The sequence below is a fragment of the Maribacter thermophilus genome (assembly GCF_001020565.1).
In the GTDB taxonomy this organism is placed as follows: domain Bacteria; phylum Bacteroidota; class Bacteroidia; order Flavobacteriales; family Flavobacteriaceae; genus Maribacter; species Maribacter thermophilus.
Genome location: NZ_LDAS01000001.1, coordinates 3,904,673 through 4,020,015, shown reverse-complemented (window position 1 = coordinate 4,020,015; position 115,343 = coordinate 3,904,673). Strand labels below are relative to the sequence as shown.

Annotated in this window: 99 protein-coding genes, 1 tRNA gene and 2 riboswitches (2 of these 102 running past the window's edge); of the genes, 33 read left to right on the top strand and 67 right to left on the bottom strand. The window is 39.5% G+C overall.

Features of this window, described 5'->3' with window-relative positions; translation table 11 throughout:
• Positions 1 to 686, top strand: partial view of a pyridoxal phosphate-dependent aminotransferase gene (locus tag AB657_RS17410; protein WP_047247662.1) — the 3' portion only. The gene continues 505 nt to the left of window position 1, outside the view; 686 of the gene's 1,191 nt are visible here — the last part of the coding sequence; its start codon lies beyond the left edge, outside the window; it ends in the stop codon at positions 684 to 686.
• A gap of 97 nt (positions 687 to 783) precedes the next feature.
• Here the strand turns inward: AB657_RS17410 and AB657_RS17405 are convergent, their stop codons facing one another.
• Complete coding sequence (locus AB657_RS17405) at positions 784 to 2,277, bottom strand: TrkH family potassium uptake protein (RefSeq protein ID WP_047247661.1); 1,494 nt, start codon at positions 2,275 to 2,277, stop codon at positions 784 to 786.
• Positions 2,278 to 3,627 (bottom strand): Trk system potassium transporter TrkA, encoded by a 1,350-nt coding sequence (trkA, locus tag AB657_RS17400; RefSeq protein WP_047247660.1) that lies wholly within the window; start codon positions 3,625 to 3,627, stop codon positions 2,278 to 2,280.
• Between the two features lie 230 nt (positions 3,628 to 3,857).
• Between trkA and ubiE the strand changes: the two genes are divergently transcribed.
• Both ubiE and porT read left to right on the top strand, forming a co-directional pair.
• The gene (gene ubiE, locus AB657_RS17395; protein WP_047247659.1) at positions 3,858 to 4,592 is read left to right on the top strand and encodes a bifunctional demethylmenaquinone methyltransferase/2-methoxy-6-polyprenyl-1,4-benzoquinol methylase UbiE; all 735 of its coding nucleotides are present in this window, start codon (positions 3,858 to 3,860) and stop codon (positions 4,590 to 4,592) included.
• Between the two features lie 61 nt (positions 4,593 to 4,653).
• On the top strand, positions 4,654 to 5,349 hold the full coding sequence (gene porT / locus AB657_RS17390) for a type IX secretion/gliding motility protein PorT/SprT (protein ID WP_047247658.1): 696 nt from the start codon (positions 4,654 to 4,656) through the stop codon (positions 5,347 to 5,349).
• A 15-nt stretch (positions 5,350 to 5,364) separates the two neighbouring features.
• On the opposite strand, the gene AB657_RS17385 is transcribed toward porT, so the two are convergent.
• The gene (locus tag AB657_RS17385; protein ID WP_047247657.1) at positions 5,365 to 6,087 is read right to left on the bottom strand and encodes a TrmH family RNA methyltransferase; all 723 of its coding nucleotides are present in this window, start codon (positions 6,085 to 6,087) and stop codon (positions 5,365 to 5,367) included.
• A 75-nt stretch (positions 6,088 to 6,162) separates the two neighbouring features.
• Between AB657_RS17385 and tamL the strand changes: the two genes are divergently transcribed.
• The 15 genes from tamL (at position 6,163) to AB657_RS18115 (ending at position 25,475) form a co-directional block, all read left to right on the top strand.
• The gene (tamL, locus tag AB657_RS17380) at positions 6,163 to 8,721 is read left to right on the top strand and encodes a translocation and assembly module lipoprotein TamL (RefSeq protein WP_316933227.1); all 2,559 of its coding nucleotides are present in this window, start codon (positions 6,163 to 6,165) and stop codon (positions 8,719 to 8,721) included.
• A 60-nt stretch (positions 8,722 to 8,781) separates the two neighbouring features.
• Positions 8,782 to 9,849: a class II fructose-bisphosphate aldolase gene (gene fbaA, locus AB657_RS17375; RefSeq protein ID WP_047247655.1), complete on the top strand. Its 1,068-nt coding sequence runs from the start codon at positions 8,782 to 8,784 to the stop codon at positions 9,847 to 9,849.
• A 29-nt stretch (positions 9,850 to 9,878) separates the two neighbouring features.
• Positions 9,879 to 10,754, top strand: a complete 876-nt coding sequence (gene accD, locus AB657_RS17370; RefSeq protein ID WP_047248072.1) for an acetyl-CoA carboxylase, carboxyltransferase subunit beta — start codon at positions 9,879 to 9,881, stop codon at positions 10,752 to 10,754.
• A 96-nt stretch (positions 10,755 to 10,850) separates the two neighbouring features.
• Complete coding sequence (gene rpsO / locus AB657_RS17365) at positions 10,851 to 11,120, top strand: 30S ribosomal protein S15 (protein ID WP_047247654.1); 270 nt, start codon at positions 10,851 to 10,853, stop codon at positions 11,118 to 11,120.
• Positions 11,121 to 11,321: 201 nt separating this feature from the next.
• Positions 11,322 to 13,538, top strand: a complete 2,217-nt coding sequence (locus tag AB657_RS17360; protein WP_047247653.1) for a polyribonucleotide nucleotidyltransferase — start codon at positions 11,322 to 11,324, stop codon at positions 13,536 to 13,538.
• A 159-nt stretch (positions 13,539 to 13,697) separates the two neighbouring features.
• Positions 13,698 to 14,561, top strand: coding sequence for a sigma-70 family RNA polymerase sigma factor (locus tag AB657_RS17355; protein ID WP_047247652.1), 864 nt, complete (start codon positions 13,698 to 13,700; stop codon positions 14,559 to 14,561).
• A 539-nt stretch (positions 14,562 to 15,100) separates the two neighbouring features.
• Positions 15,101 to 15,487 (top strand): helix-turn-helix transcriptional regulator, encoded by a 387-nt coding sequence (locus AB657_RS17350; RefSeq protein WP_047247651.1) that lies wholly within the window; start codon positions 15,101 to 15,103, stop codon positions 15,485 to 15,487.
• Between the two features lie 164 nt (positions 15,488 to 15,651).
• Positions 15,652 to 15,894: a VF530 family protein gene (locus AB657_RS17345; RefSeq protein ID WP_047247650.1), complete on the top strand. Its 243-nt coding sequence runs from the start codon at positions 15,652 to 15,654 to the stop codon at positions 15,892 to 15,894.
• Positions 15,894 to 16,346 (top strand): tRNA (cytidine(34)-2'-O)-methyltransferase, encoded by a 453-nt coding sequence (locus tag AB657_RS17340; RefSeq protein ID WP_047247649.1) that lies wholly within the window; start codon positions 15,894 to 15,896, stop codon positions 16,344 to 16,346. The genes AB657_RS17345 and AB657_RS17340 overlap by 1 nt, the downstream gene beginning before the upstream one ends.
• 47 nt (positions 16,347 to 16,393) lie before the next feature.
• On the top strand, positions 16,394 to 19,030 hold the full coding sequence (locus AB657_RS17335) for a c-type cytochrome (RefSeq protein WP_047247648.1): 2,637 nt from the start codon (positions 16,394 to 16,396) through the stop codon (positions 19,028 to 19,030).
• A 276-nt stretch (positions 19,031 to 19,306) separates the two neighbouring features.
• The gene (locus AB657_RS17330) at positions 19,307 to 22,426 is read left to right on the top strand and encodes a VPS10 domain-containing protein (RefSeq protein WP_084696453.1); all 3,120 of its coding nucleotides are present in this window, start codon (positions 19,307 to 19,309) and stop codon (positions 22,424 to 22,426) included.
• A 71-nt stretch (positions 22,427 to 22,497) separates the two neighbouring features.
• A complete protein-coding gene (gene rpe, locus AB657_RS17325) occupies positions 22,498 to 23,148 on the top strand; it encodes a ribulose-phosphate 3-epimerase (RefSeq protein WP_047247647.1) in 651 nt (216 codons plus the stop codon).
• Entirely contained in the window at positions 23,148 to 24,122 is a 975-nt protein-coding gene (locus AB657_RS17320) for a YpdA family putative bacillithiol disulfide reductase (protein WP_047248070.1), read from the top strand. The genes rpe and AB657_RS17320 overlap by 1 nt, the downstream gene beginning before the upstream one ends.
• Before the next feature lie 322 nt (positions 24,123 to 24,444).
• Positions 24,445 to 24,831, top strand: a complete 387-nt coding sequence (locus AB657_RS17315; protein WP_157491803.1) for a hypothetical protein — start codon at positions 24,445 to 24,447, stop codon at positions 24,829 to 24,831.
• Between the two features lie 242 nt (positions 24,832 to 25,073).
• Positions 25,074 to 25,475 (top strand): hypothetical protein, encoded by a 402-nt coding sequence (locus AB657_RS18115; protein ID WP_047247645.1) that lies wholly within the window; start codon positions 25,074 to 25,076, stop codon positions 25,473 to 25,475.
• A gap of 72 nt (positions 25,476 to 25,547) precedes the next feature.
• On the opposite strand, the gene AB657_RS17305 is transcribed toward AB657_RS18115, so the two are convergent.
• From AB657_RS17305 to AB657_RS17235, 15 genes are all read right to left on the bottom strand, one after another.
• Positions 25,548 to 25,621, bottom strand: a tRNA-Arg gene (locus AB657_RS17305).
• 8 nt (positions 25,622 to 25,629) lie between these two features.
• Entirely contained in the window at positions 25,630 to 26,079 is a 450-nt protein-coding gene (locus tag AB657_RS17300; RefSeq protein WP_047248069.1) for a GatB/YqeY domain-containing protein, read from the bottom strand.
• 87 nt (positions 26,080 to 26,166) lie between these two features.
• Positions 26,167 to 28,074 (bottom strand): cell division protein FtsZ, encoded by a 1,908-nt coding sequence (gene ftsZ, locus AB657_RS17295; protein ID WP_047247644.1) that lies wholly within the window; start codon positions 28,072 to 28,074, stop codon positions 26,167 to 26,169.
• A gap of 42 nt (positions 28,075 to 28,116) precedes the next feature.
• A complete protein-coding gene (gene ftsA, locus AB657_RS17290; protein ID WP_047247643.1) occupies positions 28,117 to 29,454 on the bottom strand; it encodes a cell division protein FtsA in 1,338 nt (445 codons plus the stop codon).
• A gap of 5 nt (positions 29,455 to 29,459) precedes the next feature.
• Positions 29,460 to 30,152, bottom strand: coding sequence for a cell division protein FtsQ/DivIB (locus tag AB657_RS17285; protein ID WP_316933226.1), 693 nt, complete (start codon positions 30,150 to 30,152; stop codon positions 29,460 to 29,462).
• 16 nt (positions 30,153 to 30,168) lie between these two features.
• Positions 30,169 to 31,521 (bottom strand): UDP-N-acetylmuramate--L-alanine ligase, encoded by a 1,353-nt coding sequence (gene murC, locus AB657_RS17280; protein ID WP_047247641.1) that lies wholly within the window; start codon positions 31,519 to 31,521, stop codon positions 30,169 to 30,171.
• Positions 31,522 to 31,526: 5 nt separating this feature from the next.
• Positions 31,527 to 32,615, bottom strand: coding sequence for an undecaprenyldiphospho-muramoylpentapeptide beta-N-acetylglucosaminyltransferase (gene murG, locus AB657_RS17275; protein WP_047247640.1), 1,089 nt, complete (start codon positions 32,613 to 32,615; stop codon positions 31,527 to 31,529).
• Positions 32,602 to 33,804: an FtsW/RodA/SpoVE family cell cycle protein gene (locus AB657_RS17270; RefSeq protein ID WP_047247639.1), complete on the bottom strand. Its 1,203-nt coding sequence runs from the start codon at positions 33,802 to 33,804 to the stop codon at positions 32,602 to 32,604. Before AB657_RS17270 ends, murG begins: the two co-directional genes overlap by 14 nt.
• Positions 33,805 to 35,139 (bottom strand): UDP-N-acetylmuramoyl-L-alanine--D-glutamate ligase, encoded by a 1,335-nt coding sequence (gene murD, locus AB657_RS17265; protein WP_047247638.1) that lies wholly within the window; start codon positions 35,137 to 35,139, stop codon positions 33,805 to 33,807.
• Complete coding sequence (gene mraY, locus AB657_RS17260; RefSeq protein ID WP_047247637.1) at positions 35,140 to 36,360, bottom strand: phospho-N-acetylmuramoyl-pentapeptide-transferase; 1,221 nt, start codon at positions 36,358 to 36,360, stop codon at positions 35,140 to 35,142.
• 33 nt (positions 36,361 to 36,393) lie between these two features.
• Positions 36,394 to 37,857, bottom strand: a complete 1,464-nt coding sequence (locus AB657_RS17255; RefSeq protein WP_047247636.1) for a UDP-N-acetylmuramoyl-L-alanyl-D-glutamate--2,6-diaminopimelate ligase — start codon at positions 37,855 to 37,857, stop codon at positions 36,394 to 36,396.
• Positions 37,854 to 39,860 (bottom strand): penicillin-binding protein, encoded by a 2,007-nt coding sequence (locus tag AB657_RS17250; RefSeq protein ID WP_047247635.1) that lies wholly within the window; start codon positions 39,858 to 39,860, stop codon positions 37,854 to 37,856. The genes AB657_RS17255 and AB657_RS17250 overlap by 4 nt, the downstream gene beginning before the upstream one ends.
• A gap of 3 nt (positions 39,861 to 39,863) precedes the next feature.
• Positions 39,864 to 40,199, bottom strand: a complete 336-nt coding sequence (locus tag AB657_RS17245; RefSeq protein WP_232304902.1) for an FtsL-like putative cell division protein — start codon at positions 40,197 to 40,199, stop codon at positions 39,864 to 39,866.
• Positions 40,200 to 40,205: 6 nt separating this feature from the next.
• On the bottom strand, positions 40,206 to 41,099 hold the full coding sequence (gene rsmH / locus AB657_RS17240; RefSeq protein WP_047248068.1) for a 16S rRNA (cytosine(1402)-N(4))-methyltransferase RsmH: 894 nt from the start codon (positions 41,097 to 41,099) through the stop codon (positions 40,206 to 40,208).
• On the bottom strand, positions 41,089 to 41,562 hold the full coding sequence (locus tag AB657_RS17235) for a division/cell wall cluster transcriptional repressor MraZ (protein ID WP_052958746.1): 474 nt from the start codon (positions 41,560 to 41,562) through the stop codon (positions 41,089 to 41,091). Before AB657_RS17235 ends, rsmH begins: the two co-directional genes overlap by 11 nt.
• A 260-nt stretch (positions 41,563 to 41,822) precedes the next feature.
• Between AB657_RS17235 and AB657_RS17230 the strand changes: the two genes are divergently transcribed.
• A complete protein-coding gene (locus AB657_RS17230; RefSeq protein WP_047247633.1) occupies positions 41,823 to 42,587 on the top strand; it encodes an alpha/beta fold hydrolase in 765 nt (254 codons plus the stop codon).
• A 10-nt stretch (positions 42,588 to 42,597) separates the two neighbouring features.
• Positions 42,598 to 43,224, top strand: coding sequence for a ribosome biogenesis GTP-binding protein YihA/YsxC (yihA, locus tag AB657_RS17225; protein WP_047247632.1), 627 nt, complete (start codon positions 42,598 to 42,600; stop codon positions 43,222 to 43,224).
• A gap of 13 nt (positions 43,225 to 43,237) precedes the next feature.
• Here the strand turns inward: yihA and gldC are convergent, their stop codons facing one another.
• Together gldC and gldB are read right to left on the bottom strand one after the other, a co-directional pair.
• A complete protein-coding gene (gene gldC / locus AB657_RS17220; protein WP_047247631.1) occupies positions 43,238 to 43,573 on the bottom strand; it encodes a gliding motility protein GldC in 336 nt (111 codons plus the stop codon).
• Complete coding sequence (gene gldB / locus AB657_RS17215) at positions 43,574 to 44,530, bottom strand: gliding motility lipoprotein GldB (RefSeq protein WP_047248066.1); 957 nt, start codon at positions 44,528 to 44,530, stop codon at positions 43,574 to 43,576. It abuts the gene before it with no gap.
• Positions 44,531 to 44,623: 93 nt separating this feature from the next.
• On the opposite strand from gldB, the gene nadE reads away from it, so the two are divergent.
• Together nadE and AB657_RS17205 are read left to right on the top strand one after the other, a co-directional pair.
• A complete protein-coding gene (gene nadE, locus AB657_RS17210) occupies positions 44,624 to 45,424 on the top strand; it encodes an NAD(+) synthase (RefSeq protein WP_047247630.1) in 801 nt (266 codons plus the stop codon).
• Positions 45,425 to 45,580: 156 nt separating this feature from the next.
• Positions 45,581 to 46,210 carry a response regulator gene (locus tag AB657_RS17205; protein WP_047247629.1) on the top strand — a complete coding sequence of 210 codons (630 nt, stop codon included), beginning with the start codon at positions 45,581 to 45,583 and terminating at the stop codon, positions 46,208 to 46,210.
• Positions 46,211 to 46,274: 64 nt separating this feature from the next.
• On the opposite strand, the gene dnaG is transcribed toward AB657_RS17205, so the two are convergent.
• Positions 46,275 to 48,254 carry a DNA primase gene (dnaG, locus tag AB657_RS17200; protein WP_047247628.1) on the bottom strand — a complete coding sequence of 660 codons (1,980 nt, stop codon included), beginning with the start codon at positions 48,252 to 48,254 and terminating at the stop codon, positions 46,275 to 46,277.
• Between the two features lie 77 nt (positions 48,255 to 48,331).
• Here dnaG and AB657_RS17905 point away from each other — a divergent pair, with 77 nt between their 5' ends.
• Positions 48,332 to 48,574: a zinc-ribbon domain-containing protein gene (locus tag AB657_RS17905; RefSeq protein ID WP_084696452.1), complete on the top strand. Its 243-nt coding sequence runs from the start codon at positions 48,332 to 48,334 to the stop codon at positions 48,572 to 48,574.
• A gap of 52 nt (positions 48,575 to 48,626) precedes the next feature.
• Here the strand turns inward: AB657_RS17905 and AB657_RS17195 are convergent, their stop codons facing one another.
• The 30 genes from AB657_RS17195 to AB657_RS17055 all read right to left on the bottom strand — a co-directional run bounded on the left by AB657_RS17195 (position 48,627) and on the right by AB657_RS17055 (position 79,694).
• Positions 48,627 to 49,709, bottom strand: coding sequence for a porin family protein (locus AB657_RS17195; RefSeq protein WP_047247627.1), 1,083 nt, complete (start codon positions 49,707 to 49,709; stop codon positions 48,627 to 48,629).
• 95 nt (positions 49,710 to 49,804) lie between these two features.
• Complete coding sequence (locus AB657_RS17760) at positions 49,805 to 50,575, bottom strand: hypothetical protein (RefSeq protein WP_052958745.1); 771 nt, start codon at positions 50,573 to 50,575, stop codon at positions 49,805 to 49,807.
• A complete protein-coding gene (locus AB657_RS17185; protein WP_047247626.1) occupies positions 50,562 to 51,125 on the bottom strand; it encodes an RNA polymerase sigma factor in 564 nt (187 codons plus the stop codon). Before AB657_RS17185 ends, AB657_RS17760 begins: the two co-directional genes overlap by 14 nt.
• Before the next feature lie 143 nt (positions 51,126 to 51,268).
• Positions 51,269 to 52,246, bottom strand: a complete 978-nt coding sequence (locus tag AB657_RS17180; protein ID WP_047247625.1) for a polyprenyl synthetase family protein — start codon at positions 52,244 to 52,246, stop codon at positions 51,269 to 51,271.
• Between the two features lie 123 nt (positions 52,247 to 52,369).
• The gene (gene rlmN, locus AB657_RS17175) at positions 52,370 to 53,410 is read right to left on the bottom strand and encodes a 23S rRNA (adenine(2503)-C(2))-methyltransferase RlmN (RefSeq protein WP_047247624.1); all 1,041 of its coding nucleotides are present in this window, start codon (positions 53,408 to 53,410) and stop codon (positions 52,370 to 52,372) included.
• A 96-nt stretch (positions 53,411 to 53,506) separates the two neighbouring features.
• Positions 53,507 to 54,559, bottom strand: coding sequence for a tRNA preQ1(34) S-adenosylmethionine ribosyltransferase-isomerase QueA (gene queA, locus AB657_RS17170; RefSeq protein WP_047247623.1), 1,053 nt, complete (start codon positions 54,557 to 54,559; stop codon positions 53,507 to 53,509).
• Between the two features lie 79 nt (positions 54,560 to 54,638).
• On the bottom strand, positions 54,639 to 55,868 hold the full coding sequence (locus AB657_RS17165; RefSeq protein WP_047247622.1) for a 3-phosphoshikimate 1-carboxyvinyltransferase: 1,230 nt from the start codon (positions 55,866 to 55,868) through the stop codon (positions 54,639 to 54,641).
• A 37-nt stretch (positions 55,869 to 55,905) separates the two neighbouring features.
• The gene (locus AB657_RS17160) at positions 55,906 to 56,232 is read right to left on the bottom strand and encodes a nucleotide pyrophosphohydrolase (RefSeq protein ID WP_047247621.1); all 327 of its coding nucleotides are present in this window, start codon (positions 56,230 to 56,232) and stop codon (positions 55,906 to 55,908) included.
• Complete coding sequence (dtd, locus tag AB657_RS17155; RefSeq protein WP_047247620.1) at positions 56,232 to 56,684, bottom strand: D-aminoacyl-tRNA deacylase; 453 nt, start codon at positions 56,682 to 56,684, stop codon at positions 56,232 to 56,234. Before dtd ends, AB657_RS17160 begins: the two co-directional genes overlap by 1 nt.
• Complete coding sequence (gene rsgA, locus AB657_RS17150; protein ID WP_047247619.1) at positions 56,681 to 57,634, bottom strand: ribosome small subunit-dependent GTPase A; 954 nt, start codon at positions 57,632 to 57,634, stop codon at positions 56,681 to 56,683. The genes dtd and rsgA overlap by 4 nt, the downstream gene beginning before the upstream one ends.
• Positions 57,635 to 57,648: 14 nt before the next feature.
• The gene (locus AB657_RS18025; RefSeq protein ID WP_157491801.1) at positions 57,649 to 57,801 is read right to left on the bottom strand and encodes a hypothetical protein; all 153 of its coding nucleotides are present in this window, start codon (positions 57,799 to 57,801) and stop codon (positions 57,649 to 57,651) included.
• A gap of 22 nt (positions 57,802 to 57,823) precedes the next feature.
• On the bottom strand, positions 57,824 to 59,920 hold the full coding sequence (locus AB657_RS17145; RefSeq protein WP_047247618.1) for a DUF5723 family protein: 2,097 nt from the start codon (positions 59,918 to 59,920) through the stop codon (positions 57,824 to 57,826).
• A 144-nt stretch (positions 59,921 to 60,064) separates the two neighbouring features.
• Positions 60,065 to 61,147, bottom strand: coding sequence for a bifunctional 3-deoxy-7-phosphoheptulonate synthase/chorismate mutase type II (locus tag AB657_RS17140; RefSeq protein ID WP_047247617.1), 1,083 nt, complete (start codon positions 61,145 to 61,147; stop codon positions 60,065 to 60,067).
• Positions 61,147 to 62,007 carry a prephenate dehydrogenase gene (locus AB657_RS17135; protein WP_047247616.1) on the bottom strand — a complete coding sequence of 287 codons (861 nt, stop codon included), beginning with the start codon at positions 62,005 to 62,007 and terminating at the stop codon, positions 61,147 to 61,149. The genes AB657_RS17140 and AB657_RS17135 overlap by 1 nt, the downstream gene beginning before the upstream one ends.
• 1 nt (position 62,008) lies before the next feature.
• Positions 62,009 to 63,154, bottom strand: coding sequence for a pyridoxal phosphate-dependent aminotransferase (locus AB657_RS17130; protein WP_047247615.1), 1,146 nt, complete (start codon positions 63,152 to 63,154; stop codon positions 62,009 to 62,011).
• Positions 63,151 to 63,978, bottom strand: coding sequence for a prephenate dehydratase (locus tag AB657_RS17125; RefSeq protein WP_047247614.1), 828 nt, complete (start codon positions 63,976 to 63,978; stop codon positions 63,151 to 63,153). The genes AB657_RS17130 and AB657_RS17125 overlap by 4 nt, the downstream gene beginning before the upstream one ends.
• A 253-nt stretch (positions 63,979 to 64,231) precedes the next feature.
• A complete protein-coding gene (locus AB657_RS17120) occupies positions 64,232 to 64,690 on the bottom strand; it encodes a hypothetical protein (protein WP_047247613.1) in 459 nt (152 codons plus the stop codon).
• A 97-nt stretch (positions 64,691 to 64,787) separates the two neighbouring features.
• Positions 64,788 to 65,579, bottom strand: a complete 792-nt coding sequence (locus tag AB657_RS17115; protein WP_047247612.1) for a head GIN domain-containing protein — start codon at positions 65,577 to 65,579, stop codon at positions 64,788 to 64,790.
• A gap of 7 nt (positions 65,580 to 65,586) precedes the next feature.
• Positions 65,587 to 66,687, bottom strand: a complete 1,101-nt coding sequence (locus tag AB657_RS17110) for an acyloxyacyl hydrolase (RefSeq protein WP_047247611.1) — start codon at positions 66,685 to 66,687, stop codon at positions 65,587 to 65,589.
• A 67-nt stretch (positions 66,688 to 66,754) separates the two neighbouring features.
• On the bottom strand, positions 66,755 to 67,708 hold the full coding sequence (gene metF / locus AB657_RS17105) for a methylenetetrahydrofolate reductase [NAD(P)H] (RefSeq protein ID WP_047247610.1): 954 nt from the start codon (positions 67,706 to 67,708) through the stop codon (positions 66,755 to 66,757).
• 122 nt (positions 67,709 to 67,830) lie between these two features.
• Positions 67,831 to 70,539 (bottom strand): methionine synthase, encoded by a 2,709-nt coding sequence (metH, locus tag AB657_RS17100; protein WP_047247609.1) that lies wholly within the window; start codon positions 70,537 to 70,539, stop codon positions 67,831 to 67,833.
• The gene (locus AB657_RS17095) at positions 70,540 to 71,544 is read right to left on the bottom strand and encodes a homocysteine S-methyltransferase family protein (RefSeq protein ID WP_047247608.1); all 1,005 of its coding nucleotides are present in this window, start codon (positions 71,542 to 71,544) and stop codon (positions 70,540 to 70,542) included.
• Positions 71,545 to 71,647: 103 nt separating this feature from the next.
• Positions 71,648 to 71,753, bottom strand: a riboswitch (SAM riboswitch).
• Between the two features lie 145 nt (positions 71,754 to 71,898).
• A complete protein-coding gene (locus AB657_RS17090) occupies positions 71,899 to 72,960 on the bottom strand; it encodes an NAD(P)/FAD-dependent oxidoreductase (RefSeq protein WP_047247607.1) in 1,062 nt (353 codons plus the stop codon).
• Positions 72,957 to 73,748 carry a uroporphyrinogen-III C-methyltransferase gene (cobA, locus tag AB657_RS17085; protein ID WP_047247606.1) on the bottom strand — a complete coding sequence of 264 codons (792 nt, stop codon included), beginning with the start codon at positions 73,746 to 73,748 and terminating at the stop codon, positions 72,957 to 72,959. The genes AB657_RS17090 and cobA overlap by 4 nt, the downstream gene beginning before the upstream one ends.
• A gap of 3 nt (positions 73,749 to 73,751) precedes the next feature.
• The gene (locus AB657_RS17080; protein WP_047247605.1) at positions 73,752 to 75,842 is read right to left on the bottom strand and encodes a HEPN domain-containing protein; all 2,091 of its coding nucleotides are present in this window, start codon (positions 75,840 to 75,842) and stop codon (positions 73,752 to 73,754) included.
• A gap of 111 nt (positions 75,843 to 75,953) precedes the next feature.
• On the bottom strand, positions 75,954 to 77,201 hold the full coding sequence (locus tag AB657_RS17075) for a sulfate adenylyltransferase subunit 1 (RefSeq protein ID WP_047247604.1): 1,248 nt from the start codon (positions 77,199 to 77,201) through the stop codon (positions 75,954 to 75,956).
• Between the two features lie 25 nt (positions 77,202 to 77,226).
• Positions 77,227 to 78,165, bottom strand: coding sequence for a sulfate adenylyltransferase subunit CysD (gene cysD / locus AB657_RS17070; protein WP_047248064.1), 939 nt, complete (start codon positions 78,163 to 78,165; stop codon positions 77,227 to 77,229).
• A gap of 12 nt (positions 78,166 to 78,177) precedes the next feature.
• Positions 78,178 to 78,801 (bottom strand): phosphoadenosine phosphosulfate reductase domain-containing protein, encoded by a 624-nt coding sequence (locus AB657_RS17065; RefSeq protein ID WP_047247603.1) that lies wholly within the window; start codon positions 78,799 to 78,801, stop codon positions 78,178 to 78,180.
• 17 nt (positions 78,802 to 78,818) lie between these two features.
• Entirely contained in the window at positions 78,819 to 79,082 is a 264-nt protein-coding gene (locus AB657_RS17060) for a DUF2061 domain-containing protein (protein ID WP_047247602.1), read from the bottom strand.
• Between the two features lie 195 nt (positions 79,083 to 79,277).
• Positions 79,278 to 79,694: an RrF2 family transcriptional regulator gene (locus tag AB657_RS17055; protein WP_047247601.1), complete on the bottom strand. Its 417-nt coding sequence runs from the start codon at positions 79,692 to 79,694 to the stop codon at positions 79,278 to 79,280.
• Between the two features lie 326 nt (positions 79,695 to 80,020).
• Between AB657_RS17055 and AB657_RS17050 the strand changes: the two genes are divergently transcribed.
• Complete coding sequence (locus AB657_RS17050) at positions 80,021 to 80,488, top strand: (2Fe-2S)-binding protein (RefSeq protein WP_047247600.1); 468 nt, start codon at positions 80,021 to 80,023, stop codon at positions 80,486 to 80,488.
• A gap of 18 nt (positions 80,489 to 80,506) precedes the next feature.
• A complete protein-coding gene (locus tag AB657_RS17045; RefSeq protein ID WP_047247599.1) occupies positions 80,507 to 82,711 on the top strand; it encodes a xanthine dehydrogenase family protein molybdopterin-binding subunit in 2,205 nt (734 codons plus the stop codon).
• 191 nt (positions 82,712 to 82,902) lie between these two features.
• Here AB657_RS17045 and AB657_RS17040 read toward each other — a convergent pair whose 3' ends face one another.
• The 7 genes from AB657_RS17040 to AB657_RS17010 all read right to left on the bottom strand — a co-directional run bounded on the left by AB657_RS17040 (position 82,903) and on the right by AB657_RS17010 (position 96,439).
• Positions 82,903 to 84,063, bottom strand: a complete 1,161-nt coding sequence (locus AB657_RS17040; RefSeq protein WP_047247598.1) for a trans-sulfuration enzyme family protein — start codon at positions 84,061 to 84,063, stop codon at positions 82,903 to 82,905.
• A gap of 1 nt (position 84,064) precedes the next feature.
• Positions 84,065 to 87,451 carry a bifunctional aspartate kinase/homoserine dehydrogenase I gene (gene thrA, locus AB657_RS17035; RefSeq protein WP_047247597.1) on the bottom strand — a complete coding sequence of 1,129 codons (3,387 nt, stop codon included), beginning with the start codon at positions 87,449 to 87,451 and terminating at the stop codon, positions 84,065 to 84,067.
• A 72-nt stretch (positions 87,452 to 87,523) separates the two neighbouring features.
• Positions 87,524 to 88,816 carry an O-acetylhomoserine aminocarboxypropyltransferase/cysteine synthase family protein gene (locus tag AB657_RS17030; RefSeq protein WP_047247596.1) on the bottom strand — a complete coding sequence of 431 codons (1,293 nt, stop codon included), beginning with the start codon at positions 88,814 to 88,816 and terminating at the stop codon, positions 87,524 to 87,526.
• A gap of 145 nt (positions 88,817 to 88,961) precedes the next feature.
• A riboswitch (SAM riboswitch) is annotated at positions 88,962 to 89,066 on the bottom strand.
• A 140-nt stretch (positions 89,067 to 89,206) separates the two neighbouring features.
• Positions 89,207 to 91,147 (bottom strand): CocE/NonD family hydrolase, encoded by a 1,941-nt coding sequence (locus AB657_RS17025; protein ID WP_047247595.1) that lies wholly within the window; start codon positions 91,145 to 91,147, stop codon positions 89,207 to 89,209.
• A 183-nt stretch (positions 91,148 to 91,330) separates the two neighbouring features.
• The gene (gene metK / locus AB657_RS17020) at positions 91,331 to 92,587 is read right to left on the bottom strand and encodes a methionine adenosyltransferase (protein WP_047247594.1); all 1,257 of its coding nucleotides are present in this window, start codon (positions 92,585 to 92,587) and stop codon (positions 91,331 to 91,333) included.
• Positions 92,588 to 92,840: 253 nt separating this feature from the next.
• Complete coding sequence (locus AB657_RS17015) at positions 92,841 to 95,519, bottom strand: TonB-dependent receptor (RefSeq protein WP_052958744.1); 2,679 nt, start codon at positions 95,517 to 95,519, stop codon at positions 92,841 to 92,843.
• Between the two features lie 53 nt (positions 95,520 to 95,572).
• Positions 95,573 to 96,439: a GLPGLI family protein gene (locus tag AB657_RS17010; protein WP_047247593.1), complete on the bottom strand. Its 867-nt coding sequence runs from the start codon at positions 96,437 to 96,439 to the stop codon at positions 95,573 to 95,575.
• 245 nt (positions 96,440 to 96,684) lie between these two features.
• Between AB657_RS17010 and AB657_RS17005 the strand changes: the two genes are divergently transcribed.
• Complete coding sequence (locus AB657_RS17005; protein WP_047247592.1) at positions 96,685 to 97,299, top strand: deoxynucleoside kinase; 615 nt, start codon at positions 96,685 to 96,687, stop codon at positions 97,297 to 97,299.
• Between the two features lie 7 nt (positions 97,300 to 97,306).
• Here the strand turns inward: AB657_RS17005 and AB657_RS17000 are convergent, their stop codons facing one another.
• Positions 97,307 to 98,311, bottom strand: a complete 1,005-nt coding sequence (locus AB657_RS17000; protein ID WP_047247591.1) for an App1 family protein — start codon at positions 98,309 to 98,311, stop codon at positions 97,307 to 97,309.
• 196 nt (positions 98,312 to 98,507) lie between these two features.
• On the opposite strand from AB657_RS17000, the gene AB657_RS16995 reads away from it, so the two are divergent.
• A complete protein-coding gene (locus AB657_RS16995) occupies positions 98,508 to 99,209 on the top strand; it encodes an energy transducer TonB (RefSeq protein WP_047247590.1) in 702 nt (233 codons plus the stop codon).
• Positions 99,210 to 99,264: 55 nt separating this feature from the next.
• Here AB657_RS16995 and AB657_RS16990 read toward each other — a convergent pair whose 3' ends face one another.
• The 4 genes from AB657_RS16990 to AB657_RS16975 form a co-directional block, all read right to left on the bottom strand.
• Positions 99,265 to 101,691, bottom strand: coding sequence for a sodium-translocating pyrophosphatase (locus tag AB657_RS16990; RefSeq protein WP_047247589.1), 2,427 nt, complete (start codon positions 101,689 to 101,691; stop codon positions 99,265 to 99,267).
• A gap of 114 nt (positions 101,692 to 101,805) precedes the next feature.
• On the bottom strand, positions 101,806 to 102,333 hold the full coding sequence (locus tag AB657_RS16985) for an inorganic diphosphatase (RefSeq protein WP_047247588.1): 528 nt from the start codon (positions 102,331 to 102,333) through the stop codon (positions 101,806 to 101,808).
• A gap of 205 nt (positions 102,334 to 102,538) precedes the next feature.
• On the bottom strand, positions 102,539 to 105,040 hold the full coding sequence (locus AB657_RS16980; protein ID WP_047247587.1) for a DUF5686 and carboxypeptidase-like regulatory domain-containing protein: 2,502 nt from the start codon (positions 105,038 to 105,040) through the stop codon (positions 102,539 to 102,541).
• Positions 105,041 to 105,146: 106 nt separating this feature from the next.
• Positions 105,147 to 106,136, bottom strand: coding sequence for a pyruvate dehydrogenase complex E1 component subunit beta (locus tag AB657_RS16975; RefSeq protein WP_262493357.1), 990 nt, complete (start codon positions 106,134 to 106,136; stop codon positions 105,147 to 105,149).
• Positions 106,137 to 106,300: 164 nt separating this feature from the next.
• Between AB657_RS16975 and AB657_RS16970 the strand changes: the two genes are divergently transcribed.
• The 5 genes from AB657_RS16970 (at position 106,301) to AB657_RS16950 (ending at position 111,142) form a co-directional block, all read left to right on the top strand.
• Positions 106,301 to 107,041, top strand: a complete 741-nt coding sequence (locus AB657_RS16970) for an electron transfer flavoprotein subunit beta/FixA family protein (RefSeq protein ID WP_047247585.1) — start codon at positions 106,301 to 106,303, stop codon at positions 107,039 to 107,041.
• Between the two features lie 28 nt (positions 107,042 to 107,069).
• Positions 107,070 to 108,038, top strand: a complete 969-nt coding sequence (locus AB657_RS16965) for an electron transfer flavoprotein subunit alpha/FixB family protein (RefSeq protein WP_047247584.1) — start codon at positions 107,070 to 107,072, stop codon at positions 108,036 to 108,038.
• Between the two features lie 86 nt (positions 108,039 to 108,124).
• Positions 108,125 to 108,757, top strand: a complete 633-nt coding sequence (locus AB657_RS16960) for a bifunctional nuclease family protein (RefSeq protein ID WP_047247583.1) — start codon at positions 108,125 to 108,127, stop codon at positions 108,755 to 108,757.
• Positions 108,758 to 108,774: 17 nt separating this feature from the next.
• Positions 108,775 to 110,232 carry a NupC/NupG family nucleoside CNT transporter gene (locus AB657_RS16955; protein ID WP_047247582.1) on the top strand — a complete coding sequence of 486 codons (1,458 nt, stop codon included), beginning with the start codon at positions 108,775 to 108,777 and terminating at the stop codon, positions 110,230 to 110,232.
• A gap of 85 nt (positions 110,233 to 110,317) precedes the next feature.
• The gene (locus tag AB657_RS16950; protein WP_047247581.1) at positions 110,318 to 111,142 is read left to right on the top strand and encodes a thymidylate synthase; all 825 of its coding nucleotides are present in this window, start codon (positions 110,318 to 110,320) and stop codon (positions 111,140 to 111,142) included.
• 79 nt (positions 111,143 to 111,221) lie between these two features.
• Here AB657_RS16950 and AB657_RS16945 read toward each other — a convergent pair whose 3' ends face one another.
• Complete coding sequence (locus tag AB657_RS16945) at positions 111,222 to 111,518, bottom strand: isoamylase early set domain-containing protein (RefSeq protein ID WP_047247580.1); 297 nt, start codon at positions 111,516 to 111,518, stop codon at positions 111,222 to 111,224.
• A gap of 150 nt (positions 111,519 to 111,668) precedes the next feature.
• Positions 111,669 to 112,754, bottom strand: coding sequence for an aminotransferase class V-fold PLP-dependent enzyme (locus tag AB657_RS16940; RefSeq protein ID WP_047247579.1), 1,086 nt, complete (start codon positions 112,752 to 112,754; stop codon positions 111,669 to 111,671).
• A 144-nt stretch (positions 112,755 to 112,898) separates the two neighbouring features.
• Here AB657_RS16940 and AB657_RS16935 point away from each other — a divergent pair, with 144 nt between their 5' ends.
• Positions 112,899 to 113,378 carry a dihydrofolate reductase gene (locus tag AB657_RS16935; RefSeq protein WP_047247578.1) on the top strand — a complete coding sequence of 160 codons (480 nt, stop codon included), beginning with the start codon at positions 112,899 to 112,901 and terminating at the stop codon, positions 113,376 to 113,378.
• Positions 113,379 to 113,395: 17 nt separating this feature from the next.
• On the opposite strand, the gene murI is transcribed toward AB657_RS16935, so the two are convergent.
• Entirely contained in the window at positions 113,396 to 114,184 is a 789-nt protein-coding gene (gene murI / locus AB657_RS16930) for a glutamate racemase (protein WP_047247577.1), read from the bottom strand.
• Positions 114,185 to 114,191: 7 nt separating this feature from the next.
• A protein-coding gene (gene pafA / locus AB657_RS16925; RefSeq protein ID WP_047247576.1) for an alkaline phosphatase PafA crosses the window boundary here: on the bottom strand, positions 114,192 to 115,343 show its 3' portion. Its footprint extends 525 nt past the window's final position; 1,152 of the gene's 1,677 nt are visible here — the last part of the coding sequence; its start codon lies beyond the right edge, outside the window — the gene reads right to left on this strand; the stop codon is at positions 114,192 to 114,194.

Below are 115,343 nucleotides of genomic sequence, written 5' to 3'. Positions count from 1 at the left end.
TATGGTATAGTTCCCCTTGTAACCCCAGTGGATCTATCTATAGCAAAAAAGAGCTTAGGGCACTAGCCGATGTACTACAAAAGTATCCGGACATCGTCGTGGTAAGCGACGAAATTTATGAGCACATAAATTATGGAGTTACAGAACACGCCTCTATGGCCGAGTTTGAGGATATGTATGACCGCACGGTTACCGTAAACGGTGTAGCCAAAGCTTTTGCCATGACCGGTTGGAGAATAGGATATATCGGAGCCCCCACATATATAGCCAGAGCATGTAACAAATTGCAAGGCCAAGTAACCAGTGGTGCCAACTGTATTGCCCAAAGAGCAGTAATTACCGCCTTAGAGGAATCTCCCGAAAGGATAAAATACATGGTAGACGAGTTTAAAGAGCGTAGAAAGTTAATTCTAGGCCTATTAAACAATATAGACGGTTTTAAATGTAACGAACCAGAAGGTGCGTTTTATGTCTACCCCGATGTAACCGCTTACTTTGGAAAAACCCTGAACGGTGTTAAAATCAACAATGCCTCTGATTTTGCCATGTATTTATTGGAACACGCCAATGTTGCTACAGTTACCGGTGACGCTTTTGGCAATGGTAACTGCATTCGTATTTCTTATGCAGCATCGGTCAAGGAAATAGAGGAAGCCGTTAAAAGAATTAAAGCCTCACTTTCTTAAGGGAAAGTAAATGGGATTTATAAACAAAAAGCCTTTGGATGTATCCAAGGGCTTTTTGTTTAAAGAAATATACCATATTCTTATCGGGTATCGTCTTTTATGTTCTTTTCCAGAAATAGGGTGTTAATAAAATAAGTACGGTAAAAAGCTCCAATCTTCCGGCAAGCATCAGAAAAGCGCACCACCATTTTGCCAAAACGGGCAAGCCATTGTAATTACTGACCGGATCTAAAATACCAAGGGCAGGACCAACATTACCAAGAGAGGATGCAGCACCCCCAACGGCAGACTCAAAATCCAGCCCTAAAAAGCCCAATACCAAGGCACCTATTACAAATAACAACATATATAGTACGAAGAAACCTATAATATTATAGACTATCTTTTCTTTCACTGTTCTATTGTTATACCTCACCGGAATAATTGCATTGCTATGCAAAGTCCTTTTAAATTCAAGAATACCATTTTTTAGTATCAGAAGGTGCCGCATAACTTTAATACCTCCGGCAGTGGAGCCCGCAGACCCGCCCATAAAAAACAAACAAAAGAAGAAAACTTTCAAAAATGGGGTCCACTGCGTAAAATCGGCACTAACGAAACCTGTCGTAGTAATCACCGATATTACCTGAAACAATCCATGCCTAAAAGCACTTTCAGCTTTTCCTAAAACCATAGGGTAACCAGGCGTAAGTTCCGTAATATTTGCTTGGTAATACACGACCAAAGAAACTATAGCAGTAAAAAGAATTACCAATACTGTGTAATATCTTAACTCCTCGTCCTGCAAAATTCTCTGCACTTTTCCCTTAAAGGCAAAGTAGCTCATCACAAAATTACTACCAGCCAAGAACATAAAAAATATTACAATATACTGTATAAGCGGTTGATCGTTCCAATACGCCAGACTCGCATTCTTTGTAGAAAACCCACCTGTGGACAATGTAGCCAGAGCATGGTTTACCGCATCAAAGAAAGACATGCCCGCAAGTTTAAGAAGTATGGTTTCGGCAACCGTATAGCCAAGATATATGAACCACAGTCTTTTGGCCGTATCGGTAATTCGCGGATGTAGTTTATCTGAACTTGGACCAGGGGCCTCGGCAGAAAACAACTGCATACCCCCAATACCCAAGAGAGGAAGAATGGCTATAGCCAAAACAATAATACCCATACCCCCGATCCAATGGGTGAGGCTCCTCCAAAAAAGAATGCCTTCCGGTAAAGATTCAATATCATCCAATATAGATGACCCGGTGGTGGTATAACCGGAAACAGTTTCGAAAAATGCGTTCGTAATATCTGGAATAGAATCTGAAAATATATAAGGCAACATCCCAGAAACAGACATTACGATCCATCCGAAAGTAACTATGATATACCCTTCCCTTTGTTTTACTTCCTTTCTATGCCCCCTCGTATAGTACATGGCAAACACGCCTGCAAACATAGTTGCCACGGATGACAACATTATACTCAAGGTAGCCCCATCTTTATATATACCACTCACCAGTGCCGCCAAAAGCATAAATGCCCCATTGAAGAGCAGCAACAGCCCCATCAAATGAAATATGATCTTTGAATTTAAGCGCATCTACAGAAACATTCGTTCTATTTTGGGAATTTGTTCCGGGTGGCAACAGACCACCACGCGATCCCCCTCTTTAATTTCAAAACCACCAAGAGCAATAATTCCTTCTCCATCCCTCACTACCCCACCTATATTGGCATTTTCAGGAAAATCAAGATCTTTAATGGTTGAGCCCGCAACTTTAGAATTTTTCTTGACAACAAACTCTAAAATCTCGGCATTAAGGTTGTTTAAACGCATTAGGGCCACTACCTCACCCTTTCTTATATGTCTAAAAATATTATTGGCCGCTAAAAGTTTTTTATTGATCAACGTATCTATACCTATAGATTGCGACAATTGAAAATAATCCATATTCTCTACCAAGGCTATCGTCTTTTTAATAAACTTGGATTTTGCCACTAGGCAAGACATGATATTGGTCTCAGAATTTCCGGTAACCGCAATAAAGGCGTCCATGGACTCTAAACTCTCTTCTTCTAAAAGTTCCACATTTCTACCATCGCCGTTAATTACAAGTGCATTTGGCAACTCATCTGCCAAATCAAAGGCCTTTTCCTTATTCTTTTCTATGAGTTTTACATTGAATTTACTTTTACATAAATCCCTGGCCGTTTTATAACCAACCTTGCTACCGCCCAAGATCATAACGTTCTTTATCGCCGCCTTTTTCTTTCCAGTAAGCTTATACAATTCATCGACTCCTTTTTTTACCGTAATAAAATACACCTGATCACCTTCTTTGAACAAAGTATCACCTTTGGGTATAACGGTATATTGTGTACCACTCCGTTGCAATGCAATAGCTATGAAATGTAATTTCGGGAATATTTTAGCCGCCTCTTTGACCGTTTTACCCACAAAAGGGGCAGACTTCATTAAAGACACCCCAACCATGATCAATTCTCCCTGCTCAAATTCATATGTATCGTTAAAAGCCGATTTGTTCAACAACAATTGAATCTCAGTGGCGGCCAACGCCTCGGGTGATATTAGCTCGTCTATACCTAAATCGGAAAACTTAAGCAGCTCTTTATTCTTAATAAACTCTGTATTCGAAATTCTGGCAATAGTACGCTTACACCCCAACTGTTTGGCTAGCATACACAAGGTAATATTGGTAGTTTCGGAAGAAGTTACACCAATTACCAAATCAGAATCTTGCACAGATGCATCCTTTAATAGGGAAATGGACGTAGCATCCCCTTTTAAAACCCTTATATCCAGATGGTTGTCAGCATAAGCCAAACTCTCTTTATCAGTATCTATCAACGTAATGTCCTGAGATTCGTACGAGAGTAATTTAGCTAAATGAAATCCGACCTCACCAGCCCCGGCAATTATTATTTTCATTTAATATCTTAGGTTGCCTTGAATGAAAGTTAGAAACAAAAACTATAGCTTATCAAATCAAGTGACAAACAACTAATTTCATAAGCGGGCAATTATTTTGCGACAAAATTACATAATTTTATTAGGTTTCAATTTATTTTCAGTGTTTTAAACCCCCACCCCCTCATAACATAACCGCAAAATTTTACGAAAGCCCTACCTATATCGTATCTTTGCTGAAAATTTCACCGATGCCCAAAAAAGTTATCCCATATAAAGATTCCCATCTCGGAAAAAAAGAACAAGTAACCCAAATGTTCGATACCATTTCCACTGACTATGATGGGCTCAACCGTGTTATTTCGTTTGGCATAGACGTAAAATGGCGCAAAAGGGTTGTCTCCATTTTAAAAAAAGAACAACCCAACACTATTTTGGACATCGCTACCGGGACAGGAGATTTGGCCATTGCCATGGTCAAAACGGGGGCCAAAAATATAATAGGGCTCGACATATCACCTGGAATGCTAAATGTTGGAAAAGAAAAAATTCAACAGAAAGAGCTTAGCGAAACTATTGAAATGATAGTAGGCGACAGCGAAAACCTATCATTCGAAAACAACTCTTTCGATGCCGTGACCGTATCTTTTGGTGTTCGAAATTTCGAAAATCTTGAAAAAGGGCTCTCAGAAATACTCAGGGTACTTAAACCCAAAGGCACATTGGTAGTTTTAGAAACCTCTGTACCTACCAAAACACCTTATAAACAAGGTTATCATTTTTATACCAAATACATTCTACCGACCATCGGAAAGATTTTTTCTAAAGACAATTCCGCTTATGGTTACCTAAGCGAATCGGCGGCAGCATTTCCATATGGAGAAAACTTCAACAATATTTTGCGCAAAATTGGGTTTATAGATGTAACCAACAAACCCCAAACATTTGGGGTAGCATCAATTTACGTTGCTAAAAAAGCTGATTAACGGTTAAATTATGCTTGGTTCTATACCTTAAGATCTATGGTAACAATTGATAGATAGCTAAATGAAGAAATGGTTTTTAATATGTTTTGGGGTTTTGTTATTAACACCATCATTAAACGCACAGTTCAATGAAGACCCTATTTTGAATCTTGAGAACGAAGACAAAAAATTTCTTAACTGGGGTTATTTTTTGGGTTTTAACCAATACGATTTTAAGTTCGAATACAAAGAAAACTATCAAGATATACTGGTAAGCAAAAGTATAGGCTTCAATGTGGGCCTTATAGGTGAAATGCGATTGAACGATTTTATGGACCTTCGTTTTGAACCAGGATTACATTATACATCCAGGACCATGGGTTTCCCCGGATTTACAGAGGAAAACGATGCCATTAGAGAAGTAAGATCTACTTATATCAACTTTCCTTTGCTCTTAAAAGTAAGCGCTAAAAGATTAGGGAACTGGAAACCTTTCTTGATAGGAGGAGTATCTACAACTATGAATTTGGGAAGCAACGAAGACAGCTTGGACGATAACAGCGCCGGAACATTTAGAATGAAAAAGAGCGTCCACAATTATGAACTGGGATTTGGCATCGACTTTTATTTGGAGTATTTCAAATTTAGCCCATCCATACGGGGAGTTTTTGCACTAACGGACGAACTGGTAAGGGACAATGACCCCAACAGCCCATGGACTGGCAATATTGACGCCTTAAAGACTCGGGGTATATTCATAAATTTCACTTTTGAATAATAAAAAGAAAGAAAACTACCCTCTTCTGATCTCACTCAATAAAATTGCCGTGGCCGTGGCCACGTTTAAACTTTCTGCCGTATTCTTATTAAACTGGGGGATAGACAAAGTTCCAGTACAAAAATTTTGAACGCGTTCAGATATACCGTTACCCTCGTTCCCCATGACCAACACTCCTTTTTCCGGCAACCTATTTTTATAAACATTGTTACCATCCATAAAAGTACCGTACACGGGCAACTCGTTAGATACAAGGTAAGTCTCTAGATCGGTATAAATAACAGCCACTCTTGCTATAGAACCCATCGTCGCCTGCAACACCTTGGGATTATAACAATCTACCGTGTTCAGAGAACAAACCAACGTTTTTATCCCGAACCAATCGCAGAGTCTAATAATGGTACCCATGTTACCGGGATCCTGCACCCCGTCCAACATTACGACCCAATCGTCGGATACCATCCCCGGACTATCCCTTTTATAGAATACCCCCAACACACCGTTCGGATTTTTAAGGCTACTCATTTGCCTTAACTCTTTTTCCGATATTATCGCTACATTTTCTACATTTACAAAATCAATGTTTTTCTTTGTTAAAAATAATTTATACAACCTAAAATCGGACTCTAACAATTCTTCCACTGTCTTTTTTCCCTCTACTACAAATAGCCCGTGCTCATTTCGGTATTTTTTTTGCTGTAGGTTTTTTATAAGTTTCAATTCACTTTTAACAACCATTCAAATAATGTATTTTTGATTTCTATGAAAACGGTAGCATGCTATAAAAACTACATAGCTAAAATAAGCTTAATCTTGCTACTGGCAATAATCACTTATTCTTGCAACTCTCTAAAAAAGGTTGAGGACAACGAGTACTTGATCGTTAAGAACACCATACTTGTAGATTCCGCCAAGATAAAGAACGAAGATGTCAGAAGTCTTATATATCAAAAATCGAACACACGTCTGTTAGGGTATCCCCTAAGACTAAACCTGTACAACCTTGCCAAAGAAAATCCAGATTCTTTATACCAAGCATGGTTGTACAAAAAACCTAACCGAAAAAAAAGGCTCACGAACCTACTATCTGAAAAACAGGTAGACCGCCTGGGCGAGTCCTTTCTTGTAAAAGGACTAAGTCTTTGGCTAAAGGACATTGGGGAAGCCCCCGTTATTTTAGACACTACCAAGACCAGAAAAACGCTGGAACGGTTAAGCGCCTATTACAATAGTAAAGGGTACTTCAACAATAGTACTACATACACCATAGACTCTACAGATCAAAACAAAAAGGTAAAAGTCGATTATAAAATTACTTTAGGAAAACCCTATGTAATAGATTCCATTTCAAATGACATTTCGTCAAAAGCCATAGATTCTCTGTATTTTCTTAACGCCCAAGAAACCTTTATAAAAAAGGGAGAGCGATTTGACCTGGACAATTTCAACAACGAGCGTGAAAGGTTAACAAGCGTATTCAGAAATAGCGGTATTCGCAACTTTCAGGAAAGCTCTATCACTTTTGATATAGAAAGAGACACTGTCAGAAGTGCCGACGACCAAAAAATGAATATAAACCTTAACATTGGAAACCTTAAAAAGAGGGGCGAAAACGAGGTAACCACTTCTGAATACAAAGTTGAAAAAATAAACAGGATAAATGTTTACACCAACTACCTATCCAAAGAAGATAACACCATAACCGACACGATCTTTTACAAAGACCTAGATATTTACTATACGGGAAAATTCAAGATCAAAGCAAAAACATTGGACGATGCCATTTTCTTTAAAAGCGACAGTATTTATAGGGATATAGATAAAATTAGAACTACCAAGCAATTGAACAGTCTAAATATTTTTAAATACCCCAACGTAATCTTTGAAGAGGACAGCACCGAAAATTATGTGAACACCAATATTTATTTGGCTCCTAAACCCAAGTATTCTTTAGGCACCAACTTTGAAGTTAGTAGATCCAACCTACGAAAAATTGGGGTTGGAATGGGCGCTTCACTACTGATTAGAAACATTTTTAAAGGCGCCGAAAACCTAAGCTTATCTGCCGATGGAACATTTGGTCTTTTAAGTAGCGAAACGTATCAGGAAGATTATTTTTCCGAAATCGGAGGTGAGATAACCTTGGATTTTCCAAGAATATGGTTTCCTTTTATTAGAACTACGAAAATCATTCCGAACTATACCTTACCTAAAACCAGAATCGCAATTGGCACCAGTTTTCAGAAAAACATAGGACTGGACAAACAAACACTCAGTAGTGTTCTTGGATACAATTGGTCTCCCAACAATTTTAAGAAGCATGCCATTGAACTTCTGAACATACAGTATGTAAGAAATGTAAACCCAGAACGTTTTTTTGACGTTTACACCACTACCTACAATCAATTAAACGAAATTGCCACCGACGAGGATATATCCGTAAACCCTTCCTATTTTAACGAAGACAATGACCTAACCACACCTACAGAGATAGAAGACGGTGTCACCGCAGGAACGACCGGATTTATAAACGATGTACTAAACGGAGTCATACCCGTTTCCTCCACAGGGTTAACAGAAGATGATTATGACGACGTAAAAAGTATCAACGAAAGAGAGGAAAGATTAACGGAAAACAACCTGATCTTTACCACCAACTATACTTTCAACAAAAACAATAGAGACGGTATACTTGACAATAATTTTTATCAGTTCCGTTTTAAAGTGGAGGGTGCCGGAAACCTATTATCGGCCCTGTCGGGCATAATACCTTTCAACGAAAATGACGACGAACAACTTTTGGTTTTCGGCGTACCTTTTTCCCAGTATGTTAAAACGGAATTTGATTATGTAAAGTATTGGGATCTTTCGAGATCTAACGTATTGGCCGTAAGAACCTTTTTTGGCATTGCCATACCCTACGGCAACTCAACCAATATTCCTTTCATAAAAAGTTATTTTGCAGGGGGATCCAATGACAATAGGGCCTGGTACCCTTATTCATTGGGCCCAGGACGAACTTCCGCCTTAAACGATTATAATGAAGCCAACCTAAAACTTGCCTTTAACCTAGAATATAGATTTCCTTTGTTCGGAGATTTAAACGGTGCCGTATTTGCCGATGCGGGCAATATATGGAACGTATTCGATGACGTAGATAATGAAGACGCCACCTTTAATGGGCTCGAATCTTTAAAAGACATAGCGCTTGGTACAGGTTTTGGTATCCGTTACGATTTTACCTATTTTCTTTTTAGGCTAGATTTAGGGTTCAAAACATATAATCCGGCCGAAATACAATCAAAAAGGTGGTTTAGAGATTATAATTTTGCCAATTCGGTTTTACAAATTGGTATTAACTATCCCTTTTAAGTACAATTGTTTTATTACTTTTGTTTCTCAATTTATAGAAACTAAATAGACCAAAAGATTATGGCTCATAATATTAAACCTGGTGTTGCTACCGGAGACCAAGTTCAAGATATTTTCAAATATGCAAAAGAAAAAGGCTTTGCGCTACCTGCGGTTAACGTTATAGGATCTAACACAATAAATGGAGTTTTAGAAACAGCCGCTAGTTTAAACGCTCCCGTAATCATACAATTCTCTAATGGCGGGGCTCAGTTCAATGCCGGAAAAGGACTCTCTAACGAAGGGCAAAATGCCGCCATTCAAGGTGCCATTGCAGGAGCAAAACATGTACACCAATTAGCAGAGGCTTATGGAGCTACCGTTATCTTACATACCGACCACTGTGCAAAAAAACTATTACCATGGATAGACGGTTTGTTAGATGCCAGTGAAAAACACTATGCAGAAACAGGTAAGTCATTGTTCAGCTCGCACATGATCGACCTATCTGAAGAGCCAATCGAGGAAAACATTGAAATTTGCAAAGGATACCTTGAACGAATGAGCAAAATGGAAATGACCCTGGAAATAGAGTTGGGTATTACCGGAGGAGAGGAAGATGGCGTTGACAATTCAGATGTGGACGACTCTAAATTATACACACAACCAGAAGAAGTAGCCTATGCTTATGAAGAACTATCTAAAGTTAGCCATAGATTTACAATAGCCGCCGCTTTCGGAAACGTTCACGGGGTGTACAAACCCGGAAACGTAAAACTTACCCCGAAAATCCTTAAAAACTCACAAGAATATATTTCTAAAAAATATGGCGTAGGCCATAACCATATTGACTTTGTTTTCCATGGCGGATCAGGATCTTCTGTCGAGGAAATAAGGGAAGGTATCAGCTACGGTGTAATTAAAATGAACATTGATACAGATTTACAGTACGCCTTTTTAGCCGGGGTAAGAGATTACATTCAGGATAACAAAGACTATCTACAATCTCAAATCGGAAACCCCAAGGGAGCAGACGAGCCCAACAAAAAGTTCTATGACCCTAGAGTATGGTTAAGAAAAGGTGAAAATGCATTCGTAGAGCGTTTGAAAAAGGCTTTTGAAGATTTAAACAATATAGACACGCTTTAATTCGGAAACAAAAACCTTTAATGGAAGACATGACTGCTTGGTTTAAAAGAAAGGAAAAAGGGATTCAGACTTCTACGGAAGAAAAAAAGGACACGCCAAAGGGATTATGGTATAAGTCCCCCACAGGAAAGATCGTAGAATCCGAGGAATTGGCCAAAAACTTTTATGTAAGCCCAGAGGACGATTATCACGTAAGAATTGGAAGTAAAGAGTATTTCGAAATACTTTTTGATGATAACAAGTTCACTGAACTAGACGCAAAACTATCATCAAAAGACCCCTTAAAATTTGAGGATACCAAAAAGTACAGCGAAAGGCTTAAAGCAGCCCAGAAGAAAACAGGGTTAAAAGATGCCGTAAGAACCGGCTACGGAAAATCTCTTGGCAAACATATCGTTATCTGCTGTATGGATTTCGCCTTTATCGGAGGCTCTATGGGTAGTGTGGTAGGCGAAAAGATCGCCAGAGGTATCGACTATGCCATTAAAAAGAAAGTGCCGTTTGTCATGATATCCAAATCTGGAGGTGCCAGAATGATGGAAGCGGCCCTATCGCTTATGCAATTGGCAAAAACATCTGTAAAACTAGCACAACTGGCCGATGCCGGATTGCCTTACATTTCTTTGTGTACCGACCCCACCACAGGGGGCACCACCGCTTCATATGCAATGTTGGGCGATATTAATATTGCCGAACCAGGTGCATTGATCGGTTTTGCAGGTCCACGTATTGTAAAGGACACCACCGGGAAAGAATTGCCCGAAGGTTTCCAATCTTCAGAATTTTTGCTGGAACATGGATTTTTAGATTTTATATCTCATAGAAAAAATCTAAAAAAGAACATTAACCTTTACATTGACCTTATTCAAAATAATCCGGTACGTAAAATAGAAGAAACTGCTTAATCACAAAAAATTAGTTCAAATTCTAAAAAAGACCTATCTTTGCGCCCTGATTGAAAATCAATCGGATACATAAAAATCATTTAAAACAATATTGGAATGTATTTAACGAAAGAAGTTAAGGCCGAAATTTTTAAAAAATACGGCGGAAAAGCGGAGAACACAGGTTCTACCGAAGGTCAGATTGCATTGTTTACACACCGTATCAATCATTTGACAAATCACTTAAAGAAGAATCACAAAGATTACAACACAGAGCGTTCGTTGGTAAAACTTGTGGGTAAAAGAAGAAGTCTTCTTGATTATATGATCAAAAAAGATATTGTAAAATACAGAGAGCTTATAAAAGAGCTTGGTATTAGAAAATAAGAATTCTAAAGGGGATAGTTAACTATCCCCTTTTTTTAAAGAAAATTCATGTCCAAGAATTAAAAAAGGACAATCACAAAAAGCTACACTTAGTTTTTCATTGGTCCGTACAACAACACAACAACAACTCCGACCACAAAAAAGTGTCGGAAAGACCATTGTTTAACAAGCCTGTAAACATACAGGTTTTAATCAAAATTTATGATTCCAAAAGTATTTAGAGAGGTCATTGACCTTGGTGACGGTAGAGAAATTTCTATCGAAACCGGAAAATTGGCAAAACAGGCCCATGGTTCTGTTGTTGTACAATCGGGAAAATGTATGTTATTATGTACAGTTGTTTCCAACTACAAACAATCTGATGTGGATTTTCTTCCACTAACAGTTGATTACCGTGAAAAATTTGCGGCAGCTGGCCGTTACCCCGGAGGTTTTTTCAAAAGAGAGGCCAGACCAAGTGATGGTGAAGTATTGACCATGCGTTTAGTGGATCGTGTTCTACGTCCATTATTCCCAAAAGATTACCATTCAGAAACCCAGGTTATGATCCAGTTAATGTCTCATGACCCAGAGGTGATGCCAGATGCCATGGCAGGTTTAGCTGCTTCGGCGGCCATTCAATTATCAGACTTTCCTTTTGAGTGTCCTATCTCAGAAGTAAGGGTTGGACGTATTAATGGTGAATTCATCATCAACCCGTCTTTTGCCCAGTTGGAAGAAAGTGATATAGATATGGTTATTGGCGCATCTGCAGATTCTGTAATGATGGTGGAAGGCGAAATGAAAGAGATTTCAGAAGAAGAAATGACCGAAGCTATCAAATTTGCACATGAAGCCATTAAAGTACAATGCGAGGCACAAGTACGATTGGCCGAAGCTTTCGGTAAAAAAGAAGTTCGTGAGTACGAACCCGAAAGAGAAGACGAAGAACTAGAGAAAAAAGTGCATGACCTAACTTACGATAAGGTATATGCCATTGCAAAAGCAGGTTCTGCCAAACACGAAAGAACAGCGGCGTTCGAAGCCATCAAAGAAGAGGTAATCGCTTCTTTTTCTGAAGAAGAACAAGAAGAATACGGTTCTTTGATCTCTAAATATTTTTACAAGGCCGAAAAAGCTGCGGTAAGAGACCTAACCCTAAACGAAGGTTTACGTTTAGACGGTCGTAAAACAAATGAAATTAGACCTATCTGGTGCGAGGTGGACTACTTGCCATCAACACATGGATCTTCTATATTCACCAGAGGTGAGACCCAAGCTTTAGCTACTGTAACCTTAGGAACCTCAAGAGATTCCAACCAAATAGATATGCCATCACACGAAGGTGAAGAGCGTTTCTATTTACATTACAACTTCCCTCCTTTCTCAACCGGAGAAGCTAGACCTATTCGTGGTACCTCTCGTAGAGAAGTAGGACACGGAAACTTGGCACAACGTGCGTTAAAAGGTATGGTTCCAGACGATTGCCCATATACTGTACGTGTTGTTTCGGAAGTATTGGAATCTAACGGTTCTTCTTCCATGGCTACCGTATGTGCCGGTACAATGGCATTGATGGACGCCGGGGTTCAGTTGAAAAAACCCGTTTCCGGTATTGCCATGGGATTGATTACCGATACCGAAAGTGGCAAGTACGCGGTACTTTCAGACATCTTGGGCGATGAAGACCACCTAGGAGACATGGACTTTAAAGTTACAGGTACGGCAGACGGTATTACTGCTTGCCAAATGGACATTAAAGTAAAGGGGCTTTCTTATGAAATATTGGTAAATGCCTTGAAACAGGCAAGAGACGGTCGTTTGCATATACTTGGTAAACTGACCGACACTATTGCTGCACCGAATCCAGAAGTGAAACCTCACTCTCCAAAAATGGTTACCCGTGTAATTCCGAATGAATTCATAGGTGCTTTAATTGGCCCTGGAGGTAAAGTAATACAAGAACTTCAGAAAGAAACGGACACTACTATTGTTATCAATGAAGATCCTGTTACCGAAGAGGGTATTGTTGAAATTCTTGGTACCGATAAAAATGGTATCGATGCCGTATTGGCAAAAATCGATTCTTTGATGTTCAAACCAGAAGTTGGAAGTGTATACGAAGTTAAGGTAATCAAAATGTTAGATTTTGGTGCTGTTGTAGAATACACAGAGGCTCCAGGCAACGAAGTACTGTTACATGTATCTGAGTTGGCATGGGAACGTACCGAGAATGTATCCGATGTGGTAAACATGGGCGATGTTTTTGATGTAAAATACTTTGGTATAGATCCTAGAACCAGAAAAGAAAAAGTGTCACGCAAGGCTCTTTTACCAAAACCAGAAGGTTTTAAGGAAAGACCCCCTCGCGATGACAAACGTAGAGACGATCGTAGAAATAACGACCGTAACCGCGATAGAAAACCAAGAAGAGATTAATATATCTTTTGGCAAAAATAAAAGCCCCAACAATTAAGTTGGGGCTTTTTTTATGTATTTCAACGGAAAAAACATTTTTTTTCACCGCGTTTGTAACATTTCAAAGATTTCAACGTATAAGTATATGCAGTCTATGCAGATTGAACTTAATTTAGATTAATGAGACAGCTTAAGATTACTAAACAGGTCACCAACAGGGAGACCGCATCTTTGGACAAGTACTTACAAGAAATTGGAAAAGTAGATTTGATTACCGCTGATGAAGAAGTAGAGTTGGCACAACGCATCAAGGCAGGCGACCAGATCGCTCTTGAAAAACTTACAAAAGCCAACCTCCGATTCGTGGTATCGGTAGCTAAACAGTACCAAAACCAAGGACTTACTTTACCGGATTTGATAAACGAGGGAAACCTTGGTCTTATCAAAGCTGCACAGCGTTTTGACGAAACGCGGGGATTTAAGTTTATCTCCTACGCCGTATGGTGGATCCGTCAATCTATTTTACAGGCATTGGCAGAGCAATCCCGTATTGTTCGTTTGCCTTTGAACAAAATTGGATCTATAAACAAGATCAACAAAACATTTGCCTTCTTGGAGCAAGCCCATGAGCGTATACCTTCTGCGGAAGAGATCGCCAAGGAATTGGACATGACGGTAGAAGACGTAAAACAATCATTGAAGAACTCGGGTCGACATGTATCTATGGATGCCCCATTGATCGACGGTGAAGATTCTAACCTTTATGATGTATTGCGTAGTGGCGAGTCTCCAAATCCAGATAGGGAATTGTTGCACGAGTCGTTACGTACAGAAATAGAACGTGCCCTTGAAACTTTAACTCCTAGAGAAGCGGACGTTATAAGATTGTATTTCGGACTTGCAGGTCAACATTCCATGACATTGGAAGAAATAGGAGAAACTTTTGACCTTACAAGGGAAAGAGTTCGCCAAATTAAAGAAAAAGCAATCAGAAGGCTAAAACACACATCTAGAAGCAAGATATTGAAAACATATCTTGGGTAACTAGTAAAAATTACACGTTAAATATTCCCTAAATTGGAATTTTGGCATATTAGTTGTAATTTTATCGGTAACAACAGTTTATCATGACTGTTCGTTTTTTGATTGATGAATAAACTCCGGCTGATTACCGGAGTTTTTTCATTTATACCACCAATAAACACAAGGCTTTACATCTAAACGAACACTTTAACGAACACTTTTCAATGCGAAAAAAAACACAGCAATGGCATCGTTACTGGCTTTGAAGGTTCTTGGTTTAAACGATCTGAATAAAAGCTTTCAAAGATTATTAAAAAAGGTTGGTATGTATACTGTACAAGCCTAGTTACACCCACTATTATTTACCGGTTTTTAAACCTGTCATCATCAGCTTAAATTAATATAGCTATTACCAGATAACCCCATCTTTTTAAGAACATTAGCACCTACAACCTGTACTTGAACACTCTTTTCTTATTTGAACATAATGCGTAAATTACCGTTCCTTTTTTTGTTACCATAAAAACAGAACACATCAAAAACGTAACACAAAAAATAAAATGACCGGAGAAGAATTAAGACAGCTAAGGCTAAAAAATGGTTACACACAAAAACAACTTGCCGAAATTATAGGTGTTACACGTAAGACCATAAACGCACATGAGAACTCGAACAACATTCCAAAATCTAAAGCCAAACTATATAGGTTGAAACTTGGGAACCTAGATAAGATCAATGAAGAATCAAGAATAAAACTACCTACCAAGCCCTTCAACAAAAACAAAATTGATGAAATGGACGTTCGGGATTTAGCGGGTTATATTGCGGATAACAAAGAGGAGTTAATGAAAGATGTTATTTTTAAAACGGTTATCGAATCCCTATATTCAAAAGACGAAATACTTAAAATCTTAAAAGAAATAAACCAAAATCTTAAACCTCAATAGACTTTTACGGCCATTACCGCAAGGCACTGAGAAACTAAACTATATTCCCAATATTAATTTATCTTTGAAAGCACAAAACCTATAGCTTTCTAGTCACCTTATGACAAGTACGGCAAATGCCTATAATAAAAAACACATTATAGGTATTTAGAAAAAGCCTTCTTATGGAACCTGAAAAAAAATCGCCCAAGACACAACCTAACAATCCGTTACATGGTGTAAAATTAGTGGACATATTAGAACAATTAACGGAAAAATACACTTGGGAAGAGCTGGCAAGCAAAATAAACATCAATTGTTTTAAAAGTAATCCTTCTATAAAATCCAGTTTAAAATTTTTAAGAAGAACCCCTTGGGCCCGTTCAAAGGTAGAAGCGCTCTATTTAAAATCATTACCTAAAAATTAATGGGCTTTAACATTGTTCTCATAGAACCCGAGATTCCGAACAATACGGGTAACATAGGCAGATTGGCCTTGGCCACCGGATCCACCCTACACCTGGTAAAGCCTTATGGTTTCGAAATTACCGATAAGCGTTTAAAACGTGCCGGCCTAGATTATTGGCAGCACTTAAATGTATTGGAATACGAAAACCAAGAGACTTTTTTTAAAGAGCACCAGAACAAAAAAATGGTTTTCTTTTCCTCCTCGGCCAAAAAGACCCATTGGGATATTGAATTTAAAGACGACATGTATCTTGTTTTCGGAAAAGAATCGGTAGGTCTGCCCAAGTTTCTATTAGAACAAAATAGTAATCAAACAGCCAAGATTCCGTTATACAGCCCTCACATAAGAAGCCTAAACCTCTCTAATGCCGTGAGCACCGTACTTTATGAAGGACTTCGTCAATTAAGCTGAAAATCAATCGGGTAAGTTTGTATCTTTAAGAGATAAAGACCAACCCAATGTACCAAAATATTTTACATACTACCTCTGCCGTAGTCCTAATTTTGTTCTTCTTATCATGTCAAGATAATAAAGAAAAACCCAACAAAGAACCCAATAACGAAATCTCGTTTTCAATTCCCGAAGGTTTTGTTCTGGAAGAAATCTATCATCCAAGCCAAAACGACCAAGGTTCTTGGGTCGCCATGGCACAAGGCGATAATAATCAAATGTACGCCTGTGACCAATACGGAAACATTTATCAATTTAACACCCCAAAAAAAGGTGAAACCATCGAATCTAAAGACGTTCAACCTTTGAATTTGGAGATTGGCGAAGCACATGGGCTTCTTTGGGCCTTTAATAGCCTATATGTAGCGGTAAACAAAAATTGGGACGACAACATTCCCGATAACAAAGAAAAAGGGAGCGGTATCTACAGAATAACAGATTCTGACCAAGATGGAACATTGGATAAGGTTACAATGTTGTTGAAGCTTCAAGGGAGCGGAGAGCACGGACCACATAGCCTCACCCTATCTCCAGATGGCAAATACATTTACTTTATTGCAGGTAACCATACCTTGATTCCCGACACCGTAAAAGAAAACAGCCTAATCCCGACAAACTGGAACGAGGACAACCTTTTTACACCATATTTAGACGCAAGAGGCCATGCAAACAACATAAAAGCACCTGGAGGATGGATCGCCAAATTCGATGAAACAGGTACTTCATGGCAACTAATCAGTGCCGGTTATAGAAATCCGTTTGACATAGCATTTAACAACGATGGCGAATTGTTTACCTATGATGCCGATATGGAATGGGACATTGGTATGCCCTGGTACAGGCCTACCCGTATTTGCCATGTAACCAGTGGCAGTGAATATGGATGGCGTACAGGATCGGGAAAATGGCCCGCCTATTACCCCGATAACCTGCCAGCGGTACATAATCTGGAACAAGGCTCCCCTACGGCCGTACTGGCCGCCTCTCACCTTAATTTTCCATCAAAATATCAAAACGGGTTACTGGTTATGGACTGGAGTTTTGGCACCGTTTATTTTATAGACCTTAAGACTAACGGAAGCTCATACATAGCCGACAGGGAAGAATTTTTGTCGGGCACCCCCCTACCCTTGACAGATATGGTCGCTGGAAACGATGGCAATCTATATTTTGCCACTGGCGGTCGTCGTTTAGACTCTCGCCTATATCGTCTTAGCTATAATGGTTCAGAAAATATAGCAGAAACAACTTCTACCAAAATATCCAATAAAGCCCTTACACTGCGTAAACAGTTAGAGCAATTTCACGAAACAGTGTCACCAGAAGGTATTTCTCTCGCCTGGGAACATTTAAACAACAAGGATCGTTTTATTAGATATGCTTCCCGCATCGTACTGGAACATCAACCAGTAGAAACTTGGTTGGATCGTTATTCAAAAGAAACAGATGCCACAAAAACCATAGAAGCCAGCATTGCACTGAGCCATCAAGGAAACAAAGAATTACAATCCCTAGTACTCGGCCAACTACAACAACTAAACATCGACACTTTACCTGTCGAAAAACAAATAGACCTTTTACGGGCCTACGCCTTAAACTTTATAAGAATGGGACACCCCGTAAAACCTGAAAGTACCGCCATCATACAAAAATTAAACCCCATGTTCCCTCATAAGAACAATGCCATTTCCAAAGAACTGGGGCAACTTTTATTGTATTTGAACGCCGATGGTATCATTGAAAAATTAGTAGATCAATTGGAGTACCATACAGAACAAAAAACTATTACCGATGGGGTAGAGATGTTATCGGAAGAAGCCACCTTACGAAGTGAGCAATATGGTCCATTGATCAGGGACGTTATTTCTAAAATGCCCCCAAGTGAAGCTATCTATTACGGTATTCTCTTAAGTAATGCCGATAAAGGTTGGACGGACGAACTGAGAAAACGATACTTTTCTTGGTATTTTGACGTATTGGGTAGCAAAGGAGGCATGAGCTTTAAAGCATATATGGAAAATGTAAGACAGAGGGCCCTGACCCATGTACCTGCCAAAGACCGGGACTATTATTCTGAAATATCTGGCTCTTACTCCCCCACCTCTGCCATTTCCGACCTGCCACAACCCAAAGGTCCAGGCAAAAATTACTCTGGTGATGACATGGGCAATATTGTCTGGGGCGGATTGGATTCTTACAACGGAACAATAGCTGACGGAAAAAGGGCCTTTGCCTCGGCGACCTGCGTTCTCTGCCATAGAATGAGGGGCGAAGGAGGTGCTGCCGGACCAGACCTTACACAGGCCCATACCAAATTTAGCACCTATGACCTTATGTTCGCCATTTACAGTCCCAACGATGAAATATCGGATCAATATGCGAATACACTCTTTCATTTAAAAAACGATGAAAAAATTGCCGGGCGAATTAAGTCGGATGCAGGTGATTCTATCGTGATAATGCCAAATCCCTTTAATGAAAGCTACACGGTAACCTTGGCCAAAAACAACATTGTAAAAAAAGAAGTGTCACCAATTTCACCCATGCCCCCAGGATTACTAAATAGACTGAATGAAAAAGAGGTTTTAGACCTATTTGCCTATATCATTGCCGGGGGAGATGAAAACCATGAAATATACAGGTAAACACCAAAACATATTTTCTCAATATTCAAATTACCAATTGCGAACAGCACTGTGATCAACAGAAAAAAATTCTTATTCGGTACAACTTTTAACATTTACAAAATTGATAAAATACACACCACTTTTTAAGATTATCACTAAAAGACGACGCTATAAATACAACTACTTTATTAACCTAAATTACAGTGCGTTAAAATTACGCCCCCCTTTACAAATGATCTATTAAATTATTATTTTCAGACAGATATCTTTAACCGACCACCAAACAACTATTACATGAAAACTAAATTTTTATCTTTCTTTATTTTCGGCATTCTATCCATGTATGGTATCTACGGGCAGGACACATCCAACAATTCTGCAACTGTTACCCCTATTGATGAAGCCTTTTACAAAAACCTTAAATGGAGAAATATTGGCCCCATAAGGGGTGGGCGATCCCTTGCCTCCGCAGGCAGCCCCAGTCGGCCAAATGAATATTACTTTGGCGCTACCGGAGGAGGTCTATGGAAAACCACCGACGGCGGCAACGAATGGTTTCCCGTTACTGACGGACAAATTACCAGTTCATCCGTAGGTGCAGTGGCCGTTGCTGAAACAAACCCCGATATCGTTTACATTGGTATGGGAGAAGTTCAACTTAGAGGCAGCATTACACAAGGTGATGGTGTTTACAAAAGTTCCGACGGAGGAAAAACATGGAAACATATAGGATTGAAAGAAACACAAGCCGTATCTAGAATTCGAATTCACCCTACCGACCCTGATATCGTATACGTGGCCGCGCTTGGCCATCCCTACGGAGACAATGAAGAACGTGGGGTATTCAAAAGTACCGATGGCGGTAATACATGGAAAAAAGTTCTGTACGTTAGCGATAAGGCCGGTGCCGTAGATTTGATTATAGACCGAAACAACCCTAAAGTGTTATACGCCAGCACATGGCAAGTTCAAAGAAAAGCCTGGAAAATGTGGGGCGGCGGGCCCGATTGTAAACTATGGAAATCTACCGATGGCGGCGAAACATGGAACGATCTCACAAAAAACCCAGGTATGCCAGAGGGGCCACTGGGCAAAATCGGCGTTACGGTATCGCCCGCAGATTCTAATCGCGTATGGGCCATTATAGAAGCCAATGAAGGTGGTGTTTTTCGGTCGGACGATGGAGGTAAAACATGGCAATTGACCAATAATGAGCGTAAGCTAAGACAACGTGCCTTCTATTATTCTAGAATATACGCCGATCCCCTAGATAAAGAAACTGTATATGGGCTCAACGTTAATTTTTGGAAATCTACCGATGGCGGTAAAACTTTCGATACAGAAATAAAAGTACCGCATGGTGACAACCACGACCTATGGATCGACCCCAATAATCCCGAACGTATGATTTCTTCCAATGATGGTGGTGGTGTCGTAAGTATCAATGGAGGAAAATCATGGACAGAGGAAGATTACATAACCACCCAACTGTACCATGTAATGGCTACAAGCGATGTTCCTTATCATGTAGCCGGAGCTCAACAAGACAATAGTACCATTGCTGTACCCAGTGATGGGTGGGAGCACATGCAGGCAAGAGGACAAGGCGATGGATGGGCCTATGCCGTAGGTGGCGGCGAAAGTGGTTGGATCACCCAACACCCGACAAATCCCGATATTTTTTACGCAGGTAGCCAAGGCGCCCTACTAACACGTTATGACAGAAGCAACGGTCAAATTAGGGATATACAGGTATATCCCAGGTTTTTTTCTGGAGAACCTGCCAGTGCCTTACCCGAACGTTGGCAGTGGACGTTCCCTATTATGTTTGCCCCCAAAGACCCCAATGTAATGTACACCTGTTCACAACACGTTTGGAAAACTACTGACGACGGTCAATCTTGGCAAAAGATAAGTCCAGACCTTACTTATGCAGACCCCTCCACTTTAGGCAAAACAGGGGGAGTGATTACCATGGACATGAACGGGCCCGAAATATACGCTACCGTTTTTGCACTGGCTCCATCCTATCACGACATTAATACTATTTGGGCAGGATCTGATGATGGCAAAATACATATCACTCGAGATGGTGGAGAAAACTGGAAAGATATCACCCCTAAATATTTACCCAAATTCTCTCGCGTAAGTATCATCGACGAATCGCGCCACAACCCGGGTACTCTGTACGTTGCCGCCAACCGATACCAGGTAGACGACAGACAGCCCTATGTATTTAAGACACACGATTATGGTAAAACATGGACCAAAATCATAAACGGAATAGCAGACGGTCATTTTGCCAGGGCGGTCAGGGAAGATCCGGTCAGGGAAGGCCTTTTATTTTTGGCCACTGAACACGGTGTTTATTTCTCTATAAACGATGGTGAATTGTGGCAAAGTTTACAATTAAAACTTCCGGACACTCCTGTTCGAGATTTGGTCATAAAAGATAACGATGTAGTCTTAGGCACACACGGAAGAGGCTTTTGGATATTGGACGATATTCAGCCCCTGCGCCAATATACCACAGAAATGAACTCTCAAGAAGCTGTGCTTTTTAAACCTGCCAATGCAATTAGGGGCATAAACAATGCCGTTGTCCAATATTATCTTAAAGACCAAAAAGACACGATTACTTTCGAAATTTACGATGCCAACGATAAATTGATCAATACCTTTACGGGAAGCAAACCAGAATACCCTGTTGATCCCAATATACCAAGATGGCGCCGCGGAGGATCATCGAAACCCACCACGGCAAAAGGTATAAATACTTTTACCTGGGACTTAAGATATCCCGGTGCGACCACTTTTGAAGGAATGATTATCTGGAGCGCAAGACCCGGCAGGGGCCCTAAAGCGCCCATTGGAACCTATAAAGTAAAAATGAAGACGGGCGAGTATGAAAAAACATACTCCTTTGACATTGAAATGGACCCCAACTTAAAAGGTATAACCAAAGCAGATTTGGACGAACAATTTGAATTGGCCAACAAAATAATGGCCAAGACAAGTGCGGCCAATGAAGCGGTTATTAAAATAAGGAAGATAAAATCTTTTTTTAAGGATCATAGATCAAAGTTCACGGATAAGGAATACGAGAAAACCATCACTTCTTTTGTAAACCAATTATCAGAAATAGAAGAAGAACTGTATCAAGTAAAAAACCAATCGAACCAAGACCCCTTGAATTTCCCGATAAAGCTGAACAACAGGTTGGCATCGCTTCGCAGAAGTATAGAATCTGGAGAAGCCAGACCAACAGATGGTGCATATAAGGTATTCGATGAGCTCTCTGCCGAACTTAATACCCACCTGAACAAACTGGAAAGCACCATTGAAAGTAATTCAAAAAAAATAAATTCTATGCTCAAAACAAACGGATTACAGACAATTGACCAAATTAAGTAAAAGGATTACCAATACCTTTTCGATAAGGAATTCAAATACTTATTTTTGTACTGGAATTTAATTCAAATAAAATGAAACACCCCCTTATAGCTCCTTCACTATTGGCCGCCGATTTTGGCAATTTGCAACGAGATGTTGAAATGGTGAATGCAAGTGAGGCAGACTGGCACCATATAGATGTAATGGACGGTGTTTTTGTTCCCAATATTTCGTACGGCATGCCGGTTGTAAAAGCTATTCAAAAATATGCGACCAAACCGTTGGACGTACATTTAATGATCGTAGACCCCGACCGATATATTGAAACCTTTGCAAAACTTGGGGCAGCAACACTAACGGTGCATTACGAGGCCTGCACTCATTTACACAGAACCATACAGGCCATAAAGGCACATGGAATGAAAGCAGGGGTGGCCCTAAACCCGCACACCAATGTCAATTTATTGGAAGATACCATACAAGATATAGACATGGTACTAATCATGAGTGTCAACCCTGGTTTTGGAGGTCAGACCTTTATTGAGAACACTTTCAATAAAATAAAGGCCCTTAAAGAATTGATTCTTAGAAATAAAGCCAAAACATTGATAGAAATCGATGGTGGTGTTACAAATAAAAATGCAAAAGATTTAGTAGAAGCTGGTGCCGATGTTCTTGTTGCCGGTAGTTTTGTTTTTAAAAGCCAAGATCCGGTACGTACTATTTCAGAATTGAAAGGATGATGGAGAAATTTGATGTAGTCATTATTGGAGGTGGCCCAATAGGTATTGCCTGTGGCCTTGAAGCTCAAAAAAAAGGGCTTTCTTATATAATTTTAGAAAAGGGACCTATTGTGAATTCCCTTTTTAATTACCCAGCGAATATGCAGTTCTTTTCTTCTTCAGAACGACTGGAGATAGACGAAATTCCATTTATTAGCAAGGAGGCAAAACCCAAACGCGATGAAGCCTTGGAATACTACAGAAGAATAGTTACTTCGAACAAACTGAACATTCATTTGTTCGAAAAGGTAACCAATGTAGAAAAACAACCTGATTCTTTTGTCGTAATTACCAATAAAAAAGAATACGTGGGCACCAACGTTATTGTGGCCACCGGTTTCTATGACATTCCGAACACCTTGAATGTTCCAGGAGAAGACTTAGAGAAAGTTTCCCACTATTATAACAACCCTCATTATTACGCCGGACAAAAAGTAGTGGTGGTCGGCGCAAGTAACAGCGCCATAGATGCGGCATTGGAATGTTGGCGAAAAGGGGCAGAGGTCACTTTAGTGGTTCGTGGCCCGGAAATAGGACAACGTGTTAAATATTGGGTAAGGCCAGATATCATCAATAGAATTGAAGAAGGAAGTATTAAAGCGTACTTCAACAGTACCGTAAAGGCAATTTACCCGGAATCTATCGAAATAAACACAGAAGGAAATACAATTAGTATTCCCAATGATTTTGTATTGGCGCTAACGGGATACAAACCAAATTTCAATTTTTTGGAAAAATTGGGCATCAATATTTCCGATGACTCTAAAAGATTACCCGAGTATGATCAGGAAACCATGGAAACGAACATCAAAAATTTGTATCTCGCCGGTGTTATCTGCGGAGGAATGGAAACCCATAAATGGTTTATAGAGAACTCTAGGATACACGCAAAAATGATTGTTGCAAACATTCTTAAAAAAAAGGCTAAAAACTAACTATCGCAAGCGCTTAAACTAATAGCGCAATTAAAAGGACGGTTAAACACATTTGCCCAAATTTTAATTTTCTTACCTATTACTTCGTAATAATACCTTTGTACCTACCTTACCCATAGTCTGCTATTGCTAGCAAGTGGACCACTCCGTTAACACCCTTTACACACAACATAAAGGGGAGAATAGTGTCTTTTGCACCACCTCCTTTACACCTTAAAAACATCGTACCCCTGAAAACAGGGAGACTAAAATCACAATTCATGGGGTACACCACCTTCTGTTATTGCAAGACCTTTGTATGGAACAAAAACAACTAATTACCATGAAACTAAGAATCATCATTGCAGCCATCATTACAACTTGTATCTCATGCAACAACAGTACATTGCCTTCGAAAACACATTTACAGGTATCTACATTAAAGACCAATATTTTATTGGAGAATGCCACAAAGAAACCATTTTCAAGACCTCAAAAAAATGACAATGTCTCACTTATAATTACCGGAAAATCAATTTTAAGGGGAACTGCCATTTTTAAGGTTACCGATCCAGAAGGAAACGAAATTCATTGTGAAAGTTTTCCTGCGAAAAATTTGATTGAGCCAGAATACAAAATTGCCAATTCCACTTTGCAAGAAGCTCACATAAGGGATGTTGTAAAAAACTATTTTGCGGACAACACCACATTTATTGCAAGTAGAAAATAAAAGGACTCTAAAAAAGTATCACCCTCAATAGTATAACCATGATTATTTTTGGCACGGGATCAGCAAATTTAGAAACCATACAAGTCAGCAACGAAGTTTGTAATCATTGTAATAAAGAAGACACGATCTTCTTTTCATATTATCGCAGACATGTTCACATTTTTTGGATACCGATATTTCCATTGCGAAAAACCGGCCGTTCTTATTGTAGCCATTGCCAGCAAACCTTATCTCCCAAACAAATGCCTATTGGCCTTAAAACCAAATTTAAGAACACCAAGGATCAGGTCAAGGGCTCTTTCTGGCAATTTTCAGGTACCATCATCTTTATTCTACTAATAGGTCTTACTGGATATACAAGCAGTATATCTAAAAAAAATACTACAAGCTATCTAAAAACACCCGCTGTTGGGGATATTTACGAATACCGATTGGACTCTGGGTATTATTCTACCATGGTGTTAAAGCGAATAACCCGTGACAGCTTGTATATGGCCCTTAATTACTACGAAATGCCCAAGCAATCGCGGTTATACAATATCGACAAAGAAAAAAACTACCGGCAAGAGATTTATGGATTTAGTAAAGAGGAAATAAAAAGCATGAAAAATTCAGGAACAATCTTAAATATAAAAAGGCCTTAACTATAGGGCCTTGTTATACTAAACACGAATAAACAATAAAACCACGCTAAAAGCGTGGTTTTATTTACTTAGTGACCCCGGAGGGATTCAAACCCCCAACCCTCAGAGCCGAAATCTGATGCGCTATTCAGTTGCGCCACGGAGCCAAAATTTATTACGAATTCAATTTTTGTTTTACTATTGAGGATATCATCTTTCCATCTGCCTGTCCGGCCAATTCTTTTGAAACTATCCCCATTACCTTGCCCATATCTTTCATACCGGAAGCACCTATACTATCAATTGTCTGCACCACTACCTTCTCCACTTCCTCTTCTGTTAACTGCTCTGGCAAAAACTGTTCTATCACCGCTACCTGTGCCAACTCGGGATCGGCCAAATCTTGTCTGCCCTGTTCTATGAATATTGCCGCACTATCCTTTCGTTGTTTCACCAATTTCTGTACCAGCTTAATTTCTTCCTCTTCACTTATTTCTGAACCAGCTCCACTAGTACTCGCCAATAAAAGTGCCGATTTAATAGCACGTAAAGATTCCAAAGCTACGGTATCTTTAGCCTTCATAGCAACTTTCATTTGCTCCATTACCTTTGTCTGTAAACTCATGGCCATTTAAATTTGGACTGCGAAGATAAAAAATAAACCCGAAAACATAATTTGTTTTCGGGTTTAAAACTATCTTAAAAGTTTGTTTTAATCTACATTGTCGTGCAGAAAAGAATTGTTTGAGCGTAGTTGAATCTCGTCGTTACTATCATCGCTCAAGCTGGTTCTTGAGATTTTTGATTCTCTCTGATAATCATTTAAATCCACACCCTGTCTTCTATAGGCAGGTTCCTTTTCAATCTCATCTATATTACTTAAGCTATTTTTAAACTTATAGTTGAAGTCTTTCAATTTTCTTCTACGTTCGTCGGCCCTTTCCCTTAAAAGTTCTTCTATCGGAGTTTCCATCGGGTCAACTGGGGTGTTCTCTTTTTGAACGGGCTTGTCTTCTGGCAGGGTCTTTTTCTCAAAAACCAATTCGTCTTCCACTATTTTTGGATCAAACTCCTCTGCTTTTGACTTGGCTCCCGTCAATTTGTTCTCCAACTCCATATAATCGTCCAAGCTGTAGCGTGTTTCCCCCTTCTTGTTGTACTCTAGCACCGGAATAATCTCTACACTGTCCTTAACCTCCAATTCTTTAACCTCCTCATCTAAATTAAAGGTTATTACATTTTCTTTTTCCTCCTCTTCCAAAGGCAGTTCAAAGCTCATGGCAAACTGATCTTCTTCTTGCTTTACCCTAACTTCCTCTGGCTCTACCACATTCATGTTCTTGATTTTGGCCGAAGATTCCAAAATCACAAATTCATCTTCAGAAACGTTCTTCGCTACCACTTCATCGTAAAAAACATTAAAGTTTCTTATGTAGTTTGTGGTAGGTATCAAATCAAAATCATCCTCTTCTAAAAACTGATATTTGGCAACGGGCTCGTCTTTTTCCTCTTCTTCTTCTACTTCTAAATTATGTACTGTTCTTTTATTGGACAACAACTCTTTTTCTGCCTTTTGACCATCTTCAAGAGTATGAATAATTTTTTTTGTCTCGGTATTTACGATGTCATCTTGTTGCTCAACGTTAAAACCCGTTGCAATTACCGTTACGGCGATGGCTTCTCCTAAAGATTCGTCTTCACCAACACCCATAATAATATTGGCCCCATAACCAGCCTCTATCTGAATATGGTCGTTGATCTCCCCTATTTCATCTATGGTAATCTCTTGAGCTCCTGAAACGATCAACAACAATACGTTTTTGGCTCCTTTTATCTTATTATCGTTCAACAATGGAGAATCCAATGCTTTCATAATGGCCTCATTGGCCCTGGCGGAACCAGATGCTACGGCAGACCCCATGATCGCCGTTCCACTGTTAGATAGTACGGTTTTGGCATCTCGCAAGTCAATGTTTTGAGTATAGTGATGTGTTATTACCTCTGCTATACCTCTTGCCGCTGTTGCCAATACTTCATCTGCCTTTGAAAAACCAGCTTTAAAACCTAGGTTTCCGTAGACCTCCCTAAGTTTATTGTTATTGATCACGATCAAAGAATCAACATTTTTACGTAGCTTTTCAATTCCTTTTTGCGCTTGATCACAACGCATTTTTCCTTCAAATTGAAAAGGCATAGTAACAATACCGACGGTAAGAACATCCATCTCTTTTGCAAACTTGGCAATCACGGGAGCAGCACCAGTACCTGTTCCCCCACCCATTCCGGCGGTAATAAATATCATCTTTGTAGTACTGTCCAACATGCTTTTGATGTCTTCCATACTCTCCATCGCAGCCTGTTCACCTACTTCAGGGTTGGCACCAGCCCCCAATCCTTCAGTTAAAGAAACCCCTAATTGAATTTTGTTAGGTACGGGACTATTGTCCAATGCCTGGGCATCTGTGTTACAGATAACAAAATCCACTCCGTTAATACCCGCCTGGAACATGTGGTTAATGGCATTGCTACCACCACCTCCAACTCCGATGACCTTTATAACGTTGCTTTGATTTTTTGGAAGATCAAAAGAGATACTATCAAATTCGTTGTTCTTACTCATATTATTTTAATTACTGGTTATTATATGCTTGTTCTTTGTGATTTACTCTGCGTTTTCTAAAAAAACCCTTAATTTCTCTGACCACTTGTCAAATATTGTTGGTCTTGGCTTTTTCACTTCTACCTCTGGTGTGTTTTTGTCTTCATGACCTGCCAACACCGGTTCCTCTTCAGTAGTGGCCTTCTCCTCTTCTACAATATTTTTATTACTTTTCTTTTCTTGATTGTTAACGGCGTTCATTAAAAGTCCTACGGCCGTCGCGTACAACGGACTTGCCACTTCTTCTTCAGAATCACCTGCCAAATGCTCATTAGGGTACCCAATACGGGTGTCCATACCCGTAATATATTCCACCAATTGCTTAAGGTGCTTTAGCTGGCTTCCCCCACCTGTTAATACAATACCTGCGATAAGTTTCTTTTTCTGCTCATCGTGGCCATAGTTCTTAATCTCCACATACACCTGCTCTATAATTTCCACTACCCTTGCATGTATGATTTTTGAAAGGTTTTTTAGTGTAATTTCTTTAGGCTCCCTTCCTCTTAAACCCGGAATGGAAACAATTTCATTGTCTTTGTTCTCTCCAGGCCAAGCCGAACCAAATCTTATTTTAAGTGTTTCTGCCTGCTTTTCTATTATAGAGCAGCCTTCTTTTATGTCTTCGGTTATGACCCCGCCCCCAAAAGGAATTACAGCGGTATGTCTAATTATACCGTCTTTAAAAATGGCAAGGTCGGTAGTACCACCACCTATATCTATAAGGGCTACACCCGCCTCTTTTTCTTCACTGCTCAATACGGCATCGGATGAAGCCAATGGCTCTAAAGTTATATTACCTAGATCCAAGCCGGCACTTTTTATACACCTGCCAACATTCTTAATAGATGTAACCTGCCCCACCACTACATGAAAATTCGCCTCTAGGCGACCTCCGTACATACCTATAGGCTGTTTTATCTCGGCTTGGCCGTCCACTTTGTACTCTTGTGGCAATACGTGTATGATCTCTTCCCCTGGCAGCATGATCAATTTATACACTTGGTTGCACAACAGATCAAGGTCGTCTTCATTGATAACCTCTTCAGAATCTTTTCTGGTGATATAATCACTATGCTGCAAACTTCTTATATGCTGGCCTGCTATACCAACAACTACAGAACCTATTTTTAGCCCAGAATTAACCTCTGCTTGCTCTACGGCCTGTTGAATGGATTTTATGGTTTGCGTTATGTTGTTGACAACGCCTCTATGTACCCCCAGACTCTTAGATTTACCAATACCCAAGATTTCAATCTTTCCATATTCGTTTTTCTTACCGATTATGGCAACGATTTTGGTTGTTCCTATGTCTAGACCGACTGAATAATTAGCTTGTTCCATTCTTATTATATTTTAGTGCACACTACCTGGTTATTGAATTCTAAACTTACTATTGCAAAATCTTCCAAGGTTTTATCCTTGTTAGCTTTAGCATAAAATGCCTTAAAGTTGCTGAACTTTGCTTCAAGATTATCAATATCCCCTAATTTTACTACAAATTGGTTCAGCCTAAATTTTAATTGGTAATCGCTCTCCGTCGTCACATGGATACCAATTATGTTTTTTCGTAAAAAATCGTCCTTATTTATAAATTCCAATATCCGATACACATCCTCTAGGCTCTCACCGGTTATATTTCCCGTGATAATAGGAACCCTAGCTGAATAATTAGATGAAAACGGCATGCGTTTTCCTTCGTCATCCAGATAGAATTTCGAATCCCCTTCAATGCGCCCGATCGGTTTACGCTGAACAATTTTTGACGTAAGCTCACCATCTACAGTAAGATAGACTTGTGCACTCTTCACCATTTCATTGGCTTCAATAGCCTTTTCTATAGTATTCAAAACTAATTTTTCTTTGGGCACATTTTCTAGGCGTCCGTAATTTTGTATTAACAATTTATTAACCGCTCCCTCAGTGATATACAAATTTTGATCACCGACGAATTCTACCTTTGTTTTGGTTACATTTTTTTTGCCGTTTCTATGGTTAGAAAAAGCATAGAGCCCCAGTATAACCAATACTAGCGCAAACATTTTTAAAGCGTTAAAACTAATGCGCATAATCCAACAGATTTTTAATTTTCGTTACTTCCAATCCTATATCCCCGGCCCCCATGGCTACCAGCACCTCTGGGTCCTGTGATTTTATTTCTGAGATCAGTTCTTCTTTTTTTAGTATTTTTTTATTGACATTGGTCATTTTCTCCAACAACCATTCAGAGTTTATTCCATCTATCGGTTCTTCCCTTGCAGGATAAATATCCAACAACACCACGTTTTTGAACCTAGATAGACTCTTGGCAAAATCATCACCAAAGTCTCTTGTTCTGGTAAAAAGATGTGGTTGAAAAATTGCCAGCACCTTTTTATTTGGATGCATCTCCTCTATCGCCTCAAATACCGCATCTATCTCTGTAGGGTGATGGGCATAGTCATCTATAAAAACAAACTGCTCATTTTTTATCCGATACGAAAACCTTCGTTGCACCCCTTTAAAAGAAGACAAAGCTTCAACTAGGCGATACGGTGGGGAACCTGCTTGTATCGCCATAGCAAAAGCAACCAAACCGTTTAACAGATTATGTCTACCGGGTTTGTTGAACTTAACTCCGTAAAAATCTTGGTCAGGAGTTCCCAAATCGAATATGTAGGTACCATGTTCTACTTTTATATTTCGGATGCAATAATCCGAACCATCTTCTATACCGTAGGTAATACCTTCCAAAGGCAAACCATTTCTAACAAACAACTTACCGCCCGGTTTTAATCGGTTGGTAAAGTCTATAAAGGATTTTCTAAGCTCTTCTGCATCACCATAAATATCTAAATGATCAGCATCCATCGAAGTAACACATGCCACGTTCGGCGACAGTCTTAAAAACGACCTATCGAACTCATCTGCCTCAACTACAGAGAAATCGGTTCCTTCCAACAAGAAATTACTATTGAAATCTTCCGAAATTCCACCTAAAAAGGCGGTCAGAGGAGTTCCGGTCTCTTTTAGCAAATGGGCCAAAATACTAGATGTAGTTGTTTTACCATGTGTACCTGCAACAGCAAAACAAAAAGAGTCTTTGGTAATAAGCCCCAAAACCTCTGATCGCTTTTTTATATCGAAACCTTGCTGCGCAAAATATTGATATTCGCTATGCGATGTTGGCACGGCCGGCGTATATACTACCAAGGTATGATCCTTGTTTAAAAACCCTGTTGGCACCAATGACAGATCATCTACATAATGAACCGAAATTCCTGCATCTGAAAGTTCATTGGTCAATGGTGTTTTTGTCTTGTCGTAACCCGCTACCTCTTTTCCTATAAACTTAAAATAACGGGCCAAAGCGGACATACCGATACCTCCGATACCAATGAAGTAAACCTTATGTATATCCTTTATTTCCATTTCTTTTAAGCCAATAATTTTTCTATTTCATCACATATATCCAGAGTCGCATTTGGCAACGCCAATGCCTTTATATTCCGAGACATTTTGTTTTGTTCTTCCTTTGACCCCAACAAGTGCACAAACTGTGTTTCGAAGCTTTGTTCCAAATCCTGTTCTTTGATCATAATAGCCGCCTCTTCTTTTACCAAGGCCATGGCATTCATTGTCTGATGGTCTTCCGCTACCCACGGCGAAGGAATAAATATGGTAGGTTTGCCTACCAAGCATAATTCTGAAACCGCACTGGCACCAGACCTTGAAATAATAATATCCGCTGCCGTATATGCCTTTGCCATATCGTTAAGAAAAGCATGTACTTTAACAAATTCTGAATTACACATTTCGTACATCTCTATGTAACCCTTACCACACTGCCAGATTATCTGTAAATTCAAATTGCCAAAAAATTCTAGTTCTTTAGCTATAAGTTCATTAATTCTCTTAGAGCCCAGACTACCGCCCAATACCAAAAGAGTAGTCTTTTCTGAACTTAGACCAAAGAAACCCAACGCCTCTTCCTTATCTTCTTTTAGACTTACCAAATCTGCCCGAACAGGATTCCCCGTTTTTACAATCTTATCTTCTGGAAAAAACCTTTCCATACCATCGTAGGCGACACAAATTTTAGCAACCTTATCTTTTAGCAATTTATTCGTAATTCCAGCAAAAGAGTTCTGCTCCTGTAATACGCAAGGTATACCCCTGCCAGAAGCGACCTTCAGCAAAGGCCCACTGGCAAAACCACCTGTACCGACTACGACATCGGGCTTAAACCTTGATACTATTTTGCCTGCTTTTACCAAACTACTTATCAATTTTATCGGAAACATTAAATTTTTAAGGGTCAGTTTCCTTTGTATCCCCGTAATCCATAATCCTTCAATCTCATACCCTGCCTGCGGCACTTTCTCCATTTCCATCCGATCCTTCGCCCCCACAAATAAAAACTCGGCCTCGGGAAACCTTCTCTTTAGTTCGTTTGCGATGGCTATTGCCGGGTATATATGACCACCCGTACCGCCCCCAGAAATGATAAATTTATAATTGCCCACTTAACACTTCTAAAGGGTTACTTTCATCTATATCGTACTTTCCTCCATTATCTTGGACCAGACTTTTATTGCTTGCACTCAGTATGATACCAATGGCCAAACATGTCATCCAGCTAGAGGTACCCCCACTACTGATCAACGGTAGGTTTTGCCCCGTAACAGGAAAAAGTTCTACGGCCACCGCCATATTTATCAATGCCTGAAAAACAATCGGCAAACCAACGCCCAGAACCAACAACTTGCTGAATATAGTGGTCGCCCCATTTGCCACTACCAATATCCTGAACAACAAGAACAAATAGAAAAACATAAGCGCAACTCCCCCTATCAACCCATATTCTTCTACAATAATGGCATATATAAAATCGGATGAGCTCTGTGGTAAAAAATTCTTTTGAACACTTTTACCTGCTCCTTTTCCCATTATTCCACCGGTAGCAATCGCAATTTTAGCTCTTTCTATCTGATAATTTGCCTCTGTATCTTCAGGATTCGTAAAGCTGTCTATACGGCTCATCCATGTATCTACCCTATTGGGAAACAAACCTGGGGCCGCTTTCGCGGTAAGTATGAACAAGGTTAGGCACAATAACCCAGTACCTACGATTCCCAATAAATATTTAACTGGATATCCGCCTAAAAAACAAAGTACCAATACCATTGAAAATAGAATACCTGCCGTTGAGAAGTTGGCCGGCAAAATCAACAATACCACCAAAAAAACAGGCAACCACAAAGGCAATACACTTTCTTTAAAAGTAACCTTGACATCCCTGATTTTTGACAGATACCTGGCTACATAGATCATTAATACTACAGCGGCTAAATTAGACGGCTGAAAACCAAAACCAACGAACGGAATACGAATCCACCTACTTGCATTTGTTCCGCCGCTAGAGGAACCTTGCGCCAAAACAAAGATCAACAAGACCACAACTATTGGCAGCGCAATCAAGGAAAGCCCCTTAAAAAAATGGGTCGGTATTTTGTGTACTGCATAAATAATTCCAAAACCTAAAAACAACAGCAAGGCATGTTTTACCAAATGCCCAACGGTAGTTCCGTTACCAACTACATAGACCAGGTTGCTACTGGCGCTATACACTGGTAAAAACGAAAACAAAGCCAACAGTGCCGCTATGGCCCAAATGGCTTTATCCCCTTTAATATTTTGAAAAAATTTTACCACTTATAAATTCTTTACATAGTTTTTGAACTGATTGCCGCGATCCTCATAATTCTCAAAAAGGTCAAAGCTGGCACAAGCAGGCGATAACAATACGGTATCACCCCTCTCTGCAACTTTGTATGATACTTTTACGGCCTCTTCCATCGCATAGGTTTCTACCAGCAGATCTACTACATTGCCGAAGGTCTCCTTAATCTTTTCATTATTGGTTCCGAGACAAATAATAGCCTTTACCTTTTCCCTCACCAAAGGCATCAACTCCTTATACTCATTCCCCTTGTCCACTCCGCCAACAATCCACACAACAGGTGTCTTTACACTATCGAGCGCATAATAAGTTGCATTAACATTAGTTGCCTTAGAATCGTTGATGTACTGAACATGGTGAATTTTCAATACCTTTTCCAAACGATGCGGAGCGCCCTGAAAATTTGAAATACACTCTCTTATGGTCTGCTTTCTTATACTAACCAACTTAGCTACCGTTGCAGATGCCATAGTATTTTTCAAATTGTGTTGCCCCTCAAGTGCTAATGTGTCTGTCGTCATTTTCATTATATCTTCTTGTATTCTAATATTAATTTCCTTGTTTTCTATAAAAGCGCCTTCTCCCAAATTTTTGTTCAGTGAAAAAGGCAATAGTTTAGATTTGATCGGGTGCTTCTTTAGCCAGTCCACCAACACTTCATCATCGGCATCATATATAAAATAATCCTCTGGAGTCTGATTCTTTGCTATCAAGAATTTGGAAGCGATATAATTTTCGAACTTATAATCATATCTATCCAAATGATCCGGTGTTATATTGGTTACAATGGCAATATGCGGTTTAAAATCCCTTATACCATCTAGCTGAAAACTGCTTATCTCCAGCACGTAATAATCATACTCCTCATCGGCCACCATCCTGGCGTAGCTATCGCCAATATTACCTGCCATACCAACATTTAACCCAGCACTTTTTAAAATGTGGTAGGTTAACATGGTGGTAGTGGTTTTACCATTACTTCCGGTAATTCCAATAATTTTCGCATCGGTATATTTAGAGGCAAACTCTATTTCAGATATCACCGGAACCCCATTGGCCACCAATTGTTTTACCAACGGAACGGAGTCTGGTATTCCAGGGCTTTTCATAACCACATCGGCCTTCAGGATCTTTTCCTCCGAATGGTTAGACTCTTCCCAATCAATTCCAAAATGTTCAAGAACGTCTTTATATTTCTTCTTTATTTTCCCCTTATCGGATACAAAAACCTCGTACCCCTTCTTTAATCCTAAAATGGCCGTACCCACACCACTTTCACCACCGCCTAGCACCACTAAAAAAGCCATCTATCTTACTTTTAATGTCACTATCGTAACAATCGCCAACATAATACCTACAATCCAAAAACGAGTTACGATCTTACTTTCATGATACCCTTTCTTTTGATAATGATGATGTAAGGGCGACATCAAAAAAATACGTTTTCCCTCTCCAAACTTTTTCTTGGTATACTTAAAATACCCCACCTGTAGCATTACGGACAATGACTCTGCGAAAAAAATACCACACAACAAGGGAATCAATAATTCTTTTCTAACGATAATAGCAATGACGGCTATTACCCCTCCAATTGTTAAGCTCCCCGTATCGCCCATAAAAACCTGGGCAGGAAATGTGTTATACCACAAAAAGCCTACGAGCGCACCCACAAAGGCCGTTATAAATATCAATAGCTCTCCTACCCTTGGTATGTACATAATATCGAGATAATCGGAAAAAATAACATTACCCGATACCAAGGCAAAAACCCCCAGTGTAAATACTATGATCGCAGAGGTCCCAGACGCCAAACCATCAATACCATCGGTAAGATTGGCTCCGTTGGATACAGCGGTAACTATTAAAATGATTATCGGTATAAACACCAACCATGCATACTCTTTGGCACCTTCCCCTGCCCATCCGATCAAACTACCATAATCGAACTCATTATTTTTAAAGAAGGGCACTGTAGTCATAGTTGATTTAATTTCCATTCCCCGTACCTCTTGCACTGTAAACTGCTCGGTGATTATGGACTTATCGTGGTCGCGCATAGTCACCTCTGGATGAAAATATAATACCGCGCCTACCAATAGCCCCAATACCACCTGGCCTATCACCTTAAACCTACCTTTAAGGCCTTCCTTATTTTTTTTAAAAACCTTTATATAATCATCCACAAAGCCGATAACACCCATCCACAACATGGTGAAGATCAACAAAATGATATATATATTCTCTAAACGGGCAAACAACAATACAGGGATCAGTGTGGCCATTATAATGATAATACCCCCCATGGTAGGAGTACCCGCTTTTTGCTTTTGGCCATCGAGCCCCAAGTCGCGGATGGTCTCGCCCACCTGCTTTTTCTGAAGATAGAGTATGATCCTTTTTCCATAGGTCGTTGCTATAATCAACGACAACAAAATGGCCATACCTGCACGGAAAGTACTAAACTGGAACAAACTTGCCCCAGGTACTTGGTATTCTTTTTCTAAATATTCGAACAGGTAGGTCAACATATAGTCTTTCTTATCTCAATTATTAAATGGTCCTTATTTTTCAAGCGTTACCAACAATTCTTTTACAATTTCAAAATCATCGAAATGAATACGCTCGCCATTGGTCTCTTGATAGGTTTCGTGCCCTTTGCCGGCAATGAGTATAATATCATTCACATCCGCCAATTGACATGCCGTTTTTATGGCCTGCTCCCTATTCTCGATAGACAGTACTTTCTTTACATTTTGTGGCTCTACGCCTTTTTCCATTTCGGCGATAATCGCATCGGGCTTTTCTGTCCTAGGATTATCGGAAGTAAAAATGGCCTTATTGCTCATTTCAGAAGCGATATTACCCATTACCGGACGCTTAGTTCTGTCTCTGTCGCCACCACACCCCACAACGGTGATGACGTTTTCATTTCCAGTTCTCAACATGTTGATTGTCTCAAGCACATTTTTTAAAGCATCCGGCGTATGGGCATAATCAACTATAGCCGTAATTCTATTCTTTGACACGTAATACTGAAATCTTCCATCTACATTCTCCAGTTCACTGAGCAAACGAAGAATCTCAAATTTTTCGAGTCCCAACAAATCTGCCGCAGCATATATAGATAACATATTATAGGCATTGAAATGCCCTATCAATTTGCTCCACAGTTCATTGTCATCTATTTTCAACAATTGCCCATCGAACTGATTTTCCAATATCTGAGCCCTGTAATCAGCATAGTTCTTAAGGGCGTAAGTATATTTTTTTGCCTTGGTATTCTGCAACATCACCAAACCGTTCTTATCATCGATATTGGTCAATGCAAAGGCATGTTTCGAAAGATTATCAAAAAGAATTTTTTTAGTGTCCCTATACTCGGCAAAACTCTTATGATAATCTAAATGATCATGCGAGAGATTGGTAAAAATGGCGCCGGCAAAAACAAGACCCTCTGTTCTTTTTTGATGTATACCATGAGAACTCACCTCCATAAAACAAAACTCTACGCCCGCTTTGTTCATTAAACTCAAATATTTGTTTATCACCAAAGCATCGGGGGTAGTATGCCTTGTTCCGAACTCTTCGTCGTCTACCATTATTTTTATGGTGGACAATAACCCAACCTTATAACCGGCTTTTTTAAATAGCTGATATAACAAACTGGAAACAGTAGTCTTGCCATTGGTACCGGTAACCCCGACCAATTTTAAATTTTTAGAAGGTGTATCGTAATAGTTGGAGGCCATAAGAGCCAAGGCTTGATGGCTGTTTTCTACCTCTACGTAGGTAACATCCTCCGCCAAAATTTTTGGAAGCTGTTCACAAATTACAGCTCTCGCCCCTGCCTCAACTACAGTATCTATATATTGATGGCCATCTGTCAAAGTTCCCTTTATGGCAACAAAGGCATCTCCGGGTTTTACCTTGCGAGAATCGAAACATACCGAAGCTATATCACATGCGGTAGCTCCACTAACTGCCGTAATACGCACCCCATACAATATGTCCTTCAGTTGTTTCATATTAGCTCCAAGACAATTTTTTTTACTTTTTTAATATCAGTTCCTTTAGAAATAGACTGGCGTTTTACCCTTCCGTTTCCCTTTACCTCTACCTCTATTCCTAGATTTTCTAGAATGGCAACGGCATCCATACCGCTCATACCCTTTACATTAGGAACCTCATTATATTTTTTCTGTACCTTGTTATAGTAATCTTGATACGAATCTTCAGCACTTGCGATTAAAATATCCTTTACATCTACCTCGTCGGTCAACGGCGAAGTAGCATATATTTTCTGGGCTACGGTCTTAAACACAGGACCTGCCACATCCGCACCATAAATACCGACACTCTTATCTGGCCTATGGATTACCACTATACATGAATATTTAGGGTTATCCGCTGGAAAATACCCTGCAAACGAAGAAATATATTCATATTTACTACGGTCTTTAGAAGTGTAATTTGTTTGCGTAGTACCCGTTTTACCAGCCATCGAAAAGTTTTTTGAATACATACCATGCCCTGTAGCATGTTCTTTTTCGATTACATTCTTTAAAATCTGTTGAACCTTTTTAACGGTTTCCTGAGAGCAGATTGCAGGATTGATAACTTCTTTTTCAAACTTTTTAACGGTCTTATCCCATTCCTTCACTTCTTTTATAAGCCTTGGCTTCACCATTTCACCATTATTTGCGATGGCATTATAAAAGGTCAACGTTTGCAAAGGCGTCATGGAAACCTCATAACCATATGCCATTTGAGCTAAGGAAAGACCCGACCACCCCTTATCTCCAGGATATCTTAAAACGGGCTCTCCCTCACCTTTTATAGGAAGGCCCAGTTTCTTATGCACGTTCATGCTCATTAGGCGGTTGACATATTTCTCAGGATTTTCTTTGTAGCCGTTATGAATAATTTTTGCAAAAGCGGTATTGGAAGAAACCTCAAAAGCCTTGGCTACCGATATTTTGCCATATCCGCCATATTTAGAATCGCGCACATAATGGTTATAGATTTTCCATCTACCTTTTTCGGTATCCACAACGGTACTGGTATCTACCACCTTATCTTCTAGGGCTGCGACCAAATTCACCAATTTAAAAGTAGAACCAGGCTCGTGCGATTCCCCAATGGCATAGTTTAAGCGCTCATAATATTTACCCTCCGAGGTGCGCCCTAAATTAGAAATAGCCTTTACCTCACCCGATTTGGTCTCCATTACGATAACCGTACCATGATCTGCCTTATATTGTTCCAACTGTTTCAACAAAGCATGGTGCGCAATATCTTGAATGTTAATATCTATGGTAGAATACACGTCGTAACCATCTTTTGGCTCTACAATGTTATCGTAACCGATAGGTTTCCATTGGTTCTTAGCTATTTTTTGTTTTAGACGTTTTCCCTCTACCCCACTTAAATACTCACTAAATGCACCTTCCATTCCTACCCTGGTGCGGTAACCGTTTTCATCTACACGCTCATAACCAACACTACGCTCGGCTATTTTACCTAACGGATGTTCTCTTTTTGTTTTTTGCTCTACAACAATACCTCCTTTAAAAGGACCTTTATTAAAAAGAGGAAATTCTTTAACCGCCATGTAATCGGAATAATCAAGGTTTCTGGCAATAAGCGCATACCTGTTTTTATGTTCCCGAGCCTTTCTAAGCTTTTGCTGATAGTACGATGATTCTTTACCAAAAAGTTTCCCCAAAGCGTCCGACAACGGCTTTACATTCTCTTTAAAATCCTTTTCACTCACCGTGACGGCATCAAAGTGTATATTGTATTTTGATACTGATGTTGCCAATAAACTACCATCATCAGAATACAGGTTTCCACGATTGGGCGCTATGGTAAACATCTTGGTAGTCCTGGTTTCTGCCAGCGCGATATACTTGTCGCCCTCCACTATCTGGATAGACACTAACTTAAACAGCACAGCCCCCGCAAAGAGCACTAGCCCCCCTGCCACAATGTACAATCTTGACAATATGCTTTTTTCTGTTGCTGGCATATATTACTTAGAAGCTGTTTGAGATTTTACTTTTATTTTTTTTGGCGGTGTCTCGGAAGGATAAAGCCCTTTCTCCTCGACCGTTGCCGTTATGGTCGACTCCAACTTTAGTTGCTGCAGATCTGAACGGACATCTACAAACTCACTCTTCAATTCCTTCACCTCCTCGTTCAATGCCGCAATCTTATGAACCTTTTTATCGGCACTATGCGAACTACTGATCATGATGGCGGCCAAAAGCGATGTAAAAATGATAAATCGCCAATTTTTTAATGAATCGCCATCCACTAAAAATTTGCCCTTTAGAATATCCAGTATTCCCTTTTTAACCTTCATCATAATTACTTATAACCTTTGCGCAATTCTTAACTTAGCACTTCGTGCCCTATTGTTGCCCGCAATTTCTTCTTTGGACGGAACGATCAACGCCCCCACTTTTTTTAAGGGAACATTTACATTACCGTAAAAATCCTTCTCTGGTTCGCCTTCAAACCTGCCCGCCCTTATAAACCTTTTGACCAACCTATCCTCTAGCGAGTGATAACTTATTACACTAAGCCTACCACCCTTTTCCAACAGACCCGGAACCTGCTCCAGAAACTCCTTTATGACCTCTATCTCTTGATTCACCTCGATTCGGATCGCCTGATAGACCTGAGCCAATATTTTATGTTTTTTATGTTCGGGCAAAAACTTTTTCAAAACCGATTTTAATTCTTCGGTCGTTTTAATCCCCCCTTCTTCCCTGGCCGACACAATAGCATTCGCCATAGCGTTCGCATTCCTCAAATCCCCATAGTTAAAAAGCACCCTTCTCAAATCATCATAGGCATACGTATTCACCACATCATAGGCCGACAATTGATTTCTTTTACTCATTCGCATATCCAACCCAGCATCAAAACGAGTGGAAAAACCCCTTTCAGCCTCATCGAACTGATGCGACGAAACTCCAAAATCGGCCAAAATACCATCTACCTTTCGAATGCCATAGAACTTTAAAAATTGGGTGATATACCTAAAATTCTCCCCAATCAAAACAAACCTTTCGTCATCGATACGATTCACCTGTGCATCTTCATCTTGATCAAAGGCGAACAATTTTCCCCGAGACCCTAAATTTTTCAATATCTCCCGAGAATGCCCTCCTCCCCCAAAAGTCACATCCACATATACACCGTCCTCTTTAATCGCCAGCCCCGCGACCGACTCTTGCAACAAAACTGGATTATGATACATCTTCATCCGGTTTTTCCGCATATTTCACCTCATATGCCAACTGCTCTCTTTCCTCCGGAGACGATTCCACATCACCTTCATAAGTTGCCTTGTCCCAAATCTCCAAATGTCTATCCATAGGCGAAAGAGTAACCTCTTTTTTTATCCCCACCAATCCGATGATATCCTTCGGAATCAACAACCTTCCCGTAGCATCTATCTCCACATGTCTTAGCCCAGATGTAAACTTCCTTTTAAAAGCCCTGTCCTTTCTACTATCCCCCAATCGTTCATTGAGCTTTTTCACCTCTGCTTCCCACTCATGCTTTGGATACAGCTCCAAACATTCGTCGTAATAAGACTTTTTTATAAAAAAGCCATTATTGAGCATAGGCGCCATCTGATTGCGAAGGGATACGGGTAACATTACCCTGCCCTTGGCATCTGCCTTACAGTTGTAAACACCTGAAAAATAGATCTCCAAAATCGATGGTCTTTCTTATACAACTCAAATATATAAATATTATTACCACATTTTACCACAAAACACCACTTTGTTAATAAAATAATGATTTTTTACCACTTTTTGACCCCAACCACATCTACAAACATGAAAAATCACGGTAATGGTTTTCATAAAAAGTCCCGTTAAAAAAAAGTAAAATGAGCCCTTAAGAAACAGCATGGATATGCTCCTATTATATCGAATTGCCTATATTTGCTCAAATATCAGTACCCTATTAAATGGAGGAAGAAATAATTAAAGACGGGAAATTCAAGTATATTGAAAAAGGAGAGGGCACTCCAATTATTATCCTGCATGGCTTAATGGGCGGTCTTAGTAATTTTCAAGGAGTCTCGGACTATTTTCCAAAAAACGGCTATAAAGTTTTGATTCCGGAACTTCCGATCTACGACATGCCCCTACTTAAGACAAATGTCAAAAATTTTGCTAAATACCTTAAAAAATTCATTGAACACAAAGGACTGAAAGATGTTATTCTTTTAGGCAATTCACTAGGTGGGCATATTGGGTTATTGCACACAAAACTATACCCCGAAATGGTGAAGGCCCTTGTGATTACAGGTAGTTCGGGACTATATGAAAGCGCCATGGGAGACGGTTACCCCAAACGTGGAGACTATGAGTTCATAAAGAAAAAAGCACAAGATGTTTTTTACGACCCGGAGGTTGCCACCAAAGAAATTGTGGACGAAGTTTACGCTACGGTGAACGATAGGATAAAACTCGTAAAAACATTGGCGATCGCAAAAAGCGCCATTCGCCACAACATGAGCACAGATTTACCCACAATGAACACCCCCACCTGCATTATTTGGGGAGAAAACGATACCGTTACACCACCGGACGTTGCCGAGTTATTTCATGAATTATTACCGGACTCTGACCTTTTTTGGATCAAGAAATGTGGGCATGCCCCGATGATGGAACACCCCGATGAATTTAATACCATTTTAAGCAAATGGTTAAACCAACGTAATTTCTAAATTAATCGGCATGAAGATCAAGTCCGCAGACTTTGTAATGAGCAACTCGGATGTGTCCAAATGTCCCAATGAACCCATTCCCGAATATGCATTTATTGGCAGATCCAATGTAGGCAAGTCTTCATTGATCAATATGCTGACAGAACGTAAAAGTTTGGCAAAAACGTCTGGCAGACCCGGAAAAACCCAGCTTATAAACCATTTTAAGATCAACGACAATTGGTTTCTGGTAGATTTGCCAGGCTATGGTTACGCCAAAGTCTCCAAAAAGGACAAAAAGACTTTTCAAAAATACATTACCAACTATTTTCTAGAGAGACAACAACTCGTATGCTCTTTTGTACTTGTAGATATCCGGCACACCCCCCAACCAATAGACATGGAGTTTATGCAATGGATGGGAGAAAACGGAATTCCGTTTGCCATTATTTTCACAAAGGCAGACAAGCTTAAGCCCCAAGCCATAAAAAGACAAGTAGAAAACTACCTAAACCATTTATTGGAAGATATCTGGGAAGAAGCCCCCCAGCACTTTGTAACATCTTCTAGCAAAAAGATAGGAAGAGAAGAAGTACTACAATACATAGAAGCAATTAACACCGAATACTTCGAGGCCAATAAAAACAACATTGTTTAAGCCCCTAAAAAGTCTATTTTTTCAGCTCCAACTTCTCCGCAAAATAATCGCAGAAATCTTTCATGGTAGCCGTCATCTTTTCATCTTGTGTGGCCCTCATGAACGTATCGGACATTGAGACCAACGTTTGATGAAAAAAAGTTTTCATCTCATCGACGGGCATATCCTTTGTCCATAAATCGATTTTCAACGATTCTTGATTTTTACTATCCCAAACAGAAAGCAGCATGGCTTTTGCCTCTTCATTATCAATACCACCATCTTGCGCGGACCATGAAAGTTTTTCCGGTACGCGATTCTCATCTAAACTTACCCTAAGGGTTATTTCCGAATTATGCAGATCTGCCATTTAGCTTCTTGGTTTATAATTAGATTTTTTAAATAATTCTTCCTCCGACATTGTCAACATCTGTTTAAGGCTTACTTCGTTATTTTCCATGAAGGCCCTTACAATTTGCCATCCGATATATCTTCCCAACCAACCTGGAGACTCGTTATCCAGCTCCAGTCCGAACTTAGAAAATGGCGCCGGATCTAAAAACCGTTGGTTCAGTTTGCTATTGGTACTGTACAAATGCTCTTGCTCAATAAAATTTCTCCAAATGGGCTCTTCGTTGGCAATGGCCCAATTCATCTCATCGTCGGAATACCCAATTTTAATATTATCGGGCGCATTGGGCATTAAACGATCTTTTATATATAGTTCTTTGCCAAAGTAAATCATTCTTGCCAAAAATGTTCTATCGCGAGGTCGTGGAACCACCTTTTTCGCAAATGCACTCACTACATCGCTCACCATATATTTACGATCCAATAATTTGGCTATATATCGTTGAATTCCACCATAATATTTATGTTCCGGCCCCAAATAATTGTCCAATCCAATAAACAACAAAGTATCGGTAAGAATAATTCTATTATCGTAGTCTACATCATTGGTGACCGTTATAATTTTCGGGGTTTTTTGCTCTGGAAAGTAGTATTTAATGTACTTAAACAACATTTCTAGCGCTTCCTCCTCATCTTCAAAACTATTAAAGGTCTTACCTACTTCTTGAAACAGCTCTATTTGAAGGGAATCGTTCATTTTTGCGATCCAAACACTGTCAGGAGCAGGAAAAAGATATGGGTACTTTTTTCTTAATGCAGGCAGTCCATCTTCATTTGCTTCTGCAAATTCCCTGTCAAATCGTGAAATTTTCAATTCCAAAGGAATTTTAGACACCTCTTCAGCAACTTTATCGCTGTCTTTACATCCAATAAAAATCACTAAAACTGATAAAACAATAAAAATGGGTTTTCTCATACCAAGTATTTCCGAATTCATTTTATTTTTAAATAAGGACAACTTATTTTTAGGGCAAAGTTAATTGATTTAAACAAATAATTTGACACTTGTATGCAAACGGAAAAAGTAATCGACCATATTGTAGGATGGTTAAAGGACTATGCTGTTAATGCAAAACAAAAAGGTTTCGTAATAGGTGTGTCCGGCGGCATCGATTCAGCGGTCACTTCTACCCTTTGCGCAAAAACGGGCCTAGACCTTCTTTGTTTAGAAATGCCCATTCACCAATCGGAAAACCAATCGGACCGTGCATCTCGGCATATAGATTGGCTGCAAATGAACTTTTCGAACGTTAAACGCCAACCAGTGAACCTTACACCTGTGTTCGACAGTTTGGTAAATTCTTTTCCTACAGTAGAGAACGAAGAAGAAAGGTTTATGTCATTGGCGAACACCAGAGCCAGGTTGCGTATGACCTCTTTATATTATTTTGCGGCCCTAAACCGTTATTTGGTTGCGGGTACGGGCAACAAGGTAGAAGATTTCGGCGTTGGTTTTTACACAAAATACGGAGATGGCGGTGTAGATCTTAGCCCAATTGCGGATTTACTAAAAACGGAAGTCTACGAAATCGCGAGAAAACTGGGGGTCAACGAAGAAATCATCAAAGCCCCGCCTACCGACGGTCTTTGGGGAGATGACAGAACCGACGAAGATCAGATTGGGGCCACTTACCCAGAACTGGAATGGGCTATGGCGATGAAAGATCAAGGAAAAACAACAGATGATTTTACAGGAAGAGACAAAGAGGTATTTGAGATATTCACAAGATTTAATTCAATGAACCAACACAAAATGAATCCTATACCGGTTTGTATAGTTCCCGAAACGTTAAAACAACCACTCAACTAACAATCAGGTAACTAAATCGAATAAACACTGTAATTTTAACGCTTTTTAGAAAAAAAAATACATCTTTGACTTCTAATTTAGATTATTTAGTCCTACATTGCATGTACGTTTTTTCTACAGTATTGTAGACCTAAATATCTTGAAAATCAACATATAATGATAAAAGTTTTAATTGCGGACAACCATCCTATCATTCGAATGGGTGTTAGAAATGTGTTAGAATCCGCAACAGGTTTTGAGCTGGTAGATGACGTATCCACCACCGAAGAGCTATTTAAAAAACTGGAAAAGATAACCCCCGATGTTGTAATGTTAGAAATGGATATTCCTGAAATGAACGGAATAGCCGCTCTAAGAAAAATCAAAAAAGAGTATCCAGATGTAAAGGTACTAATGTATAGTGGGCAATCTGAGGATGTTTACGCATTAAGCGCCATAAGGGCAGGTGCATTTGGCTACCTTTCAAAATCATCGGACGTAGATTATATCATATCAGCCGTTACCAAAGTAAGCGAGGGCAGTATGTTCATTACCAATGAATTGGCGCAAAGACTTGCTTTTGACGAAGGCACCAAAAAGCCAAGAAGATTCTTTAGAAAACTATCTACAAGAGAGGTAGAGGTATTAAAACTTCTTGCTAGTGGAAAAAGAAATAAGGAAGTGGCCTTAGGCCTTAACCTAAACGAAAAAACGGTAAGTACCTACAAGGCACGTTTAATGAAAAAATTAAATGTCGATAATATGGTCGACCTCCTACAACAGGCAAAGGCACTGGAGCTTTATTAAACCAACGTTCTTAAAAAAACAAAAAAACCGCTTAAAGCGGTTTTTTTGTTTCATATCTTTTCCTCTACGACAATACCCTATTTAATTTTTTGTTCAACAGTTTATTCAACTGCAGGTAATTCATAATCTCCTCCAATACGTCCCTGTTGTCCATATCTGTGCGGGTCGTTTCTTTTTGCAAACTTTCCATTCGTTTTTTAATCAAATAGCAGCGCAAGGTTAAAATGGTTTCGCTGACTAGTTGTGCAATACCCACCTCTTTCGGTTTTGGGTAGATATCTTTTCTCTCCCAATTGTGTAAGGTATAACGTTCTTCTTCCATTAAAATAGAAGACACCTCGCTTGCCATTTCTTGATCAAGTTCGGCAATAAAATTACTTACCGTAAACTCTTCCGCCTCATTAAGAGCCTCTATAAGCTTATAATAGACATTTCTGAAATTTTCATTTGCCAATTCTATTTCATCTTCCTGCAAATCAAGATATATTTTTTCATACACCTTAATTTCTAACGATTCTGGCTCTAAAACCAATTCCCCCTTATCGTTTTCTTTGAGAACCAAATCCTCAAACTCTTCTTTTTGATCCCCATAGAGTAACAGGCTCTCTATAATTTTACGCTCCAGCTCAAACTGAATATCCACTTTTTGCTCTACCGGCTCACTTCGAACAATATCAAAAGCTTTTTGCTCTTGCTTTTCTTTTTTAACGGCATCGTCAGTACCCTTTTTATTTATTTGGGCGAGGGTACTAAAAAGAACGTTCTCGGAAACGTTCATTATCTGCGCACATTCTTGAATGTAGATTTCTTTCTTGATACGATCCGGTATCTTAGAAATACTGTTCACAATATCCCTTACGGTATCGGCCCTCTTTATGGGATCATCCGAAGCCTCCTTAACCAATAAGGATGCCTTAAACTGAATAAAATCTTTTGCATTGTTATTTAGGTATTCCCGTACCTCCTCCAAATCGTTGTTCTTCGCAAAGCTATCAGGGTCTTCTCCCTCTGGAAAGGTACAGACACGTACGTTCATACCCTGTTCCAGTATTAAATCGATTCCCCTTAACGAGGCTCTTAACCCTGCGGCATCACCATCGAACAACACCGTAATGTTCTTGGTAAGCCTATTGATTAGGCGTATTTGTTCTGGTGTCAAAGCCGTTCCACTAGACGAAACAACATTATGTATACCTCTTTGATAAAACTGTATAACATCGGTATAACCTTCCACCAAGTAACAATTGTCCTCTTTTGCTATGGCCTGTTTGGCATAATAAATACCATAGAGCACTTTGCTCTTATGATAAATATCACTTTCTGGAGAGTTTAAGTACTTGGCGGCTTTTTTATGATTGGTAAGAATTCGGCCTCCAAAGCCCAATACCCTTCCACTTAGCGAGTGTATCGGAAACATGACCCTCCCCTTAAACCTATCGAATTTTCTGGGGTTATTGGGATTATTTGCATCCTCTTTAACAATGGTAAGGCCGGTTTTCTGTAAATAGTCCAGTTTATAACCATCTTCTAACGCTGCCGTCGTAAAACCGTCCCATTGATCCAAACAGTATCCAAGACCAAATTTTTTAATGGTTTCCTCCGTAAAGCCCCGCTCTTTGAAATAGCTAAGACCTATTGCCTTGCCCAGTTCGGACTCCCATAATATCCTTTGAAAATATTTTTGCGCATATTCAGACACCAAGTACATACTCTCACGCTCGTTAGCCTGGTCTTTCTGCTCACTAGACTGCTCTGTCTCCTCTACCTCAATGTTGTACTTTTTTGCCAGGTACTTAATTGCCTCGGGGTATGTATAATGCTCGTGCTCCATTAAAAAAGCCACCACATTTCCTCCTTTACCACTACTAAAATCTTTCCATATCTGTTTTACCGGCGACACCATAAAACTAGGAGTTCGCTCATCGGTAAAAGGACTTAAGCCTTTAAAATTGGACCCCGACTTCTTTAACTGTACAAAATCACCTATTACCTCCTCTAAACGGGCAGTTTCGTATACTTTATCTATGGTGCTCTTTGCTATCATTTATCTTTTCCGAACAATAATCTACACGTGTGCGAAGCCTCTAAAATTATTACTTTTGGAGTAAATAAGAGAAAAATATGATTCTTTTCTTTGGAACGCGACCCGGGAAACCAGAAATTAGGCCTTTGGACAATATTCCATGCCCCTACTGCCATCAATTAGGGACACTTAGCCTTTCTATATCCTCTAATTACTTCCATCTTTTTTGGATCAAGCTTTTTAAAATTTCCACCCATAAAACAGCTAGCTGCAGCCATTGCAAAGGGGTGTTTTTTGAAGACGAATTTACCACTGATATTAAATCGGCCATAGAACAATAAAAAAGGGTACATATTAAGATATGTACCCTTTTAAGTTAACAGCTAACTCTCTCTATAGATCAAACCTAAGACCCAGAGAAATATTTCTTTGATCAACGGGAGCGTTATTAAAAATGGGATTCAAATCATATTTCATATACAACAACACCCCATCAAAACCGGCATAGGCACTTAACCCATACACCAGATCGTTGGTACTATAATCGCGTTTTATTTTGTCTTTTACTTTTTCACCATCTATACTGTACTTCAATTTTTGCCTAGTACCCAAATTAAACCCGCCATAGCCCCCAATACCAAAACGAAACTGGTTCGTGAGCGAATACCTGATCGTTTTTTCGGTCTTTTTTAATTTAGAGGGGCCAAATTCCAGATGTACAGGAAAAACCAGGTTATCCATTCTAAACTTTGACTTGTCCAACTCATAATCGAATTCCTCAAGTTCGGCATCACCAACTTCGTTTACTACAAAGTATTGATTGTCCTTTATTTTTAAACCATTGAACTGAAAAGAAAATCCGTAGTTTAACCTTAGAAAGTTAGATTCTTCAAAAATCCGCGTACGCCACTGCCAGCCAAGTTCAAAAAATCTACTGCCACCTATCTTATAAGGCGAATCGTTCAACGATACCCCTTCTATAACAGCATTGTTAAAACCTAAGGCCACCACTATATCGGAATACGTTCTTTTATCATATTTTAAATTCTTCCTATTCGGGTTCTCTTTAATACTAACACCGAACATTCTATTATTTTCACTGTCCTTACCCCCAAAACCGATTTCTAGGGCCGTTTCATAATTCAAGGTATCCAATTGCATCGGGTCACCGTCATTTCTTTCTATCAACGCAATTTGATTATCGATGATGCCCAATCTATTTTCAATGTTCAAAGCTCTTTTTTGCGCCGCTTCCTCTTTTAGTTTTTGAGCTTCTTCCTCTGTAATCTCATTACGCTGCAATTGTTTGTTTATTTCTGCCACCTCTAGTTTTAGCGCATCTTTTTCTTGCTGTGTAATCTTTTGCTTTTGCTCTTTCAAAAGCCCTATTTTACTCTGATACTTTTCTTGGGATACTACGTGGTGTGTTACAAACAATGTAAAGACCACAAGGACAAATACTGTAATTGTTTTCATTTTAATTTGATTTGATTTTGATTGATGAATAAAACTCCAGTCCCAGGCCCTATGTCAAATTATAGCGCTTATGGGAATTTTCGATTTTTAGTGATTTAGTTGTTTCGGTCCGCGACAGCGGTTCTTACTTTAAGAAAACCTGTTTTTAACGATTCTAAAATCTGGTCTCGGAAAGATTGATCAAGTTCTCCCTCGACCTCTGTTAACAAAGCCATGGCATCAACAGAGTTGTCTTTATTAAAAAGTCGTTCTCTTAAAATATCTTTTTGTGCCTTTAACAGTAGAGAATCTATTTCGGCATCGGTTATCTCTCCATTCGCCTCCAGGTTATCTACCTGCGCCACTACTTCAGCAATTTTCTCATTTAAAATACTATCCGGCAACAGCATCTCCAGTTCGTTATCATTGGGTAAAACCTTTTCCTCCTTGGCTTCAACCAATGCCTCATCTGCACTCTCCGTAGAAATTCCACCTTTTATAACATTCTTTTTAACCACGGCAACATTGTTCTCTTTAATGACCGAATTTGTCTCTTTTTTTATGAAGACGACCTCCTCCGACGGTTTCTCCACCAAATCCTTAACATCCTCTTTAATCTCGCTTTTGTCAATGGTATCTTTATCGCTAGTCACGATCTTAATTGTTTCCGACGGCTCTAGATTGCCCGAACGGTTCAAATACAAAAAGGCAATACCTACGAGAACAACAACACTGGCCGCAATACCAAACCAAAAGTAAAGTGGTTTTCCGTTTGATTTTTCTTTAGCCAGTTGCCCGGATATTTTTTCCCACGCCCCTGCAGATGGAGAAATCTCCCTTTCATCCAACTTGCCCTTAATATACTTCTCAAATTTATCTGGTTCCATAACCTATGATATTTTGTTTTTTCAAATTCTCCTGTAACATCTTTCTTGCCTTAAATAGCTGCGATTTACTGGTGCTTTCCGATATACCCAACATTTCAGCAATTTCGTTATGCTTATATCCTTCTACCGCATAAAGCACAAAAACCATTTTATATCCTTGTGGAAGTGCGTCTATTAATTGTTGTATATGCTCGGTATCCACATCTGTGGTTATTTCAAACCCGTTAGATTGATTGTTCTCGAATACCTCATCATCATATACCACAAATTGCTTCTTTCTTAAGTACGAAATACATTCCCTTACCATAATTCTTCTGACCCACCCCTCGAAGCTACCTTGAAACTTAAAAGTATGAAGATGATGAAACATCTTTACAAACCCTTGTACCATAACGTCCTCAGCAAAGTGAATATCTTTTATATACTGCCTACAAACACTCAACATCTTAGGGGCATGTTTGGCATAGAGACGATGCTGCGCATCACCATTTCCATTTATGGCCTTTTTAATGAGCTGTTTTTCGTTCTTATAAAAGGGTATAATCTTCAAAACTTTTAAATGTCTTCTATTTACATAGACGCTTCTGGTAGCAATATAGTTGCCTCGGAAGCAAAATATTTTTTAACTACATAAATATCAGCAAATTAAAATCTAAAAAAGTGTAAAAAAGAAAAAGATTCTCGAAAATGAAGTTATTTTTTTCGTTCTACCACATAGTTTACCATTAGCTCCAGAGCATCTCTATAATCAGATTTCGGATAGGTATGCAACAAGGACAATGCCTCATCTTTAAAAGCCAACATTTTGGTTACGGCATAGTCTAACCCACCAGCCTTTTTCACAAAAGCGATTACTTCTTTAACTCGCTTTTTGTTCTTATTGTGATTTTTAACGGAGTTGATCAACCAACTTTTTTCTTTTTTAGAACAATTGTTCAACGCATATATTAAAGGCAATGTCATTTTTTGCTCTTTAATGTCTATGCCGGTAGGTTTTCCTATTTTCTCGGCTCCGTAATCGAATAAATCGTCTTTTATCTGAAAGGCCATACCGCATAGCTCGCCAAATTTGCGAAAGGTTTCCACATGTTCGCTTTTGGGCTGAACAGAACAGGCGCCCAAGCTACAACAGGCAGCTATCAGCGTTGCGGTCTTCTGGCGAATAATATCATAATATACATCTTCGGTAATATCCAATCTTCTGGCCTTGTCTATCTGCAACAACTCACCTTCGCTCATTTCGCGAACGGCGACGGAAATGATCCGCAACAAATCAAAATCACCGTTATCTATGGACAGTAACAAACCTTTTGACAATAAATAATCACCGACCAAAACGGCAATCTTATTCTTCCACAGTGCATTAATCGAGAAAAAACCCCTTCTTTTATTGCTTTCGTCTACCACATCATCGTGTACCAATGTTGCAGTATGAATCAATTCTATGACAGATGCTCCGCGGTAAGTACGCTCGTTCACCTCTCCGTTGTTCAGTAATTTGGCCGTTAAAAAAACGAACATGGGCCGCATTTGCTTCCCTTTTCTATTAACAATATAGTAGGTAATTCTATTGAGCAGGGCAACCTTGGAAGTCATAGACTCACGAAACTTGGCCTCAAAGAGCTCCATCTCCCTATTAACAGGTTCCTTTATTTGCGATACTATTTTCAAGCAGTTTGGTTTGGCTTAGAATTTCAAAATTAGCGAAAAGTGCAACAACTAAGGCCAAGTATGGAATATAAAGCCAAAGTATTGGATTAAAAGGCCACCTTACCGACAATTTTGAAAACCATATTACGATTTATTGGCCAGCTGCCCACATGCGGCGTCTATATCTTTTCCTCTAGAGCGCCTTACCGTAACGGTAATACCATTCTTCTCTAAGGTGGTCACATACATATCTATTGCCTTATTCGAGGCTTGTTGAAATTCGCCATCATCAATAGGGTTATATTCGATAAGATTTACTTTCGAGGGTGCAAACCTGCAAAAATCGACCAAGGCATCCACATCGCTTTTACGATCATTGATACCTTCCCAAACCACATACTCATAGGTTATTCTACTTTTTGTCTTTTGATACCAATATATTAATGCCTCCCTAAGATCGGCCAATGTAAAAGTAGCGTTAAAAGGCATTATCGAAGTTCGTATATCGTCAACAGCGGAATGTAATGATACGGCCAGTTTAAATTTAACCTCGTCATCGGCCATTTTTTTTATCAACTTGGGTACTCCAGAAGTAGAGACCGTAATACGTTTTGGAGACATGCCCAAACCATCCGGGGAAGTAATCTTGTCTATCGCCTTGAGTACATTGTTATAGTTCATCAATGGCTCTCCCATACCCATGAACACAATATTACTCAAAGGTCTATCAAAATACAGTCTGCTTTCATTATCTATGGCCACTACCTGATCGTAGATCTCATCAGGATTAAGGTTGCGCATTCTTTTTAAACGTGCCGTGGCACAGAACCTACAGTCTAAACTACACCCTACCTGACTGGACACACATGCCGTAGTTCTTGTTTTTGTAGGAATTAACACGGACTCTACCACCAAATCGTCATGCAACCTAACAGCATTTTTTATAGTACCGTCCGCACTACGTTGCATTTGATCCACCTTGATATGATTGATCACAAAATTGGCCGCAAGCATTTCTCGGGTCTCTTTAGACAAGTTGGTCATAACATCAAAAGAGTGTGCTCCCTTTTGCCATAGCCATTCATAGATTTGATTACCACGAAAAGCCTTGTCCCCGTTCTGCACAAAAAATGCTCTCAATTGCTCTCGCGTTAAGGCACGGATGTCTTTTTTCTTTGTTTCCATCTCGTCAAAGGTAGGTATTACAAAAAATCCCGCTTTCTCTATATATGGACAAAGCGGGACATTCTAATTAATTTCCTTTTAAAAGGAACTCTGTATTTATCTTAAGATCAACATGGCATCACCATAAGAATAGAACCTATAGCCTTCCATTATTGCTTCTTTATATGCTTTTTTCATCAAATCATGCCCCATAAATGCAGACACCATCATTAACAAAGTTGATTTTGGCAAATGAAAATTGGTAATCATTGCATTTGCAATACTGAAATCGTATGGTGGAAAGATAAATTTATTCGTCCAGCCTTCAAAAGTATTTAGGGTATGGTTAGATGATACCGCACTCTCTAAACCTCTCATTACCGTAGTACCTACGGCACATATACGACGTTTTTGCAATTTCGCATTGTTCACGATTTCGGTGGCCTTTTCATCTATGACCAACTCTTCGCTATCCATTTTATGTTTAGAAAGGTCCTCTACTTCCACAGGGTTAAAAGTACCAAGACCAACATGAAGGGTCAACTCTGCAAAGTCGATACCTTTTATTTCCAACCTTTTCAACAAATGTTTAGAAAAGTGTAACCCTGCCGTAGGTGCCGCTACCGCGCCCTCATATTTTGCATAAATGGTCTGGTAACGCTCTTCGTCTTCTGGCTCTACATCTCTCTTTATGTATTTTGGCAAAGGTGTTTGTCCGAGCTCCCTCAATTTTCTTCTAAAATCCAAATAAGCCCCATCGTATAAAAAGCGCAGTGTTCTCCCTCTCGAAGTCGTATTGTCTATAACCTCGGCAACCAATGTTTCGTCATCGCCGAAATAAAGTTTGTTTCCAATACGTATTTTACGGGCAGGATCCACCAATACGTCCCATAAACGCTGTTCCTCGTTCAGCTCTCTTAACAAGAACACTTCGATACGCGCTCCGGTCTTTTCTTTGTTTCCGTACAAACGGGCAGGGAATACTTTGGTATTGTTAAGGACCATCACATCACCTTCATCAAAATAATCGATCATGTCCTTGAACATCCTATGCTCTATCTTTCCGGTATCCGCATGGACCACCATTAATTTAGATTCATCCCTATTTTCGGATGGGTGTTCAGCCAATAATTCTTTTGGAAGTTCAAAATTAAAGTTAGATAATTTCATGTGGCTAATTTTTTTAGTCTAGCAAATTGCGGCTGCAAAGATACAATCTGAAACAGGGGGTTGTCAAGTAAATACGGAATTATAATTCTTCCACTTTAAATTGAAGCGTTTTCATGTCTTCCCAAAAGTCGGGATATGATTTGGAAACCACCATTGCATCGTTCACAAAAAGTGAGGTCTTTAAGGCCAAAGGGGCAAACGCCATGGCCATTCTATGATCGTTATAGGTATCTATGGCCACTTCGCTATTTATTGTATCGCCCGCACTTAATGTAAGTGTTTTATCGGTCACCGAAATATTGGCGCCCAATTTTGACAACTCTGTCTTTAACGCCTCTAACCTATCTGTCTCCTTTATCTTAAGGGTATGTAACCCTGTCAAGTAACAACCTATTCCCAAGCCAAAGCATGTTACCGCAATGGTTTGTGCTATATCGGGTGCATTGGCCAAATCTAGATCAATGTTGGATTCGCGACATTCTGAAACTTTCTTCAGCCTTATTTGATTATCCCCAAAAACAGTCTCTACCCCAAACTGCCTATAGATCTCGCTTAATACGCTATCGCCCTGAAGACTGTTCTTTTTGTAGGCCGACAGGGTAATTTCGCTACCTGTTTCGGCCAGGGCCACGATGCTATAAAAATAGGACGCCGAACTCCAATCCGATTCTACCACCAAGGTGGTATCGGCTACCGTTGGTGTAGCGCCGACTGCGATTGTATTTTTTTCAAACGATGTTTCAACCCCTATTTCCTCTAGCAATGACAAGGTCATTTTTATATAGGGCACCGACGTGATCTTGCCTACCAATTCCAATTCAAGACCATTCTCTAAACTAGGGGCCACCAACAAGAGTGATGATATATATTGACTGCTCACATTGGCAGGAAGGCTTACCTTGTTCTTTACTATTTTGTTTCCCTTTATTTTTAACGGAGGATAACCTTCTTGATCCACATAGGAAATATCGGCCCCCAACTCTTTTAAGGCGTCTACCAGAATCTTTATGGGGCGCTCGGTCATACGTTTCGAACCTGTAAGAACTACATCGCTACCTTCTAAGGTTGCAAAATAACCGGTCAAAAAACGCATGGCCGTACCTGCGTGGTGAATATCTACCGTTCCCGATTTCTTTGTTAAACCCCGGGCCATTACTTGGGCATCATCCGAATTGGAAAGATTTAAAATATCTATCCCATCATAGAGCGCAGATAACAATAGTGAACGGTTAGATTCACTCTTAGATCCCGTAATTTTAATGGTTTCTTTTAAAAGCTTGTCAGATGGGCCAGAAAGATGAAGTCTCAAGATATATATGTATTAAAAACGAACCCCAAATATAGTACTATTTGAGCTTTTTGTTATTGTGGTGCCGATCGTGATCTCGCTTTGTTTTTAAATCTAACTTCTTGTTAAAAGATTGTTGCAAATCTATTCCTGTTTGGTTAGCCAAGCACAAGACCACAAACAGTACATCTGCCAGCTCTTCCCCTAAATCCTTCGATTTATCAGATTCTTTTTCGCTTTGCTCACCATACCTACGGGCTATGATCCGGGCCACTTCGCCCACCTCTTCCGTAAGCTGCGCCATATTGGTCAATTCATTAAAATATCTGACCCCATGTTCTTTGATCCAATCGTCTACCGCTTTTTGTGCGTTTTGAATATTCATTACTCTTTGTTTTTTGTATCTATGATTATGGTTACGGGACCATCGTTCAACAAATCTACTTTCATGTCGGCACCAAATATACCCGTACCTACTTTTTTTCCTAGTTCGGATTCCAAATTTTTAACAAAATCCTCATAAAGGGGGATGGCAATGTCTGGCTTAGCTGCCTTTATATAAGAAGGCCGGTTGCCCTTTTTAACGGCCGCATGAAGCGTAAACTGACTTACTACGATTATATCACCGCCCACATCGGTAATAGATCTGTTCATGACACCTTCTTCATCATTAAAAATACGAAGGTTGACCACTTTTCTTACCAACCATTGAATATCTTCCAAACCGTCATCGTTCGTAATACCCAAAAGTAATAATAGGCCATTTTCTATAGATGATACGATCTTACCATCTACCGTTACACTAGCTCTTGACACGCGTTGTAAAACTGTTCTCATTTCTTTTCTCCGTAAGCATCCATTCTATAATTCTCTTCTTCCCCCGAAATCATCTGTAAATAACTTCTATAACGGCTCCAAGAAACCTTGCCTTCTTCAAGGGCTTCTTTTACACCACATTTGGGTTCATCTAAGTGAATACAGTTATTAAACTTACATGTATGTTTTAGATTAAAAAATTCTGGAAAATAATCTCCGATCTCTTCCCTTTCCATATCAACAATACCAAATCCTTTTATACCGGGAGTATCAATAATACGGGCACCAAAACTAAGGTCAAACATTTCTGCGAAGGTGGTCGTATGTTGCCCTTGCAGGTGTTGTTGAGAAATTTCTGCCGTTTTTATTTCTAAATTGGGCTCTATAGCATTGATCAAAGTAGATTTGCCTACGCCCGAATGACCGGAAAACATAGATGTTTTGCCAATCATCATCTCTTTTATCTTATCGACATTTTTACCGGTCTTAGCGGAAATACCCACACAGGTATACCCAATATCCCTGTAAAGGGCCGCCAAAAATTTAATCTCATCGATTTCTTCTTCCGAATACGTGTCTATTTTGTTGAACACCAAAACCACCGGAATATCATAGGCCTCTGCCGTTACTAAAAAACGGTCTATAAAAATGGTATATGTAGTTGGATTGTTCAAGGTAATCAATAAAAACACCTGATCTAGGTTGGCCGCTATAATATGTGTTTGCTTTGATAGGTTGACCGATTTTCGAATAATATAGTTCTTGCGATCCACAATACTATGGATCACCCCTACATTTTGTTCTCCTTTGTCCTCTAGCTCAAAATGAACCTGATCGCCTACCGCCACAGGATTTGTACTCTTAATGCCCTTGATCCTGAATTTACCTTTGATACGACATTCATAAAACTGCCCGTCACCAGCCTTCACCGTATACCAACTTCCTGTAGATTTATAAACTGTTCCTATCATCTTTTTAATTGATACTACAAAGAAACAATAATACTTTCAGAATCAAATATAAACAAGGGATCAAGAAAATCATTACCTGCACGCACCCTAATGACCAAAACACCATTGTTCTGTCGCAACAAATATCCATAACACACACAAAAAGCCCTTTTAAAAGGGCTTTTCATTTATTTTAAATGCTTGTTTTTTTTATTTCACCAGGTTTATTTCTACCCTTCTGTTCTTTTCCCTACCATCTTTATACATATTGGTAGCTATAGGTTTACTTTCGCCATACCCAACAGCTGTTAACCTTGAACTGTCTATGCCATTTTTGACCAAGAAATTCATAACAGCTTTGGCCCGTTCTTCAGAAAGCTTTTGATTGGTCTGTACAGAACCTATACTATCTGTATGCCCTTCTACGGTAAACTTGGCATTTGGGTACTCTTTTAAAATTTTAACGATATCCACCAAAACAGCGGTTGATTCATCTTTTAAAGTAGCTTTGCCCGATGTAAACAAAATGGTTTTTGCATACTCGTTCAATGATTTCTGCACTTCTTCTGTAACAACCGGTTCGGGACATCCGTTATTGGCAACGGTACCTACTTCATCTATACAGTTATCGTCCTTATCCAAAACACCATCTTGATCTGTATCTGGCCAAGGACAACCATTATTTTCTACAGGTCCGGCCTCTTCTACACATTTATCCTCGTTATCTAGAACTGTATCACCATCCGCATCTCCCCAAGGACAGCCGTTGTTCTCCACAGGCCCTGCTTCGTTCACACATTGGTCTTCATTATCCATGACGGTATCACCATCTGTATCTTCCCACGGACAACCGTTATTTTCTAAAGGTCCGGGAACTTTAGGACAATTGTCCAACTTATCTATAACACCATCTTCATCCTTATCTTTCGGACTTCCTTGATAAACGGGAATTTTTAAGCCTACATATACATCGCTCCCTTGTATTTTATCTTTTGTCAACGAAGTAATTAACGAACCGGAACCTAAATACAGCGGCCCGGCCCTAAAACCGGCTCCCATTTGAAAACCACTATATTGATAGGTACTAAATGGCAAGTAAAAACTAAACCACTTACTTTCAAAACGAGGTGTAAGCGATAATATATTTGCGTTTCTAACAATATTACTGCCTGTAGATTTCAATGAAATATCCGTATTCAGGTTTACATAGAAACCCTTATTTATATTATAGTCCACATTAAAATGTAACGCAGAGGGCAGTGATGATTTTATACCTTGTTCCGTACTTGTAAGCACGTATAAATTCTCTAATTTTTCTTCAATACCATCGTACTGCTCATAATCATCCTCTGTAATAGAATTGGTGATATCATAGGTATCCTCTACACCATCATCATACTTAACAGCTCCCAAATCCGTTACCGAAAGCCCTATCTTTAGCTTATATTTATTCTTATCTTTTTGTACATGTACCGTACCATCGGCATTGGTGGTCATATAGTTTTTATAATCCGGTCTCCATTCGTATACAAAACCAAGGTCTACCCCAAAACCACTTGCATTGTTGGGCATTTCAAATTCATAGTCGTCTCCTTCAAAGTCGTCACTGCTACCATAATTAATTTCACCCGTAGAGGTAAGAGTACCTACGGTTGAACTATCGGGCAAAGTGGCTCCATCGGCATCGTATGCAATTTGAACATCGTTACCAGTAGTATAAATATTACCTACCCCCTTTAGGTACTTTAAAGAAAGTCCCCCTTTTAAGAAGTGCTGTTCTTTATTGTATAGTACATGGGCATACGTTACCCCTATCTCTGCCCAACCACTGGCAGCACCGTAAAAATTACCTTCATCTACCATAAAATCACGGTTTTCATCAATACCGTCGTCCAAATCATCTATGGTCTCCCCATTGATCTCGCTCAAGGTCACAAATGCCCTCGCTCTTGAAAAAACCGCAATGGAACTCTTGGTAGTCAGGTTAAACATAAACGCAGGCCCCAATACATCTACATTGCCCGCTATATTATTATTTGTTGACGCGGACAGTTCCGCATCGGTGTCGTAATCAAAATCACTATCCATTAGATCAGAGAGTCCGACTCCTACGTAGTCGTTACTAAAAAATGCACTTGCCCCTACCAGGTTTACATCTGTTTTAAACCTAGAATCGGCAATATTGGCAGGGTTACTAATTACCCCGTGCACCCCACTATAGTTATCCGACAGGAAACCTATATAGGATTGGGCCTTAACACCTACCCCCATTAACATTACCAATCCTAAAAAAATAATTTTTTTCATACCTTGAACTTTAAGTTGATTGTTTTACAAACCCTTAACGCCCCTTAAATAGCAATATTGCCAAGAGATTAGGTATTTTCTTACAAGAAATAAAAAAGCAGCCAGTTGGCTGCTTTTTAGAATTTTGAAAAAGAAATCGGAACCCTAAGAGTTTACTATTTTCTCTTGGTGATTGATAGACTCTTGGTGAATTGCCTTGAACATTCTTAAGACAAATTCTTCACTTAACCCCTTACTTTCTCCTTCTAAGATCATGGCTCCCAAAATCTGGTTCCATCTATTGGACTGTAAAACGGCCACATTTTTTTGTTTTTTAAGAGCACCGATACTATCGGAAATCTTCATTCTTTTACCCAAAGTCTCGATCAATTGATTGTCGATCATATCTATCTGAGCTCTAAGATTACTTAATTCAGCGTTGTACTCCGCCTCTGGATCCGACTCTTTCCTGATTCTTAAATCTCTCATTATTTGAACCAATTTTTGTGGTGTAACCTGCTGGGCGGCATCACTCCATGCATTATCGGGATCGTGATGTGTTTCTATCATCAATCCGTCAAAATTAAGATCCAAGGCAGTTTGTGACACATCAAAGATCATATCTCTTTTTCCCGTGATATGTGATGGATCATTGATCAATGGCAGATCGGGAAACTTATTTTGAAACTCAACGGCCATTTGCCACTCTGGTATGTTTCTATATTTTGTTTTCTCGTAAGTAGAAAATCCTCTGTGGATAGCCCCTAATTTCTTTATTCCTGCGGTGTACAATCTTTCTATACCGCCCAACCATAATGCCAAATCAGGATTTACCGGGTTTTTCACCAAAACAATCTTATCGGTCCCTTCCAATGCATCGGCCAATTCTTGCATAATAAAAGGGCTTACCGTAGAACGTGCCCCAATCCAAAGCAAATCTACGTCATACTCCAAAGCTAATTCTACATGTGCTCTGTTCGCTACTTCGGTGGCTGTTTTTAGCCCGGTCTCTTCCTTGACCCTTTGCAGCCATTTTAAACCTAGGGCACCTACCCCTTCAAAATTACCTGGGCGCGTTCTTGGTTTCCAAATACCTGCCCTGTAATAATTTACATCGGTATCTTTTAATTCATGTGCAATCTTTAAAACTTGCTCCTCTGTTTCGGCGCTACATGGACCCGCTATTACTAATGGGTGGTCTAGTCCCATATCGTCCAACCAAGATCTCATTTCTTTACTATTCTCCATTACTTCTTATTTAGTGGTATTCCTTTTAATATTGATTTTATTTTATTTGTATTGTTCATTTCATTATAAATACCCTCAAAATCATCTGCCAACAGCAATTCACGAAAATCGGATAAATTCTGAATGTATTCATTTAGTGTTTCCACCACGTTTTCCTTATTATGCTCAAAAATGGGTGTCCACATGGCCGGTGAACTCTTTGCCAGTCTCACCGTACTTTCAAATCCACTGCCCGCCATGTCAAAAATATCACGTTCATTTTTTTCTTTTTCGATTACCGTCTTTCCTAACATAAAAGAACTGATGTGTGACAAATGAGAGACATATGCTATGTGCTTGTCATGAGCCTTGGGATTCATATATCTAATACGCATACCCAATAGCTGAAAAACATCCAATGCCTTTTCTTGCAACTTAAAAGCGGTCTTTTCTATTTCACATATGATATTGGTCTTACCTTCGAACAAACCATTTATGGCAGCGGACGGACCAGAAAATTCTGTACCCGCTATAGGGTGACACGCCAAAAAGTTTCTCCTTTTAGGATGATCCGACAAAACACTACAAATCAGCTCTTTGGTCGATCCCGCATCGCACACCACACAATCATCGTTTACGGCATCCAATATTTTCGGAAGCTCTGCCACCATCACGTTTACTGGCACACTTACGATTACAAAATCTGCCGACGACAAATCTGCATAACTAGATTTTTTATCAATAAGGTTCAATGCCAGCGCCTCTTCCAAATGTTGGGCATTGGTATCTATGCCATACACCGTTATATCCGGTATCCTTTCTTTCATGTCCTTCACCAAGGACCCTCCAATTAAGCCTATGCCTATTACAAATACGTTCATCTTAAAACCTATCTATTGCTTCTTTAATTTTTTCTTTTGTAACGCATAGGGAAAATCGAATATACCCCTCTCCATTACTTCCAAAAATTGTTCCCGGTGTAATAAAAATGTTCTTGTCGTATAAAATATCGTCTATGAAAGCTTCTGCCGATGACACCGTATTTGGGAGTTTTGCCCAAACAAACATTCCAACAGCCTTTGAATCAAAGGAACACCCTAATTTATCCACCAACTTAAAAATCAAATTCCGTCGTTCCTCATAGACGTCATTCAGACTATTGTACCAATCATCGGTACTTTGCAAGGCGGCTATGGCCCCTTTCTGAATTCCGTAGAACATACCGGAATCCATATTACTTTTTACTTTTAATATTGCGCTGATATGTTCGGGACTTCCCAAAACAAAACCTACACGCCAGCCTGCCATATTAAAGGTCTTACTTAAGGAGTTTAGCTCCAAACAATTTTCTTTGGCCCCTTCTATCTCCAAAATACTTTGCGGATTCTTGTTGAGCACAAAACTATATGGGTTATCATTCACCAAAAGAATATTGTTTCTTTTGGCAAAGGCGATCAATTGAGAAAATTGCTCTTTCGTCGCGGACGCCCCCGTAGGCATGTGTGGATAACAAACCCACATTATTTTCACCTTGCTCAAGTCTTTTGCCTCTAGCGCATCCAAATCAGGAAACCATCCATTTTCCTCTTTTAGGTCATAATATACCGGTACCGCCTCTACTAACTTGGTAACCGATGTGTATGTCGGATATCCCGGATTTGGCACCAACACCTCATCCCCTTTATCCAAGAAAGCCATGCTAATGTGCATTATACCTTCTTTTGACCCCATTAATGGAAGAATTTCGGTGGCAGGATCTGCTTGTACACCAAAGCTATTCTTGTAAAAAGAAGCGATGGCCGTTCTTAATTCCGGCAAGCCCTGATAGCTCTGGTACTGATGCGCGCCATCTTCTAAAATAGCATTCTGCACTGCATCGATCACTTTAGAAGAAGGAGCCAGATCAGGACTTCCGATCCCCATATTGATAACCGGTCTTCCTTCGGCGATCAACCCCCGAACTTCTCGTAATTTTCTTGAAAAGTAGTACTCCTGTACTGTTTTTAAACGTTCTGCCGTCTCTATCATAGCATGGCATTTTTATATTCCCCTAAAACTTTTATATCCTCTAACATGATATTCAAAAGTGATTTAGCCTTTTCAAAATCACTATAAACACCAAAAGTTACATCCACAAAAAAAGCATATTTCCAAGGGGTCTCAATAACAGGAAGGGATTGGATCTTGGTTAAATTCAAATTACAATCACTCATAACATTAAGCACTGTGGCCAAACTACCGCGTTTATGGTCGGTAATAAAGCGTACAGATGCCTTATTGATTTCTTCCTTAGGAATCTCTTTGTTCTTTGTCTTTACAATGATAAAACGGGTAGAATTATTTTTAATGGTCTGTATGTTATCCGCTACGATGTCCAACCCATATAATTCTGAAGCTACCTTGGGCGCAATAGCGGCTACATGCCCTAATTTTTGTTCTTGGATCCGCTTTGCCGTCTCTGCAGTATCTACATCTTCTACCAGTCTTATTTCGGGATAGTTTTTAAAAAACTCCTTACACTGCAAAAGTGCCATAGGATGGGAACTAACCTCTTTTATATCCCCGAATTTTTGGCCTTTTAAAACCATAAGGTTATGGTGAATATTCAAATATTGTTCCCCTATGATATGAAGGTTGTTTTGATAGACCAGTGCATAATTTGGGATGATAGACCCAGCTATGGAATTCTCTATAGCCATTATACCTTTATCCGCTTTCTTCTGCAACAATTGATCTACAACGGCATCAAAAGAAAGACACTCTAACAGTTCGAAATCTTCATCAAAATAATCTTTTGCTACTTGATGATGGTTAGAACCTTTAATTCCTTGTATGGCAACTTTTATTGGCACAATTTTTTATTAAAAAAAAAGTCCCGTGAAAAACGGGACTTTATAAATTTATATTGTTAATATATACTACAACAGTCCCGTACCTCTCTTAAAAAAGAAGTAAAAATAGAAACCGTTCCAGAAATATTGCTTACTCATAATATCAAAAACTTAGGCTAAAGTAACAATTAAATTTAAAAACCAGCCTACGACAGATTTTTTTTTTGATTTTTTTAATTATTATCTGAAAATAGCCCTATAAGTTTTCAAAATATCAAAATTTTAGTGCCAACCCTAGGCCTTTCTCAGATGGTACCAACCTATAGGTCGTTTTCCCCAAACTATCGTTGTACTCTAAAATGGCATTCTTCTTGTTCTTATTTGCCAAGCAGTAGAATATGGAACCTACAATGGCCGTACCTGCAAAACCTATAATCGGGGCGGTAGTTTCTTTGTCTCCACCCTCGTTTACAAGATACCATATTCCGAAGCCAAGATTTGCCGTAGCGGCGGCAAAGGTAATACCGTAGTCCTTTTTCGCCTTTGTCCAATATACTTCCGATGTCGGGTTAGAATCCATTGCCATACCAAACTCTTTCCAGGTCATCTTCTCCTTGTCCTTATAAAACTCATCTCCCCACATACCCTGAAAAACGGTTATTTCTTGAGAATAGGTTTCATGGATCGAAAATAAAAGGAAAGCGAACGTTGTAAGTAGAAATATCTTTTTCATAGCATTTTTGTTTAAATATAATCACTATTTATTAAACAAAATAAAAAGACAACGCATTTAACACCTTTTTAATAAGGCAGTTAAAGCCAAAAAGGTCTTATTTAAAGATCAAAGTCCCGTTAAAGATTTCCTCCACATCTACCGTCTCAGGACGATTATATGAAATAACATCTCCAGTACCCCGAATTATCCCAGAAATAGATTGTTGTGGGTTTACCAAAATATCATTGGTACCTCTATGACTTAGGCTAACATGTTGCGCAATCAGGTTTTCCGCCTCGATTCTTGAGTCTCCGGCAGCAACAGTCAAATTTAGATTTTCGGTAGCTCCCCTTAATTTAAAATAAGCGATTCCGTTTACCACTATATTTAAATCGGACGTATTTATGTTTAGATCAAATTCTCCGTCGGTAGTTTCGGTTTCAGGATTACTATAACTTTCAGAATATAGGGTTAAGCTTGTATATGAAAGCACACCATCACTTCTAATTGCCAACCCTGTACTACTTCTTATCTCATTAATATTGGGAGATGTTACATATACCGTGGTCACCCCATACTCCCTAAACAGGTTACAAGTATTTTCGTTTCTAAGAACCAATCGGTCTCCCTCCACTACGGCCGTTACCCCATCCAAAAGATACTCCCCCGTTTCTATTTCCACTTTCTGGGTATCGCCCTGTTTTAATACAACAGCTATTTCTTCAAAAACGGTAATCTTTTTAAAATCGGCTACGGCAACTTCTGTTCTTACAATGTCTCCGACATTTTGAAAACAATCCGGAGCATTTTCAGAATTACATGAAGAGACGAATAGAGATACCATCAATAGCAAAACCAATTTCGCTACAAAAAAATTTCTATAATTATATTTCTGAGTTTTCGACATCTGTGTATTACAATCTTATTCCTATTCCAAATTCTACAGCCTCCGCAGCGGCACCATGTGACTTAAGGGTCACGGCCCCAAATATCTTATCTCCAAAATAGCGCTTTAACCCTATTCTGTTATACACCCTTCCCTCAAAATCAAAAGGATAATAAACATAGTAACCAAGCTGGGTTATTACCGACATTTTATTGATAAACAGCTCGTGTCCCAAAAATACACCAACCCTCTTATAGTCATCATCAGCATCAACATCCATTTCTGGAAAGGAGGTTGCCTGAAACCGTATCAACTCTTTTAAGAAATTGGAAAAAAATACATCTGTTCCTATCTGTATGGCGCTTTTTCTCCCCAGTCGTTTGTCTGCATAGGCGGATACAATAAAAAAGCCGTGTTGCCCCATACCTATAACATCACTTTCATTGACGCCCCCTCTCAATGCCAGGTTATATCTTATAGGTTCTTTCACCTTTTCCCTGTCCGCTGTTTCAATGTATTCAAGTTCGTTTTCCCAATCTAGGGAATACGTTAGCCCTACATTTAGAGCCAAGGTATTCGTAGAGGTGTTCGGCGCCCTAAAATTTGCATTTGAATAATGCATTAAACTAACTCCTGCCATTACCCCCAAACCTTTAAAAATGTTCTCTTTATGATAATTAAGCATCAAATAAGTAGAACTTAGAACATCGGACCCATAGGCATTATTTCTAAAATTGGTCTCTTTATCATACGGATTGGTACTATACGCGATACCCTGACCAATTCTAAGTTGAACATTTCTCTTAAGAAAGTAAAAATTGTAGTGTGCGTACACACCGTAGAGCTCTCCTAAAGTATTGTTGTTCATATTTTGATATATGAAAGAGGCCCCATAGTCTGGGTAATTATATAATTCTTCCCATTCTTTAGACCCATAGGTTTTTCTACTATAACCAAGAATAATACCACCAGGATGGTTGGTTATAAGGTGTGATATATCAGGATTGTGCAATAACACAGAACCATAAAACTGGTTCACATCAAGTGTATATTTTTTAATCTCTTCTTGTTCTTGGGAAAAACATAAAACGCCAAAAAAGAATAGGGGCAAAAAAAACTTTAAGTTCATGGACAACAAAATTAAGAAATAAGAGCTACCTCTCTTTATAAAGCTTCAACAATTCACTTGTATGCACCTAAAATACTTCTTTGGCAATGGCCTTTATGTTATCCGATTTGCCCATAGAATAGTAATGCAATACAGGAACCCCAGCCTCTTTCAACTCTTTAGACTGTTGAATGGCCCATTCTATGCCCACTTGTCTTACCGCTTTGTTATCGTTACATTTATCTACCGCATCTATTAGATCTTGTGGCAAATCTATTCTAAAAACCTGTGGCAACAATTGTAAATGTCGCTTTACGGCGATTGGTTTTATCCCTGGTATGATAGGAATATCTATTCCAATGTTCCTAGCCGCATCCACAAATTCAAAATACTTTTTATTATCAAAGAACATTTGTGTAACCACATAGTTCGCCCCTGCATCAACTTTTTCTTTCAATCTCTTTAAATCAGATTGTAAAGAAGGGGCCTCCAAATGTTTTTCAGGATAACCCGCCACACCTATACAAAAATCGGCATGGTTGTCAGATTCTATAATTTCATGTAAATATTTACCCTCGCTCAGGTTCCTGATCTGTTCCACAAGACCTTTGGCATAACCATGTCCGCCTTTGGTAGGTTGAAAGTACTTCTCTTCTTTCCTGGCGTCTCCGCGCAATGCCATCACATTGTCTATTCCCAAATAATGACAATCCACCAAAACATATTCCGTTTCTTCTTTTGTGAAGCCTCCGCAAAGCAAATGCGGAACGGTATCTACCTGATACTTATGTTGAATGGAAGAACATATACCCACTGTACCCGGACGCATACGGGTAATCTTCTTATCTAAAAGTCCTTCTTTATTTATATACACATATTCTTCCCGAGAGGTGGTTACATCTATAAAAGGAGGCTTAAATTCCATTAAAGGATCTATATTATCGTAAAGTTCCTTAATATTTCTTCCTTTTACGGGCGGAATAATCTCGAAAGAGAACAGGGTTTTTCCCTCGGCTTTCTTTATATGGTCTGTTACTTTCATTTATGCTGAAATTGTTTCAGTAGCTTCTTATTATTTACGTCTTATTTTATGAACGGCCCTATTTCTTTACTCTTTTGTCTGTAAAAACAAAAAAAGATATAATCCGTAATGTACTATTAAAATTAGTCTTCAACTATATTCGGCGCTAACCATTTACGGGCTTCATCCAAAGATATTCCTTTTCTATTGGCATAATCGGCCACTTGATCTTCCTTTATTTTTCCGAGTCCAAAATATTTAGCCTCCTTATTAGCAAAATAGTACCCCGATACAGCTGCCGAGGGCCACATAGCAAGACTATCGGTAAGTTTTACCCCTATATTTTCCTCGACCTGTAGCATTTCCCAAATGGTCAGTTTTTCTAAATGATCCGGGCATGCCGGATATCCTGGAGCAGGTCGTATACCCTTGTAAGATTCTTTTATAAGGTCTTCGTTACTTAAATCCTCATCTGAGGCATACCCCCAATACCTTGTTCGAACCTCTTTATGCAAATATTCCGCAAAGGCCTCTGCCAGGCGATCGGCCAACGCTTTTACCATTATAGAATTATAGTCATCCAATTTTTCGCGATACTCGGCGGCTAGCTCTTCGGCACCAAAACCTGTTGTTACACAAAAAGCCCCTATATAATCTTGAACACCGCTTTCTTTTGGAGCTATAAAATCTGCCAAGGCATAATCGGGCACTCCTTCCTTACGTTTTAATTGTTGACGTAGGGTTCTAAAAATATAGGTACCGGAAACATCACCATTTGGCGCTACGACCGATACTTCTATATCATCATCGTTTATCGTATTTGCCGGAAATAGACCAAAAATACCTTTTGCTTTCAATAGTTTTTTAGATAAAATCTCTTGGAGCATATTCTGGGCATCGGCAAATAATTCCGTCGCCTGTTGCCCAACCACCTCATCGGTTAGTATATCAGGATATTTACCATGTAATTCCCAACTTCTAAAAAAGGGTGTCCAGTCTATAAAAGGCACTAATTTTTCCAAATCCTCATCTTCTATAAGATGCAGCCCTAATTGGTTGGGCTTATAAATTTCAGAAGTTTCCCAATCTATCCTAAACTTATTGTCCCTTATTTGTTGAAGCGTTTTATATTCTTTTTTCACGGAACGCTTCAAGAACTTTTCCCTAAAAGAATCGTATTCTTCCTTTATTGTTTTTTTATACTTGTCGGATGTCTCTTTCTGCAATAAATCACCCACCACGGTAACTGCCCTAGAAGCATCGTTTACATGTACAACGGCTTCACTATACTGCGGATCTATTTTTACGGCGGTATGGGCCTTACTAGTGGTAGCCCCTCCTATCAACAAAGGAATTTTAAAATTTTTACGTTCCATCTCCTTTGCCAGATGTACCATCTCGTCCAGCGATGGGGTAATAAGTCCGCTCAACCCAATAATGTCCACATTATGTTCAATGGCCTCCGAAATAATTTTTTCTGGCGGAACCATAACGCCGAGGTCTACGATCTCATAATTATTACAGGCCAAAACAACACTTACGATGTTCTTGCCGATGTCATGCACGTCACCTTTAACGGTGGCCATAAGTATCTTACCTGCACCTTCAGAATCACCTTCTTTTGGGTTCAGAAGTTTTTCTTCCTCTATATAGGGTAATAGATACGCAACCGCTTTCTTCATTACCCTCGCGGATTTAACCACTTGTGGTAAAAACATTTTTCCACTACCAAAGAGATCGCCCACCACATTCATTCCTATCATCAAATGGCCCTCGATTACCTCAATGGGTTTATCGGCAGCTTGCCGAGCTTCCTCGACATCTTCTTCTATATACTGGTCTATCCCTTTTACCAAGGCCCTTGTGATCCTATCTTGCAAGGGTTCTTCTCGCCAAGACAGATCTACTTTACTTTCCTTTGCCTTTCCTACGACCGATTCGGCAAAATCCAACAAACGCTCCGTAGCATCATCGCGCCTGTTTAAGATTACATCTTCTACATGCTCTAAAAGATCCTTGGGAATATTATCATAAACCTCCAACATACTAGGGTTGACGATACCCATATTCATACCCGCCTTGATCGCATGGTACAGAAATACGGAATGCATGGCTTCTCGAACGGGATTATTTCCCCTAAAGGAAAAAGAAACATTACTTACGCCCCCACTAACACTAGCATAGGGCAAGTTTTCTCGAACCCACTTTGTAGCCCTTATAAAATCTAGGGCGTTTAATTTATGTTCTTCCATTCCTGTTGCCACAGGAAAAATGTTCAAATCAAAAATGATATCCTCCGCAGGAAAACCGACCTTATCCACAAGAATATCATACGAGCGTTTAGAAATCTCTACACGGCGCTCATAATTATCTGCCTGCCCTACTTCATCAAAAGCCATGACAATAACCGCCGCCCCATATCTTTTAATCAATTTGGCATGGTGTATAAATGCCTCTTCGCCTTCTTTAAGGCTGATTGAATTTACAACGCACTTTCCTTGTACCACCTGTAGACCGGCCTCTATAATATCCCATTTAGAACTATCGATCATAATGGGTACACGGGCAATATCTGGCTCGGCAATAACCAAGTTTAAAAATTTGACCATGGCCTCTTTACCATCGATCAAACCATCATCCATATTAATATCGATAATCTGGGCGCCATTTTCCACTTGATCGCGAGCCACATCCAAAGCTTCTTCAAACTTCTCTTCTTTAATAAGTCGCAAAAACCGTTTGGATCCGGCAACGTTGGTACGCTCACCTACATTAATAAAGTTACTTTCTGGAGTAACCACCAAAGGCTCCAGACCACTTAACCTTAAGAATTTTGTTTTTGTTTTTTCCATTTATAACTCTTCTGCCAATATGGGTCTGGGAGAATAATCCTTCACTAAATTTGCAATTGCCGTAATATGCTCGGGAGTGGTACCACAGCATCCACCAACGATGTTTACCAAACCTTTTTCTACATATTCCTTTATTTGTGCGGCCATTTGTTCAGGGGTTTCGTCATACTCGCCAAATGCATTGGGCAACCCTGCATTGGGGTGGGCAGAAACCGCATGTTCACTTTTTGTTGCCAACACCTCTAAATGTGGCACCAACTGGCTTGCTCCCAAGGCACAATTGAACCCTACGGATAAAATAGGAATATGTGAAATGGATATCAAAAATGCTTCCGCCGTTTGACCCGACAGGGTTCTTCCTGAGGCATCGGTAATGGTTCCGCTTACCATAACGGGCACTTCTATATTTCTTTCTTCTTTCACTTCCTCAATGGCAAACAATGCCGCTTTAGCATTCAAAGTATCAAAAATGGTCTCTATTAAAAGTAAATCGGCGCCACCATCCAATAAAGCCTCCGCTTGTTGTTTATATGCTACCCGTAGTTCTTCGAAAGAGATTGCCCTGAATCCTGGATCGTTAACATCGGGGGACATACTGGCCGTTTTATTCGTAGGCCCCATACTACCAGCTACAAAACGTGGTTTATTCGGTTCTTTTTGGGTAAATTCATCCGCTACCATTCTGGCGATTCTGGCCGACTCATAATTAAGCTCGTACACTAAATCTTCCATATGATAATCCGCCATTGCAATCGTTGTTCCCGAAAACGTATTTGTTTCTACAATATCGGCCCCGGCCTCAAAATATTTACGATGCACATCGGCAATGGCCTTTGGTTGGGTAAGGGACAACAAATCGTTATTGCCCTGTAACGGGTACTCCCAATCCTTAAAACGGTCTCCCCTAAAATCTTCCTCGGTAAACTTGTAGCGCTGCAACATGGTACCCATGGCACCGTCCAACACCAGAATTCGCTCTTTTAATATATCTTGAATCTTTTTCATTTTTTATCCCCTTACCAGGCCCTCCATAACATCTTAATTAAGGTTCTATAAAATCTACGAACAACTATCAAGCAAAGGAATAAATACAGGCGAATGCCTCTCTTTGTTATCTGCCCCAACAAAGTGGGATAGAATGTAGCACCTTCTTTATAAGAAAAGGGTTGCCAAGGTTTCACCGGGTCTATTCCCTCCGCCTTTCTTGATAACTATATCAGTGTTTAAATGAACTTGCGCAAAGTAACGGCTCTACCTTTTTAAAAACAAATTAAACGTTTCTTTTTATCACTTTGCTATTGGACAAAAACCTCATAATCAAAAAGAATATGAGGTTTTCCGTCAAAAAAAATAAAATCTTTAGGCAATGCTCTGAACTACCTCTTTCTTTGCTTCTTTTTTTGAACCATCGAATCCCTCTACACCTCCAACCGTGGTATATTTCATTACATATCGTTTTCCGGGATTAACTATTTGATAGGCATACTGGCACATGACCGCAGCTTCATGAAACCCTGACAAGATCAACTTTAACTTACCTTCGTAGGTATTTACATCACCAATGGCAAAAACTCCGGGGAGATTGGTTTGATAATCTTTTGCGTTGTTTACCTTAATGGCGTTCTTTTCTATTTCCAAGCCCCAATTTCCAATGGGCCCTAATTTTGGCGAAAGACCAAACAATGGTATAAAATTATCTACAGGCAAATAGGTTTCTCCCTTATCGGCATCGTTGTGCTTAATTACCACCGCCTCTAACTTTTCGTCACCATACAATTTCTTTACCTCAGCTTCGGTAAATAGTTTTATTTTACCCAATTTAGCAAGTTCAGATGCCTTTTCAACAGAGTCCAACGCACCTCTAAATTCGTTTCTTCGATGCACCAAAGAAACCTCTGAGGCAACATCTGCCAAAAATATGGCCCAGTCCAAAGCGGAGTCTCCCCCACCGGCAATGACTACCTTTTTATCACGGTACACCTCCGGGTCTTTCACCATATAGGCAACACCCTTATCCTCAAAGTCGGCAATATTGGCTATGGGCGGTTTTCTTGGCTCAAAAGACCCCAACCCACCGGCTATGACCACAACAGGAGCTTGATGCTGTGTACCTTTATTGGTTGTTACCACATAAGAACCGTCTTCTTGTCTGTCTAACTTTTCGGCTCGTTCGCCCAAGGTGAAACCTGCCTCAAAAGGTTTTATCTGCTCCATTAGATTATCTACCAAAGTACCTGCCAACACCTCTGGGAATGCCGGAATATCATAAATGGGCTTTTTCGGATAAATCTCTGAGCATTGCCCACCGGGTTGTGGCAAGGCATCTATTAAATGACATTTCAGTTTTAGCAATCCGGCTTCAAAAACGGTGAACAATCCCGTAGGCCCTGCACCTATTATCAATATATCTGTCTTTATCATATTTTCTGACTTAATTCTAATTGTTTATCCCTTATTATTTGTATCATTTTTTCTCTATGGCGCACGACCTCACCGATAATTATGATGGCCGGATTGGCCAACCCCTCTTCATCTACAATACTTACAATACTATCAATGGTTCCAACCCCTATTTTTTCATTTTCCCTAGTTCCATTTTGGATAATGGCTACCGGTGTCTCCCCTTTTCCTTCCGCCTTGAACAAGCCAACGATTTGAGACAGTTTTGACATCCCCATTAAAATGGCTACGGTGGCATTGCTTTTAGCCGCCAACGCTACATCTTCAGATAACTTGTGATCTTTTGTTGTGCCTGTAATCATCCAAAAACTTTCGGAAGCACCTCTTTTGGTAACAGGTATGTTTTGATACCCCGGAACACTAAGACCAGAAGATATTCCTGGCACCATGGCCACCTCCAGTCCTTTTGATGCCGCATATTCCATTTCTTCGGCACCACGACCAAAGACAAAGGGGTCTCCCCCTTTTAACCGTACCACATGACCATACGAATGGGCCCTTGAGACAATAAGTTCGTTTATTTGGTCTTGCTGATAGGCATAACATCCTTTTCGTTTTCCAACAAAAATCTTTTCTGCATGTGGAGCATACTGCAACAATGCATCATTCACCAAAGCATCGTAAAGCACCACATTGGCATTGTTTAATGCTTTTATGGCCTTTATCGTAATTAATTCTGGATCTCCGGGACCTGCGCCTACAACAGTCAATTTAGCAGGGGTCGCCTTACAGCTATTTCTAAATTCCATATGTTATGCTTCTGCTAATTCTTGTTGTCTAAATTTTTCTATAGATTCTAAAAATGTTTTAGCCTCCTTTAAATAGGATGCCGCAAAAGCTTCAGAAGGTTCGTTCTTGTTTAATTGCAAAACCATATTCTCGAACCCACCAGTGACAGAAATTCTGCCATCCGCCACAAATTTTTCATCAAAATCCTTGATAATGAGGGCATGGGTGTTCACTTTAGCTTTCTCCGATGTCAACATTGCCTTTGCCGAATTCACCATAGAGGTATAGGCATAATATATACTAGCCGCCCATTTTTTCTCTTCGAACTTTTCTTCGGCCTGTTTAATTTTTTCTTCGCTCTCAAAAAGAAGCGTAGCAATTAAATCGATTACCACACCGGCACATTCACCAACACCGATTGCTTTTTCGTAACGCTCTTTGTTTCCCCAATCGATAAAATCTTCGGGGGTTAAATCGTCTACATTAGACAAGTGAGTCAGCAAGTCATAGAAATACATCTGTCCTTTTTCGGCATAGTAGTCCGAAAATGGTCTTCCGTTTCCATTTGCCCCAAAATCGTTCAAAATTAGCCGTAATGCTTCTGGACCCCTCTTACTGGGCACCTTTACGACCTTATCGGCAAACCTACCTTGACCGTTTCCATCATTACTACCCCCCAACAACACCTGAAGTGCAGGTGCCACCAATTTATCCTTGGTTCTAATGGACATCCCTTGAAAACCTATATTGGCCATGTTGTGCTGGCCACAGGCATTCATACAACCACTGATCTTTATAGTCACATCCTCATTACTTACATACTGCGGATATTCTGCCTTGATAACTCTTTCCAATTCTTCTGCGATACCGGTACTACTAGCAATTCCTAAATTACAGGTATCGGTACCGGGGCATGCCGTAATATCCAACGTCTTATTATAACCAGCCTCCGCAAAGCCCAATTTCTTTAATTCGCTGTAGAAAAAAGGAACCAGCTTTTGCCTAACATATGGTATTAATATATTCTGTCTTAACGACAGGCGAATCTCCCCTGCCGCATATTTCTGAACCAAATCTGCCAATAGCCTTGCCTTATCGGTATAAAAATCGCCCAACAACACTTTAATTCCGATCGCTACAAAGCCTTTTTGTTTTTGAGGCACCACATTAGTGCTCTTCCATGTTAAAAATTCTTTTTCATCGAATATGGAAACATCGGGAGCCTGTGCTTTTGAAACGGTCACTCTTGGATAACTGTCGGCATCTATAGGAAAACTTTCAAAAGGCACCGCTGTCTTTTCCTTTGCCAACAACTCTTTAAAAGCTTCTAAACCAAGGTCTTTTAATAAAAATTTCATTCTGGCCTTGGCCCTGCTCTTACGTTCACCGTATCTATCAAAAACCCGCACCACGGTTTCCATCAAAGGAATGATCTGGTCCGTGGGCAAAAATTCATAAAGCACATCGGCATGTCTGGGTTGCGAGCCCAAACCACCGCCCAACATTACCTTAAAGCCCCTTTCCCCTTGTTGCATTTTGGCTATAAAACCCAAATCGTGCATATATGACAATCCGGTATCGGCATCACTGGCAGAAAAAGAAACCTTAAACTTACGGCCCATTTCTTGACTTATGGGATTTCTTAAGAAATATTGAAACAATGCGTGTGCATATGGAGAGACATCGAAAGGCTCGTCTACATCTATACCGGCAGTTTCGCTGGCAGTGACATTTCTAACCGTATTACCACATGCCTCCCTTAGGGTAATGTCATCTTTCTCCAACTCTGACCATAACTCAGGTGTCCTGTTCAAATCCACATAATGTATCTGAATATCTTGTCTTGTGGTAATATGCAACCTACCCCTAGAATACTCATCGGATACATCACAAATACGGTGTAATTGTTTGGAGGTTACCTTACCGTAGGGTAATTTAATGCGTATCATTTGAACTCCCTGCTGGCGTTGACCATATATGCCCCTTGCCAAACGAAGACTTCGAAATTTTTCTTCATCCAGTTTTCCACCGTGAAACTCGTGAATCTTACGTTCTAGCTCTATGATATCCTTTGCTACAACTGGATTTTCTATTTCTGTTCTAAAACTTTGCATATCTATTGCTTGTTATGTGCCTTATTAATCTAGTTACCCTATAGAATTAATATATTATTAAAACATAAAACCCAAGGTTTAAATTGAGACACGCATTATTAATTACCTCTTTTAGCTTATGAATCCGGCCCCAACCGTGTTATTGGATTGAGTGTCGATTAAAATAAAGGAACCGTTGGTTCTATGATCTTTAAACTTATCATAGAAAATAGGTTTGTTCAACTTAAAACTTACCTGGGCTATATCATTCATTCCAAGGGCATCCGTTTCTTTATCTATCCCAGAATAGTCCGGGGCAATTTTATGGTGTACCTGATCCACCTTGGCCAACACTTTGTTTACACCATGTTGCACTATATATTTTTTTCCTGCCGACAATGGTTGGGAATCCATCCAAGAAATGGTGGCCGTAAATTGTTTTTCAATGGTCGGCAAGTCTCCAACTTTCACCAACATATCTCCCCTACTTAGGTTTATCTCATCTTCTAAGGTAATTGTAACAGATGACCTTCTAGATGCCGTTTTATATTTTTTATCGTAGAAATAAATCTCCTTGATTTTAGAACGGGTTTGCGAAGGTAGGGCCACTACCTCATCGCCCACACTTAACTCACCACCATAAACCTTACCGGCAAAACCACGAAAATCATGATGCTCCTCCGTTTTGGGCCTAATTACATATTGTACCGGAAAACGTGGGGTACCTACATTGTACACGTCTTTTCTGTCCAATGCCTCAAAATGTTCTAAAAGGGTCTGCCCCTTGTACCATGGCGTCTTTTCCGATTTGTTTACAACGTTATCGCCTTTTAAGGCACTTACCGGAATAAAGGTGATTTTCTGATCTTGATAATCCCTTTTCGCCATAAGTTTCTCAAAATCCGCTTTTATGGCGTTGTAGGTTTCTTCGGAGTAATCGACCAGATCCATTTTGTTTATGGCCACTACCACATCTTTTATTCTCAATAAATTATTAATGAAAAAATGCCTGTTTGTTTGTTCGATCACTCCTTTTCGCGCATCTATCAAAATAATGGCGGCCTGCGAGGTAGAAGCCCCGGTAACCATGTTACGGGTATATTCCACATGACCTGGAGTATCTGCTATTATATAACTCTTTTTCGCGGTCGAAAAATAAATATGAGCCACATCTATAGTGATACCTTGCTCGCGCTCGGCCACTAGACCATCTGTAGCCAACGAAAAATCCAAGTAATCATATCCTTTTTGCTTACTTGTTTTTTCAATGGCCTCCAGCTTATCGGAGGTCAGAGATTTGGTATCGTATAATATTCTTCCGATCAAGGTACTCTTACCATCATCTACACTACCTGCCGTTGCTATTTTTAGTACATCCATGTTTTTCTTTCTCTTCGGTTATTTACTAAAAGTATCCTTGTTGTTTTCTTTTTTCCATTGCTGCTTCAGAGCGCTTATCATCAATACGTGCACCACGTTCAGAAATAGTCGAATCCCTTATTTCCTCTACTACTTTATCTATGCTAACGGCATCTGAAAGCACGGCCGCCGTACAGGACATATCGCCCACGGTACGAAAACGCACCAATCGCTCTTCTACAACCTCATCTTCTTCTCTGTAAACAATACCATCCTCTGCGGACCAGATCATACCATCCCTTAAAAAAGTTTTACGTTTATGCGCAAAATAGATGGATGGGATTTCGATTTTCTCTTCTTTTATATAGGACCATACATCTAACTCTGTCCAGTTCGAAATAGGGAATACACGTACATTTTGACCTAGTTCTATTTGTCCATTCAACATATCGAACAATTCTGGACGTTGGTTACGCTCGTCCCACTGACCAAAATCATCGCGGACAGAAAAAATACGCTCTTTTGCCCTGGCCTTTTCCTCATCACGGCGAGCACCCCCAATACATGCATCGAACTTAAATTCCTCGATGGCATCCAATAAAGTGGTGGTCTGTAAAGTATTTCTGCTGGAATATCTTCCGGATTCTTCCTTTACTTTCCCTTGATCTATAGAATCCTGCACATTACGAACAATTAGCTCTAGACCAAGCTCTTTTACCAATCGATCTCTAAACTCGATAGTCTCGGGAAAATTATGCCCTGTATCAATATGCATTAAAGGAAAAGGAATTTTGGCAGGCCAAAAAGCCTTTTGAGCCAAGCGCACCAATGTTATAGAGTCTTTACCTCCAGAAAAAAGCAATACGGGCCTTTCAAATTGTGCCGCTACCTCTCTAATTATATAAATGGCCTCATTCTCGAGCGCATTAATGTGAGACGTATTTTCGTTAAGATCTAACTGCACTTCCGGTTCTTTTAATTCCATGTTCATTTTTTATTATGTATGTAATCCGCACTCTCTATTTTCCAATACTTTAGTGGGATCAAAATAATTATGTTCATTGGGAAGGTCATACTCCCTTAAATAAGAGTCCAATTGACTATCGCTGTAATGATAGAACGGACTCACCTTTAAAACACCATCTTTACTAAGGCTTAAAATATCGAGACTATCGCGTAAGGCGGTTTGCCCCTTTCGTAGATTCGTAAACCAAACATCTGGCCCGTGCTCTTCCATCGCCCTTGAAAAAGGCTCTAGTTTCACCTGTCTAGTAAACTCTGCATGCCTCGGATCATCTATTAAAGGAATACCCATTACAGCATCTCTATGTGCCGAAGTTTGCTTAGGTACGTACAACTTAATGTTCAGCTTTAACCTCTCTATAAGCTCCTCGGCATGTTTATAGGTCTTTGGTGTATTGTATCCGGTATCGCACCATATTACAGGTATATCTGCACTTACTTGGGTAACCGCATGTAAGATAGCTACCTCATAAGGTCTAAAATTGGTAGTAATTACCGGTTTATTTCCATACTCAACCGCCCATGATATTATTTCTGCGGGCGGAATACCCTTAAATTGGATATTCAACTGTTTTATTTGTGCTTCTGTCAACGCCATCTCTTTTTCTTACTAAATTATTTACCCCATTTTACTAGGTTCCAAGCTCTTTCATGAAAAAAGTACAACACCATTTTTGTTACAAAGTCTATAGAGGCGATCGAAGCTGCTATAGAAATCTTACCAGTTAGGATATACGATATCAACAAAGTATCTAACGTACCTATTACCCTCCAACTAAAGGCCTTAACTATACTACGAATTGGCTTTTCCGACTTTTTATCGTCGGTATAGTTCGTTTTAGAAGTCTTTTTATCTAAAATAAGTTGATCTACAATCATGTTTTAGTCTAAATTTAATACCCTACTGATTTAGTAGGGTTTTCAAAAGTAGTACAATATTTTTACCTAGGACAAATAAAATTCTGAAAATATTTATTTACCCTATAGATTTAATAGATTATTAACAAATTGCAGTAAAAATTTAAGTTTTATAAAAAAACACATTACCGAAGTATTGAATGTACAAGGTGTTTGTTACCCTGCTACGAGGATATCTTTTAAAGTATTATTTCTATACACCTCCAGAGCACTATCACGTACCTGCAACATTAGTTTATGCACAGAACATGTTTTTTCGTCGGGGCAATCATCACAGCTCTCGTAGAAATTTAGACTAACACATGGAACCATGGCAATAGGCCCTTCCAAGACCCTCATTACGTCCGTCATGGATATTTCTTCTGGTTTCTTAAGCAGGTAATACCCACCTCCTTTTCCCTTTTTAGAACCCAAAAAACCTGTCTTTCTTAGACTCAACAAAATACTTTCCAAAAACTTTTGGGAAATATTTTCCTGTTCTGCGATTTCAGCAATCTGAACGGGCTTGTTATCTTTTTGGGAAGCAAGATAAGTTAACGCCTTTAATCCGTATTTTGTCTTTTTAGAGAGCATGCCGCTAAGATAATTAAAATAACCTGTTCATCACCCCTTTGAAAGTAGAGCCTACTTTATGATCAACAATGATGTTCGCAACACAAACACCTTCTTAAGACCTTGCTAGATATATAGACCAGTTAAAACCCGCATAACCATACCACGACTTCATCGCACCATACACCTAAACTGTAACTTATTAATAACTTGATCAGCTACATTCTTTATTTAGGGCCTCATAGACTGTTAAATATTTGTTATCAACCTCAAAATGTTCGATTTACACCTTTTCTGACATTGAATAAATCATTACTTTCAACATTATCACCAACTCACATCATATTATGGCAAATTATAGTTTAAAGATCAATGGAAAGACCCAAGAATTAGAGGTTGATGGCAGCACCCCTATGCTCTGGGTACTCCGAGACCACCTAAACTTGGTCGGCACTAAATACGGTTGTGGCATAGCACAGTGCGGCGCATGCACCATACACTTGGATGGCAATGCAGTACGTTCTTGCCAATTACCGGTTTCGGCGGTAGGGGAACAAGAGATTACCACCATCGAAGGGCTATCCGAAAACGGAGACCATCCTGTTCAAAAGGCTTGGTTGGAAGAGGATGTATACCAATGTGGATATTGCCAAGCGGGACAGATTATGAGCGCATCAGCTTTACTTAATCGAAATCCCAATCCTTCCGATAGTGAGATTGAAGACGCTATGAACGGAAATATATGTAGGTGCGGCACCTATACCCGAATCAAAAAGGCCATTAAAACGGCCGTTGCCTCCGATAATGCCTCATAACCATCTTAAAACAAAGAAATGACACTCATAAAAACATCATTTAACAGACGATCTTTCCTCAAAAGCACCACCTTGGCGAGTGGCGGTATGCTACTTGGCTTTAGTTGGTTGGCATCATGTAAGGGCAAAACGGAAGCAGAGCTAATGCAAATGCCCAAAGAATGGTTCGACATCAACGGATTTTTAAAGATTGGCGACAATGGAATCGTAACCATTATGTCACCTAACCCCGAAATTGGCCAAAACGTTAAAACCGCCATGCCCATGATCGTTGCCGAAGAATTGGACATTGCCTGGAAAGATGTGATTGTTGAACAAGCTCCGTTGAACACCGATATTTTTCAGCGACAATTGGCAGGTGGCAGCCAATCTATAAGAGCCGGATGGCAAAGCTTGCGTATGGCAGGTGCCACGGCCAGACATATGTTAATTGCTGCAGCCGCAGAAGCATGGCAAGTGCCGGCCAATGAAATTACGACCAGTAACGGCGTATTAACACACGAAGCTTCTGGCAAATCTGCCAATTATGGAGAAATGGCTTCCGCTGCCTCTCTTATGGAAATTCCGGAAGAAGTGGAGCTAAAAGACCCGAAGGACTTTCATATAATTAGCACGGACAGAAAAAATGTAGACGGACTAAAGATAGTAACCGGAAAACCCCTCTTTGGACTAGACCAAAAAGAAGAAGGTATGCTCACCGCCATGATCATACACCCTCCTGCTTTTGGATACACCTTTAAATCTCTGGATGCAGAATCGGCAAAAGCAATGCCAGGCATAAAAGATATTTTTCCTATTGAAGTATATCCGGAAGGTGTAGAAAAACAATGGTCAGATGGAGGCGGTATTGCTAAATTGGTGGCCGTGGTAGGTGAAAGCACATGGCAATGTATGCAGGCCAAAAAGGAAGTTAAAGTAACTTGGGAAAAACCGGACATGCTAGAAAGTACGGCCACATACGAAGAAGCCCTTACAAAATTACTGGACACCCCGGCAAAAATGCCCGCACGTAAAGACGGTGATTTCGAAAAGGCTTTTAAAGGTGCTGCCAAAGTTATTGAACGCACCTACAGTGCCCCTTTCTTGTCACACAACACTATGGAACCAATGAACTTTTTTGCCAATGTAACGGCAGACAAAGCAATACTCAAAGGTCCTATTCAAACTCCAGAGTTTTTAGAAAAAACATTGGCCTCGGTGTTAAACATGCCTGTTGAAAAAATAGATATTATGATGACCCGTATGGGTGGTGGTTTCGGCCGTAGGCTATATGGTCATTTTGGTGTTGAAGCGGCCGTAATCTCTAAAAAAGTACAAGCCCCCATAAAACTGGTTTATACCCGTGAAGATGATATGACCCAAGGCACCTACCGCCCCGCATATAAAGTAAGGTTTAAGGCTGGCTTGGATAACGACAACAACCTCATCGCCTGGTATGTTAAAGGAGTTGGCACCAATGATGATTTAATTTTTGAGAATAGATTTCCGGCTGGGGCAGTACCCAATTATTTGGCCGAAAAAGAAATGCTTCAAACACAAATTACGACCGGTGCATGGAGAGCACCAAGATCTAACTTTATTGCCGGTGCTGAGCAGGCGTTTATGGACGAAGTAGCAGAAATGGCAGGTAAGGACCCCATAGATTTTCGTTTGGAACTATTCGAAAAGGCAATTGCCGAACCTGTCGGGGATCCAAAGACAAACGATTATGACCCCGAACGATTTGCCGGTGTACTAAAGTTGGTGAAAGAAAAATCTAATTGGAGCCAAAACAATACAAATAAAGCCAGAGGAGTATCTGCCTATTATTGCCACAATTCATACGTAGCACAGGTATTGGAACTTACCATGGACAGAAATAAACCAAAAGTGGACAAGGTTTGGTGTGCTGTTGATTGCGGTATAGTAATTAACCCCATAAGTGCCAGAAACCAAATAGAAGGTGGTATTATAGATGGTATAGGACATGCCACTTATAGTCAAATGACTTTTGATGACGGAGCCCCACAGCAAAAAAACTTTGATTCTTATCACCTGATAAGACATCAAGAAGCACCTAAAGAAATTGAAACTTTCTTTGTAGATAACGGTATAGACCCTACTGGCTTGGGAGAACCTTCTTTACCTCCAGTAATAGGAGCTTTGGCCAATGCCATGTACAAGGCAACCGGAAAACGTTTTTATAACCAACCTTTTATTTTAGAAAAAGAGGTGGTCGGATAACCTTATATTATCTTTAACACAAAACAACAAGGCTTCCCACAAAAACAAGGGAAGCCTTGTTATTATATTTTTCTCCCTTTACCAAATGCACCTCAACAAAAACATCCATTATTCTTTAGCACATTGAATTTCAGAATTAAAAAAGCCCCGTTTTTAACGAGACCTTTCTTTACCCCTTCATACACATAAATCTAGCCCAAGGCTTGATCTATATCTGCAATGATATCATCTATATGTTCTAAGCCTACCGAGATACGAACCATACCCTCGCTAATACCTGAAGCGGCACGCTCCTCTATAGATAATTTACTGTGTGTAGTCGATGCCGGGTGGGTCACTATACTTCTTGTATCGCCCAAATTAGCAGAAAGTGACAACAGTTTAATGGAATCGAAAAATTTTCGTCCGGCCTCAAGCCCTCCTTTTACCTCAAAGGCCACCACACAACCGCCTGCCTTCATCTGTCTCTTGGCCACCTCGTATTTAGGATGCGATTTTAAGAACGGGTATTTAACCCAATTTACCTGATCGTGCCCTTCTAAAAACTCGGCTAATCTTAGGGCGTTTTCACAATGGCGGTCTACCCTAACCGCCAAAGTTTCCAGACTCTTGGACAACACCCAAGCATTGAACGGAGAAATGGCCGGCCCGGTAATTCTGGAAAAACGGTACACCTTGTCAACCAATTCCCTACTTCCTACCGTGATACCCGCCAAAACACGACCTTGACCATCCATTAGTTTTGTTCCTGAATGAATCACCAAATCGGCTCCAAATTTTATGGGCTGTTGTAAGTATGGTGACGCAAAGCAATTATCTATCACCAACAGTACATTGTGTTTTTTCGCTATTTTTCCCAATACCTCCAAATCTAAAATATCTACTCCTGGATTGGTCGGTGTTTCCGCATATATCAACTTAGTAGAAGGGGTAATCAAAGCATCTATGCCATCTAGGTCATTGATATCAAAATAACTGTGTGATATATTCCATTTTGGAAAAAAATTATTGAACAACGAATGTGTTGAACCAAAAATACTTTGTGCGGACACCACATGATCGCCACTACTTAACAAGGCCGCCAAGGTAGAGAACACTGCCGCCATACCCGATGAAAAAGCAAAACCATCTTCAGCACCTTCCATCTGGCATACCTTTTCTATAAACTCCGATGAATTAGGATTGGAATAGCGAGAGTAAATATTACGTTCTTTTTCTTCAGCAAAAGAAGCCCTCATATCTTCGGCATCCTCGAATACAAAACTTGAAGTAAGGTACAAGGGAACGGAATGTTCCAAATTTTCACTTCTCTTAAGCTGTGTTCTTATGGCATTGGTCTCAAATTTTTTCATATTAACTTTTTTCTGCAATTCTTAATACATCACCGAATACACCCCTGGCCGTAACCGCAGCACCCGCTCCAGCACCTTGAATAACTAAAGGATTTTCACCGTACGACTCCGTATATATTTCTATAATGGAATCTGAACCTTTTACCTGTCCCAAGGCACTTTCTTTGGGAACAGAAATAAGTTTAACCTCTAAAATACCTTTTTCTTTTTGCAGATCACCATGCAAATCACCTACATATCTTAAAACATGATCCGCTTTTTGGTTTTGTTTAATCTCATTGAATTTATCATCCAATATTTCTAGATTATCCATAAAAGACTCGATACTTCCTTTCTGTAATGTAGGCGGAATCAGATTTTGAATGGATATATCAGAAAATTCATTGCTCAGATCTAACTCCCTTGCCAAAATCAATAGCTTTCTGCCTACATCGTTTCCAGATAGGTCTTCGCGCGGATCTGGCTCGGTAAACCCTTGTTGTTTGGCATCTTTCAAAATAGAGGAAAACGTAGCATTACCTTCAGAAAAGGTATTGAAAATATAACTTAACGAGCCCGAAAAGACCCCTTTGATCCTTGTTATGTTCTCACCCGATAAATGCAATAACTTAATGGTATCTATCAATGGCAACCCTGCACCGACATTAGTTTCATAAAGATATTGTTTTTGATGTTTAGACAACTCTTCCCGTAACAATTGATAATAATCAAACCCAAGGGTATTGGCTATCTTATTGGAAGAGACTACATCAAAACCGTTTTCTACAAAGTCAAAGTAATGCGCCACAAAATCTTCACTTGCCGTGTTATCTACCACGATCAAATTTTCTAAATGGTTGTTTTTGGCAAATTCGATAATACTTTTAATAGAGTAAGGCTGACCCTTTTCTTTGATAGCCGTCTTCCAATTACCTGTAACCCCATTAGCACTTAACAATGCTTTTCTGGAATTAGCGATAGCAAAAACACGCAAATCGATACTTTTTCTTTGCTCAATACTCTTGGCTGATTCTAAAACCTGATCGATCAAGGTGCCACCTACGTTCCCATGTCCAAAAACGGCAAGATTTACCCTTTTACTGACTCCAAAAATTTGACCATGTATAACATTTATCGCCTTGGTCAGGTCCGATTTTTTCACCACCAAACTCACATTCTTTCCAGAAACGGTGTTATTAAACAACAATGGAACTATTTGATTCTTTATAAGGGCGTTGAATGGCTTATGAAAAGTACTTAGGTCTTGCCCTACTACAGAAATAACAGAAACATCGGCCACTACTTTGATCATATTGATGTCTTGCGACTTAAAGTCGCTCGAAAACTCGTTTTCCAAAGCTTTTTTGGCCCTTTCTGCCTTATTTCGTTTTACGACCAAACCAATTCCTCTTTCAGATGACCCCTGAGAAATAATGCTTACACTTATATTGATTGCCTCTAGGGTTTTAAAAATACGTGCGTCTATACCCACTTTACCCAACAGCCCCCTTCCTTCCAGGTTTATCAAGGCCACATCTTCTATAACAGAAATGGACCTAATACCTTCTTTACTAGACTTGGCACTGATTAAAGTACCCTCGTTATCATCATTGTAGGTATTTAAAATACGTAAAGGAATGTTCTTCTCTATCAGCGGAATAATGGTTTTGGCATGTAGAATCGTAGCACCAAAATTGGCCATTTCATTTGCCTCGGCATAACTTAAGTTGGCTATACGTTTTGCTTCTGCCACATAATCGGGGTTTGCGGTGAAAATACCATCTACATGGGTATAGTTCTGCAACTCTTCGGCATCTAGAAAATTAGCCAGCAATGCTGCACTATAATTACTTCCATTTCTGCCCAAGGTAGTGGTCTCACCATCTTCGGTGGCCGCTATAAAACCAGTAATCACCGGTACGGCATCATGGGGAAGTTCGGCAAATTTCAACAATACCTTCTCTTTTGAAATATGCTCCAACACTTTTGCATCACCAAAATTGGCGTCGGTAACGATCAATTCCCTTGAATCTATAAAATGCGCATTTACCCCTTTACCAATTAATAATTTTGAGACCAGTTTTGCTGAGATCAATTCGCCATAGGCCATAACCTCATCCTTTATTTTAGCACTGTAATCACCGAGCAAAGAAACTCCTTCGAACAACTTAGCCAAGGCCTTGAACTCTTTAGAAAGACTTACATTGCCATAGGTATGTTTTTGATACTTTTCCATGGCTACAAAATCATCCATATAAGGTTGTCCCTTTGCCGCCTTTTCCAACATATTCTCCAACTGGTCGGTAGCTTTTTCCCTTGCGGACAATACCACTACTATGTTTTCGCCAGATGCTACCTTTGACAAGATTACATTCAGCACGCGCTCCAGACCCTCTCCATTGCTCAACGATTTACCGCCAAACTTCAACACCTTCACCTTTTTAGATTTTCCGTTGGTGTTAAAAATCGAATGCAACAATTTTTCCATTTGCTCAAATTCGATCAGGAAAGCATCATGCCCATGTAATGATTGTACTTCGCCATAGGTTACATTGCTATTGGCCTGTGCCAATTGCTTAAAGGTATCCTTGTTTTCTTTTGCCGTAAAAAATAAATCTGAATCTACCCCTATTATATGGATATTGGTATCGCTGTTCTGCAGATTTATAAAGTTCTCATCGCCATTACGGGTAATGTCTATTGTCTTTAACAGCTGATTCATCAACTTATAGGCAGATAACTGAAAACGTTCCTGTAATTTCTCCCCATGGTGCATTAACCAACTCTCTACATTGAATACCTGAAGCTCTTCGTTGGTACTTCTTTTAAAACGCTCCTTAAAAGATTCGGGGGTACGGTAGCACAACATCGCATGCATACGGGCATCGTGCACCGGCTGCTTCGAATTAACCAAAAACTGTTCTTGAATCTGGCAATTGGCAATAAGCCAATCTGTCGACTTCCAATCCGATGCTACGGGCACCAAGTGCTCCGTTAAATGGGGATCCAATGCGGCCATTTCCCATGCTATACCACCGCCCAAAGATCCGCCTATAATCGCAAAAAGCTTTTTTATCTTCAACTGCTCTAAGCCCAAAAGAAAAATACGGGCCATATCAGCCGCTACGAAATCCTTATAATTTTCGATTACGAACGAATCATAACCGTTCCCAGGAATATTGAAACATAACACCGTATACTTATTCGTATCAATGCACTTTCCATCTCCAATAAGGGCCGACCACCATCCGCCTTCGCCGGTAACGTTAGAGTTTCCGGTCAAGGCATGATTCACCAAAATAATGGGCGCCGTATGCAATGGGGCCCCAAACAATTGGTACGACAGTTCTATATCTTGTGTTACTCCAGAGAGAGTGACAAAATTTTCTACTTTTAGGTGATGTAGCATAAGATGCCAATATTAATTATGGCTTAGCCAATGACAAGCCACAAATTGTTTTTATCTAATAATTTAATATTCTTATGCCAATATCGACTTATCAATAGCGGCAAAGGCCTGTTCCAGATCCGCCTTCAGATCTTCAATATCCTCTAGCCCCACAGACAACCTTATTAAATCTTGGCTTACCCCCGCACTTTCTTGTTGCTCCGCGTTCAACTGTTGGTGCGTAGTACTTGCAGGGTGAATGATTAAAGATTTGGTGTCTCCGATATTCGCCAACAAAGAAAATATTTTCGTGGCATCGGTGAATTGTTTGGCCGCTTCAAAACCTCCTTTTACTCCAAAGGTAACCAATCCGCTTTGGCCTTTGGGCAGGTATTCTTCCGCCAGCTCTCTATATTTACTACTTTTTAATCCAGGGTAATTGACCCAAGCCACTTCTTCCCTACCTTCTAACCACTGGGCAAGCTCCAATGCATTGGCACTATGCTGCTTAATTCGTACCGGCAGGGTCTCCAAGCCCTGTAGGATTTGAAAAGCATTGAACGGACTCAAGGCTCCTCCAAAATCACGAAGTCCTTCCAATATTAATTTGTAAGTATAGGCTGCGGCTCCTAATGCCTCGCTATAAACCAAACCATGATACCCCGCAGAGGGCTCTGTAAATTCTGGAAATTTTCCATTGGTCCAGTCGAAGGTACCCGCATCTATGATTGCCCCTCCCAATGAAGTGCCCTGTCCTCCTATATATTTGGTGAGCGAGTGAATAACAATATTGGCACCATGCTCTATAGGATTTAACAATGCCGGTGTAGCTACCGTATTATCCACAATAAAAGGAACTTGGGCCGCTTTTGCCTCTTTAGATATTCCTTTTAGGTCAAGTACGTCCAATTTTGGATTCCCAAGAGATTCTACGAAAAAAGCCCTAGTATTTTCCTGTACCGCTTTCTTAAAGTTTGCAGGATCAGAGGCATCCACAAAAGTTGTAGTGATTCCCAATCTTGGAAGGGTAACATTTAAAAGGTTAAAAGTACCGCCGTATAAACTACTTGAAGCTACTATATGATCTCCTGATTTTAAAAGTGTTAGTAACCCCGTAGAAATTGCAGCCGTACCCGAAGCAAATACAACGGCCCCCACTCCGCCTTCTACAGCAGCCAATCTATCTTGCAATATCTGATTGGTAGGGTTGTTTAAACGGGTATAGATAAACCCCAACTCCGCCAAAGAAAATAAGTTGGCGGCATGATCCGTGTTGTTAAACACATAGGACGAAGTTTGGTAAATGGGTACAGCCCTTGTGCCTCCTGCCTGTGTAGTGTCATGCCCTGCATGTAAAGCGTTTGTTGCTAATTTTTGATTACTCATGATTTTGTTTTTTTAAATAGTTAAGTCCTTCGGCCATCCTATGGACACGTTAAATGATAAAAAAACCCAAACCCAAGCCAACCGACTAATCGGCATGGTAAAATCAAAAAGTTATAAGAAAGCGAAATCGAAGAAAATTCGATGACTGTTATCCTTCCCCTAAGGGGTAGAATGTAGCACCTTCTTTGTATGGAACAAAGGGTTGCTAAGGCTTCAAAGGGTCCAATCCCTCCACCTTTCTTGATAACTATTCAATATGCGTTTGAACTTATTGCTGCAAATATAAGGTCAGAAAGTTTTAAAAACCTAATGATTAACAAAAAATAATGAAAGTAAGGGCATGTGTTAGAAAAATGAACAATCCCTATCAACTAAAATTTCTTTGCAAAACTACTTTAACACAGAAAACTCTATACTAGAATCTGTAAATACCGTATGCGTCTGTGTCTTGAAGTCTTCTTTTTCAGCTTCAAAAATGTTGTCCACATAGGTCTGCGGGTTTAAATCTATCAACGGAAACCATGTACTCTGTACCTGCACCTGTAGTTTATGTCCTTTTTTAATGGTATGAAAAACATCTTGTAGTTTAATATTCACCGCAGTCTTTTCATTAGGCACGAAGGGTTCTGGGTCAGAAAAACTGTTTCTGAACCTACCTCTTAACACCTCGCTACGTACCATTAAATGATAGTTGCTCATCTTTAAATGGTCTTGCATATCTTCATGTGTTTCTTCAGAGGCTGGGTGCACATCTATTATTTTTACGATCCAATCGGCGGCCGTACCTGTAGTTGCTACCTTTAATTTGGCCATAATATCACCGGCAAGAGTCAGGTCCTCATCAAGAACATTGGTCTCGAACACCAATACATCTGAACGTCTGGCTGCAAACCGCTGATCATCGGTCATATATTTTCTTGGGGTAAACACCGATTTTATATCCTCGGAGTATGGTACCGGCTTTTTAACATCGCTTATAAATTTAATTTCGGCATTGCCCTTCTGCTCATTCGTTAATTCTTGATTCTCCGACAAGAACATTTCTTGTTTTACTACACCTTTAGGCGGCCAAGAATCGTACTGTTTCCATTCTTTTCTACCTGAATCAAAAACATATGCTTCTGGTAGTCCACTATTTTTATCTCCACTACCCTTTAAAAAATGATGAAAGAACTTTGTTTCTATTTCTTCTTGAAAAAATTCCGAAATACCTTCTCCGAAATAATAATTGCCCACAACATTCTTTCCTCTTCTTCTTGCCCATGCACCATGATCCCAGGGCCCAAATACCAAGGTATTGTAATTGTCCTTGTTATATTTCTCTATATTTTTATAGGTTTCTAAAGGACCATAGAGATCCTCGGCATCGAACTCCCCGGCCACTACCATGGTAGCAACATGACTCTTTACATTTTTAAGGTGCTGTATTAACCCTCTACTTTGCCACAATTCATCATAATTCGGATGCTCTTTGAGCTCGTTCCAAAAAAAGTCATCTGTCTTACCATCCACTGCCATTCTTGGCGAATCTCCTGTTTCATACTCAAAAAAGGAGTTTAGATTTTTTAAAGGTCCCGCATCCAAGAAAAATTGATACTGGTCTTCTGTCTGTAGATCTGGTAATGTATACCAAGCTGTATCTGTCGGTTGATCGCCATTAGGGCGCGGAGTTCCAAAAAGAGAGGTGGCCCTAAAGTAACTCAACATATAGGCACCATTATGATGAAAATCGTCAAAAAAGAAATCACCTATACTCGCCTGCGGAGAGGCCGCCTTTAATGCCGGGTGGGCATCTACCGTAGCGTAGGTAGAATAAAACCCAGGATACGAGATTCCCCAAATACCAACATTACCATTATTGTTTTCCACATTATTTACCAACCATTCTATAGTATCATAGGTATCAGAGCTTTCATCTACGTCCTTTTCAGAAGTCTTATTCGGAATATAGGCTCGCATATTCTCATAATGCCCCTCGCTGAGCCATCTTCCCCGCACATCTTGATACACTACTATATACCCTTCTTTCATCATATGAATATTTGGCCCTATCTTTTCTTTGAAATTACCTTCACCATAGGGTCTTGAACTATAGGGCGTACGTTGCATTATAATAGGATATTCTTGTGAAGTGTCTTTGGGGGAGTATATAGTCGTGTGTAATTTAACACCGTCACGCATTTCAATATCAACCTCTTTTTTCGTGTAATTATCCGATACATAGGTATCTGAAACCTCTGCCTGTTCTATATTGGCAGTTTTCTTGCATGAAACATAAATTGAAACAAAAAGAACAGAAATAAATAGGTACCTCAGCGTAGACTTTGACATGACATTATTTTTTTTAAGATCTTAAATCTACTAAAGTTTAAGACCCTATAAAACAAAAAAGGACCAAAAAATGGTCCTTTTTATATGAATACATTAAGTACGTCTTTGAAAGTGGCACTAAAGACATTTTTCTAATATTAGGTTTAAAACTACAGCCTAAGTCCTAGCCCCTTTAAAACAAGTTTATATATTAAAAACAGCCTTTACATCGTCTACCATATCTAACTTTTCCCATGTAAAAAGCTCCACATCCTTTTCTACTCTTCCATTATAGGGCGATTCAAAAACCTTGGTCACGGTCTTAGGCTCTTTACCCATGTGACCATAGGCAGCTGTCTCTAAATAGATGGGGTTTCTGAGTTTTAAACGCTCTTCGATCGCAAAAGGCCTCATATCAAAAAGCTGTTTTACCTTTTCTGCAATTTCACCATCGGTCAAAGCTACATTTGAAGTACCGTAGGTATCTACAAAAATCGATGTAGGCTCTACTACTCCTATGGCATAACTTACTTGTACTAAAATCTCGTCGGAAACACCTGCAGCTACCAAATTTTTGGCAATATGCCTAGCTGCATAAGCAGCACTACGGTCTACCTTACTAGGGTCTTTACCACTAAAGGCTCCACCACCATGGGCTCCTTTGCCCCCATAGGTATCCACGATTATTTTTCTGCCCGTTAACCCGGTATCACCATGTGGCCCCCCAATAACAAATTTTCCGGTTGGATTAATATGATAGGTTATCTGATCATCGAACAACTGCTGTATATTTTCCGGCAACTGCTCTTTAACCCGTGGTATCAACAAGGCTACTATATCGGACTTAATTTTTGCCAACATTTTATCATCATCAGCGTCAAAGGCATCATGCTGGGTAGAGATTACAATAGTATCTATACGTTGCGGTATATTGTCATCGGAATACTCTATGGTAACCTGGGCCTTTGCATCCGGTCTAAGGTAATTTATCTCTTTACCTTCCCTTCTCAATTCTGCCAACGTATGTAATATCTTATGACTAATGTCCAATGCCAATGGCATATAGTTCTCTGTCTCCTTAGTAGCGTAACCGAACATCATACCTTGATCACCGGCTCCCTGTTCTTCTTTCTCCCCGCGATCTACTCCTTGATTAATGTCTTGCGACTGTTCGTGGATCAAAGAAATAACACCACAAGAATCTCCACTAAATTGATACTCCCCTTTCGTATAACCAATTTTATTGATCACATCCCTAGCAATGTTCTGTACATCCAAATAGGTGTTGCTCTTGACCTCACCGGCCAAGACTACCTGTCCCGTAGTCACCAATGTCTCACATGCCACCTTGCTCTCTGGGTCAAATGCCAAAAAGTGATCCAAAAGAGCATCACTTATTTGGTCGGCAACTTTGTCTGGGTGACCTTCACTCACAGACTCTGAGGTAAATAAATACGCCATAACATTTTTATGTTTGCAAAAAGATTTGAAAGAAAGAGGCTAAAGAAGTAATTGCTGACTCTTGAAGAGCTATCGAACTAGTTTCGAAACAAACTGCTTTAGCATTTTTAACGAGGTTGCAATCAGTCAAATCCTTCCTCTTAATTATAAATAGAGTGCAAAAGTATAAAAAATGTTTAGTTCAATATACCTATATCTCCTTATTTATTTCCCTTTTCATAAATTCAATCGACCTCTTACGATACAATAACCTTTATATATCATATTTCACGGAGAAAAGAAGATAGCGTGGTTGAACATAATATGCCTGAGTACTAAAGTACAATTCATTGGTACTGTCTAAATTCAATGTTGTTGTGTTCAACAAATTCGTACCTTTTATACCATACTCCCAACGGCTGCCTTTTTTCTGATAGGTAAGGTTAGACTCTAAAAAACTATACGAGTTTGAAATAGTATCGGCATCATTCGTATAATTATAGTAATCATAGTCCATCGTAAAAATAAAATTCTTGAGAAAGCTAACATCGAACCTGGCATAAGGTCTGCTTGTATAAAAAATAGATTTTACATCACCATTTTCATAATTGTTCACCGTATACCTGTAGCCAAGCTCTAAATTGGGTGCGTTGGTGAAATTTGTAGACAATGCACCTGTATAGTTCTGCGTAAAGGAGTTAGAGGTACTTTGTGCATTATCGACAAGGTTGTTGGTGGTAGACCAACCTACATTGGCCCTTACGGACCCCTTTATCTTGCCAAAAGTACGTTCGTACCTTCCACTGGCCGTTAACGATTCGTCTTCGAAATTAGAATTTATAGTACTACTTACCCTATTGATACCAACGATATTGGCGCTGCTCTTTAAAGCATCTATACGCTTTGTATAGGCAATGTTCGCAAAAATATTGGTAAAATTGAACATGTTGAAACTAAAGAAATTCAACGAAAGATTGTGGTTGAGCGAACTTTCCAAATCCCTGTTACCACTATATAGCGAATTATAACCGTTAAGAACATAACCTTGTGCAAAATTGCTCACATCTGTAAAAGAACGTGTAATTTGATAATTGAACCGAAGATTTTCCGATTTTTTAAGTTGGGCATTTATATACACATCTGGCAATAACGTGGTAAGGTTATCTTCAACCACCGTACCTAGCTGTTCGTTTTTAACATTGTATTGATGCAGTGTAACCCCCGGGTTAAAAGTAAATATTCCAGAGATAACCTTATAATGCAAGCCCATATATAGGTCCGAAATATTAAACCTAACTTCATTTCCAAATTCTTCGCCATCCATGTTCAGAGTTTCTTCATTATCCAAAATCTGGTATATGGCCGTGTTAAAATTCTGATGACTTTGTGTGGTACCCAAAGTAAGGTTCAAATTACTTTTTGCCCCCAATACTCTATAATAATCGACTTTTGCATCAATTTTATTGGTCACTACATTTTTGGCCTGGTTTATATTATAACTGTCTTGCCCCTCATCTACAGGAAAAATATCAACAAAGGCAAATTCATCCCTAATGGCCTCATAAAACGGGTCTTCGTCTTGGTACAAGTGTTGTGCCTCTATAGCAAATATATTCTTGTCGTTTAGAGTGTAATAAACATTAAGGTTTTGGTTTAAAGCTAAGGGCTTTTGCTTTTTGACCTCCGATATTTCATCGGTTATAGAGGAAACCGACAGTACATTTACCTCTTCGTTATCATCGGACTGTTTTAACAGCACATCATAATCTAACTGAAAATCTTCATCGGGTTTATATCTTGCACTCAACTTGGCCAAACCCAGATGTACGGTCTGATCTGTATCTGTGGTTGCCATTTCAACATCGTCGCTCGCAATATAAGTTGTGTTTCTATCTGTCTTCATCAATGTTCCCGTGTACGAATAAATACCAAAACCACTTAGATCAAGACTTTCGGTTGGCGAATAACTAAAATTAGCGGCTGCAAATTTTGTATCTATATCATTGGCCCTATTGTTCTGGGTCGCAGAAAGGCCCAGCGCATCGGCACCAGTCGAAATTGAACTGCCCCCTCTAGAGTTAATATTTCTAAAACCTCCTGTAAAATTCCTATAATCGTTACGGGTAAAAGGCACTTCGCCGATATTGTTCAAATCGGTAATAATGTTGATACTGTATTTAGGACTATAATAAAATAGCTTAGGGTGTGCCAAATACCTATTGTCAGGACCGTAACCTGCAGTCAATTCTCCAAACCAAAAATTCTTTTTGCCTTGTTTTAATTTAATATTAAGGGCAACGTTATCGTCATCATTGGTAAGCCCTTTCATTTGGGACACCTCGTTATAGTTTCGCAACACCTCAACTTTACTCAGGGCATTGGCAGGAATATTCTCAACGGCCAATTTTGAATCTCCGTCAAAAAAATCTTTCCCCTCGACCATAACCTTTGAAACAGTTTTACCTTCTACCTCAATTTGCCCATCATCGTCTATCTCTATTCCCGGTAAGTTTTCCAGCACATCCTTTAACTTTTTTTCAGTACCGGACACAAATGAATCCGTATCATATACAATTGTGTCGCCCTTTACCGAAACCGGCATCTCATAGGTAACCTCGACACCATCCAATTGGGCTGCCTCTTCATGCATCACAACGTCTTTAACAGCATCAACATCGGTAGCGGTAAAGGTAAAAGACTCCGTCTTAAACCCGAGGTAACTGATTTTAACGGTGTACTGGCTGCCTGTTTTCAATTTCAATTTATATAAACCCGCATGGTTGGTAATACCATATGATTCCAAGCCATTTGTTTCGGTGTTTATCGCAATTACATTGGCCATATCCACACCCACACCTGTACTGTCCTTAACCGTTCCGGTCAATGAAATTTCTTGTGCCTTAACCGCAACCACCAACATAAAGAACAAGACAAAAAGCGATACATTTTTCATTATCAATCTATTAGAAGTAAAAAAATTGGAATTAAAAAGATTTAAGAGAATTATTAAAAACGGCCGTTACCACGTCCACCACCTCTATTTCTGAAATTCTCGCGCATCTCTTTAGTTTTTTCTTGTGCAATGGTATCGTATTCCTCTTGTGTCACTTTTTTGCCCTTGCTAGGTGCCTTTATCTCCACTTTTTCGGCAGGGTTCAGTACAATCTGAGAACACACTATAGTGGTTATATCATCGCTCACGGCCAAAATAAGACCTGGAAGCCCCCAGTATGAACCAGGACCTTGGTTCACGGGTATCTCGGGGGTGTACCATGCAACCACCTCCACTTCCTTAATTATAAATTCTTCCTCTTGGTTCTCTTCTTCCCCTTCTTTATCATCTTCTCCCCTATTACCTCCCGGACCACGGAAAATGGCACGCATATTAGGCCGCTTGATCGTCTTTACGGCAGTCGCCTTAAAAGCGGTATAATTACCTATTTGTCTGGTTTCGCTCTCCAATTTCCAATCTAGCTTTTCCAACGAATCCTCAACCAAGAAAATTTTTCCGAACAGATCGTTCTTCATCAAATATTTCTCTTCCTTTATATTTTTGTACAAATCTCCTTCTGAACTGGAAAAACCTCCAAAACGGGGACCTCGACCACCACCTCTTCCGCCGGGTTGCTCTAACTTTTCCTGCTCCTCGTAAATAGATTCTGTTTGATTAAAAATAAGCTCATAAGTCTTTTCATTGGCCTTTTTTATTCTTTCCAACATCTCCTTTTTACGATCTTCAGGTATTTGTCGGTTACCAAAATCCATATTCACCTGAGTTTTGCTCTGATATGTTGCTTTTCCCTGAAAATCTTGAGACATAAGCGTCGCCGTACCAACAAACAGCATTAGTAAAAAAGAGTGGAATTTATTCATGGGTCATAACTTTAGTTATTTGATAAGATGTAATTTATTGCCCATGGTTTAACCTAAAAACCAAAAAATGAATTTTTAACATTTTTTTTAGAACACAATTACATCATAACACCATCGTTATCCACATTGTGACATGATTAAAAAGAAGCTATTAATTTCAACGACTATTTTTTCTTATAACTTAATATACTTTGTATATTCGATTTTAAACTTTTTAGTCTCCTAACCATTAAAGAATACTAAAAATGCATATTGCAGTAGCCGGAAATATTGGAGCTGGTAAAACCACATTAACAAGATTATTAGCCAAACATTATAAGTGGGAGGCTCATTTTGAGGATGTTGTAGACAATCCGTACCTAGATGATTTCTATACACAAATGGAACGCTGGAGCTTTAACCTCCAGATTTATTTTTTAAATAGCCGTTATCGCCAAATACTGGAGATACGGGAATCGGGCAAAGATGTTATACAAGATCGAACCATTTACGAAGATGCCCATATTTTTGCCCCCAACCTACACGCCATGGGGTTAATGACCAACCGTGATTTTCAAAATTACACCAGCCTGTTCGAGCTTATGGAAAGTTTGGTGGACCCCCCAGAATTATTGATCTATTTAAGAAGTTCTATTCCTAATTTGGTAAAACAAATACATAAACGGGGAAGAGATTACGAAAACACAATATCCATCGATTACCTTAGCCGACTAAACGAACGTTATGAAGCTTGGGTTCATGGGTATGAAAAAGGAAAACTTTTAGTAATAGATGTTGATGAACTTGATTTTGTGGACAACCCAGAAGACCTGGGCAGTGTTCTAAATAAAATTGATGCAGAAATCAACGGCTTGTTTTAAAATACCTTTATTCAATAAAACCATGCTCTTTTGCATGGGCCATGGCTTCAGAAGTTTTATCCACGATCAAAAAAGGAATATGCTTAAAATCAGAGAACAACTTTGATACTCTGGCCATTCTTTTTTTATGCGAAACACTTCTTAAATAAATAGCCTTTACCCTATTGGGGAACATTTTTGATATTTCTATATAAATATCGGCATCCCGTTCCCCACTATCCCCTATTAATATAAAAGATAGATCAGGGTATGTATTTAGAATATTGGTTATCTCTTTTTGTTTTTGAGGCTTGTCATCCCCTTTGCGCCTACGTGTAAAGCTCGACATGGTCCGCAATAAAATAGGACCTTTTGGAAAATTGTTGGCCGTTAGAAACAATTCCAAATAACGATAAAGGTTCCAAGGGCTATGACTCACATAAAAAATAGGGTTCGCTTCGTCTTGGGTCTTTCCCTTGTGTAACTGATGATAAAAATCTGCAGCACCCTCCAAAGGTCTTCTATTTATAGCCCTTTTAAAAATGGTATTGATGATCACCTTCCACTTTAACGAAGAAACAACACCTGTATGCAAAATGGTATCGTCTATATCGCTAATTACACCAAAACGAGCCGTTTTACTAGGTATAAGCATTTCACCGGGAAACCGATTCTGATTTAAGATTTCATGTTTAAGATTCGTATCAGTAAAGGAAATATCAAAATTTACCCAACCCTCACTATTTGCATAAGCCGATAAACCATCGAAAGTCTCGTTGATCAAAAAATAACCTTCATCATCGGTTTTACCTTGCACCACCTTGTTGTCTCCAAATACTATTCGTATCGGGGTATTTCTAATTTCATCGGTCTCAAATCTTTTCCATGTATTCAGAAGCAGGTTTATGGCACCTTTTTGTCCTAGGTCAATGTCTTCATCCTCTAGAGCTCTTCCACGGGCATAAAACCTATTTTCAGAGCCATAACCATGAAAGACAATTATCTGTAATTTATCCCTTTTTAGAAAACCCATAGTACCAAAAATACATTCAAATTTAATTTGTGAAAGAAAAAACAGGCAACAAAAAGATGAAATGCACTTTTACTCACCCAACACACTGTTTGCCTAATTGCTCATTTTTTATTCAAGGCTTAACATCTAGCTTTAAGAATATTAAAAAATAAATGTCTCACATGGCTTAATGTCAAGAGCCAAAAAACCTTAAAAGATGAAACCAAAAAAGAATCCTAAAAAAGACCTAACCAAAAAAAGCGGCCTATACTTTGTATTTGGCCTAACACTGGTATTATGTATTTCTTTTATCGCCCTAGAATGGAAAACGTATAAAAAGCATTATGATCCAGGTATAGCCATGAGCAAACCCGATGATTTAATAGAAGAAATAATTCCAGAAAACTTTAAGGTTGAAAAACCTAAAATTAAACAGGTTCTACCACCAGAAATTAAAGTAGAAGAGAACGATGTAGAAATTGATGAAACCGAAATATTACCTACGGAAGCCGATGCCGAAACCGAAGTTCTGGAAGCAAAGGACATTGAAGTGGAGGAAATCGAAGAAACAGTAGAAGTCAATTGGGTTACTATTGAAGAAGTTCCCGTTTTTCCTGGTTGCGAAAAAGAAAAAGACAAAAGAGCCTGTTTCAACAAAATGATGCAAAAACACATTCAAAAACATTTTAGATATCCAGAATTAGCACAAGAAATGGGCATTCAGGGCAGGGTAAACACCCAATTTATCATTCAAAAAGACGGAAGTATCGGCCTGATCAAAAAAAGAGGGCCCCACAAAGTATTGGAAGACGAAGCGGTGCGCATTTTGTCAAAACTGCCTAAAATGACGCCCGGAAAGCAACGCGGAACGCCTGTAAAGGTACCTTTTAGTATGCCCATCAACTTTAAATTACAGTAAACAAAAAGCCCTTCATCTTTCAATGAAGGGCTTACTATTATCATATAAAAAAAGCCTATCTAATTTCTTCCTCGATTTCCTCGATTACTTTTTCTACCTGAACCTTTACATCTTCTGAAGAAGCGTTAAAAGCATCGATCTTTGCCCTTACCTCTTCTTCGGTACCTTCAAACACCTGTTGCGAAACAGTTTCTTCCCCATTGTCGGTTATGGTAGTAATAACAACTGTGGCCTTGGTAAGCCCCTCGTTGTTCTTTTCCATTTTCACCTCTACTTGCTTCTCCGTGCTATTAGCAACAACTTCTGTAGATAATTTTTCTTCGTTATAAGCCGTTAACGTATCTCCGCTAAGTGCAATACTTGGCGCTATTACCAACGCCACGACCGACATTAATTTTAACAGGATATTCAAAGAAGGGCCAGAAGTATCTTTAAAGGGATCACCTACAGTATCACCTACTACAGCTGCCTTGTGGGCATCTGAACCCTTACGGCCATCACTCTCAATTGTTTTCTTCGCGTTATCCCAGGCACCGCCGGCATTGGACTGAAAAATAGCCATTAAGACACCACAAGTGGTCACGCCCGCCAACAGGCCTCCCAACATTTCAGCGCCTCCAATAAAACCAATAGCTACCGGCACTGCAATTGCCAACAACCCGGGCAATACCATTTCTTTAATGGAAGCTTGGGTAGATATCGCTACACATTTATCATATTCCGCAACCCCATCTGCCTCATCGAATATCTTTCGTTGTTCGGGTGTTGCCTTTGACATATCGGAATCTACAGCCCTCATTACTTCTAAGGCAGCTTTTAATTTTGGAATATCCCTAAACTGACGGCGCACTTCCTCGATCATCGCCATAGCTGCACGACCTACGGCATTCATAGATAAGGCGGAAAACACAAAGGGCAGCATACCCCCAATCAACAAACCGGCCATAACGGTGGGTTTAGAAACATCGATGGCCAGTACATTGGCCGTTTGCATAAAAGCCGCGAACAAGGCCAATGCAGTCAACGCAGCGGAAGCAATGGCAAAACCTTTACCGATGGCTGCGGTAGTATTACCTACAGCATCCAATTTATCCGTACGCTCGCGAACTTCACTTGGCAGCTCCGCCATTTCTGCAATACCACCTGCATTATCCGAAATAGGTCCGTAAGCATCTACTGCCAATTGGATTCCTGTGTTGGCCAACATACCCACTGCCGCTATTGCTATACCATAAAGGCCCGCAAAATGATGCGAAACCAAAATGGCGGCCGCAATCAATATTATAGGAAACATGGTAGACATCATCCCTACACCTAATCCAGCAATGATATTTGTAGCCGCACCTGTTTCTGACTGACGTACGATTGCATTTACCGGTTTTGTTCCCGTACCCGTATAATACTCAGTTACCTTACCTACCGCAAGACCGGCGATAAGACCGGCAAGCACCGCTATAAAGACCCCTAAGGAGCCGTACTCCACTCCTCCGAAAGTCCAAGTCTCCGGTAACATATTTGTGATGATAAAATAACAGGCCACCAACATTAAACCTGCAGAACCAAATTCACCTATATTCAATGCGGTCTGCGGGTTGCCCCCATCTTTTACTTTTACAAAAAAGGTACCAATAATGGACATTATTATGCCAACGGCGGCCAAAACCAATGGCAGATACACCGCCCCCAAACCATCAAAAGAATCTTGAAAAGCAGGAATTTGTGTAAAAGCTGCACCTAGCACCATTGTTCCTATTATAGAACCCACATAAGATTCGAACAGGTCAGCGCCCATACCGGCAACATCGCCAACATTGTCACCTACATTATCTGCAATAGTAGCCGGGTTTAAAGGATGATCCTCAGGAATACCAGCCTCTACCTTACCTACCAAATCCGCTCCAACATCCGCTGCCTTTGTATAAATACCACCTCCTACACGCGCAAATAAGGCTATAGAGGAAGCCCCCAAAGAGAAACCGGACAATACATTAAGTACCTCACCCAGCGCCCAACCTTGGCCACTGTATACCATGAATAATGTGCTTAAGCCCAATACGCCAAGGCCAACAACACCAAGACCCATTACCGCCCCACCGGCAAAGGCAACTTCCAATGCCTTGCCCAAAGACGTTCTTGCGGCCTGTGTAGTTCTAACATTGGCCTTTGTCGCAACTTTCATACCTATGAAACCTGCCAAAGCAGAACAAATCGCCCCTACAATGAAAGAGACGGCCACCATGCCATTTGAGCCCGTTTCATTGCTTCCTTTAAAAAATAGCAATATGGCAACTGCAGCCACAAAAATGGCCAAAATTTTATATTCAGCTTTCAAAAAAGACATTGCGCCATCGGCAATATTCTTGGCTATTCTTGCCATTTTGGCGTCACCTACTTCTTGTTTGGATACCCATCCGCTTTTAATAAAAACGTACAATAGTCCGAGTATGCCAAAGGCAGGTAAAAATTTTACGATTAATTCCATTTGATCAGTTATGTTTTATTGGTTTTTAACGGTAACTAAAGTAGTAAAATAGAACATAATAAAAAAACCACCCTTTTTATTAAAAAGAGTGGTTATATTTTATGGAATTATTGACTATATCGTAAAAGTTCGCTTCTTCTTATAATCACTATTATTATAGCGCTCAACGCATTCATGATATATTTTAACCGCTTCTTGGGCATCTCCCCAACCTCCGGTATCAACTTTCTTCTTCTCTAAATCTTTATATACCTTAAAGAAATGCTCAATTTCCTTTAAGCGGTGCGGATTTAAATCACTTATATCATGATTGTTACTCCAAATAGGGTCTGAGACCGGTACACAGATAATTTTCTCATCCGGTCCTTTTTCATCGGTCATATGAAAAACCCCAATAGGTCTTACTTCCATAACCACCATTGGGTATGTTGGTTCTGCACCCATTACCAAAACATCTAGCGGATCCTTGTCCAATGCTAAAGTTTCAGGTATGAAACCATAATCCCCAGGATACATCATAGATGAAAAAAGCATACGGTCGAAACGTATTTTATGCAGTGCAAAGTCGTATTCATATTTATTTCTACTTCCTTTTGGAATCTCGATTAAAACATCAAAAGTAATATCAGCTTTTTTTCCCATTTTTACGGTTTTATATAAAGCAACGAAGGTACAAAAAATGCAAGGCAAGAATTGTGCGATGACCAAAAAAAACAAGGCTTTTCAGCGAACAAATCCAAGCTTTTTAAAATTAAAAGGGAATAATTGACAATACCTCAAAAAATGAGTCTCAAGAATCAGAAAACAGCAATGAAACAAGATAAAAAATTAAGATTTCGACAATAATCTAGAAATTAAAACCAAAAGTACCCGTAACCCCAAAGCGTCTGGCATCTGGATTATCAAGATAGTTGCCCCTAAAATTAAAATCTATACGAAAAATCTTGAATATGTTTCCTACACCAAAAGAATACTCATAATAAATCTTTTCGGAAGGAGCCCTCAAAGGCGTATTTATAGAGGCGGGCGTACTCAAAGCTATATTATCATCCGACAAATCTCCCCATACCCCCCTTAATCCTATTATCTCTCTTAAATTCATCTTTCGCAGGAAAGGTATTCTAGAAAAGAGCCTTCCGTTAAAATTATGTTCTAAATGAACAGCGGCATAAGTATCTGTAACAAATTCATAAAAATCAAGGTTTGGAAAAGTACCGTAATTAGAGAAAAAAGTTTGGTTACCCGGAACCACGCTCAATAAGCCCAAAGGAACTTCTCCGAATGTCTTACCCAATTCAACAGTGCTCAATAACCTTCCAAATCCCCCCAATTGCCATGGTTGGCTGTATGAAAATTGTAATTTGCTATAGTCAAAATCACTGTCCATAATACCATCTATGCCCTTGGTATAATTCAACAGCAACGTACTATAGGTATCATTTACATCTCTTCTTTCCACCCCATAGCCAATCGTTTTTTTACCCGGTGTGTAAATGATCAGGGTATTAAAATCGAATTGACTTATTTCCGATGAAACACCCGTGGGCGCTTCCACATCAACATAATCCAGACTAAAATCATTGGGCAAGGCAGAACTCAAGGTTCTAAAAGTACCTCCGATAGAGACCCTAAAATTTGTAATCGGCTCCATTTCAAAACTTAAGGCACTAAGATTAATGTTCGTTAACCTATTATTGGCACCGACTGTCAATATAGAAGAAGACGCCACACTGCGACCCAATACATCGTTGGTGGCCGTGAGACTCACCCCTAATTGCTCAATATCCCTTCTGTTTCCACCTGAAACAATAAGTCTTGTTTTCTGATCCAATAAAATTTTACCACTAATTCCGTGCTTCACTTTTTTATCGGTAAACCCGTAGGCCGCATATCCTTCGATCCGCCAAAGATCGTTCTGTCCAAAATAGGTCCGCGCACCAAGCCGTACCCTCGGGCCTTCGGCATCGTTATAACCAAACACATCATATATATTACCAATATCAAGGTTCCATTTATCGACCTCTACGTAACCAGAACCTAAAATACTTACCAAATTATAGTACGATTTAAACTTTGGAACCGTTTTTAAAGTGTCCAATAATTCATAGATTCCGGCCTCATCTTTGTTCAAGGATTCCAACCTGTTCTTTTCCCAAAATTCATCGTCTTTTACAATAAGTTTTATGTCTAAGGGGTTTATTTCCTTTTTGTAAAACTCCTTCGGCTTTTTTTGATCAAAGACATAGTTGTCGTACACCGTAGTTCTTTTTCCGTAAACACCTCGCGATTCCTCTTTTTTCTGAAAGCTGAAGTCACTTAACATATAGTCTCTTTTGAGTAAGAACAAGGAATCGTTGACGACCTCAAAATCTTGTTCTATATAAATCTCCTTGACCCAGTTTATATTGGCACTTTTGGTTACTTGCAGATTGATGTTCTTTATGGCCCAGGTAGAATCGTTCACCCAAAAATCTCCTTTAAAAGTAAGCTCGTTCTTTCTTCTTGGGTAGTATACTATATTATAACACCATTTGTTGTCTATAAAAGCACTATCGCGCAAGGCATAATTATAAGTATCTATCCCTGTTCTTGACAAGGGACTCGTAAAACTCTTGTCAAAAAACTTCAGGTAATTATCATATATATCGTAGCTCTGGTATAGATCCTTAACAAAAGCTATAATAGCCTGATTGTTTTCGAAACCGGAGTTCTTGTTACCTAAAATATCCTCTTTTTCTTCCTTTAAAACGTTATCTCCGTATACCTTTGAAAAGGTTTCGTTTAAAAATATTGGAAGGTAGGTCTTACCCGTTATCCTGGAAGTATCTAAATCTTGAAAAACAAATTCCAGTCCCTTAAAAATCTTTTTCTTCATAAGGGCGCTATCAATGGTATTTAAATCGAACTCTACTTTTTCATATTTATCAAAAGCATATTGGTCGAATTTTCTAATACCGTTCTCTCGTTTTTTTGCCCATATTTTCTTTAGGATATCGACTGCCGGATTGTTCTTTTTTGATTGCTTTCCCGAAATTAAAACAACCTCGTTCAGCTGTTCGGCAGCTTCTAGAAGTTTAATTTCCATATCATAGGTCACAGAGGTAGCAAGTTCTATCTCTTGATTTTCGTAGCCCATAAAGGAGACCACCAACACCTGATAATTATTATCGGACTCCATATAAAACCGCCCATTATCGTTAGTTATGGTTCCTTCTGTCGAATTCTTAAAAAATACGTTGGCAAACGCTACGGGCTCTCCCCCCTCATCTACTACAACACCGCTTACCTTGGTCTGTGCGTTTATTACACCGACCAAAAACAATAAAAAATAAAAAAAAGGGTTCTTCATGAATTATATGGTTCTATAGAAGCCTCAGTACAAATAATGTACCAATAAAAAAAAGCTTCTTCAACATCGGTCGAAGAAGCTAAGATACTTTTACAAAATAAAATTACTATTTATATAAGACTTTTTTAACAGCCTTGATCACATCTTTATAGTTCGGCAACCACTCTTCCAACAAAACGGGAGAATATGGCGCCGGGGTATCGGCCGTATTGATTTTAACCACTGGTGCATCCAAATAATCGAATGCATGCGCCTGAACATGGTATGTTACTTCTGTAGAAACGTTACCAAAAGGCCAGGCCTCTTCTAAAACTACCAAACGGTTGGTTTTCTTGACCGATTTTAAAATAGCGTCATAATCCATAGGTTTTATGGTACGTAGATCAATGATCTCGCAACTAATACCTTCTTTCTCCAACTCATCGGCCGCTTTGTCCGCCTCCTTAATGATCTTACCAAAAGAAACAATGGTAACATCTTTACCCTCTCTACGAATATCGGCAACACCAATAGGAATGGTATAATCACCTTCCGGTACTTCTCCCTTGTCTCCATACATTTGCTCCGACTCCATAAAAATTACCGGATCGTCATCACGAATGGCCGCTTTTAAAAGTCCTTTGGCATCTGCAGGGTTCGAAGGCACTATAACCTTTAGACCCGGGCAGTTGGCATACCAACTTTCAAATGCCTGAGAGTGCGTCGCCGCCAATTGACCAGCTGAAGCGGTAGGTCCCCTAAATACAATAGGACACGGAAATTGACCACCGGACATCTGTCTTATTTTGGCCGCATTATTTATAATCTGATCTATGCCTACCAAGGCAAAGTTAAAAGTCATGAACTCTACAATTGGCCTGTTACCTGTCATTGTGGAACCTACGGCCACACCGGCAAACCCTAATTCAGAAATCGGAGTATCTATGACCCTTTTGGCTCCAAACTCGTCCAACATACCTTTAGAAGCTTTGTAAGCACCATTGTATTCCGCAACCTCTTCACCCATTAAATAAACGGACTCATCCCTACGCATTTCCTCGGACATGGCCTCCGCAATAGCTTCTCTAAATTGTAGTGTTTTCATATTAGTATGAATATTAGTCTTTATTTTTTCAATTGAAAGCACGCAAAAATAGGAAAATATATGTCAAATTAACTGCTGCTTCAATCAAAAAAAGTTATAAAATTTACTATGCATGCATAGTAAATTACAAATTTAATGGTTATCTTCGTTGCTATCATTTTAAAAGCATTTCATAAATGAAAATATTAGTTTGTATAAGCAACGTACCGGATACTACTTCCAAAATAAATTTTACGGATGGCGATACCAAATTTGACACCAATGGTGTACAATTTGTTATAAACCCAAATGACGAATTTGGCCTTACCCGCGCTATGTGGTTCAAAGAAAAACAAGGAGCCACCGTTCATGTAGCAACAGTTGGCGACGCCTCTGTTGAGCCGACCATAAGAAAGGCATTGGCCATCGGAGCTGATGAAGCGATAAGGATCAATACAGAACCTACCGACGGTTTCTATGTTGCCGAACAGCTGGCAAAAGTTGTAAAAGATGGGGGTTACGACCTTGTAATCTGTGGCAGGGAGTCCATCGACTACAACGGAGGCATGGTACCTGGTATTTTAGCTACCCTGACAGAAATGAACTTTATAAATACCTGTATCGGCCTAGAAATCGAAGACAACAAAGTTACTGCAGTTAGGGAGATCGATGGCGGAAAAGAGACCTTGAGCTCATCACTACCCTTGGTCGTTGGCGGACAAAAAGGATTGGTACAAGAAAGTGATTTGCGCATTCCTAACATGCGCGGCATTATGATGGCCAGAAAAAAAGCACTAAATGTTGTAGAACCTGTAGATGGCATTAAGGCGACAGCAGACTCGAAATTTGACAAACCAGCACCAAAAGGAGCTGTGAAACTTGCAAACAGTGTTGACGAATTAGTAGACCTTCTCCACAACGAGGCCAAAGTAATCTAAGGTTCAAAAACAAAAAAAACAAAAGACAATGTCAGTAATAGTATATACAGAATCGGAAAACGGAAAATTTAAGAAAAATGCTTTTGAGGCCGCCTCATATGCAGCCGAAGTAGCCAAACAACTTGGCACCACGGCAACCGCAATTGCCATTAACTCCGAAGAAAACGAAATTTTGGGAGACTATGGAATTTCAAAAGTCTTACATGTAAAAGACGACTCTTTAAAAACATTTAATGCCAAGGCTTATGCCGAAGTTGTGGTAAGCGCACTGCAAAATGAAAGTGCAACTACGGTAATTCTTAGCTCTAGCGCTGATGCCAAGTTCATGGCCCCAATTTTGGCAGGAACACTTAAAGCAGGTTACGTACCCAATGTAGTGGCCGCACCAGACAGCACCCAACCTTTTATAGTAAAGAGAACTGCGTTCAGCAACAAAGGTTTTGCGCATACCGAAATAAAAACAGAAAAGAAAATCATTGGTGTTTCGAACAACGCCTTCGGTACCGTTGAAAACAAGGTAGATATCGCCGTAGAAGACTTTAACACCAATATTAAAGAAGATGCCTTTGAGATAAAATCCATAGAAATAGACAAAGTAGTCGGAAAAGCCACTATTGCAGATGCCGACATCGTAGTTTCTGCCGGGCGTGGACTTAAAGGACCCGAAAACTGGGGAATGATCGAAGAGTTGGCCGATGTGCTCGGCGCTGCTACCGCTTGCTCTAAACCGGTATCCGATTTAGGTTGGCGGCCACACGGTGAGCATGTTGGACAAACAGGAAAACCGGTAGCCAGCAACCTTTACATTGCCATTGGTATCTCTGGAGCCATTCAGCACCTTGCTGGTGTAAGTGCATCGAAAACAAAAGTCGTGATCAATAACGACCCTGAAGCCCCATTCTTTAAGGCCGCAGACTACGGTATTGTGGGGGATGCATTTGAAGTTGTACCACAATTGATTGAAAAATTAAAGGATTTTAAAGCCCAAAACAGCTAAAATTTGTTAATTTGTGCCCCACTAAGGGCTGTTCAAATAGTTGGTGCCCCAAGTGTTTGAACAGCCTTTTTTAGTTAAAAAAACTTATGAGTCTAGTACGATTGAAAATTAAAGGGATTTCTTACAGCCAAACACAAAATGGCGCATACGCCCTTATTTTAAATGAAGTAGAGGGAGACCGAAAACTACCTATTGTCATCGGTGCATTCGAGGCGCAATCCATTGCCATTGCCTTGGAAAAAGAAATAAAACCCCCAAGACCCCTGACCCATGATTTATTCAAAAATTTTGCAGACCGCTTCGATATTATCGTAAAACAGGTCATAATACATAAATTGGTCGATGGTGTTTTTTATTCCAGTATTATATGTGAGCGAGACGGTATTGAAGAAATTATAGACGCAAGAACCAGTGACGCCATTGCATTGGCACTTCGTTTTAATGCCCCTATTTTTACGTACAAGACCATTTTGGACAAGGCCGGAATTTTCTTGAAATTTTCCAATAAGGATGAAAACGAAAAGAAAGAAAACGACGAAAGTATCGTTGTGGACGAAATCTTGCAAGAAGGGGAAACCGTAGAAATAGATTCTGGCGCCAACGATGGTTATACCGAATTGAGTATCGATGAACTTGAACAAGAACTCAAAAAAGCGGTCAACAATGAAGATTATGAAAAAGCAGCAAAACTAAGGGATGAAATATCCAAAAGAAATTAAAGGATAAACGCTCTCCCATGAAAAACACCAAATGGCTAATAGCCCTATTAATTATAGTACCATTATCAATATTTGCACAATCTGTAGATTCTACGGAAATTATTGCAACTACCGTTGACACCACTATCTTAAATGATGTTGCCACTAGTGAAATTGCAACCGTACCTAATGAAGGTTTCTCCTTAAACAGTTTATGGAGAGGAGCATTAGGGATGTCGGTATTACTACTACTGGCTTATTTATTTAGTTCTAATAGAAAAGCAATTAATTGGAAAACCGTAGGAGTAGGACTTTCTTTGCAGATATTAATAGCAATAGGGGTATTAAAAGTTCCTTTTGTACAACTTATTTTTGAACAAATAGGAAAAGTCTTTGTTAGCATTCTAGAGTTTACACGGGCAGGGAGCAAATTCTTGTTCGAAGGCCTGGTAGTCGACACCGGCACCTTCGGTTACATTTTTGCCTTTCAGGTATTACCTACCATTATTTTCTTTTCGGCCCTCACCAGTCTGCTGTTCTACCTTGGCGTTATACAAAAAGTGGTAAAGGCATTGGCGTGGCTTTTGTCTAAAAGTTTGGGTATTTCAGGACCTGAGAGTCTTTCTATTGCCGGAAATATATTTCTTGGACAGACCGAAGCTCCTTTATTGATAAAAGCATATCTAGAAAAAATGACCAAATCAGAGATCCTATTAGTCATGATCGGCGGTATGGCTACTCTTGCCGGTGCAGTTTTAGCTGCTTATATCGGATTTTTAGGTGGTGAAGACGAAGCATTACAACTACTCTTCGCCAAACACTTACTGGCCGCATCGGTCATGGCAGCACCCGGAGCCATCGTAATATCTAAAATGTTATATCCACAAACTGAAGAAGTAAACAGTGATATTCATGTATCTTCTGAAAAAATTGGCGCCAATGTATTGGATGCCATATCAAATGGAACTACCGAAGGCTTAAGACTAGCAGTGAATGTTGGCGCAATGCTTTTAGTCTTCGTAGCCATTATCGCTATGGTTAACGGTATTCTAGAATGGACAGGAGACTTAACCCACTTAAATAGCTGGATTGCCGAAAACACGTCATATCAAAAGTTTTCTTTGGAAGCTATTTTAGGTACCATCTTTGCACCCTTAATGTGGTTGATAGGAGTAGCAAAGGAAGATGTTATGTTGATGGGACAACTATTGGGTATTAAGTTGGTAGCAAGCGAATTTGTAGGATATATACAACTTGCGGAATTAAAAAATACGGCTACTTTACCGTATTTAAAATTTGATAAGTCAATTATAATGGCAACCTATATGTTATGCGGTTTTGCCAATTTTGCATCCATAGGTATTCAGATCGGCGGAATCGGCTCACTAGCCCCAAGCCAACGAAAAACACTTTCAGAATTTGGAATGAAAGCGGTACTAGGAGGTTCTCTTGCCTCATTGCTTTCCGCTACCATAGCCGGTATGATTTTAGGTTAATAACCTTTTGATAAAATACCATTCTTAAAGATACATTTAAGCCACTCTTTTTCTACTTTAGCACCTCTACTGCTGAAGAAGAAAAATGAAACAATATCACGATTTATTAAAGCATGTTTTAAAGGAAGGAAACCAAAAAGGCGACCGTACAGGAACCGGAACTAAAAGTGTTTTTGGATACCAAATGCGATTTGATCTCCAAAAAGGATTTCCATTGGTTACCACAAAAAAACTACACCTAAAATCAATTGTTCATGAATTATTATGGTTCTTGAAAGGTGATACTAATATTAAATACCTACAAGAAAACGGTGTACGTATATGGAACGAGTGGGCCGACGAAAATGGTGATTTAGGGCCTGTTTACGGACATCAATGGCGAAATTGGAACAATGATGAAATTGACCAAATAAAAGAAGTCGTACATTCTTTAAAAACCAACCCCGATAGTAGAAGAATGCTCGTTTCTGCATGGAACCCAAGTGTTTTGCCGGATACCTCAAAGTCTTTTTCAGAAAATGTGGCCAACGGAAAAGCGGCCTTACCTCCATGCCATGCTTTTTTTCAGTTTTATGTTGCCGATGGCAAATTATCTTGTCAATTATACCAACGTAGCGCAGATATTTTTTTAGGAGTACCTTTCAATATTGCTTCTTATGCCCTATTTACCATGATGATGGCACAAGTATGCGGATACGAACCAGGTGATTTTATCCATACTTTTGGAGATGCGCACATCTACAACAATCATATGGAGCAAGTAGAGCTGCAGCTAAGCAGAGAACCTAGACCGTTACCAAAAATGGTTATCAACCCAGAAATAAAAGATATTTTCGATTTTAAGTTTGAAGATTTTACTCTATTGGATTACAATCCACATCCACATATAAAAGGTGTGGTTGCGGTATAACATACACTTTAGATAAAAGCTATAACAAAATAAGGGAGAAAACATGTTTTCTCCCTTATTTGTTCAGGTTTAAATTATTTTACAATTCGAGTACAGCGTTCTCTGAACCGGCATAATCGTTCCACTGATAACGATCTGCTTCCGCCTCGTTAACATAGGTACCATCTACAATATATTTAAACTCGTAAGAACCTTCTTTTGGTAGATCAAAGGTTCCCTTAAAAGTTCCGTTCTTTAATTTTTTTAAACTGCTCTCCTTAGGACTCCAGTTATTAAAGTCACCAACTACGGCAACTTTTTTAGCATCTTTTGCTGGTACTGTAAAAGTAACTTTACATACCGGTTTGGTTTTCAAATATTGTTTTGCAATTGCCATGGCTTCAGTTTTTAAATTCTAAACAAAACTAACACATTAATACACTCATTGTCAATGCTTAATGTCATTTTTATCATTTTAATAAAAATTTAGCTTCATTTAACTTTGGTATGAAAATTTTATCTTTCTTTTATCAGAACTAAACAATATCTATTTTGCTGTTTTTAAGATTTTTACAACCGATTCTAGGTCATTTTCATTGTTATAAAAATGAAATCCAAGTCTTACTCCATTACCCCTTTGGGCACACACAACATTATTCTTTACTAACTTTTGAAAAACACCCTCATCAACCTTGATATTGAATATTCCGCTATGCCCATCCCTTTCAACTATATGTTGTTCCAACAAACCTAAACCAATAAATGCCTCTTTAGCCTTTTGCGACAAAAATTGATTTTGTTCTGTAATCTTGTCCATTCCGATATTTTGAAGATATCGTATAGAAAAATTAAGACTTCCGAAATTAAGACTGGACAAATGACCGGGTTCAAACCTTTTGGCAAATCGTACATGGTCCCTATTGTCAAAATTGCCATCAGCGGCATTAAAACCAATGGTATTTACCGAGCACTCCGCTATTACCCGATCCGAAAACATCATAAACCCATTACCGTAACCAGAGAGCAACCATTTGTATGCACTTGCCCCAAGTACATCTATTCCTGAGTTTTCAAAATCGAAGGTCATGGTGCCGCAGAACTGGGTACCATCGGCTATAATCAATACATCTGGATGAGCTTGTTTTAAATGCTTGATGAAATCCAAATTTATTAAAAACCCATCCAACCATTGAACTAGGCTAAAAGCTAAAACATCGATATGATCTTTCTCTATGGCCGCTTCGATATCAGCTTCTATCTCCGCTCCCATTTTAACATATGAAATATGGAATTTTCTATTTTCAAATGCCCAATTAACCGAAGGATAGTCATTTTCGAAAAGCAAGACTTTTTTTCGGACGTCGATACCTTCCAATAGGGTATTAAGGCCGATTGAAAAATTATTGACCAATGCAACATTGTCCTTTTTACAATTGAAGAAATTACCAACATTGGCTCTGGTATCGGCTATTACCTGCAGGGTCTTCTCGCGCATTTCGCTCCCGTGCAATAAAAAATCCAAATCATGTTCTTGCCGCCAATCTATCAACGAGTCGTACAGAGGTCCATATACCGCAGTATTTAGATAAACACCTTTTCTTAAAACGGGAAACTCTTTTCTAACTTTTTCCATTCTCTCTCTTTAACAGGTATGCAATTTGTCATATTTTAAATTATATAACATATACTATCAGTTTTGCCTAAAGATAGTTATAGCTATCTTCTTTTGGTCTACTTTTTGTAATATTGAAAAAAAGATTTAGTGAATACAATTACCATGATAGCCGCAGCCGCGGAGAACAACGCATTAGGAAAAGACAATGATTTACTTTGGCATTTGCCAGACGACTTTAAACGCTTTAAACGTTTAACCACCGGGCATAAAATTATTATGGGAAGAAAAACCTTCGAAAGTTTTCCTAAACCCCTACCCAACAGAACCCATATTATCATTACACGAGATAAAAACTATAAAGTTGATTGGGACAACTGCCTTGTAGTAAATTCACTTGAAGACGCCCTGGAAATGATTTCCTACGAAGATGCATTTATTATAGGAGGAGGCGAAATATATAAGCAAGGGGAGCAATATTCAAATGTCATTGAGCTTACAAGAGTACACGCTTCTTTTGAGGCGGATACCTTTTTTCCGGAAATAGATCAAGATATCTGGAAAATTGTTCATGAGGAATACCACCCAAAAGATGATAAGCATAAATATGATTTCACATATATTACCTACAAAAGGAAGAAATAAGCCTAAGCTAAACGGCACTAAAAATCTAGATAGTCTACCCGTACATACTCTGTAACATTTTCAACAAACCGTTGTAGTATTTCCTGTTCGGCATTGGTAAAAAACTGATGTTTCCCGTTCAACGATACATTGTTCAGTATACTTTCCTTTTCTAATATAGTTTTTGTTTGCCTGGCCACTGCTTGCCCAGAATCTATGATTTTAACTCCCTCTGGTAGAATTCGTTTTAACACTGGAACCAAATATGGATAATGGGTACACCCCAAAACAAGGTAATCTATTCCCCTATCCAACATAGGATCTATAAATTGTTTTAGCAAAGAAACGGTGGTTTCACTATCCAATTCGCCCTTTTCGATCAATTCTACCAATCCTTTGCCTTCCCGCTCAACAATTTCGATTCCTTCCGCATGGTTTTGTGCGGTACTGTGAAAAAGAGCACTGGTCAACGTACCCTTGGTCGCCAAAATACCAACCGTTTTGGACTTTGATTTTAAAGCTGCCGGTTTTATGGCCGGTTCAATACCTACAAAAGGTACATCGTATGTATTTCTTAAATAACCTATGGCATTAGTGGTAGCCGTATTACAGGCTACCACTATTATCTTACAATTCTTCTTTAAAAGAAGTTCTGTGTTCTTAACACTCAACTCAATTATTTCATCTGTAGTTTTCTCTCCGTATGGTGCATTTATGCTATCCGCAAGATAGATGCAGTTTTCTTTTGGTAGCAAATATTGAATCTCTTTCCAAATAGAAGTACCACCTACTCCCGAATCAAAAATACCTATTGGGCGTTCGTTCATTGTGTTTTTACTGCTCTAACACCTCAACAATAGGCTCACCAGTTGTTCCGTTCGGAAAGGCAATACCCAATAAAGATGAAATAGTGGGGGCTATATCCGGAATCTCGGTACGCTCAACAGTACTCCCTTTTTTTATTCCTTTACCATAGAACAATAATGGGGTATGTGTATCATAAATTTGTGGAGAACCATGCGTAGAACCCGTTTTTGAATATGTTATGGTTCCTGGCTTTAAAACCAACAATACATCTCCTGAGCGTTTTTGGTTGTAGCCATTTTGCAAAATGTAAGGTATGCCCGATGTGTAATTGTTCTGCCACATTTGATAACCGGTATAAACCCTATCCACATAATCATAGCTTAAAAATTCTTTCGCTATATCTTCTTGTACTTCCCTAACTTCCAGGTCAAGGTTATTTATGATCTTATGATCCAGAAAAATCTGATAGTTAGAAAAGTTCTTGACGATATCCTCTGTTCCGTACTTGTACTTTAAAAAGTTGGCGAACTTTTCTTTGGTAGAATCATTATCTACATAACCTGCCGGTATTTTAATGGATTTAAGGTAAGCAGGTACATTAACAGCGGCATGATCGGCAGTTAAAAACACTGTATATTCACCTTCACCCACGTTTTTGTCCAGTGCTTCAAAAAGTCTTGCCAAATCCTTATCCAACCTAACATAGGTATCTTCTATCTCTTTCGAATTGACTCCGAATTTATGCCCTACGTAATCTGTACTAGAGAAGCTAACAGCCAAAAAATCGGTAATATCATCTTTACCCAATTCTTCTTGTTTTAGTGCCTCAATGGCAAAATCGGCCGTTAAACTATTACCAAAAGGTGTACTTTTTATAATGTCATAATCTTTGTTCTTGTTCAACAATTCCTGAGGGTTATGAGGAAATGTTGGTGAAGTTTCACCTTCGAACAAGCCTTCGAACACATTGTTGTCGCTACCACTTTCGGTATAACTACTGATATCCTTTAATGTGGTCCATGCCTTTTTATACGACCCGGCAACACCAGAAGCATTAAAATCAATTACCCATTGTGGTAATTTATCCATATAGTAACTACTACTTATCCATTTTCCTTCATCTGCACCATGAAACCAATATGCCGCATTGGCAGCGTGCCCTGCCGGTAAGATAGCCCC

Coding starts and splice junctions, on each gene's coding strand:
- AB657_RS17405 (WP_047247661.1), bottom strand. CDS start 2,277: ATGCGCTTAAATTCAAAGATCATATTTCATTTGATGGGGCTGTTGCTG.
- cobA (WP_047247606.1), bottom strand. CDS start 73,748: ATGGAATTTAGAAATAGCTGTAAGGCGACCCCTGCTAAATTGACTGTT.
- queA (WP_047247623.1), bottom strand. CDS start 54,559: ATGAAATTATCTAACTTTAATTTTGAACTTCCAAAAGAATTATTGGCT.
- AB657_RS17090 (WP_047247607.1), bottom strand. CDS start 72,960: ATGATAAAGACAGATATATTGATAATAGGTGCAGGGCCTACGGGATTG.
- AB657_RS17345 (WP_047247650.1), top strand. CDS start 15,652: ATGGAACCTGAAAAAAAATCGCCCAAGACACAACCTAACAATCCGTTA.
- AB657_RS17160 (WP_047247621.1), bottom strand. CDS start 56,232: ATGAATATTCAAAACGCACAAAAAGCGGTAGACGATTGGATCAAAGAA.
- AB657_RS17045 (WP_047247599.1), top strand. CDS start 80,507: ATGACACTCATAAAAACATCATTTAACAGACGATCTTTCCTCAAAAGC.
- AB657_RS17300 (WP_047248069.1), bottom strand. CDS start 26,079: ATGAGTTTACAGACAAAGGTAATGGAGCAAATGAAAGTTGCTATGAAG.
- metH (WP_047247609.1), bottom strand. CDS start 70,539: ATGGAAAAAACAAAAACAAAATTCTTAAGGTTAAGTGGTCTGGAGCCT.
- ftsA (WP_047247643.1), bottom strand. CDS start 29,454: ATGGAACAAGCTAATTATTCAGTCGGTCTAGACATAGGAACAACCAAA.
- AB657_RS16980 (WP_047247587.1), bottom strand. CDS start 105,040: ATGAAGAACCCTTTTTTTTATTTTTTATTGTTTTTGGTCGGTGTAATA.
- AB657_RS16940 (WP_047247579.1), bottom strand. CDS start 112,754: ATGGAAAAAGTTAGAAAAGAGTTTCCCGTTTTAAGAAAAGGTGTTTAT.
- murC (WP_047247641.1), bottom strand. CDS start 31,521: ATGGAAATAAAGGATATACATAAGGTTTACTTCATTGGTATCGGAGGT.
- thrA (WP_047247597.1), bottom strand. CDS start 87,451: ATGCTACATCACCTAAAAGTAGAAAATTTTGTCACTCTCTCTGGAGTA.
- porT (WP_047247658.1), top strand. CDS start 4,654: ATGAAGAAATGGTTTTTAATATGTTTTGGGGTTTTGTTATTAACACCA.
- AB657_RS16945 (WP_047247580.1), bottom strand. CDS start 111,518: ATGGCAATTGCAAAACAATATTTGAAAACCAAACCGGTATGTAAAGTT.
- dtd (WP_047247620.1), bottom strand. CDS start 56,684: ATGAGAACAGTTTTACAACGCGTGTCAAGAGCTAGTGTAACGGTAGAT.
- nadE (WP_047247630.1), top strand. CDS start 44,624: ATGCAAACGGAAAAAGTAATCGACCATATTGTAGGATGGTTAAAGGAC.
- AB657_RS17055 (WP_047247601.1), bottom strand. CDS start 79,694: ATGCTCTCTAAAAAGACAAAATACGGATTAAAGGCGTTAACTTATCTT.
- AB657_RS17250 (WP_047247635.1), bottom strand. CDS start 39,860: ATGCCAGCAACAGAAAAAAGCATATTGTCAAGATTGTACATTGTGGCA.
- yihA (WP_047247632.1), top strand. CDS start 42,598: ATGAAGATCAAGTCCGCAGACTTTGTAATGAGCAACTCGGATGTGTCC.
- AB657_RS17110 (WP_047247611.1), bottom strand. CDS start 66,687: ATGAACTTAAAGTTTTTTTTGCCCCTATTCTTTTTTGGCGTTTTATGT.
- AB657_RS16990 (WP_047247589.1), bottom strand. CDS start 101,691: ATGGAATTAATCGTAAAATTTTTACCTGCCTTTGGCATACTCGGACTA.
- rlmN (WP_047247624.1), bottom strand. CDS start 53,410: ATGGAAACAAAGAAAAAAGACATCCGTGCCTTAACGCGAGAGCAATTG.
- AB657_RS17130 (WP_047247615.1), bottom strand. CDS start 63,154: ATGATAGAGACGGCAGAACGTTTAAAAACAGTACAGGAGTACTACTTT.
- cysD (WP_047248064.1), bottom strand. CDS start 78,165: ATGGAATTAAAAGAACCGGAAGTGCAGTTAGATCTTAACGAAAATACG.
- AB657_RS17355 (WP_047247652.1), top strand. CDS start 13,698: ATGAGACAGCTTAAGATTACTAAACAGGTCACCAACAGGGAGACCGCA.
- AB657_RS16935 (WP_047247578.1), top strand. CDS start 112,899: ATGATAGCCGCAGCCGCGGAGAACAACGCATTAGGAAAAGACAATGAT.
- ubiE (WP_047247659.1), top strand. CDS start 3,858: ATGCCCAAAAAAGTTATCCCATATAAAGATTCCCATCTCGGAAAAAAA.
- AB657_RS17330 (WP_084696453.1), top strand. CDS start 19,307: ATGAAAACTAAATTTTTATCTTTCTTTATTTTCGGCATTCTATCCATG.
- AB657_RS17905 (WP_084696452.1), top strand. CDS start 48,332: ATGATTCTTTTCTTTGGAACGCGACCCGGGAAACCAGAAATTAGGCCT.
- AB657_RS17285 (WP_316933226.1), bottom strand. CDS start 30,152: ATGTTTGCGCTAGTATTGGTTATACTGGGGCTCTATGCTTTTTCTAAC.
- AB657_RS17115 (WP_047247612.1), bottom strand. CDS start 65,579: ATGTCGAAAACTCAGAAATATAATTATAGAAATTTTTTTGTAGCGAAA.
- AB657_RS16955 (WP_047247582.1), top strand. CDS start 108,775: ATGAAAAACACCAAATGGCTAATAGCCCTATTAATTATAGTACCATTA.
- AB657_RS17145 (WP_047247618.1), bottom strand. CDS start 59,920: ATGAAAAAAATTATTTTTTTAGGATTGGTAATGTTAATGGGGGTAGGT.
- AB657_RS17005 (WP_047247592.1), top strand. CDS start 96,685: ATGCATATTGCAGTAGCCGGAAATATTGGAGCTGGTAAAACCACATTA.
- AB657_RS17315 (WP_157491803.1), top strand. CDS start 24,445: ATGAAACTAAGAATCATCATTGCAGCCATCATTACAACTTGTATCTCA.
- fbaA (WP_047247655.1), top strand. CDS start 8,782: ATGGCTCATAATATTAAACCTGGTGTTGCTACCGGAGACCAAGTTCAA.
- AB657_RS17080 (WP_047247605.1), bottom strand. CDS start 75,842: ATGCAAAGTTTTAGAACAGAAATAGAAAATCCAGTTGTAGCAAAGGAT.
- AB657_RS17075 (WP_047247604.1), bottom strand. CDS start 77,201: ATGGATGTACTAAAAATAGCAACGGCAGGTAGTGTAGATGATGGTAAG.
- AB657_RS17205 (WP_047247629.1), top strand. CDS start 45,581: ATGATAAAAGTTTTAATTGCGGACAACCATCCTATCATTCGAATGGGT.
- AB657_RS18115 (WP_047247645.1), top strand. CDS start 25,074: ATGCCTATTGGCCTTAAAACCAAATTTAAGAACACCAAGGATCAGGTC.
- rpe (WP_047247647.1), top strand. CDS start 22,498: ATGAAACACCCCCTTATAGCTCCTTCACTATTGGCCGCCGATTTTGGC.
- AB657_RS17320 (WP_047248070.1), top strand. CDS start 23,148: ATGGAGAAATTTGATGTAGTCATTATTGGAGGTGGCCCAATAGGTATT.
- AB657_RS16970 (WP_047247585.1), top strand. CDS start 106,301: ATGAAAATATTAGTTTGTATAAGCAACGTACCGGATACTACTTCCAAA.
- gldB (WP_047248066.1), bottom strand. CDS start 44,530: ATGAGAAAACCCATTTTTATTGTTTTATCAGTTTTAGTGATTTTTATT.
- AB657_RS17350 (WP_047247651.1), top strand. CDS start 15,101: ATGACCGGAGAAGAATTAAGACAGCTAAGGCTAAAAAATGGTTACACA.
- AB657_RS16985 (WP_047247588.1), bottom strand. CDS start 102,333: ATGGGAAAAAAAGCTGATATTACTTTTGATGTTTTAATCGAGATTCCA.
- AB657_RS16995 (WP_047247590.1), top strand. CDS start 98,508: ATGAAACCAAAAAAGAATCCTAAAAAAGACCTAACCAAAAAAAGCGGC.
- rpsO (WP_047247654.1), top strand. CDS start 10,851: ATGTATTTAACGAAAGAAGTTAAGGCCGAAATTTTTAAAAAATACGGC.
- AB657_RS17195 (WP_047247627.1), bottom strand. CDS start 49,709: ATGAAAACAATTACAGTATTTGTCCTTGTGGTCTTTACATTGTTTGTA.
- AB657_RS17385 (WP_047247657.1), bottom strand. CDS start 6,087: ATGGTTGTTAAAAGTGAATTGAAACTTATAAAAAACCTACAGCAAAAA.
- AB657_RS17230 (WP_047247633.1), top strand. CDS start 41,823: ATGGAGGAAGAAATAATTAAAGACGGGAAATTCAAGTATATTGAAAAA.
- AB657_RS17140 (WP_047247617.1), bottom strand. CDS start 61,147: ATGGAGAATAGTAAAGAAATGAGATCTTGGTTGGACGATATGGGACTA.
- AB657_RS18025 (WP_157491801.1), bottom strand. CDS start 57,801: ATGAAAAGCCCTTTTAAAAGGGCTTTTTGTGTGTGTTATGGATATTTG.
- AB657_RS17015 (WP_052958744.1), bottom strand. CDS start 95,519: ATGAAAAATGTATCGCTTTTTGTCTTGTTCTTTATGTTGGTGGTTGCG.
- AB657_RS16960 (WP_047247583.1), top strand. CDS start 108,125: ATGAGTCTAGTACGATTGAAAATTAAAGGGATTTCTTACAGCCAAACA.
- ftsZ (WP_047247644.1), bottom strand. CDS start 28,074: ATGAGTAAGAACAACGAATTTGATAGTATCTCTTTTGATCTTCCAAAA.
- AB657_RS17010 (WP_047247593.1), bottom strand. CDS start 96,439: ATGAATAAATTCCACTCTTTTTTACTAATGCTGTTTGTTGGTACGGCG.
- AB657_RS17040 (WP_047247598.1), bottom strand. CDS start 84,063: ATGAAAAAATTTGAGACCAATGCCATAAGAACACAGCTTAAGAGAAGT.
- AB657_RS17255 (WP_047247636.1), bottom strand. CDS start 37,857: ATGAAACAACTGAAGGACATATTGTATGGGGTGCGTATTACGGCAGTT.
- murD (WP_047247638.1), bottom strand. CDS start 35,139: ATGGCTTTTTTAGTGGTGCTAGGCGGTGGTGAAAGTGGTGTGGGTACG.
- trkA (WP_047247660.1), bottom strand. CDS start 3,627: ATGAAAATAATAATTGCCGGGGCTGGTGAGGTCGGATTTCATTTAGCT.
- AB657_RS17340 (WP_047247649.1), top strand. CDS start 15,894: ATGGGCTTTAACATTGTTCTCATAGAACCCGAGATTCCGAACAATACG.
- AB657_RS16950 (WP_047247581.1), top strand. CDS start 110,318: ATGAAACAATATCACGATTTATTAAAGCATGTTTTAAAGGAAGGAAAC.
- rsmH (WP_047248068.1), bottom strand. CDS start 41,099: ATGTATCATAATCCAGTTTTGTTGCAAGAGTCGGTCGCGGGGCTGGCG.
- accD (WP_047248072.1), top strand. CDS start 9,879: ATGACTGCTTGGTTTAAAAGAAAGGAAAAAGGGATTCAGACTTCTACG.
- AB657_RS17000 (WP_047247591.1), bottom strand. CDS start 98,311: ATGGGTTTTCTAAAAAGGGATAAATTACAGATAATTGTCTTTCATGGT.
- rsgA (WP_047247619.1), bottom strand. CDS start 57,634: ATGATAGGAACAGTTTATAAATCTACAGGAAGTTGGTATACGGTGAAG.
- murI (WP_047247577.1), bottom strand. CDS start 114,184: ATGAACGAACGCCCAATAGGTATTTTTGATTCGGGAGTAGGTGGTACT.
- dnaG (WP_047247628.1), bottom strand. CDS start 48,254: ATGATAGCAAAGAGCACCATAGATAAAGTATACGAAACTGCCCGTTTA.
- AB657_RS17245 (WP_232304902.1), bottom strand. CDS start 40,199: ATGATGAAGGTTAAAAAGGGAATACTGGATATTCTAAAGGGCAAATTT.
- AB657_RS17360 (WP_047247653.1), top strand. CDS start 11,322: ATGATTCCAAAAGTATTTAGAGAGGTCATTGACCTTGGTGACGGTAGA.
- AB657_RS17335 (WP_047247648.1), top strand. CDS start 16,394: ATGTACCAAAATATTTTACATACTACCTCTGCCGTAGTCCTAATTTTG.
- metF (WP_047247610.1), bottom strand. CDS start 67,708: ATGAAAGTAACAGACCATATAAAGAAAGCCGAGGGAAAAACCCTGTTC.
- metK (WP_047247594.1), bottom strand. CDS start 92,587: ATGGCGTATTTATTTACCTCAGAGTCTGTGAGTGAAGGTCACCCAGAC.
- AB657_RS17065 (WP_047247603.1), bottom strand. CDS start 78,801: ATGGCGTTGACAGAAGCACAAATAAAACAGTTGAATATCCAATTTAAG.
- AB657_RS17025 (WP_047247595.1), bottom strand. CDS start 91,147: ATGTCAAAGTCTACGCTGAGGTACCTATTTATTTCTGTTCTTTTTGTT.
- gldC (WP_047247631.1), bottom strand. CDS start 43,573: ATGGCAGATCTGCATAATTCGGAAATAACCCTTAGGGTAAGTTTAGAT.
- AB657_RS17060 (WP_047247602.1), bottom strand. CDS start 79,082: ATGATTGTAGATCAACTTATTTTAGATAAAAAGACTTCTAAAACGAAC.
- AB657_RS17030 (WP_047247596.1), bottom strand. CDS start 88,816: ATGAGTAATCAAAAATTAGCAACAAACGCTTTACATGCAGGGCATGAC.
- mraY (WP_047247637.1), bottom strand. CDS start 36,360: ATGTTGACCTACCTGTTCGAATATTTAGAAAAAGAATACCAAGTACCT.
- AB657_RS17120 (WP_047247613.1), bottom strand. CDS start 64,690: ATGAAAAAGATATTTCTACTTACAACGTTCGCTTTCCTTTTATTTTCG.
- AB657_RS17760 (WP_052958745.1), bottom strand. CDS start 50,575: ATGGAACCAGATAAATTTGAGAAGTATATTAAGGGCAAGTTGGATGAA.
- AB657_RS17135 (WP_047247616.1), bottom strand. CDS start 62,007: ATGAACGTATTTGTAATAGGCATAGGCTTAATTGGAGGGTCCTTGGTG.
- AB657_RS16965 (WP_047247584.1), top strand. CDS start 107,070: ATGTCAGTAATAGTATATACAGAATCGGAAAACGGAAAATTTAAGAAA.
- AB657_RS17050 (WP_047247600.1), top strand. CDS start 80,021: ATGGCAAATTATAGTTTAAAGATCAATGGAAAGACCCAAGAATTAGAG.
- AB657_RS17095 (WP_047247608.1), bottom strand. CDS start 71,544: ATGAAAAAGATTCAAGATATATTAAAAGAGCGAATTCTGGTGTTGGAC.